The sequence below is a fragment of the Alkalibacterium putridalgicola genome, from assembly GCF_900109825.1.
Classification (GTDB): Bacteria; Bacillota; Bacilli; order Lactobacillales; family Carnobacteriaceae_A; genus Alkalibacterium; species Alkalibacterium putridalgicola.
Genome location: NZ_FOBL01000004.1, coordinates 1 through 94,199, shown reverse-complemented (window position 1 = coordinate 94,199; position 94,199 = coordinate 1). Strand labels below are relative to the sequence as shown.

General features: G+C 44.7%; 74 protein-coding genes and 1 riboswitch. Of the genes, 7 read left to right on the top strand and 67 right to left on the bottom strand.

Annotation, left to right across the window (positions count from 1 at the left end):
* Nucleotides 1-227: transposase (locus tag BMX84_RS02465; protein WP_143058656.1), on the top strand; the 227-nt coding region annotated here is incomplete at its 5' end.
* Nucleotides 228-332: 105 nt separating this feature from the next.
* On the opposite strand, the gene fliF is transcribed toward BMX84_RS02465, so the two are convergent.
* The 32 genes from fliF to BMX84_RS02300 form a co-directional block, all read right to left on the bottom strand.
* The gene (fliF, locus tag BMX84_RS02460) at nt 333-1,934 is read right to left on the bottom strand and encodes a flagellar basal-body MS-ring/collar protein FliF (RefSeq protein WP_091486913.1); all 1,602 of its coding nucleotides are present in this window, start codon (nt 1,932-1,934) and stop codon (nt 333-335) included.
* A gap of 32 nt (nt 1,935-1,966) precedes the next feature.
* The gene (fliE, locus tag BMX84_RS02455) at nt 1,967-2,278 is read right to left on the bottom strand and encodes a flagellar hook-basal body complex protein FliE (protein ID WP_091486911.1); all 312 of its coding nucleotides are present in this window, start codon (nt 2,276-2,278) and stop codon (nt 1,967-1,969) included.
* A gap of 29 nt (nt 2,279-2,307) precedes the next feature.
* Nucleotides 2,308-2,745 (bottom strand): flagellar basal body rod protein FlgC, encoded by a 438-nt coding sequence (flgC, locus tag BMX84_RS02450; RefSeq protein WP_091486910.1) that lies wholly within the window; start codon nt 2,743-2,745, stop codon nt 2,308-2,310.
* Between the two features lie 24 nt (nt 2,746-2,769).
* Nucleotides 2,770-3,150, bottom strand: a complete 381-nt coding sequence (gene flgB, locus BMX84_RS02445; RefSeq protein WP_091486908.1) for a flagellar basal body rod protein FlgB — start codon at nt 3,148-3,150, stop codon at nt 2,770-2,772.
* A gap of 535 nt (nt 3,151-3,685) precedes the next feature.
* The gene (gene fliS, locus BMX84_RS02440; protein WP_091486906.1) at nt 3,686-4,051 is read right to left on the bottom strand and encodes a flagellar export chaperone FliS; all 366 of its coding nucleotides are present in this window, start codon (nt 4,049-4,051) and stop codon (nt 3,686-3,688) included.
* A 15-nt stretch (nt 4,052-4,066) separates the two neighbouring features.
* On the bottom strand, nt 4,067-4,438 hold the full coding sequence (locus BMX84_RS02435; protein ID WP_091486905.1) for a hypothetical protein: 372 nt from the start codon (nt 4,436-4,438) through the stop codon (nt 4,067-4,069).
* Nucleotides 4,439-4,463: 25 nt separating this feature from the next.
* A complete protein-coding gene (gene fliD, locus BMX84_RS02430; RefSeq protein WP_091486903.1) occupies nt 4,464-5,855 on the bottom strand; it encodes a flagellar filament capping protein FliD in 1,392 nt (463 codons plus the stop codon).
* Nucleotides 5,856-5,859: 4 nt separating this feature from the next.
* Nucleotides 5,860-6,243: a flagellar protein FlaG gene (locus tag BMX84_RS02425; protein ID WP_091486902.1), complete on the bottom strand. Its 384-nt coding sequence runs from the start codon at nt 6,241-6,243 to the stop codon at nt 5,860-5,862.
* 127 nt (nt 6,244-6,370) lie between these two features.
* Nucleotides 6,371-7,234, bottom strand: coding sequence for a flagellin N-terminal helical domain-containing protein (locus BMX84_RS02420; protein ID WP_091486900.1), 864 nt, complete (start codon nt 7,232-7,234; stop codon nt 6,371-6,373).
* Nucleotides 7,235-7,372: 138 nt separating this feature from the next.
* Nucleotides 7,373-8,185, bottom strand: coding sequence for a flagellin N-terminal helical domain-containing protein (locus BMX84_RS02415; RefSeq protein ID WP_091486899.1), 813 nt, complete (start codon nt 8,183-8,185; stop codon nt 7,373-7,375).
* A gap of 145 nt (nt 8,186-8,330) precedes the next feature.
* Complete coding sequence (gene flgL / locus BMX84_RS02410; RefSeq protein WP_091486897.1) at nt 8,331-9,233, bottom strand: flagellar hook-associated protein FlgL; 903 nt, start codon at nt 9,231-9,233, stop codon at nt 8,331-8,333.
* Nucleotides 9,234-9,236: 3 nt separating this feature from the next.
* Entirely contained in the window at nt 9,237-10,712 is a 1,476-nt protein-coding gene (flgK, locus tag BMX84_RS02405) for a flagellar hook-associated protein FlgK (RefSeq protein WP_091486895.1), read from the bottom strand.
* Nucleotides 10,713-10,724: 12 nt separating this feature from the next.
* On the bottom strand, nt 10,725-11,090 hold the full coding sequence (gene flgN, locus BMX84_RS02400) for a flagellar export chaperone FlgN (protein WP_091486893.1): 366 nt from the start codon (nt 11,088-11,090) through the stop codon (nt 10,725-10,727).
* 6 nt (nt 11,091-11,096) lie between these two features.
* A complete protein-coding gene (flgM, locus tag BMX84_RS02395; RefSeq protein WP_091486892.1) occupies nt 11,097-11,378 on the bottom strand; it encodes a flagellar biosynthesis anti-sigma factor FlgM in 282 nt (93 codons plus the stop codon).
* Nucleotides 11,379-11,911: 533 nt separating this feature from the next.
* A complete protein-coding gene (locus BMX84_RS02385; protein WP_177165434.1) occupies nt 11,912-13,666 on the bottom strand; it encodes a methyl-accepting chemotaxis protein in 1,755 nt (584 codons plus the stop codon).
* Between the two features lie 303 nt (nt 13,667-13,969).
* Nucleotides 13,970-15,070 (bottom strand): flagellar motor switch phosphatase FliY, encoded by a 1,101-nt coding sequence (gene fliY, locus BMX84_RS02380; RefSeq protein ID WP_091486885.1) that lies wholly within the window; start codon nt 15,068-15,070, stop codon nt 13,970-13,972.
* Nucleotides 15,063-16,067: a flagellar motor switch protein FliM gene (fliM, locus tag BMX84_RS02375; protein WP_281282299.1), complete on the bottom strand. Its 1,005-nt coding sequence runs from the start codon at nt 16,065-16,067 to the stop codon at nt 15,063-15,065. The genes fliY and fliM overlap by 8 nt, the downstream gene beginning before the upstream one ends.
* Nucleotides 16,064-16,483, bottom strand: coding sequence for a chemotaxis protein CheW (locus BMX84_RS02370; RefSeq protein WP_091486883.1), 420 nt, complete (start codon nt 16,481-16,483; stop codon nt 16,064-16,066). The genes fliM and BMX84_RS02370 overlap by 4 nt, the downstream gene beginning before the upstream one ends.
* A gap of 83 nt (nt 16,484-16,566) precedes the next feature.
* Nucleotides 16,567-16,929 (bottom strand): response regulator, encoded by a 363-nt coding sequence (locus tag BMX84_RS02365; protein WP_091486878.1) that lies wholly within the window; start codon nt 16,927-16,929, stop codon nt 16,567-16,569.
* Between the two features lie 18 nt (nt 16,930-16,947).
* A complete protein-coding gene (locus BMX84_RS02360; RefSeq protein ID WP_091486877.1) occupies nt 16,948-17,544 on the bottom strand; it encodes a chemotaxis protein CheC in 597 nt (198 codons plus the stop codon).
* On the bottom strand, nt 17,537-19,561 hold the full coding sequence (locus BMX84_RS02355) for a chemotaxis protein CheA (RefSeq protein ID WP_091486874.1): 2,025 nt from the start codon (nt 19,559-19,561) through the stop codon (nt 17,537-17,539). The genes BMX84_RS02360 and BMX84_RS02355 overlap by 8 nt, the downstream gene beginning before the upstream one ends.
* Nucleotides 19,562-19,578: 17 nt before the next feature.
* Nucleotides 19,579-20,358, bottom strand: a complete 780-nt coding sequence (locus BMX84_RS02350) for a CheR family methyltransferase (protein ID WP_091486872.1) — start codon at nt 20,356-20,358, stop codon at nt 19,579-19,581.
* Between the two features lie 4 nt (nt 20,359-20,362).
* Nucleotides 20,363-21,376: a protein-glutamate methylesterase/protein-glutamine glutaminase gene (locus BMX84_RS02345; RefSeq protein ID WP_177165433.1), complete on the bottom strand. Its 1,014-nt coding sequence runs from the start codon at nt 21,374-21,376 to the stop codon at nt 20,363-20,365.
* A 24-nt stretch (nt 21,377-21,400) separates the two neighbouring features.
* The gene (locus BMX84_RS02340) at nt 21,401-21,883 is read right to left on the bottom strand and encodes a chemotaxis protein CheD (RefSeq protein WP_091486869.1); all 483 of its coding nucleotides are present in this window, start codon (nt 21,881-21,883) and stop codon (nt 21,401-21,403) included.
* Between the two features lie 33 nt (nt 21,884-21,916).
* Nucleotides 21,917-22,387 (bottom strand): chemotaxis protein CheW, encoded by a 471-nt coding sequence (locus BMX84_RS02335; protein WP_091486867.1) that lies wholly within the window; start codon nt 22,385-22,387, stop codon nt 21,917-21,919.
* 18 nt (nt 22,388-22,405) lie between these two features.
* On the bottom strand, nt 22,406-24,718 hold the full coding sequence (locus BMX84_RS02330) for a methyl-accepting chemotaxis protein (RefSeq protein ID WP_091486864.1): 2,313 nt from the start codon (nt 24,716-24,718) through the stop codon (nt 22,406-22,408).
* A 144-nt stretch (nt 24,719-24,862) separates the two neighbouring features.
* Nucleotides 24,863-26,926: a methyl-accepting chemotaxis protein gene (locus BMX84_RS02325; RefSeq protein ID WP_091486861.1), complete on the bottom strand. Its 2,064-nt coding sequence runs from the start codon at nt 26,924-26,926 to the stop codon at nt 24,863-24,865.
* Between the two features lie 241 nt (nt 26,927-27,167).
* Nucleotides 27,168-28,331: a DUF5667 domain-containing protein gene (locus BMX84_RS02320; protein WP_091486859.1), complete on the bottom strand. Its 1,164-nt coding sequence runs from the start codon at nt 28,329-28,331 to the stop codon at nt 27,168-27,170.
* 18 nt (nt 28,332-28,349) lie between these two features.
* The gene (locus BMX84_RS02315; protein WP_091486856.1) at nt 28,350-28,871 is read right to left on the bottom strand and encodes a hypothetical protein; all 522 of its coding nucleotides are present in this window, start codon (nt 28,869-28,871) and stop codon (nt 28,350-28,352) included.
* Nucleotides 28,872-28,938: 67 nt separating this feature from the next.
* Nucleotides 28,939-29,023: riboswitch (cyclic di-GMP riboswitch) on the bottom strand.
* 341 nt (nt 29,024-29,364) lie between these two features.
* Nucleotides 29,365-30,600, bottom strand: a complete 1,236-nt coding sequence (hflX, locus tag BMX84_RS02310; RefSeq protein WP_091486853.1) for a GTPase HflX — start codon at nt 30,598-30,600, stop codon at nt 29,365-29,367.
* Nucleotides 30,601-31,536, bottom strand: coding sequence for a tRNA (adenosine(37)-N6)-dimethylallyltransferase MiaA (gene miaA, locus BMX84_RS02305; protein WP_307723339.1), 936 nt, complete (start codon nt 31,534-31,536; stop codon nt 30,601-30,603). It abuts the gene before it with no gap.
* A 491-nt stretch (nt 31,537-32,027) separates the two neighbouring features.
* Nucleotides 32,028-35,306: a DEAD/DEAH box helicase gene (locus BMX84_RS02300; RefSeq protein WP_091486847.1), complete on the bottom strand. Its 3,279-nt coding sequence runs from the start codon at nt 35,304-35,306 to the stop codon at nt 32,028-32,030.
* A gap of 194 nt (nt 35,307-35,500) precedes the next feature.
* Between BMX84_RS02300 and BMX84_RS02295 the strand changes: the two genes are divergently transcribed.
* Nucleotides 35,501-36,142 carry a pentapeptide repeat-containing protein gene (locus tag BMX84_RS02295; RefSeq protein ID WP_091486845.1) on the top strand — a complete coding sequence of 214 codons (642 nt, stop codon included), beginning with the start codon at nt 35,501-35,503 and terminating at the stop codon, nt 36,140-36,142.
* Nucleotides 36,143-36,690: 548 nt separating this feature from the next.
* Here the strand turns inward: BMX84_RS02295 and BMX84_RS02290 are convergent.
* The 12 genes from BMX84_RS02290 to arfA all read right to left on the bottom strand — a co-directional run bounded on the left by BMX84_RS02290 (nt 36,691) and on the right by arfA (nt 53,555).
* The gene (locus tag BMX84_RS02290) at nt 36,691-38,229 is read right to left on the bottom strand and encodes a glycoside hydrolase family 43 protein (RefSeq protein ID WP_091486843.1); all 1,539 of its coding nucleotides are present in this window, start codon (nt 38,227-38,229) and stop codon (nt 36,691-36,693) included.
* Nucleotides 38,230-38,251: 22 nt separating this feature from the next.
* A complete protein-coding gene (locus BMX84_RS02285; RefSeq protein WP_091486839.1) occupies nt 38,252-39,523 on the bottom strand; it encodes a glycoside hydrolase family 27 protein in 1,272 nt (423 codons plus the stop codon).
* On the bottom strand, nt 39,516-41,477 hold the full coding sequence (locus BMX84_RS02280; protein WP_091486837.1) for a glycoside hydrolase family 127 protein: 1,962 nt from the start codon (nt 41,475-41,477) through the stop codon (nt 39,516-39,518). Before BMX84_RS02280 ends, BMX84_RS02285 begins: the two co-directional genes overlap by 8 nt.
* 79 nt (nt 41,478-41,556) lie before the next feature.
* Nucleotides 41,557-41,769 carry a hypothetical protein gene (locus tag BMX84_RS02275; protein ID WP_091486834.1) on the bottom strand — a complete coding sequence of 71 codons (213 nt, stop codon included), beginning with the start codon at nt 41,767-41,769 and terminating at the stop codon, nt 41,557-41,559.
* Nucleotides 41,770-41,782: 13 nt separating this feature from the next.
* Complete coding sequence (locus BMX84_RS02270) at nt 41,783-43,372, bottom strand: xylulokinase (protein ID WP_091486917.1); 1,590 nt, start codon at nt 43,370-43,372, stop codon at nt 41,783-41,785.
* 83 nt (nt 43,373-43,455) lie between these two features.
* A complete protein-coding gene (gene araA / locus BMX84_RS02265; protein ID WP_091486831.1) occupies nt 43,456-44,880 on the bottom strand; it encodes an L-arabinose isomerase in 1,425 nt (474 codons plus the stop codon).
* 27 nt (nt 44,881-44,907) lie between these two features.
* On the bottom strand, nt 44,908-45,600 hold the full coding sequence (locus BMX84_RS02260; protein ID WP_091486828.1) for an L-ribulose-5-phosphate 4-epimerase: 693 nt from the start codon (nt 45,598-45,600) through the stop codon (nt 44,908-44,910).
* A 132-nt stretch (nt 45,601-45,732) separates the two neighbouring features.
* Nucleotides 45,733-46,815, bottom strand: coding sequence for a GntR family transcriptional regulator (locus tag BMX84_RS02255; protein ID WP_091486825.1), 1,083 nt, complete (start codon nt 46,813-46,815; stop codon nt 45,733-45,735).
* 183 nt (nt 46,816-46,998) lie between these two features.
* Nucleotides 46,999-48,660: an extracellular solute-binding protein gene (locus BMX84_RS02250; RefSeq protein ID WP_091486823.1), complete on the bottom strand. Its 1,662-nt coding sequence runs from the start codon at nt 48,658-48,660 to the stop codon at nt 46,999-47,001.
* 258 nt (nt 48,661-48,918) lie between these two features.
* Nucleotides 48,919-50,433, bottom strand: coding sequence for a glycoside hydrolase family 43 protein (locus tag BMX84_RS02245; protein ID WP_091486820.1), 1,515 nt, complete (start codon nt 50,431-50,433; stop codon nt 48,919-48,921).
* Between the two features lie 39 nt (nt 50,434-50,472).
* Nucleotides 50,473-51,882, bottom strand: a complete 1,410-nt coding sequence (locus tag BMX84_RS02240; RefSeq protein WP_091486818.1) for a family 43 glycosylhydrolase — start codon at nt 51,880-51,882, stop codon at nt 50,473-50,475.
* 173 nt (nt 51,883-52,055) lie between these two features.
* Nucleotides 52,056-53,555 carry an arabinosylfuranosidase ArfA gene (gene arfA, locus BMX84_RS02235; protein ID WP_091486815.1) on the bottom strand — a complete coding sequence of 500 codons (1,500 nt, stop codon included), beginning with the start codon at nt 53,553-53,555 and terminating at the stop codon, nt 52,056-52,058.
* Between the two features lie 221 nt (nt 53,556-53,776).
* Between arfA and BMX84_RS02230 the strand changes: the two genes are divergently transcribed.
* Entirely contained in the window at nt 53,777-55,153 is a 1,377-nt protein-coding gene (locus BMX84_RS02230) for an MATE family efflux transporter (protein ID WP_091486813.1), read from the top strand.
* Between the two features lie 505 nt (nt 55,154-55,658).
* Here the strand turns inward: BMX84_RS02230 and BMX84_RS02225 are convergent.
* The gene (locus BMX84_RS02225) at nt 55,659-57,338 is read right to left on the bottom strand and encodes an extracellular solute-binding protein (protein ID WP_177165432.1); all 1,680 of its coding nucleotides are present in this window, start codon (nt 57,336-57,338) and stop codon (nt 55,659-55,661) included.
* Nucleotides 57,339-57,683: 345 nt separating this feature from the next.
* On the bottom strand, nt 57,684-59,012 hold the full coding sequence (gene xylA, locus BMX84_RS02220; protein WP_091486806.1) for a xylose isomerase: 1,329 nt from the start codon (nt 59,010-59,012) through the stop codon (nt 57,684-57,686).
* A 211-nt stretch (nt 59,013-59,223) separates the two neighbouring features.
* Between xylA and BMX84_RS02215 the strand changes: the two genes are divergently transcribed.
* Nucleotides 59,224-59,430, top strand: coding sequence for a hypothetical protein (locus BMX84_RS02215; RefSeq protein ID WP_091486803.1), 207 nt, complete (start codon nt 59,224-59,226; stop codon nt 59,428-59,430).
* A gap of 719 nt (nt 59,431-60,149) precedes the next feature.
* On the opposite strand, the gene BMX84_RS02210 is transcribed toward BMX84_RS02215, so the two are convergent.
* The 18 genes from BMX84_RS02210 to BMX84_RS02120 form a co-directional block, all read right to left on the bottom strand.
* A complete protein-coding gene (locus BMX84_RS02210; RefSeq protein ID WP_091486800.1) occupies nt 60,150-62,039 on the bottom strand; it encodes a sialate O-acetylesterase in 1,890 nt (629 codons plus the stop codon).
* A 23-nt stretch (nt 62,040-62,062) separates the two neighbouring features.
* Nucleotides 62,063-62,953, bottom strand: coding sequence for a DUF975 family protein (locus BMX84_RS02205; RefSeq protein WP_091486798.1), 891 nt, complete (start codon nt 62,951-62,953; stop codon nt 62,063-62,065).
* A gap of 25 nt (nt 62,954-62,978) precedes the next feature.
* Entirely contained in the window at nt 62,979-63,971 is a 993-nt protein-coding gene (locus BMX84_RS02200; protein ID WP_177165431.1) for an endo-1,4-beta-xylanase, read from the bottom strand.
* Nucleotides 63,972-63,998: 27 nt separating this feature from the next.
* Nucleotides 63,999-65,123 (bottom strand): family 8 glycosyl hydrolase, encoded by a 1,125-nt coding sequence (locus BMX84_RS02195; RefSeq protein WP_091486792.1) that lies wholly within the window; start codon nt 65,121-65,123, stop codon nt 63,999-64,001.
* Between the two features lie 11 nt (nt 65,124-65,134).
* Complete coding sequence (locus BMX84_RS02190; RefSeq protein ID WP_091486789.1) at nt 65,135-68,449, bottom strand: glycosyl hydrolase 115 family protein; 3,315 nt, start codon at nt 68,447-68,449, stop codon at nt 65,135-65,137.
* A gap of 21 nt (nt 68,450-68,470) precedes the next feature.
* Nucleotides 68,471-68,827, bottom strand: a complete 357-nt coding sequence (locus BMX84_RS02185; protein ID WP_091486787.1) for a hypothetical protein — start codon at nt 68,825-68,827, stop codon at nt 68,471-68,473.
* Nucleotides 68,824-69,855, bottom strand: coding sequence for a family 43 glycosylhydrolase (locus BMX84_RS02180; RefSeq protein ID WP_177165430.1), 1,032 nt, complete (start codon nt 69,853-69,855; stop codon nt 68,824-68,826). Before BMX84_RS02180 ends, BMX84_RS02185 begins: the two co-directional genes overlap by 4 nt.
* A 24-nt stretch (nt 69,856-69,879) precedes the next feature.
* On the bottom strand, nt 69,880-70,962 hold the full coding sequence (locus BMX84_RS02175; protein WP_091486781.1) for a Gfo/Idh/MocA family protein: 1,083 nt from the start codon (nt 70,960-70,962) through the stop codon (nt 69,880-69,882).
* Between the two features lie 5 nt (nt 70,963-70,967).
* Nucleotides 70,968-72,017 carry a Gfo/Idh/MocA family protein gene (locus tag BMX84_RS02170; protein ID WP_091486779.1) on the bottom strand — a complete coding sequence of 350 codons (1,050 nt, stop codon included), beginning with the start codon at nt 72,015-72,017 and terminating at the stop codon, nt 70,968-70,970.
* 19 nt (nt 72,018-72,036) lie between these two features.
* Nucleotides 72,037-73,176, bottom strand: a complete 1,140-nt coding sequence (locus BMX84_RS02165; RefSeq protein ID WP_091486776.1) for a Gfo/Idh/MocA family protein — start codon at nt 73,174-73,176, stop codon at nt 72,037-72,039.
* A gap of 603 nt (nt 73,177-73,779) precedes the next feature.
* Nucleotides 73,780-75,276: a xylulokinase gene (gene xylB, locus BMX84_RS02155; RefSeq protein WP_091486771.1), complete on the bottom strand. Its 1,497-nt coding sequence runs from the start codon at nt 75,274-75,276 to the stop codon at nt 73,780-73,782.
* A gap of 120 nt (nt 75,277-75,396) precedes the next feature.
* Nucleotides 75,397-77,094 carry a glycoside hydrolase family 43 protein gene (locus BMX84_RS02150; protein WP_218142323.1) on the bottom strand — a complete coding sequence of 566 codons (1,698 nt, stop codon included), beginning with the start codon at nt 77,092-77,094 and terminating at the stop codon, nt 75,397-75,399.
* Between the two features lie 51 nt (nt 77,095-77,145).
* Nucleotides 77,146-77,841: a DUF624 domain-containing protein gene (locus BMX84_RS02145; protein WP_091486766.1), complete on the bottom strand. Its 696-nt coding sequence runs from the start codon at nt 77,839-77,841 to the stop codon at nt 77,146-77,148.
* Nucleotides 77,842-78,177: 336 nt separating this feature from the next.
* The gene (locus BMX84_RS02140; protein ID WP_091486763.1) at nt 78,178-79,839 is read right to left on the bottom strand and encodes an ABC transporter substrate-binding protein; all 1,662 of its coding nucleotides are present in this window, start codon (nt 79,837-79,839) and stop codon (nt 78,178-78,180) included.
* A 300-nt stretch (nt 79,840-80,139) separates the two neighbouring features.
* The gene (locus tag BMX84_RS02135; protein ID WP_091486761.1) at nt 80,140-81,024 is read right to left on the bottom strand and encodes a carbohydrate ABC transporter permease; all 885 of its coding nucleotides are present in this window, start codon (nt 81,022-81,024) and stop codon (nt 80,140-80,142) included.
* Nucleotides 81,025-81,039: 15 nt separating this feature from the next.
* The gene (locus BMX84_RS02130) at nt 81,040-82,080 is read right to left on the bottom strand and encodes an ABC transporter permease (RefSeq protein WP_246119098.1); all 1,041 of its coding nucleotides are present in this window, start codon (nt 82,078-82,080) and stop codon (nt 81,040-81,042) included.
* Between the two features lie 42 nt (nt 82,081-82,122).
* Entirely contained in the window at nt 82,123-83,205 is a 1,083-nt protein-coding gene (gene uxuA, locus BMX84_RS02125; protein ID WP_091486914.1) for a mannonate dehydratase, read from the bottom strand.
* A gap of 64 nt (nt 83,206-83,269) precedes the next feature.
* Complete coding sequence (locus tag BMX84_RS02120; protein ID WP_218142322.1) at nt 83,270-85,231, bottom strand: alpha-glucuronidase; 1,962 nt, start codon at nt 85,229-85,231, stop codon at nt 83,270-83,272.
* 378 nt (nt 85,232-85,609) lie between these two features.
* Here BMX84_RS02120 and BMX84_RS02115 point away from each other — a divergent pair, with 378 nt between their 5' ends.
* Entirely contained in the window at nt 85,610-86,788 is a 1,179-nt protein-coding gene (locus tag BMX84_RS02115; RefSeq protein WP_091486755.1) for an ROK family transcriptional regulator, read from the top strand.
* Between the two features lie 530 nt (nt 86,789-87,318).
* On the opposite strand, the gene BMX84_RS02110 is transcribed toward BMX84_RS02115, so the two are convergent.
* Together BMX84_RS02110 and BMX84_RS02105 are read right to left on the bottom strand one after the other, a co-directional pair.
* On the bottom strand, nt 87,319-88,938 hold the full coding sequence (locus tag BMX84_RS02110) for a mannitol dehydrogenase family protein (protein WP_091486753.1): 1,620 nt from the start codon (nt 88,936-88,938) through the stop codon (nt 87,319-87,321).
* Nucleotides 88,939-88,964: 26 nt separating this feature from the next.
* Nucleotides 88,965-92,372, bottom strand: coding sequence for a glycoside hydrolase family 2 TIM barrel-domain containing protein (locus BMX84_RS02105; RefSeq protein ID WP_091486750.1), 3,408 nt, complete (start codon nt 92,370-92,372; stop codon nt 88,965-88,967).
* 211 nt (nt 92,373-92,583) lie between these two features.
* On the opposite strand from BMX84_RS02105, the gene BMX84_RS02100 reads away from it, so the two are divergent.
* Nucleotides 92,584-93,063 carry a YaiI/YqxD family protein gene (locus tag BMX84_RS02100; RefSeq protein ID WP_091486748.1) on the top strand — a complete coding sequence of 160 codons (480 nt, stop codon included), beginning with the start codon at nt 92,584-92,586 and terminating at the stop codon, nt 93,061-93,063.
* Between the two features lie 6 nt (nt 93,064-93,069).
* Nucleotides 93,070-93,906 carry a DUF72 domain-containing protein gene (locus tag BMX84_RS02095; protein ID WP_091486745.1) on the top strand — a complete coding sequence of 279 codons (837 nt, stop codon included), beginning with the start codon at nt 93,070-93,072 and terminating at the stop codon, nt 93,904-93,906.
* Between the two features lie 89 nt (nt 93,907-93,995).
* On the opposite strand, the gene BMX84_RS12590 is transcribed toward BMX84_RS02095, so the two are convergent.
* The coding region (locus BMX84_RS12590) for a hypothetical protein (RefSeq protein WP_218142321.1) at nt 93,996-94,199 on the bottom strand (204 nt) is incomplete at its 5' end.

Sequence of the window (94,199 nt, the reverse complement as noted above, 5' to 3'; positions counted from 1 at the left end):
CACACAACGTCATGAGTAAACGGGGCTCTCCATATTTAAGAAAAGCCTTATTCTCCGCTGCACTAGTAGCCTCAAGACACGATCCTGTATTAAAAGCATTTTACGAAAAGAAAATATCCGAAGGTAAACACCACCTTACAGCTCTGGGCGCTGTGTCACGCAAACTCTGTTACATTATTTACGCTATTTTAAAAAAGAATGAACCATACGAAGTGCGTTTGAAATAATTTCAAAAATGACGCTTGCTTAAGTTTATTTGATGCGCCCTTAAATTCCAAAATAGACTGTAGAAATATTAGGTTTTATTGCTTGACTTTATATAGTTAGTCTTTCTAGTCTTTCAACCAGACTTTCATCAGATCGGCCACTAATTCAGGATTCTCTTTGGCTTCTTTTCTGACACGATCTTCTTTTTCACTCATGACTTTATTCTTCTGTTTGTTGACTTCATTTTCTTTTTCCATGATTTCAGACAGATCAGGTTCCGGTTTCACTTTGACCGGCGCTGCCTGAACAGGTTCTTCTTCAAAGAACTCTTCTTCCTGTTTCCCGCGTTTGACCAGGGAAAGAACAAAAATAGAGACCACTAATAGAAGAAGGCCTAAAGACATATAGATCCAGTTCGCTTTCAGGAAATCAGTAATACCCACAAGAATATCTGTCGGATCTCTATCAATGACTAACTCTTCACCGTCAGCAAAAGGTAATATCCCCACAGTTACATCCCCGCGTAAAGGCATGTCAGCCGCATTATCTAACCCTAAGGCGCGTGATACGATACGGTCGATCTCCGGCTCAGCTGGTGCGACACCTGAGTTTGCATTCACAACGATCGAGGCATTAACGCCTTCAACTACTCCTGGGGCCTGTACATAGCGCTGTGTTTCCTGATTCAGTTCATAATTTATCGTACGGTCAAGAGAGGCGTTGTTATCCGGATCGTCATCATCAGCTAATGGAGTCTCTTGTCCTTCGATCAGACTGGCAACCATATCTCGGGCACCGTCAAAACTCTCCGTCTGACTTCTGATCAGCCCTTCACGGTTCTCATCGCCTTCTTCAGTCATCGGTGCCGTGTACTCGATGGTCTCGCCTTCAACGACATCAAAGTTCATGTCTGCGTTCACGACGACACGCAGGTTGTTATAACCATATACTGGAGCCAGCAGTGACAAAATACGCTGTTCCAGATCTTTCTCGTATGACTGCTTCATGGACTGGTGATTCGTGGTCATTTCAGCAGCTGATATATTATTACCGCCTGATTGTAAAAAGCCGCTCAATAGATTGCCGCTGGTATCGACGATCTGTACATTCTCGACAGGTAAACGCTCGACAGCCCCTGTCACTAAAGAGGCGATGCCCTGAATATTCTGCTGAGACAGTGCGCCCCTTGATTCAATAACGATCGATGCAGAAGCTTCGGTACGGTACTCAGGGTTCTGAAAAATACTGTCATCAGGTAAGGACAGCATCACTTTAGCCGCTTCGACCTGATGGATCGATGAAATCGACCGTTCCAGTTCGCCTGTAAGCGCCCGCTGATACATGATCTGTCTGTCTTCATCGGTGGTCATCATGCTGGTTTCATCGAAGATCTCAAAGCCCGTCGATTTTTCCGGCATCAGCCCATTCACAGCCAAGTCGATACGGTAATTGTCGATTTCCTCTTCGTCCATCAGGATGGTTGTGCCGTTATCCTCTAAACGGTACTCCAGACCTTGTGACTCCAGGTCCTCAACGATCGCCCCGGCATCGGCTTCATCTAAATTTGAAAATAATACGGTATATGTACTGCGCTGCATGAAATAGCCGATCAAAAGTGTGGCAATAAGTGCTATGGATACAAAGGCTATGAGCCGCTTTCGTTTAGTTTTATCCAGCTGGAGCCAGCCGTTTTGGATCGACAGCCCCACTTGTTTGACTTTGTTCATCTGAAATCTCCCTTACTCTGTTCTCTTACTCGTTAAAATTGCATGTTTTTCATTTCGTTAAAAGCTTCTAACGATCTGTTGCGTAATTGAACAGCTACTTCTAAAGAGAGTTGTGCTTCCGTCGTTTTGATCATCACTGTATGTAAATCATCCGCCGTGCCGTCAACCAGTGACTGGATGGCTTGAGTCGATTCTGCTTGTTTGGAATCCAGGTTGTTTATCGACTGATTAAGTAGATCGGTGAAAGAGTCCGATTGTTTATCTGTCACCTTAGCGGTCGTCTGTGCGACCTGATCGATTTGCTGCAGTGCATTGGGGTAGAGCTGATTTAATGGGTTAATCATTTTTTTCATTCCTATTCAGTTGAATTTAATTACTTGCTTCCGATTTCCATGGCTCGCTTCAGCATATCTTTACTGCTGTTGATGGCCGTGACATTCGCATCATAGGTACGAATGGCTGTCATCATGTCGACCATCTCGTCCGCCATGTCCACATTCGGATACGCGACATACCCTTCTTCGTTGGCATCTGGATGACCCGGTTCAAAGACCAGTCGGATGTTATCTTCGTCTGCTTCAACACCAGAAATCCTTACACCCTGGCTTTTGGTTGAAATATCCCCTGTGAAACCTGATTTCATTTGTCGCAGATTCTCTTCAAAAAGGACTTGCTGTTTTATGTAAGGACCATCGCCGTTTTCTTTACGCGTCGTATTGACGTTGGCTATGTTAGTAGAAATCGTATCCAGTTTGAACCGTTCAAGATTCAATCCGCTGGCATTGATCTGCATGCTGTTAAAAATAGACATCGTTTAAGCCTCCTTTTTATGTGTTTATCTTAATACGGATCGAATCATGCCGTACTGATTCGTCAGTTGAGTAGATACTGCCTGAAAATAAAGGGCATTGGCAGAGAGTTCAGCCATCTCAGTATCGATCGCAACATTGTTTCCATTCTCAGTTACCCGGTTCCCTGTCTGTTCGATCGTCTGTGGTTTAACGTCGCCGAACCCGGAAACACCAAAATGTTTCGCATGACTTGCCTTTAAGCCGGTCCCATCCATGGCACTCTTCAGCGCGTTTTCAAAATCGACGCGTTTAGCTTTGTATCCGGCAGTGTTTACATTTGAAATATTTGAAGATATCGTCTCTTGTCTCATCGATGAAGCATCTAGAGCATTTTTTAATAAGTGTATATTCTGACCTGTCAACATAGTATGTATCCTTCCTCATTGATCTCATGTTTGTATATTTATTCTTGCTTTTTCACGACAAGATTCATTTTATAGGAGTAAAAGCAAAGGTGCAATACACGTTTTTCAGCAAATTTACTAAAAATAAGCCGTTTTTTCGTTTCTTTATCATTAAAATTATTACAAGTTGTAAAAAAAGATAGTTGATTTTTACTTTGACAGTCAATGTAAATCCCATTAGACCGGGTTTATCATTTGATAGAACGTGCACTGGTTACGGTTTCATCTAGTTAATTACGTACAAAAACAGAATTCACATATTTGTAATAATTTAGCAATATTAAATGTGACGTTTCTGTGAACGAGTAAACATATAATTAAATTTAAACATGAATATTTAGATAACGATTGTTTTATAATTATTCAGACACTTATGAATAGTAACTGATTAAAATACATCAATAATCTATATATATAATGTCCAAAATCCCTCCACATATAATATTACCCAACTATAAATAAACTGACGAATTTTCTCCATAAAAAAAGACCAGCATTAAATGCTGGTCCACGCTTCCAGAAGTTCCGACATCAATCGTCTCGACTGTACCATCTTCTCCTGGTCTTTTTGCAGGTTGGCTTGCAAAAGCTGATTTAAAATAAATGAATACATGGCTTCCAGATCGCTTGCAATAGCGTTCTGACCATCCTGATGGTTGAGAGATACCATCAGTTCCGTTACGATGTCCTGTGCCTTCTGCAAGTTTTTGTTCACTTTACTATAATCATTTTGCTCTAAAGCAAGTTCTCCCAGGCGAATGTACTTGATCGCTCCCTCATATAGTAAAATCACGAGTTGTTTCGGTGAAGCTGTTTCGATCTGATTCTTTTTGTATTGTTTTGCTGCGGATGCATATCCCATTTTTTTGTTCCTTTCTTACATGTCCCGGTCAATAAAGAGTGATTTATCGTTGTTCTTATACAATTTGACTGCTTTTGACTTATGGTTCATCTGTGACAGCTGTGTTGAAAGCTTACTTGACTCTCTTTTAATAAACTGTATGAGTTCCTTTTGCTTAACGATCATCGCTTCAAAAATATTTTTATTCTTTTCACCAAAAGACCTGAGTTCTTCAAAAGATAACTGAGCATCCCATTCACTGAGTGCCGCGAGTGACTCCTGGTTCATTTCAAGGACCGCATAAGCCGTGTCGATCGCCCCATCCGAATCCGACTGCCAGTCGTTTAACCGTTTTAACATAGTTAATAATTCATTTTCTTTAGATCTAAACGCTGTTGAATGTGTCATGCTGATTAGAATCCCCTCAACTGTGTTATTCCTGTCCCATACCCAACTGGCTGTACATCTGTTCAAGCTGTGATTCCGCCTGCATCATTGCCGTATCTAAAGCTGTAAACTCTCTGATATAGCGTGCTTTTTTTGCCTCCAGACGGTCTTCAAACTGAGATATACGATCATCAACATCTCGAATCATACGATCATACGTATCATTCCTTGTTTTGATGATACCTAACGAACTTGAGATGTATTCGTCGACGAATGAACGCATATCTTCTGAAAAGCCAACTTTTTTGGTAGTAGCCGGAACGATATCGCCATTGGCGTCGGCTGTCTCTGGAACCGTCTCAGTTCTAGAAAAGAAATCAGAGACCGCGTTTGGATCTGAATTGATCTGTTCTTCAAGTTTTTCCCGATCGAAACTCGCTGTCCCATCTCGACTGATTTCCACTCCTAGGTCTGCTAAACTAGAAACTGAGCTAGCGCTAGTCGACTGCTTGGTCATCATTTTACGTAAGTTGGACTGAAGACGCATAAGCGTGCCATCTCCAGAAAGTTTCCCTGTCTTGTTGTTTTCTGCAGAAGGATCGCCGACATCCAGTTGTGTCTTTATGTAGCCTTGTGTTGAATTGTATTGTTCAACGAATTTTTCCAGCGTTTCTGCAGCCTTATCCATATCCTCTGTTACAGAGATTTTTGTCTCTTCACTACCCTCGTGAATATTCGTCAGTTCAAAGCTCAATCCTTCGATAACATCATCGATTGTATTAGTTGTGCGCTCAATAGCCAATCCATCAACAGTAAACAGCGCGCTTTTCCCCTGGACAGCTGTTGCAGCATCGAGACCCAAATCAGAGGTCAACGTGCCGGTTCCTGAAACACTTAAGTCTTGTGGACCATATTCATTGTGTGAAAGGACCAGCCGGTTATCGACGATCGAAGCCTTGACACCCGTCTCTTCAGTCTGACCATTAATTTTATCACTGATCGATTTTAAACTATCTGCTGCTTCAACAGTCACATTAAAACTCCCTGCTCCTGTTGTAAGTGTCAAATCCCCTGAAAAAGATAATTCGCTATGTATCGAATCGGTTGGCACCCGGTCACCCGTCAAACGTGTCTGAGTGGCAAGTTGCTGTATTTGAACACGGTATTCACCTGTAGCAGCGCCTTCATCAGCGGTTACAGTCAGATTCTCTTCGCCGGTCAGTTCAACCGTTTTTGAGTTGAACGACTCTGTCTTTCTAACGTCATCCAGGCGTTTGTAAAGAGAATCCAGACGCGTATTTAAATCTTTCCAAGCGTTTTGGGACTGTGTGTACTGCTCTTTCTTTTGCGTGAATTTTACTTTTCGTGAAGATTCGGCTTGAATCAGCTGCTCAACCATACTCATATCCATACCCGAATACATACCCATTATATTCATGCTCTCACTCCATTCTATCTAAAGTAATACCTGACCACTTCCAGATGCCGGCAATCACATCCAGCATTTTCTCAGGTGGTATCTCACGGATCACTTCATTCGTTTCTTTTTCGATCAGCTGAACCAGCGTGCGTCCTGTACCTTCGTGTACTTTAAACGTTAGCTGAGCATTAACACGCTGCATCGCTGCCGTCGCTTCGACAGCACGTTTTTCTAGTTGTTCTTTACTCGTGTTATGCTCTAAACGATCCGATAGTGTTTCAATAGGTTCGATTACTTTGACCGGTTCTACTTCACCATCCTCTGAAAAGAATACCGCATTTTTATTTGAAAGTAAAACCCGGTCGATCGTGCGTAATGCATCAACAGAAGTCACACGCTGGTTCATAATTTTAACTCCTCTACTAATGAATTGTTATATTAAGTATGTAAAGCAGTAAATCATATGTAAGACAAAACCGAAGCAGCAAGGATACTGCTTCGATTTAAATATATTAAAAATTATGTTCAGATGATTATCCCAGTAACTGTAAAACACCTTGAGGCATTTGGTTAGCCTGCGCCAGCATAGCTGTCGAAGCTTGAGAAAGAATATTTGACTTAGTAAAGTCCATCATTTCTTCAGCCATATCAACGTCACGGATACGTGAGTTGGCTTCTGTTAGGTTTTCTTTCGTTGTGGTCAAGTTATTAATTGTATGGTCTAGACGATTCTGGTTAGCACCTAATGAAGAGCGCTGTGTAGATACAGATTGAATTGCGGTATCTATAGCTTCAATTGCCTGATGAGCACCAGTTATAGATTGATCGCCAACAGGATCAAGATTGGATACGTCTAATGCACTAATACCTAAAGCCGTCGATCCCATAGCACCAATCGTTACTGTAAGAGAATCCTCAGCTGCAGTATTGGCACCGATTTGGAGTACGAAATCAGCACTTGTTCCAACTGCACCTGTGCCATCTCCATTTAATAGTTCTTTTTCATTGAATTTTGTAGTCGTTGCTATTCTATCAATTTCTGTAGATAACTCATCCATCTCTGCTTTTATAGCAGTTAAGTCATCTCCGCTATTCGTTCCATTTGATGCTTGTACAGATAGATCACGCATACGATTTAAAATGCTATGTGTTTCGTTTAATGCCCCTTCAGCTGTTTGAATAAGAGAAATACCATCCTGAGCATTACGAGTTGCTTGATTCAAACCAGAGATCTGATTTTTCATCTTTTCAGAAATAGATAGCCCCGCTGCATCATCTCCGGCTTTATTAATTCTTAAACCAGATGATAACTTTGCTAAAGAGTTACTTTTTGATTTGTTTGCTTGCCCTAAACGAGAATATGTATTCATCGCTGCTGTGTTTGTGTTTATACGCATGTTGTTTTCCTCCAAATTAAGTTTTAAGAGTTATTTTTCTCTTATGATTATATTATCGTCAGAAAGACTCAAAAATTAAGGTTTTTTTACGATTTCAAAAAAAAGAGCCAGCTCGTGCTGACTCTTTTCAATTTTTTATTATCCCAATAATTGTAAAACGCCTTGAGGCATTTGATTAGCTTGAGCAAGCATAGCAGTTGATGCTTGAGATAAAATATTAGATTTAGTAAAGTCCATCATTTCTTCAGCCATATCAACGTCGCGGATACGTGAGTTAGCTTCTGTTAAGTTTTCTTTTGTTGTTGTTAAGTTATTAATTGTGTGTTCAAGACGGTTTTGATTAGCTCCCAAAGAAGAACGTTGAGTAGATACTTCAGTGATTGCTAAATCAAGTTTATCGATTGAGTCAGCAGGATCTACTGTGACATCAATAGCATCTATTCCTAAACCAGCTGAGTCCATAGCGTTAGTAGTAACAGTTAATGTATCTGCTGCATTCGTGTTAGCTCCAATCTGCAAATCAATAGTCGTCGCATCTGTTGCCAGAAGAGCCTGCCCATTAAATTCAGTGGTAGTTGCAATTCTATCGATTTCTGTTGAAAGTTCAGTCATTTCAGCTTTAATAGCTGCTGTATCATCGGTACTATTAGTACCATTTGCTGCTTGGACAGATAAGTCACGCATTCGATTAAGAATACTGTGAGTTTCATTCAAAGCGCCTTCTGCTGTTTGGATCAAAGAAATACCATCTTGTGCATTACGAGTAGCTTGATTTAACCCGGAAATTTGGTTTTTCATTTTTTCAGAAATGGATAACCCTGCAGCATCGTCCCCCGCCTTATTGATTCTTAAACCAGAAGATAATTTGGCTAAAGAATTACTTTTAGATTTGTTCGCTTGACCTAAACGAGAATATGTATTCATCGCTGCTGTGTTTGTATTTATACGCATGTTTTTTTTCCTCCAATAAGTTAGTTGTTAAAGACTGTATCGCCTTCTACTTATAATATCGGCAAGTGATAGATAAAGTTAAGGATTAATATTTAATTTTATAAAAAAACGATCAAAGATTTAAGTCTTTGATCGTTTTATCGTATTACCTTACATAGTCCATAATATTCGTCTGTAGTATTTTTGTTCCCATATTCATCGAGGCTTGGTACGCATTCATTTCCATCGTGTAATTCATATATGTCTCAGCTAAATCAATATCCTGATTCTTAGATAAGGAGGTTTCCAAATTTAAATATTCTGAATCATTTCGATCAAGTGCAGCTGACAAACGGTTCTGTATCGCACCGATCTCGGTTCTCGTATTCACAGTGGTGTCTATATGTGATTCGATACGTCCAAGTAAATTTCCTAATTCATCTGTATCATCGTTGTCTAACGCCATAAATACATCATCAAACAATTCACCGATATTGCCGCTGCCATCTTTCAACTCAAACAATTCTGAACCATCTGTTTTCAATTCCACGTTTACTCCTCGAGCGATTTCTTTGGATAGATTGTTGTTCGCTATACTCGACCCCTTGTATTCGATACCACTACCGTTATTCTCGAATGGCTTGGTCGTGCTGTTCTGACCAGCAAAAACATAGCGTCCACCAAAGTTAGTATTGAGTGAATCCATCATCGTCTCCACTTCATTCTGTATTTCCGTTTTGATTGCCTGTCTGTCCTGGGTATTGTACGTGCCATTAGCAGCCTGTTGAGTCAACGTATGGATACGCTGCAGGGAATTCGTCGCATTTGCTAAGGCGGAATCCTGAACATTCGTAAAATCGATAGCATCGTTGATGGTGGTTTTGTACTGTGCATTCTGTTTGATTTCATTTTTCAGATCAATGATTTTAGATACTTTTAATGGATCATCACTGGGACGACTCACTTGTTCGAGTGACGACAGTTGTTCCTGATATTTAAAGACCTTACTCGAATTCTTGTTCAGGTTAGCTAAAAAGCTTTGAGACATTAAGGAATTCGTTATTCTCATTTGTTACACCCCGGTTCTGTTGATTAGTGTGTCGAGCATTTCTGAAATTGTCTGCAAGACACGCGAGTTAGCCTGGAAAGCACTTTGATACTTGATCATATCAACGACTTCTTCATTGATATCGACGCCGGAAATGGACTCTCTACGTTGAGTCAGGAGTGCCATCAGTCCGTTCTGCGTTTCCAGCATGTTATCTTCTTGCTGTTTGACGATACCCATGTCTGTCACCATGCTATTATAACGACCGAATAATGTATCGCCTGTTGAACTATCTTCAAAACTCATTGTGTTTTCATTATAACTCCAAGTAGCTGAGTCAGTCGCCAGAGATTTATGTTGAAGGGAGGCAATCGCCTGTGCACGACTGCCATCTCCAGAAATTTCATTATTCAGGTCTTTTCCTGATACGACAAGATTCGGGTCGGTCCTGATTGCTTCAGTAACCCTTAAAGACGAAGCGGGATTTTCACCATCAACATTGTCGAAGAAATTACTGCCTGCTCCATCTGGGCCGCCTTTATGAATCGTATTAACAGCTTTACCGAAAGCACTGGCAAAATCATCCAGATCTTGCTGACTGCCTGCAATGACTTCTAGAGCATCTTGTGTGCCTTTCATTCTACCAGTTTTAGGAGTAATGAGCTCGTCACCGATAACCAACGAGCCGACTTCTGCAGTGACATCAGTTGTTTCGCCATTTGAAAATACGCCTTGTCCATTCTCTGCGCCTACGACAACGGCTAGTTCTTTCCTGGAATTGCTGTCTAAAACGGTTTGATTACCGATTTCAACGGATACACGGTTAAATTTATCACGTTCGACTGAGATATCGACTTTGCCAGCCAGATTTGTCAGTAACTGATCCTGCTTATCAAGTAGGTCATTCGGTGTGAAGCCTCGGACTGACGCTTGCCAGATCTGTTGGTTTAAATTTTCCAGTTGTTTTAAATCTGAATTGGCATCTAAAGCAGTTTTATCTAATTCGTTCAAAGTGTTTTTATGTAAATTCTCCATGGAATTTGCCATGTGATGGATCGTATCCGTAAATGTCTCCGTTGTCTGCACCAGCATCGTACGTGCCGATGCCTGTTCCGGGTTTGATGCTAGATACGTCCAGGCATTGAACACTTCTGAAATCTGATTCGATAAGCCAGTGTCTGACGGTTCATTAAACACTGCTTCAAGCTCACCGATGATATCCGATAACGCCTGATGACTATTTGTTGTGGAAGTCGCGTCTCGCAGTTGGGTGGTGATATATGTATCGTGCACACGATTGATTCCGTCTACTCTTACGCCGGTGCCGATCTGTCCGACACCTGCAATAGTCGTCGAAAGGTCTGCCTGCATGGTGACGCGCTGACGAGTATAGCCTAGCGTATTCGCATTGGCCACATTGTGCCCGATCGTCTGCAGAGCTGTCTGCTGGGCGTTCAAGCCTTTAGTTGCTGTATTTAGTGTTCCAAATAATCCAGTCATGTGTTTTCTCCCTTAAAGTGATTGATCCAATAACGCGCTCTTTTTGGAACGGTCGTATGTTCCTTTTTTAGAATACGTTTTGTTAGTGTTTGCCGCTTTTTTAATGTAATTTAGCATTGTTTCTGTAAACTGCATCGATTGTTCAGTCAATGTCAGGTTCGTCTCCTGCAGCTGTTTGATTTCACGAGAAAGAACGTCGAGCTTATTCATCTCAACGTTCTTCTGATCAAACGCAGCCAATTTTAACATGACATCTTCTTTCTGCTGAATCAGTTCGATTAACCGGGTCCCATCATTACTGATAAGCACCTGTTTCTCTTTTTCCAGCAAAGCTTTCAATTTTTCCATTTCTGCCAGCACTTGATCTGTTTTAGTCATTACTTTTTATAGCCCCTTTTGATCCTGTAAAATCTTCACTAATCCTTCAGAAATCTTATCCGGATCCACTTGGTATTCACCATTTTGGATCGCCTGTTTGATCGCATCGACGCGTTCTGAGAAAGCCGCTTTGTCTGCATCCAGTAAAGCCTGAGCTTCTTTTGAAATATTTACCTGGACAGCTTCTTTTGAACCAGATTTACTCACTTCTTGTTCCACGTCTTTTTTAGAATGTTTTGTATTATTGATCGATGATACGACATTAGTATATTTATTGATTTTCATCATTCGCACGCTCCTTAACGGATTTTCACTGTTTAGTTTAATAGATTGATTTTATCGTTTCACTGTTCCTTACCCTTACTATCGGAAGTCCCATTGAATTATTAAGTCTCATTTCTGCAAATGTCAAACTAGGAATAGTATAAACAAAAAGTCCTGACAAATAAACCCTTCAGAAATTAAAAGTGAACGCTTATCACTATGTCCACGCTGAATGAGCTGAAATTCAACTATATAATATGGATTAAACGATCGTTTAATAAGAAATGAACACGCTGAGAGCAACTTAACTTGCGACTTTGTCATATCAGTGACCATTTACACCTCTTAATGACAAGGTCATGATCTGAACTTTATTGAGTCGGTTATTTTAGATATAAAATGACAGACCCAAGAATATATTTCTATGGAGTTTGTCATTTCCATTCAAAAATGACAATCTTAATAAGAATTAGCTTGTGAGTCTGTCACTAGACGATCCAGAAACAGATAAAACCAGCCGACACACCTAGTATTCAGGCATGTCGGCTGGTTCTCTCTTAATAATTAAATTTAGCTATCGCGTCTTTCATTTCTCCGGCTAGTTTGGCCAGCATTTCACTCGCGTTGGCGATCTCGAGCATGGTAGATGTTTGTTCTTCCACCGAAGCGGATGCCTCTTCTGTACCTGCCGCGTTTTCTTCAGAAATCGCTGACAGATTTTCGATAACTTCAATGATCTTCTCTTTTTTCTCTGTCATTTTTTCTCCAGAGTCATTGAGCGAGGCGATGACAGTATTCATCTCTGTGATCGCTTCAGAGATCCCATTAAATTTAGTGTTCGTCTGTTCGACTTTATTGCTCTGATGTTCTGAGATAGCTGTCAGTTCTTTCATCGTTTCGACGGCTTGTGAGGTGTTGGTATTTAAATCGGTCACTATTTCACTGATCTCTTCAGTGAATCCGTTTGACTGATCGGCCAGTTTTCTGATTTCTTCAGCAACAACGGCGAAGCCTTTGCCTGCGTCTCCGGCTCGGGCGGCTTCAATGGCGGCATTCAGAGCCAGCAAGTTTGTCTGCTCTGCTATATTTTTAATCATGTTGCTGGCATTACCGATTTTTTGGGCACTTTCGTTCGTGCTCACAATGATACCTTGAATATCGGCAGTTGAACGACTGCTGGTTTCTGTCGCTTCCAGCAATTCTTTCAGACTTGTTGAGCCTTCATTTTTCAATGCATCGACTTTATGTGTCGATGTATTCAGATTTTTCAGATGATAGTCGTTGCTTTCTACTAATTCACCGAGCTCTTCTATTCGCTTGGAGCCATTTTCAGTATCCATCGCTTGCTCAGCGGCCCCTTTAGCAATTTCTTCGATCGCTCCGGCTACTTCGTTCGCTGCGAGGGACGACTGTTCGCTGGAAATATTCAATTCCTTGGATGATGATGCCAGTTGCGTAGAGGTGTCTGATATTTTTTCAACGAAATCTTTGAGGTTATCATTGATCTGCTGAAAAGAGAGTGCCAGTAAGCCGATTTCATCTTTTCGCTTCGTTAATTTCATCGGAATGTCTTCTGTGACATCAAGTTTGGATAGTCTGTCAGCTGACATGGTGACATTACCCAAAGCCTTGCCTAAGTTGTTCGAGAAGGTATACATGATGGCGATCGCTATAACTAAGAACAACAGGATACTGATGCTGGTATACTGAAGCACAGTGAAGGCCCCTTGGTTATAATCGCTCTCATAACTTCCGGCAGTCACTACCCAGCCCCAGTTCGGATCGAGCTCGTTGTAGACGATCTTCGTTCCAATAGTCTCACTGTTCGGTAAAAACCAGTCGTAATAAGTAAATCCGCCGCCGATGTTAGCTGTGGCAATACTGTCTTGAACGAGCAGGTTTCCATTCCCGGCTTTGTCCTCGACGTCCCAGACATTTTCGCCCTCGAGCGAGGGATGAGCGATTTCTTCTCCGTCCTGGCCATAGACAACGATATACCCATTTTCTCCCAGATCAAAAGGGGCACTGATGGGACGTGTACCATCTGCTTGTTTTTCTCCTAGCAAGTACTCTTTGACCATTTCCTGGGCTTCATCCAGCTCCATCGTTCCGTTTTCAACTTCCTGATTTGCCAGATCGATCATCTGAAGAGACATTTCGACGGCATTTTGAAGGATCGTTTCTCCCTTTTCATTCAGTTGGTCTTTGGCGATGGTGTATCCCATAAACCCAATAGCTACGTTAGATAAGACGAGCAAGAGTATAGTAATAAATAAAGTTTTCCCTTTTATCGACTGCGTGATTTTTGACATTGCTTTCCTCCAAATTGATCCTTTTATTTTGATAATGCGTAGATACATATTCAGTAGATCCTATGTATGATGGTTCTCCTCACCTGTTCTCCTCTCTTCTCCGACATGACGTTAATTCATTGTGCTTTGGTCACTCAACTTGTGTATTTACTTGACCACTCTATTACTATCGGAAGTGAAAGCCTCGATTTAATAGTAAAAGCCTTATATAGATGTTTTTTTATTTTTTCACGCTAAAAAGCACTCTCGATCCTCCGAACATTTCTGTCCTTAAGGTTTGAGAGTGCTTTATCATTTATATTTTTATTGATTCAAATGTCTGACGCGCTGTTCTTTGCTTAAAATATTCGTGATACGGATACCGAAGCTTTCATTGATGACAACGACTTCGCCTTCCGCGATCAGCTTGCCATTCACATAGATCTCCAGCGGTTCATCGGTCATTTTGTCCAGTTCCACAACAGAGCCGGTGCTCAGTGACAAGATATCTTTGATCGTCTTGCGGCTCTTGCCTAAAACGACGCTGAAATCAAGCGGGACATCCATAATCAGATCCAGATTGCGTGGGGACCCTTTTGTATCGTTTCTTGGAAGATCCTGGAATTTAGGTTTTTGAATGGAGACAGATTCTGTTTCTTTCGGCGCAGCTTTTTCAGGCTGCACGTCTTGTTTGGGTTCTTCGACTTTCTGAACCGAAACACTGTCACGGCCATTCAAGACTTCTGCTTCATCCCCGACCATGATCTCAGAGATCTCGATCACCGTATCGATAGGCAGGATCTGCATGATCTCACTTTCAAGCAGGCCTTCCACACTTAATTTGAAAGAAGTGGTACACACCACTTCGGACTGATCCGGCATGGCCAGGATAGCGTCGTCTGCGGATTCCCACATATTGACATCCGGTGGTGAAATATCCACACGACGGTCAAACATCGTGGCCATTGCTGTCGAAGCTGAACCGATCATCTGATTCATGGCTTCGGATACCGCACTGAGTTCCAGTTCAGTGAATTCTTTGTCTTCTAAATCTTTTCCGTCATTCCCCATCATTAAATCTGCAATGATGATCGCATCATTCACATCAATCATCAATACATTTTTGCCAACCAGACCTTCTTTGAATGCAATCGACGTGACTACTTTAGGGGTCTCGCTTCCATCAATAATATCTTTAATTGTCACACCTTTAACGACCGGTGTGGTGATACTCACTTTTCGATTCAATAATGTGGAAAGAGTCGTCGCCGCCTGCGACATGGAGATATTACCCACTTCGCCGATAATATCCTTAACGTCCTGACTCAACGGATCTTCGATCGGTTCTGGTTCAGGTTCTGCTTCCATTGTTGCGGTGCCGTTAAGCAACGCATCAATTTCTGCCTGGGTCATTTGATCACTCATCGTCACTCTCTCCTCCCGTAAATTTTAATATTTCTACTGCCAGTTTGTTCTCGAGCTGCCCCGGTTTCACTTTGAAATAAGGTTTGTTTTCAACATACATCGTCAATGGCCGAGATGTTTTATAATCCAGCTGAATGATGTCGCCCTCTTCCATACCTAGGAAATCAGAGACACTCATCTGTGATTCGCCTAAAAGGACTTCGATATCGACAGGTACCTTATCCAGTCCCGCAGCCAATTGTCCCCGTTCAGAGGCATCAAATTCTTTGCCGGAGTGGAACCAGTTTTTGAAACTCAACTTGTCTAATATATCTTCAAAGAATATGTAAGGAATACACAAGTTTATGTAGGTTCGCTGGTCTTCCATCGTGACAGAAAAAGTGACCAGGATAACTGGTTCATTCGGTGACATCGTCTGCAGAAGCTGCGGTTTGGTCTCTGTATCCTGCAGCGTGACTTCGATCTCTTTGATTTCCTTCCACGCCGTCTCAAAGGTGCGCAGGAGAGATTTCATTACGTCTTCTAAAATAGCCATTTCAATATCGGTAAAGTTGGCTTTTTCTGCTAAAAGTTCTTCTGTTGATACATCTGTATACCCGCAGAGCAGTTCGATCATCTGCAGACTGAACTGGGGATTGATTTCCAGTATCTGCAGGCCATTCAAAGGCTTGCTTTGAAACACACCCATCAAGGTGAAACTAGGCACCGAGTGAACAAATTCGTCAAAAGACACTTGTTCGATCGCAGCGATTTTCGTTTCGACAGGCCGTCTTAATTGGGTCGATAATAAGTTGGATACCAGTTTTGAGAAATCTTCAAACACCATCGTAATGGTGGAAAGATACTCTTTTGATAACCGGACAGGTCGTCTGAAATCATACGGTTTGACTTTAGGAGAATTGATCTCCTCTTTTTCTTCTTCCGCATCGATTTCCCCACTGTCCATGGCAACCAACAGGGCATCAATTTCTTGTTGTGATAAAACTTGTTGGCTCAAGACACTTCCTCTTTCTCTATTAGGATCGTTTCTAAATCTATGATACTTACCATCTCATTGTAGGCAAAGACATATCCGGAAACAAGGGTATCCGTGTCCTCGTTCATCATTTGGATCTGGTCAGTTTGGATATCAGTCACCCCGACAACCTTTCCGACCATAAATGCCACAGGATTATCTTGTGTGTTTACAATGATTGTATTATTGTACCATAATTCTTGAGAAGTGGTAGAGCCGTTAAGTAATCTTTCCAGGTCGACCAGGGTCATGATCTGACCACGAAGGTTGATTAATCCCTTCGTCCAAGCAGGGCCTTGGGGGATGGACGTTTCGTGTAAAGTGGTGGTGATTTCTTCGATATTCTCTGTTGTGAAGCCATAAAAGTGCTCTTTTAATTTAAATACGATCAGTTGCATAGTTGAATCCCCCTTGGTTTATCCTGGTGCGTTTTAGTATTGTGACGATTTTTCGAAACTTACTTTTTTCGATATAAACTGACTTAGCTGATAGCTTTGTCGAGTGCTTTGATGACACGTTCTGTATCGAACGGTTTAACGATAAAATCGATGGCGCCGGCACGGATCGCATCCATGACCATCGTCTGCTGACCCATGGCAGAACACATCAAAACGACTGCGCTGCTGTCCATCGCTTTAATTTCTTTCAGTGCTTCCACGCCGTCTTTTTCAGGCATCGTGATATCCATTGTGACGATGTCTGGTTCGACTTCTTTATATTTCTCGACAGCTTCGTTACCGTTCTGTGCTTCTCCGGCTACTTCATAACCGTTCTTTTCTAAAATATCTTTCAATTTGATACGCATAAATGCGGCGTCATCCACTATCAATACTCGTTTACTCATTTTTAATTTCCTCCTATGTTATATACCTAATTCTTTTAAAAGCTGTTCCAGTACTTTCGGCTTCGGTACAAAATACAAACTTCCTTCGATAATCCGTCCTGAACTGTAGAAGTTGTTTTTAATGATAAAGACTTCTTCGCTGAACTGACTCTGTGCCATATAGACACTAGACAGGATCGAGCCGAACATATCCATCGTCATCACTGGAACTGAAGCAAACAAAGGCTTGTCGATCAGCTGCATCACTGCCTGTAGAAATGACTGGACCAGGATATTACTCAATTCAGTCAAAGCAGAATCGATCAGTCCCTCACTCAGTTCATCATTATCCGGCAAAACGATATGCGCCAAAGCTTCAGCGTCTTCCGGGTCGATCACGAATAAAAATACACCATATTCTCGGCCGATAAGTTTGGAAAGCACAGCCTTCACTATTGTATCATCTGACTGTATCGTTTCATACACCTTTTCGTAAGGAAGCAGCTCAACGAACGTGACATCCATTTCGACTTTATTGCCGATCATTTTTGATAAGGCCGTTGCGGCATGCCCACCGCCGATATTAACGACTTCCTGCAAGGCATCGAAGCGAAGCAGCGACGGCTTATCAGACATGACTGAGGACCCGCTTCGCTGTACAAATCGACGTCACATCCAGGATCAGACTGATGCCGCCATCGCCCAGGATCGTTGCTCCGAGATAGAGAGACAGATCATTTAATTCTCTACCCAGTTTTTTAATGACGATCTCTTTCTGGTGAATGAGTTCATCAACGATCAGTCCATACTGCTTGTCGCCGATCAGCACGATGATGATATGCTGGCTGGTCGATTCCTTTTGTGGAAGCCCCAGGACTTCGTTGACACGGACAAGTGGGATCGTCTTTCCTTCATACTGGTAGACTTCGTTCTGGTGTACCCCGATAGCTTCCTTTTCTTCAAAGACGTTCACTTTATCGATCACCGCTTGTGGTATCGCAAAGGTCTCGTCTCCCACTTTAACAAGCAGGGATTGAATGATGGACAGTGTCAGCGGTAGTGTGATCCTGAAGGTCGTTCCTTTATCCACTTCGCTGATCGTTTCGATCTTGCCGTTCAAGCTGGCGATTTTTTCTCTGACCGCATCCATGCCCACACCACGGCCTGAAATGCCTGTGACCGTCTGTGCGGTAGAAAAGCCAGGATGGAAAATAAGATTCTGAAGCTGTTCGTCTGTCATGCCTTCCGTATCAATGCCTTTTTTCCGGGCACTGGCTTCCAAAGCTCTTGGGTCCAGTCCTTTCCCATCATCAGTCAGGGAAATGATGACACGGTTTCCTTCCGGATAGGCAGACAATTTGATCGTACCCATTCTCGGTTTGCCTTTTGCTTCCCGTTCATCCGGCATTTCGACCCCATGATCGGCTGCATTACGCAGTAAGTGGATCAGCGGTTCACCGATTTCTGAAATAACGGTACGGTCGAGTTCGGTGTCTTCGCCTTCAGTCACAAACTGTATTTCCTTGCCCAGCTCATTCGTCAAGTCACGCATCATCCGCGGGAATCGCTGGACGACGACATTAAATGGCTGCATACGGAGCTGCAAGACTAGTTCTTGAAGCTCCGTCGTGATACGACCGACTTGTGTCAAGGGTTCTGTCAACTCGGCCAGCTGATTCTTTTCAGAAACATCTTCCAGTCGTGTTCTGTGAATGACAAGCTCTGATACGAGGTTCATGAACTGATCCAAACGGGTCAGATCGACTCTGATGGTCTGTTTCGCAGCGACCGGTTTCTTTTTAGCTGTTTCTTTAGGAGTAGAGACAGCTGTTTTTTCATCTGCCATTTTATCGGTATTTTCTGTCATATCCACTTCTTCTTTGTCAGAAGTGACGGCTTCATAGGTTGTTTCTTCGATACTGACTTCTTCGATCTCACTGCAGTCTTCGACGTGTTTAAGTAACGTTTCTTTATCCTCTTTACTCAAGTAGTAGACCGCAAAGGAATCGTCCAGTTCACCTTGTTCCAGCGCTTCGGCGGTCGGCTTCATCTGAACGAAGTCGCCCAGCTGTTCCAGTTTACTGATCAACAGGAAGGCCCGGGCCGCTTTCATCATGCTGGTTTCTTCCACTCTCACACCGATGGCATAAAGAGTATAACCGGAGCTCTCAGCTGAGCGAATCGCTACACCGTCTGATTCCTCCAGGACTGGAAAATCATAATCTGTATTCTCATTTTTTTCTAGCTCTTCTGCTTGTTCCGAAGATTCTTTTCCTTCAGCTACCAGCTCTAATCGATGGACCAGCGACGAGATATCGACATCTTCTCTGTCTTCTAGTCTCAAATTTTCTACGATTTCAGCTAAAGTATCCAGACTTTCAAAAATCAGACTGATAAGGTCTGAAGACACGGTCAGTTCATCACTTTTGACCAGTTCAAACAGATTTTCCACTGTGTGAGTCAGTTTGGCCATGGTTTCATAACCCATCGTCGCCGCCATGCCTTTTAATGTATGCGCCGCACGAAAAATGACATCGATGATTTGCTTGTCTTCAGGGTCTTCTTCTAAATGTAATACTTCCTGGTTCAATATCGCTAAGTTGTCATCTGTCTCTTCAAAGAACAGATCACGATACGCACTATTATCTTCCATATTCTTCCACCTTTCACTTAGTCGATTTTTTCATAAATAAACGACGCAACTTTTCTCAAGCCGTATTTATCCGGCTGATAGATCGTCTCCGTTGCGCCTGTAAACAGCAAGCCACCTTTGACCAGCGACTCACTCATGCGTCTGTAAATGTCTTCTTTGATCTCATTCTTGAAATAGATCGTGACGTTGCGGCAGACGATGACATGAAAGTCTTTCCGGTACGTATCAACGATCAGATCATGTTTTTTAAAATCGACTTTAGATTTGATCCCCTCATCCAGGACGAATGTCTTGTCCTTCTCTTTAAAATATTTGGACTTATCAAGCAACGGCACATTCTTCAACTCATTATCTTTAAAGACACCCGTTTTCGCCTTAGCTAAAATCGTGTCATCGATATCTGTGGCTAAAATATTCTGTTTCAAAGGCAAGTCATGTCTGTCCACGATCATGGCCAGTGAATAAGGTTCTGCCCCTATCGAACACGCGGCACTCCAGATCGAAATGGAATCGAATTTCTTGGACAAGTCTGTGACCAGCAAATGCTCGAAATTATCGAACAAATCTTTATTTCTAAAGAACTCCGTCACATTGATGGTTATGTAATCCAGGAACTGCTTTTTTATCCCTGCATTGGAGTGGATCAAAGTCGAATACTCTTCCAACGTCTTTGCACCGGCCTGATTCATGATCGTCTGAATGCGTCGGCGCAGCTGTTTTTCTTTATAAGCATCGAGCTGAATGTTCAGATTTGCTTCGACCCATGTATAGAAGTACTCGAAATTTAATGTTGTCATATACTCACCTAGTCATTTCTTTTATGATATCAGCAATGTCATTTAAACTGCCGACTTGATCTGAAAGTCCTCTTTCAAAGACGACACGTGGCATCCCATAAACGATGGATGTCTGTTTATCCTGAGAGACGATATACCCGCCGGCCTGCTTTATTTTTTCACAGCCGTCTGCTCCGTCATTACCCATTCCTGTAAGAATAAGGCCTAAGATATCTTTCCCATAGGTTTCTGCAGCACTCTCAAATAAATAATCCACCGCCGGTCTGACGCCGTGAATCTTTGCTTCTTCGTTCAGTCTGATTTTATTTTTTCTGATCACCATGTGTTTGCCACCAGGCGCCAGATACACAGTTCCGGCTTTTATCCGCATATTATCCTGGGCTTCCAGCACCTCAACTGAGGATAATGAATCCAGTCTCTGGGCGAATGAAGCTGTGAACCCTTCCGGCATATGCTGCACGATAAATACGGGAACAGAAAGCTGTTCACTGATCGATTGGATCACCTGCACCAATGCTTTCGGCCCGCCCGTTGAAGCGCCTATGGTGATGGCTTTCAAGGCATCTTTTTTATCGATCAGAAGATTTGGTAATAAGGACTTCTCCTTGTTCACTTTGACCGTCCGTTTATCTTCTGGAAAGTGACTGTGAATGCGTATTTCCAGATCTTCCTGGAAAGCTGTCCCGTTATCTTTTATCGAAAGAGGCTTTTCGATAAAGTCTTCCGCACCGAGTTCCAGCGCTTCGATCGTCGTTCTCTCATTTTTTTTTGAACTCAGCATGATGACCGGCATGGTGTACCGTTCTTTCAACACTTTCAACGTTTCGATACCGTTCATTTCCGGCATCTCAACATCCAGTGTAACAAGATCCGGCTGGCTCCGCTCAATGATTCTAAGAGCTTCCTTGCCGTTTCGCGCGACATCCACGACCTCCATATCTCTACATGCATTGATCATGTTACTTAACACTTTGCGCATCAAGGCTGAATCATCGACCACAACTACTTTTATTTTCATACTAAAATCCTCTTCAACCTTCTTTTATAATATAAATTCTTCTCTGTTGACCATTCGCACTTTTACATTAAAATCATTTAGATCCACATACATCGACCGTCCCATCTTGCCCCCCACATGTTCAGACACAATCGGGATCTCTAACTCCGTGAGTGTCGCTTTGACCGCTTCGATATTCCGCAGACCGATCTGGAGCGTCTGAGATTCATTCGTAAAGGTGAACATACTGGCTCCACCTGCGATTTTTGCCAGGATCTTTGTTTCTTTGGTCTGTTCCCTCAGTTCATTCACGATATTCGGCAAAGCGAGATTCGCGAACTTCGCCCACTTGGACGTATCAGAGAATGATGAGCTGTCCGGCAGCATGATATGGCTCAATGCCCCTATTTTCGATTCAGGTGCGTAGAGAGCGATCCCTACGCAGGAACCTAAACCGATCGTAACGAGCTGATTGGGTGCAGTCGCTAATTTATAATCTGAAATACCTACTTTGATTTGTTCCGACATGATTCTCTCCGTTGTGCTGCTGTAGTTTGCTGCTTATGCTTTAACTGTATGAATGGAAACAAGTCCACGCATCTCATCTGCCTTTTCTTCCGAGAACAGACTATGCGGGTCTAAAATCGGTATGATCTCATCCTCTGCTTGAATAAAGGCTGTAATGTAAGAGGTTGATAGCCCAGCGATTTTTCCAGCATCCTTAGCGATCAAGTCTGATGTATCATACGCATGCACAGTCGTCACTTCATCGACCAGCAAGCCGACTTTCGTATCTTTCCAGAAGGCCAGGATGATCTCAGCATCTTCCGGCTGTTCATTTGGCATCTGGTAGAAACGGTCCGCCAAATCAACGACGACGATGACTTCTCCTTCAATGTCCTGCACCCCAATAATGTAGGACGAGACATCAGGAAGACGCGTTTCATTTTCCAGAGCAATGATGCGATCTGTTTGAGTGATCGGCAGGGCAAACGTCTGCTTGCCTGCCTTGAATAAAATATGCTGTTCCATTATTTTTAACTCCTTTGATTACGCAAATTCTGGTTCCATTCCCCCTGAAGGTGTGCTTTCAGTATCCGCTTCTTCCTGACTGATCATAAACTGTTCAGCTGAGGCTTTCAGCGTTTGAGCGACATTCTCCAGACGATTGATGTGTGTGGTAAAGTCTTCCATCGTTGCCAGGATCTCTTCCGCATTCGCAGAGACCTGCTCTGTCCCGGCAGAATTTTCCTGGGCACCAGCAGCGATGCTTTCCAGCTGAGCCACCACTTCTTCTTTCTTCTCGTTGATGACAGCTGATGATCTTTGAACGACCAGCATGCTGGATACCAGCTGTTCAAGTGACAGCGCCACATTTTCAGATGCTTTGATCGCTTCCTGAATTTTTTCTGTCTGCACTTTACTATCGTCATTTGTTTCATCTAAGTGTTCGACCATGTCAGAGGACTTCACTTGAATGTCTCCGATAATGGATTGAATATCTTTTGAAGACGTCGCACTTTGCTCAGCCAGCTTTCTGATTTCATCGGCTACGACAGCAAAACCGCGTCCTGCATCTCCCGCACGCGCTGCTTCAATGGAAGCATTTAATGCCAGCAGGTTTGTCTTTGAAGCAATAGTTGTGATGGCTTTGACGATACCTTCGATATTTTGGATATCGGTATCTACATCTTCGATCTTCACTTTTAGTTCATTCAATGTGTCCAGTGTCTCATTCCACTTCTGGTTGACTTCTTGTGTGGCGTAAGAATTCGTGCCATTGACGATCATCGTGTTGTCTGCATGCTGTCCCATTTGTCCGACAGCTTCGTTTATGTCACTCAGGGCTTTAGACAGCTCGTTCATCTGAGCAGCAGTGGCTTCGGTATCCTGCGTCTGCATCGAAGTCGATTCTGCCACACCATTGATCGTGTGAGACACTTCAGCAGTAGAACGGCTGGTCTGGTCGGCTATCTCAGTCAGGGTCGTCGCCATGCTTGACACGTTATGGCTGTTACCTTGAATCACTTTAACTGTATTCTCAAATGTTTCCATTGTTCGGTTGAAGGCCAAGCCGATCTGGTGGATCTCATTCCCTTTGGGGTTAAGAGCTTTGCCAGTATCCACTTTTTTACCGCGTTTTTTATTCCATTTATTAATCCCTTTGATCAAACTATTTGCCGGGTTCAATAATTCATTTTTATTCAAACGGGCGGTCAAATCACCTTTCTCCACTCGTTTGAACCCATTCATAAGGGCATCGGAAATCGATGACACCAGCCCGGACGCCAGTAAAGCAATAACTGAAGCAACAATGACAGTTAATATCGTTACAAATAAGAGGATCCCCTGAAGCGTTGACGTTTCAGCAGCCATTTCATCTCCGCTGACCATGCCATAAACATTCAGGCCAAGGTTCGGTATGCGATCATAATAGATGCCAAACTGTCTGTTGTTGATTTCTTTATCAAAGACCATCTTGGAAGAATCGATCTGCCCGATAGAATCGATGTCTACAATGCCGTTTGTCTGTACCTCTTCTTCCTCCATAGACTCTTTGAAGAAGTCATAAGAGGACATGTTTTCGCCAACGATTTCCGGTTTGGAAGAAGCGATCACGTCTCCGTTATCTTTCAGGATACTGATGTAGCCAGTCTTGGCGATCTGAGTTTCGTTGATCTCCAAACGGATGGCATCCAGATCCAAGTCAATGGCCAGGACGCCTGCTGATTCACCAAAGTTAGCAATAGAACGAGTGACTGTGAGGCGCTGTTTGTTGTTGAACGTATGCGGATCCGTCCAGTTAAGCCCACTTGATGCCGCGTAGTTTTCCAGCCAGGGGAAAATCTCGACCGGATCTATGCTCCCGCTGACCACAGCCAGTGTCGATACAAAGTCTCTTTCCGGATTTGAAGGGATGAAGTGGACATCTGAGATATAAGGATTACCGGTGACGATGATCTGGAAACGTGTATTTAATTCCTTAGCAGAAGCTTCATCACCATCCACGACACGACCAAGGACACCATCCAGTGCCAGTCGCTTGATGATATCTTCTGCAGTCACACTCGCTTCAGAAACGTTTTTTACCAGGTTTGCCGTGATCTGCTGTTCCTGTGCTTCTACGCGTTCTGTTATGATTGCTGTGGTTCTTGTATATGTATAAAGCATCGCGCCTAGAACAGGTATGAGCATCAAGACGATCAGACTGACCGCAATGGGACCTCTAACGCTCTTATGTTCTTTCTTGACCCCTATTTTCTTTTTGACCGGCCATTTTTTTCCACTTAACTCGAGTTTGGGCCACTTAACAGAACTAAGCTGTTCTTTGACACGCGTAAAGTGTTCTTTAGTTTTTTGCATCGCTCTTCTCCTTTAATAAAAGTTTTCTACTAATTTCACTATCGGCTGTAAAGTATAAATGTTTATGCTTTCAGTGCATAAAAGTGATTGTTCGTATTTCTGTCACAAAATAAAAAGCCCCCAAATGAATGGGGACTTTCTTGATTATGAAAAATGGTTCGTTGCATCTCTCAAGTTGCCGGCGAGCATTTTAAGCTGTTCGATCGAGGCTGAAAACTCCTCCATGGACGCCAATATTTCCTCTGAGTTCGCAGATACTTCTTCAGTCGATGCAGCATTTGATTCAGCCGCAGTCTCTATCTTATCTAACGACTGAACGACTTGGCTTTTCTTATCTTCGACAGAGCGCGCCAGTTCCAGCGATTTGCTGATATGAACAGCCAGCTCCTGGATCTTAAGTGAAATATCATCATTCGTTTTAGTCACTTTTGTCAATGAACTCGTCTGTTTACTGCTGTCTGCCAGTACTCTATCTAGTGTATTCACCATGACAGAAGATTCACTCTGGATCTCACTGATCAGTCCGGCGATCATGTCAGAAGACTGATGACTTTTATCAGCCAGCTTCCGGATCTCTTCTGCCACAACAGAAAATCCCTTCCCTGCTTCTCCAGCCCGCGCCGCTTCAATAGAGGCATTCAAGGCGAGCAGATTGGTTTGTTCCGATATGTTTTGAATGGCTCTTAATATACTCTCGACATCTTGAACTTTTTCATCTACTGAACCAATATCTCTTTTTAAATCATTTACTGAATGGACCGTCTGATCCCATGTATGATTGACTTGATTCATGTTCTGATCGTTCTCACCCAAAGAAATCACTGTCTGATCCGCATGTTTGCCGACTTCCTGCATATTTTCTGATATGGCTGTAACATATTCCGCCAGTTCATCCATCTGAGAAACGGTCTCTCTTGTGTCTTTCGTTTGAAGACTGGAAGAATGGGCGATCGTTTGGATCGCTTCTGACACTTCTTCTGTCGCCCGCTTGGTCTGTTCAGTAATTTCTGATAGATCTGAAGCCATATCATCAACTGATTTTGACCGTCTTTTGATATCGGTGACGGCACCGTCGATGGTCGTCAGGGACTGATTAAAACTCAACCCGATTTGATGGAGTTCATCTCCATTCTCTTTAAAAGAATTCAATTTCTTCTTATTGATTTTTTTAGGATTTTTCTTTTTGTTCTTATAAGAAGTCAGGCGTGTCTTCAGTTTCCCCTGCTGCAGATCTCCTAAGGCATACTGAATGGTCCGCGTTACTTGAACCAGATAGTTGGAGAAGAAGAGGGCAATAATTATCGCTCCTATGATACTAAGTACGATGACCCGTGATGCACTCTCCATGAAGACCGCTCTTTCTGTGGCAATTTCATCAGCTGTTACATGTCCATAAACTATAAGGTTCATGTCCGGGACCCGTTCATAATAGATAGGGTACGATTGTCCATTCAGATCATTGAACAGTTCCCCGGTCTCCTCTGTTGCATCTAAAAAGAGAGGATCCTGAGTGAGATCCAGGCCTGCCCGGGACGCATCTTGAGTGAACTGCCAGTATCCTCTATCTGTAATGACAAAAGGATGACCTGTTTCACCAATACGTTTATTATCTACTACCTGGGCAATACTTCCCATATCTAACTGAACACCTAAGATACTTGTTTCACCGTTGGATTGTTCGATTTCCATCGTCGCAGCCATCGTCGTCGCACTCGTCACGACATCAGAATAGGGTTGGGAATAAACGATCTCCCCATCCGCTGACAGAGTTTCCTCCAGCCACTCATCCGTTGATTCTAAAACGGCCTCTGTTTCTCTTGTAGACAGTGTTTGAGATTCCGGCAAGTAGATGAACACGTCGCTTATGTATTCGGAGGCTGCCTGAATCGTTGATATGAGCTGTTGAAGGTCATCTCTATCTTCTCCACCAGCCGCATTCTTCACATCAGGCACTTCTGAAAGAGCAGCAAGTGAGTTGTTCGCCTCACTTTTAATACTTTCAAAAATCTCCACGACCCCGCTTGTCGCATCTCGCTGTTCAGTCATGACCCTCTGAGTCACAGCCTTCTCCATTCGAAGAAAGAGGGCAACAGAAACGATCACGATCGGAATAAATACGATGCTTGTGAACAACAATATAAATCGTGTTCGTATCGTTTTATTTCTTTTTTTTGCTTTTTTTCTTTTAAATCGGTTTGATACTTTCATACTTTTCCTTCTTTCGATTTTATCTATACCTATACTATTATCGGCATTCAACTATAGGGATTAAGGTAAAAAAGCATATTTAGTGAAAAAAGTTCAAAGATTGTTCATGTTTAGATAATCCATGCTCGAAACGGTTCAACACCTGATATAAATATGGAAAATAAATATATAAAAAGGCAGCGGAAGGATATTATCCTCTGCCGCTACCTTTAAACAGTTAGTGTACCATCATACTTAATGCTTAGTCTTCGTCTTCCTCATCTTCTTGTTCATCTTCGACGTCTTCAGAATCTGCTTCGTCTTCTAGATCATCGACATCTTCTTCATCGTCATCTTCTCGTTTTTCTTCTGCTCTTTTACGTGCTTTTTCGTTACGTTTCTCAGCCTTTTCTCGAGCTTTTTCCTCGCGTTCAGCCGCTTTTTCCAGTTCTTTCTCTCTCATTTCCTCGGCTTTTTCTAATTCTTGCTGTCTTTTCTCTTCAGCTTTTTCTTCTCGTTCTTTTGCTTTCTCACGTTCTTTTTCAGCTTTCTCGTTTGCTTTTTCTTCTCGTTCTAAAGCTTTTTCTCTTGCTTTTTCAGCACGTTTTTCAGCACGTTCTTCAGCTTCTTCCTTTTCCTCTTCTTCTCGTTCTAGAACTTCTTCACTCTCCTCTTCAGCGCGTTCTTCAGCTTCTTCAGCTAATTCTATAGATTCTTCTTCAGTTTCGTCTGCAAGCTCTTCGCTTTCCTCTAACTCTACAGCTTTCACACTGGCTTTACGCTTGTTTTTAATTTCTTTTCTCAACGCTTTTGCCTCTGCTTTATTTTTCTTGGCTTCAGCTTTAAACGTCTCATTGATCCCTTTCATTTCACTTTCAAACTCTTCCTCTGTCAATTCACCTGAGGCAAGTTTCGTTTCAAGGACAAGACGTTCTTCAGCACGTTTGACTATACTTTCAACGTGTTTCAATGCGTTGGAAATACCGATTTTGGCTGTTTCAGGAAGGTCTTCACGTTCCAGTAACGTACGCATTTTAGTTGTGCGTTCTTCAAGACTTTCAGATAGTGTCTTTTCAACTTCTTCCGCTGATTCATCCTCAGACTCTAGCGCTTCTTCCAGGTAACTTTCAGCCTGATCGCTGCTTTCATTCGCTTCTTCCAGAAGTTCTTCCGCTTTTTCAACATCGCCATCTTCCAGAGCCAGTTCAGACTCAATTAGTCGTTCATTTGCAAACTGGTCCTGAAGCAACGCTTTATCTGCAGTGCCTTCTGTGAGTTCATACTCGACTTCTTCCATGACACGCGTAGTCTCATATAGTTCTGAATCCGGGCTGACAACTTCTTCCGATTCAGCTGCCAGGACTTGGCCTCCACCAACGATCAGCGTTGTACCTAAAACGAGGCTTGCAATTCTTTTTTTCATCATTCCACGTCTCCTATTTAATTAATTTAATTCAGTGTGACTCACTAAACTTTCTATCTTCTCCTGATTTTCCTGATAGTTCTCTGATGATGACATAAAAATCATAATGACATTCTGCTCGTCATTATGTTCTCTGAAATAGACATCTGTTCTGACAGCCTTTTTCAATTTGGACTGGTATGATAAGTAATCAGCTTCATCAGAAAGCACAGCTACATCTCCAGATCCCTTCATCAATTCTTTTTTTATATCTTCAAAGGATCGAGTCGGGGAAACAGATGAGACGATAGCTTTTAGTTTGTTATGCTTTAAAACAATATTCAGATTATCTGATTTACTTTCAGACTCAAACTGCCATTCCATGTTAGGCGAAATACTTATCCCTCGTTCATCATTAGTGTAAAGGCTGTCACTTTCCTCTACTACATCATTCTGGACAGTATTCTCTGCTTTCGTATCAGCCGGAATGTCATCACCGCAGCCGACTAACGTCAAAGCAAATACTAAAAAAACAAGTGGAATGATTTTCTTCTTTAAAGACACGTTTTATGTAAACCTCCCTTCTAAATAAAAACAGCACACTCCCGTTTACAAGAGTGTGCACTTGTATAACGGCAACTGGCAGACATAGACTTTCATCCTTAGCCCCTGTAGCTTTGCGTCCCGACTTTTCAGACGGTTTGCCTTTTTCGATTAATGTTGTGTACCGATCCTATGTAATGGTGTTTCCCATCGACTTTACTGTGCATAAAAATAAGTAAATGAGAAAACGCGAATACTCTTCATAGAATATTCATAAATTCAGTTTAACAGAGCTCAATGTGTATAGAAACTGTTTTTTCTACATCTTGAATACTTTTCCCATAAAAACAGTCTAAAAAGACAAACTTTTGATTAATTTAAACTGAATGATTATAAATAAATCACAGTAATATTCATATCTTAAATATAAATAGCCATCGGAGTATTTCCCAAAAAATAAAACGATCCAGAAGACAAGCTCTTGCTGTCTTCTGGATCGTTTAGGTACGCTCTCTTACTGATCGACCCATTTGGATTCCGGCTTGGCGTAGCCTTCCACGAAATAGACCTGCTTCTCTTCATCGAACAGCTGACGTTCCAGCAAGGTCTGCTGCCGCAGTTCGATGAGCTGGTCCCCACGGTGGCTTTCGATCTCCAGCTGATAGTGCCGCATGTTCTTCTTCATTTCAGCTTCCAGTTTGTCGCGCAAAGCATCGACATCCTCTTCGTCCTGGGCCGAGATGACAATATTCGGATAAAGCGTGGACGGCACGGGGCCTTCCACAAGATCCCGCTTGTTGTAGACATGCAGGGTCGGGATGTCGGCCATGTCGAGTTCCTTCAGCAGAGACAGCACCGTCTGCTCGTGCGCTTTCAGATTGTCTGCCGAAGCATCGATCACATGAAGCAGCAAGTCCACATCTTTAGATTCTTCCAGTGTCGACTTGAACGCTTCGATCAATTGGGTCGGCAGGTCCTGGATAAAGCCAACGGTATCTGTGATCGTCACCTGCATCCCAGACGGCAGTTCGAACTTGCGCGTCAAAGGATCCAGGGTCGCAAACAGCTGGTTTTTCTCATAGGTATCGGCTTCTGTCAGCTGGTTCAAGACGGTCGACTTGCCGGCATTGGTGTAGCCGATCAGGCCGATCTGAAACACATTGCTGTTCTTGCGCTGCTCACGGCTACGTTCCCGGTGGGCGGCGAATTTCTTCAATTCGCGTTTGATGTCGGTCATCTGGCGCTGGATATGACGGCGGTCCGTCTCCAGTTTCGTTTCACCGGGTCCACGCGTCCCGATCCCGGCACCGAGCCTGGACATATTGACACCCTGCCCGGCCAGGCGCGGCAGGATATAAGAAAGCTGAGCCAGTTCCACCTGCAGCCGGCCTTCTTTGCTTCTGGCTCGCAGGGCAAAGATATCCAAGATGACCTGGATGCGGTCGATGACTTTTGTTTCAATGACTTCCTGGATGTTCCTGACATGACTCGGCGACAGCTCCTGGTTGAAGACGACGGTCTGAACGTCCAGTTCTTCGACCAGGTTCTTGAGTTCGTTGACTTTCCCTTTACCGATCACGGTCTTGTGATCCGGCCGCTCGCGTTTTTGAGACAGTCGGGCCACAACTTTCCCACCGGCATTTTCAACAAGCTGTTCCAGTTCGTCAAAGGAATACTGGAAAGCCTCTTCTTCATGCTGCTTTTCGATCCCAACGATAATGACTTTTTCATATACTTTTTCTTCGTCCACTTAATCACCCTCTGTAAATTTTTGGATGTTCGCTTTTACTTCTTGTAAACTTTCCGGCTCTTTGACCAGGTCCGCCCACTGGTTCACTTCAAAGCGGTTCCTGAACCAGGTCAGCTGGCGCTTGGCATAATTCCTTGAATGCTGCTTGACCTGTTCCACCGCTTCCACCAGTGGCTGACGGCCTTCCAGAAACGGTCTGAACTCTTTATAGCCGATCCCTTTCTTGCTCTGGATATTACCAGGATAATTCTTATACAGCCACGTCACTTCCTGAAGCAGACCGTTCTCCAGCATCAGATCGACTCGCATATTGATGCGGTCATACAGGACGTCGCGATCAGTGTTAAGGCCGATGACATAGGCATCATACACCGGTTCTTTTTTCTTTTCATCCTGATAGTCGGAAAATTTCTTCCCTGTTTCATGAATCACTTCAAGGGCACGGATCACTCGCCTCACATTGTTCTGGTGAATGGCTTCTGCTGCTTTGAGGTCTTTATCTTGAAGTTTCTGATGCAAAGCTTCCCGTCCGTTTTCACGGACAAAGCGGTCCATCTCTTCCCTGAAGTCGGGATTCGGTTCAGCTTTTCCCCCGTGACTGACGTTATAAAGCAGCGACTCGATATATAAGCCGGTCCCGCCGACCACGATAGGGAGCTTCCCTCTTTTAGTTATCTCATGGATTTTTTCTCCGGCATCCAGTTTGAAATCCGACACGGCATACGAATCTTCTGGTGACTTGATATCGATCAGATGATGCGGGATACCGTCCTTCTCTTCTTCTGTCACTTTGGCGGTCCCAATATCCAGTCCTTTGTAGACCTGCATCGAATCACCATTGATGACTTCACCGTCAAAGGCCTTTGCCAGGTCGATGCCTAACTGCGTTTTTCCTACCGCTGTAGGGCCTACAATTACGATTATCTTATCTTTCACATAAATCCTCCACTCATTCGCTCTCCTATCCAGTATAGCATAGAGCAGCCGGGATGATAAAAGACATCCACTGACAGATTTGATCTTTTTTATACTGATTTGTTTAGATGTATTGCCCGCTCACTTAAGTTTTAAAAATCGGTCGGCATTAGAAGTGGCTTCTGGTTCAAACTGAGAATTTCTTAGGCTCTGAGCGGGCACTACAAGGGGGATTTCATGATTGCCATAACGTATTTAACAGCGAACGGGCAGAACACCCTCTCTTTATTAGCCGCTCACGTCTTGTCTCACACTCAGATGGACGAATCCTTTTTTCTTCTACCCGCTCATTTCCTCTCTAGTTTAAGTAGCCAGTAAAAAAGCTCTTGATAAAGGTGATGTCGGCCGGAATGCCGACATCTGCCTTATAATCCTATAAAAAAACTGCCTGACGCGTTTAGTCTAAACGCGTCAGGCAGTCTTGTCGTAATTGATTATTTTTTTAAATACGTTTAGTCTTCGTAAAGCAGTTCCAGAATCTCTTCTGTCGACAGACTGGTGACGGACTCTTTGTTGCCTTTGGTGATCACCGAGTCGATCAGCTCGCGCTTCTTCGCCTGCAGGTCATTGATACGTTCTTCAATGGTCCCTGTGGTGATGAAGCGGATGATCTGGACCGATTTCTTCTGTCCGAAACGGTGGACACGGTCAGCTGCCTGGTCTTCGATCGCCGGGTTCCACCAGGAGTCAAAGAGGATAACAGTATCGCCACCCGTCAGGTTCAGCCCTGTACCGCCGGCTTTCAGCGAGATCAGGAACAAGTCTTTCTCGCCTGTATTGAAGCGGGTCGTCAGTTCCAGACGCTGTTCGTTTTTAGTCTGGCCGTCCAGATAGTGGTAATCCACATCGATCTTGTCCAGACGTTCGCGGATGATCTTAAGCATCGACGTGAACTGGGAGAACAGGACGACGCGCTTGCCGTTTTCTCTGGCTTCTTCCAGGTATTCCATCAGACGTTCCAGTTTGGAGGATTCGCCTTCATAATCCGGCATGATCAGTCTCGGATCACAGCAGATTTGACGGAGGCGCGTCATGCCCGCCAGCACTTTGATGCGGTTGGAACGCAGCGTATCAGCATCGACAAGCTCTTTCAGTTCCTGCTTGATGGCCGCACGCTGAGTCTGATACAGACGTTTCTGCCCTTCGGAGAGTTCGATATATTCCGTCGTCTCTGTTTTTTCAGGCAAGTCGTCCAGTACATCACGCTTGAGTCGTCGGAGGATAAACGGCTTGATCTTCGCCGCGATCCGCTCGTGTTCCATCGACTGGAAGGCCTTTTTGTTTCTGAAAAGACCCGGCTGAATGATCGTAAAGAGTGACCACAGTTCACCGAGATGGTTTTCGATCGGTGTCCCCGAAAGCGCCACTTTCGTTTCCGAGTTCAGTCGTTTCACTGCTTTGGTCGTCTTGGCGGCACTGTTTTTCACATTCTGTGATTCGTCCAGGATAATGGTTTTAAAGACGTCTTCTTCATACAGATCGGAATCCCGCTGGATAAGCGGATAACTGGTGATCCAAACAGAAATGTTCTTGTCGATCGCTTCCTGACGCTTGGCTTCACGCTCTTCCTTGCTGCCTGAAATAATGATCGTATCTGTGTCGGGAACGAATTTGTCCCATTCGTGCTGCCAGTTGAACAGCACACTTGACGGACAGATGATCAGATATTTGCCATCTTCCTGTTCGATTTTTGACTGGATAAATGCAATGGTCTGGATCGTTTTACCCAGTCCCATATCATCGGCCAGGACCCCGCCGAAGCCGTAATGATCCAGGCTCTTCAGCCATTTGAATCCGGTCACCTGATACGGACGCATATGCGCGTTCAGTTTCTTCGGCAGTTCAAATGCCAGATCTTCAGGAGTAAACAGCTGCTTGACGAGTTCCTTGAATCGTTTCCCAGTCTGGATCGTGTCTTCTTCCAGCGCTGACAGTCCCTGGAACACCGAAACCGTCATGTCTTTTTCGATCTCGTCATCTTCCAGATCCAGTGAGTTCGTGGCACGTCGCATCGCCTGAAATGCCGGGTCTTTCAGGTTGACGATCTGACCGCTGGAAAGTCTATAATACGACTGATTCTTCTCAAGTTCTTTGAGCAGGTCTTTCAGTTCGTCTGTGGAAATGTCTTCCGTATCAAAGGAGATATCCAGGAGATTAGACGACTCGCGCATCTCCATCGTGATCTTCGGCTGACGAGACGGACTGTAAAGCAACCCGCGCGCCGACTGGGACAGGAAAATCTCCATATAGTCCGCTAAAGCCGGCAAGGCATCATACAGAAAGTTACTGATCGTGTCTGTCTGCGTCAGCTCCCACATGTCCCCTTTACGAGCCGGCAGCGGGATCTCTTCGAATAAAAGCCCGAGGACTTTTGATTCTTCTGCCCACTGTCGGACAACGATAGAATCATCACTGTCAGACACGGCTTCTTCAAGCGGGTAAATCGTGACGTTCCCGTACGTAAAGACCGGTCGGATCAAGAGATTATCATTCTGTGTATCCATATACAGCTGCGCTTCAAACGGCGCCTGATACAGCAGTGACTGGATCTCTTCATCCATCGTGACATCGACGATCTGTTTAAGCTGACTCAAGGTCACTGAAAGGAAGGTCTCCAGTTCTTTTCGGCGCATGACCAAAGTATCCGAACCCGATTCCTTGAGCCCTTCAATGATCTGTTTGATCAGTTCGTAATGCGGTGATTCAAAAAAGTAGAAGGCATGCTTATATTCGACCATTTTAGCCTGATCATGAAACGACATGCCCTGGATATTGGTCGTTGCCTCTGTGAGTTTAAAGTGGAACAGATTGTCGATCTTATCGATGCTGAAGGACAGATTAAGCTGAGACAGATCATCTTCGATCATCAGCGCTTCGCCTCTATCAGCCTGAGACAGCTGTCTTGGCGGACGGCCGAAACGCACAAAGGCACCCATCGTTTTATCCAGGAGAGACAGGATCTCTTTGATATAAGATGGCGGCAGAGTGAAACTGTCCTTGTTGAGAAACTGGTTCTCGTACCCCATCGGAAGCACTGATTTGATGACCGTCTGGATCTCGCTCAAGCGGTCAAAAACCTTCTTGTCTTCCGGCATCAGAGCATAGTCTTCGGTATTAAAGGTGAAGTTCTTCCCAAACACGATATCCTCTTCGTTCACGATATCGTCGATGAGCTGTGAGCTGTTCTTGATGACATACAGATAATCCTTGCCCATTTTAAAGTACAGTTCGTACACAGGATTGGCTTTCGTCCCGCTGACATTCAGCATATACTCCACATAAACCGGCTGCTTGTAAAGGATATCCGTCTGACGGGAGATCTCTTTTTTCGAAAAATGGATCAGCGCATTGATCGCTTTTTCACTCTTTTTATACGAGAACATCGATCCCTGAGACGCATTTTTGGCGGCCGTCGACTCCGCTGTCAAGTCATCGGCATCCAGGTCATTCAGGTGCATCATCGAAGCCACGACATGTCGGCAGGCCCCCGTATTTTTTTCAAAGGCCTTACATGTACAGTGATACTTGCGCGCCACGCCGTTCGGGTAAAAGCGCAGATGGACAGTCTGGAGCTGTTTATCTTCCACAGACGTCTGAATGGTATTGTTCTTCTCATCGGCTTTCAGATTCGTTACTTTTCCTTTTTTATAAAGTTCTTTACCCTGCAGAAAAGTCGGATAATTACTTGCCAGACTCGTCAGTGTCATTTCCGGAAAGGTTTGTTTTTTCATAAGGTTTTGTCAGTCCTTTAACCTATAATTTGTTGAAAAATGCTGCTATATAAATAAAAACGTTTCTGTCGTTAGACGTCAAAAGTTCATCTATCTATTATAACAAAGATTTGCCGGAAATAGAAAAATCTTTCTATATTCTTATAATTAAACCATTCGGCATGCTATAATTCTTATTAAAGGAGCGGTTACATATGAAAAAACGCGTCGATCCTCAAGTACCTAAACACCTGGACCAGCAGACCTTTGATGACAGTTTTGACCTGGAAGATCCCTACATCGAATATGTGGAGATCAGGGATTGTGTCGTCCCGATGCATGACATTCGCCGTCTGGAGTTCAAAACGGTCCGCTTCATCAATGTTCAATTTGAAGCAGTCGATCTGGAAGAAGGCTATTTCAGAGATGTCATCTTTGAAAAGTGCCAGTTCATCAATGCGGTGTTTTCTCATGCGATATTTAAACAAGTCACTTTTAAAGAGTGTCGACTGAACGGAACACTGTTCAACGATTCCAAACTGGAACACGTGCTTTTTGACGACTGTGTCATGGATCTCTGCAGTTTCGGCTTCAGCTCACTGAAGGTGTGCGAATTCAGCAAGTCACGGTTGAACGAAGCTGATTTTTTAGAGCTTAAGTGGACGGACATTCTCTTTAGAGAATGTCTTCTGAACGAGTCCCGGTTCACCCGTACGTCACTTAAAGGCGTCGACATCAGCACGTCGACCTTCGATTCTCTTTCCATCGAGCTGGACGCATTGAAAGGTGCCGTCGTCAGCCAGTCACAGGCTTTGGCATTTATGGAGCTGATGGGTATGGAGATCAGAGATGAGTGATGTCCTGACGCTGCCCTAAGTTTTACAGCGGAATGTCCCGCTCACTGTCTTATCTGGGGTCAGTGAACACTTTCCGTGACAATACTGTTCACTCATCTTCTTCTCAGCTTGCGAGTGCGACATTCGGGGGACAAAAATGCTCACTGAGCGTCTCATCTACTCGTCAGTGAACACTTTCCGTGACAATACTGTTCACTCATCTTCTTTTCTGCTTGCGAGTGCGACATATGGGTGATAAAAATGCTCACTGAACGTCTTATCAACTCGTGAGTGAACATTTCCTAGACAGTATTGTAGCAATCGGACCTATAACGCTGTATGAGTGGTCGTTTTTCGACTGAATATGTCTTACTGATGGTGTGATTGGACTCTAAGTAAATATTTCTCATCTAAAAATGTTGTACTGAAGGTACGATCATACTCTGAGTGAGCGTTTGCTTTTCAAAGTGGGTCATACTCGCCCCGACTGGCGAGTATGGTCATCTCAAACCTTATTAATGAAAAACCAGGAGACAACGATTAAATCAATCGATGTCTCCTGGTTTTACTTATTTAGTTATTTTCTGTTCAAGCCAGTTGAAGTCAGCGTAATCGCCCTTATTATCAGAAGTGACATACAGTCCCATCGTACAGCCGACAAAACCGCCGGCGACTTCTGTACTCAAGTAATGCGTGTCGATATTTTCCGCAACGGTGTCTTCTCTGCCGCTTTCAATATCTTTAACCAGCGCTTTGACCTGCTGCCCTTCGCCGATGAAAGATAACTCCAGAAGCGCACCCATACCGGTCACTTCTCCAACCACTTCATCCACTCCGTCGATGGTGGTGATCATCCGAACAGTAAAGCCTTCTTCAAAGGGAGAAGCGACCAGACGGATCGCATACCGGTCATTCTGAACTACTGCCAGTCCGACTTCCGCTTTATCATTGGCCAAGGAACTCGCATCAAGCTGAGTCGTCAGCGTGTAGTTCATGGCCTGCTGACGAAGACCCAGATAAGTCGGTGATGAAAGATCCTTAAGCGTCTCAGACGTGGCGTGCAGTCTCAGCCAGCCGGCTCTGCTTTTTCGGTCATAGTTTTCCATTTGAGGATGTCTCAGATACATAAAGGCCGGACTGTCTTCTGACAAGTCATACTGCTCCTGCTGTTCGACTGGAACCATCGGCAAAGAATGTTCCTGCTCTGCCAGGAGTCGGCCGATACCTGGATTGACGACCGGCCAGCCGTCTTCCCATTCGACTTTTGCCAGGAAGGTTTCCCGCCCCAGATTACTGTACCCATCAAAGATACGGCTCGCCAGACATGTGAGAAACCACTGGCCATCTGGCGTCTCGACCAAATCGCCATGCCCCACATTATGCACGGGAAATGCCTTCCCTAAGTGGCGGTGAGTCAATATCGGATTGTTTTTATAGCCTTCATAATGACCATCGATTCTTTCACTGCGCGCAATGGTGATGGAATGGTTATAACCGGTGCCGCCTTCAGCGATCATCACGTAATAGTAGCCGTCTTTCTTGTAAAGATGCGGACCTTCCGGCCAGATAGCATTCTTCATCGCTCCGGCCCATATTTTCGTGCTGACACCTGTCAGCTGCATGGTCTCCAGATCAAGTTCCTGCAGCCAGACTTCCCAGTCCCCATTGTATTTAGGTCCTTCAGGATTCGGACGTGTACCGGTATAGTAGCATTTCCCGTCATCATCAAAGAACAGACTCGGATCGATACCGGGCGCATCCTTTAGCCAGTAGGGATCAGACCATGGTCCTTCAGGCTTTTCAGCTGTCACGATAAAGTTCCCGCCGTGATCCACGTTCGTTGTGATCATGTAAAACATACCATTGTGATAACGTAGTGTCGGCGCAAAGATCCCCCTGGAATGGCCGGCCCCTTCCAAAGGCAGCTGCTCTTTCCGGTCCAGGATATTGCCGATCTGTTTCCAGTTGACCAGATCTTTACTATGGTAGATCGGCACTCCCGGGAAATAACTGAAGGTGGAAGTGACAAGATAATAATCCTCGCCTACTGCACAGACAGACGGATCGGGTGAAAAACCTTTTAAAATCGGATTGGTAAATGTAGACATTTAAGTGAACTCCTTTATGAGATTAATAATTGAACAAGACGACACCATGTGCCGGTATTGTATTGCTTCCATCTTTGGCAGGCGTATCTTTACTTACAGTAATATCGTGCTTACTTATTGAAACGATGTTGGCCAGCTTCTCACTGATCCTCTCAGATTCTGCTTTTTCATCAGAAACATTGAACACAGCCAGCCATCGGTTTGAGTCGGTTTCAGTCTTCCATACAATGAATTCACTATCCCGATAAACCTCTTCCGGATTTCGCCCGTTTGAATGAATTTCGATAAGCCTTTCATTCTGCAGAAGATGCAGTGTCCATTCATCAAGGTCCGTCAGCTCGCCGCCGAAAAAGAGGGGCGATCGGAAAAGCGACCACAGTGTCATCATGGTTTCCTGTTCATCTTTGGTAAATCGGGTAAGCCGGTCGCTTCCTCCTCCATCCACTGAACGAATGCCCAGGTGGCCCATCGGCAGCATGTCGCAGTCCGGCCAAGTCCCTTCCCCAACGAAAGATGCCCACTTCTGACAGCGGTCGAACATGTCACGAAGCTGCGCCCAGTTATCCCAGTAGTCATCTGTCAGACGCCACATATTCGCATGTTTTTCAAGGTAAGCACCATGTTCCAATGATGCCGGTCCGGGTGACAGACTCAAAACGATTTCACGACCTGATTCGTCGATAACTTCTCTAAGTAAGGCGATCTCAGCTAAATGAGCCCCATAGAGTTTCGAGTCGGCGATGTCATCCACCTTGATGAAGTCCACGCCCCACTCGGTATAGAGTTCGATCAGCGACTGATAGTACTCTTTCGCGCCCGGTTTTGTCGTGTCCACACCATACATATCGGTATTCCATGGACAAATCGAATTTGGCTGAACGATATCCCTTGCCCTTAAATCTGTTCCTTTTATAGCAGTATTTTTATGAACGGCCTGCCTTGGAATGCCTCTCATGATATGGATCCCGAATTTCAAGCCTAATGAATGGATGTAATCTCCTAAGGGTTTAAAGCACCTATCCTCTTCTGACGAGGGAAAGCGATTCGCTGCCGGGCGCAGACGCGAAAACTCATCCATTTCCAGATCGGCATAGGCATGGTAGATGCTGGAATCGGCGGTCGGTTCATACCATTGGATATCGACCACCACAAATTCCCAGCCATAATCTTTCAAGTATTTTTCCATATATTCCGCATGTTGTCTGACTTCTTTTTCCGTGACTGAAGCTCCGTAACTATCCCAGCTGTTCCAGCCTTTGGGAGGGGTCTTAGCCCAAGTTCTAAACTTATACATCTTTTCCCTGCTTTCTGTCTACCCAGACACGCATTTCTCCTGTAGAACGATTGGCCCACAAATGGTAAGGAATGAACGTCAGTTTTTTCATTTCTGTCCTCTGCTTCTTGATGCCTGCTTTATAAAGAACACCTGACCAGGAATCATCAATAAGGATTTTCTCTGCTGTTCCTTCCAGAGCCACGAAGTCTCCGAGCCTCTCATATTCACTAAATTTAGGTTCAGGCTTATCTGCCAGCGTGTAAAGATGCAGAAGCGCTTCATTGTCTTCTTCCTCGATACAGTAGACGAAAGGACCTCTCTGAACGGCCACTTTACCTTTATCTTCTTTGACTAGCGGATGTGACTGCCATTCCAGCACGGGCATGGCAAAAGTAAGGGACAGTGTTGCATCAGAAGTTATTTCAATCATCGCATACCCGTCTGAACGTTCTATTTCGATTGGTATATCGTTCACCTTGAGCTTAAAATCTTCTGCCCAGGAAGGTATGCGTAACCTTAGAGTGAATGGATGCACAACTTCTTTTATCTCCAGCGTCACTTCTCCTTCGTAAGGCATTTGAGTCGTCTGTTTCAGTTTGATCATCTGATCTTCCAGCTCATACGTGCCTTCCATCCCCATGTATAAGTGGACGGATAAGGAATCCGTCGTTGTTGAAGCAATATAGCGGTCGAGTGATGTAAGCGTGCGAGCCAGATTCGGCGGGCAGCAGGCACACCCGAACCATGATGGACGTGTCGGTTTCACATGACTCTTGCCCGGATCCCTTTTACTTGACTTGGGATCCACTTCCAAAGGATTCACATAGAAAAAGTGCTTCCCATCAAGTGCCATTCCACTGATGACCGTGTTATACAAAGCGCGCTCCATAATGTCCGCATATTCTGCATCCACTTCGTTTTTCATCATGGCACGGGCAAAAAACATCAGACCGATCGAGGCACAGGTTTCACAGTACATCGTGTCATTAGGCAAGTCATAGTCGAACGTAAAGGCTTCGCCATGTACAGTTGAGCCGATGCCTCCCGTTATATACAGTCGTTTTGTCACGATACTTTTCCAAAGGCTTTTGGCTGCCTTCAGTAATTTTTGGTTTTTATTGTGATAAGCGACTTCCGCCATCGCTGTGGCCATATAAACAAGTCTGACAGCATGGCCCACTGCCTCTTCCTGTTCGGGAACAGGTTTATGGGCCTGCAGGTAAACAGGATCGATGCCCCAGGTCTTTTCATGTCTGATGCCCATCTTTTTATTCTCATCCAGCTGCTTCTGGTAAAAGTCAGGATCCTGTCCGCGAATCTCCAGAAACCACTCACTTAAATCCAGATAAGACTGATCGCCCGTCACTTCATACAAACGGACCAAGGCTAACTCGATCTCCTGATGGCCATCTGCACCGTGGATCTTGCCTTCTTCAGGTCCAAAAGCATTTTGTATACACACGACAAGTTTTTTTGATACGCTGATCAGCCGGTCCTCACCAGTTGCCTTGTAGTATGCGACAGATGCTTCGATTAAATGTCCGGCACTGTAAAGTTCATGGCTCTCAAATAAGCGTCTGAATTTCTGTTCCGGTGCGTCGATCTGATAATATGTACTGATATATCCATCATCTTCCTGAGCTTCTTCTATAAGCACAGCCACATCATCCATCATACTCTTCAGTTTTTCATCAGGTTTTATTGCATAAGTATTCGCAGCCGACTCCAGCCACTTATAGACATCCGTGTCCTGAAACAGGTAACCATAATGATGACCTTCTTTCTGTCCGGCAGCGATCTTTAAGTTCTCTATCGCATTGCTTTTATCAGAAGGAATGTTGTCGTCGTCCCGTTCTTTATCTATGGCTATCCCTGCTTCATCATTCAGGACACGCCACTGATAAGGGATCATCTCTGTTCGGATCAATTGAATATATCTCTGCCAGAATGAATCGTTTATATGTGTTTTCATATTCCTCTCCTTAAAAAAAGAGGTGCAGAAATAAAATGAGTTGTCAACTTGACCTCATGAGCCACACCTCTTACTTTAATCACTTTTTGGATTTATCTTCCTTTTTAGACTTTTCGAGTTCATCAACTTTATCTATATCGAATTTTTCATAGTCTTCCGGTCTGCTTTCATCTTGTGCAAAATCTTCATCATCTTTTTTGGGTAAGCCTGAATCTTTTTTCGTATCCTCATCTTTTGGATCAGGCTTGCTTGTTATAGGGTGTGTAGTGCTTTGCATTGGATCATTCTGCATAATTTTTCCTCCTTTACTTCATTTTTTTAACGGCTGTTTCTTCCACTTCAAGCATCTTTTCATAACGTTTCATGAAGGCTGAAAAATTTCCCTTGCCCTTTTCTGTCGGATCCAGACTGGAAGCTTCCTGACTGCTGAATACTTTCTCTGTGAGATACGTTTCCAGTGACTCATCTGCCCCTTTGTTGACCATGTAGGAAGCCAATAGCGCCATGCCCCATGGTCCGCCTTCGCCAGCACTTTCCATAACTGATACAGAAACGTCCAGAGCATCTGCCATCAATTGCTGACCTACCTCTTTCGTCTTGAAGAAGCCGCCATGACCAAGAAGCTGGTCCACAGACACATCTTCTTTTTTCGTCAGGATATCCATGCCGATTTTCAAAGTCGCTAGTGCAGAGTAGATATGCGTACGCATGAAATTAGCTAGGTTCAGGTTACTGTCCGGCATCTGCAGGAACAGCGGGCGCCCTTCTTCAAAACCGGTGATCGGTTCGCCGGAATAGTAGTTGATGCTCATCAACTGACCGTTGTCATCATCTGCTTCCATCGCTTTATTGAATAACGTGGTAAAGAGTTTTTCAGATGTTACGTCAAGACTTAACGAATCAACGAGTTCTTTAAACAAACGGGCCCAGGTATTGATATCAGTCGTAAAGTTATTGCAGTGCACCATCGCAGTCGGTTTACCTGCAGGAGTCGTCACCATATCGATTTCAGTGTAATAGTCGTTCAAAGCTTCTTCCAGCACGATCATGGAGAAGACTGATGTCCCAGCAGATACGTTACCTGTTCTTTCTGCGACACTATTCGTCGCTGCCATCCCTGTTCCGGCATCACCTTCAGGTGGGCATAACAGACTAGCAGGGTTCAGATCACCAGAAGGATCCAGTAACTTAGCGCCTTCTGCAGTCAGCTGACCGGCTGATTCGCCAGCCGTCAGGACTTTAGGAAATACATCTAAAAGTTTCCAGTCTTTGTCATAACTTGCGGTTTTTTCTTCGAACTGCTGAACGCGTTTTTCGTCAAACTGACCGGTCTCGCTGTCTATAGGAAACATGCCTGAGGCTTCGCCTACACCAAGGACTTTTTCACCTGTCAGTTTCCAGTGCACATAGCCAGCTAAAGTCGTGACGAAATCGATGTCTTTGACGTGGTCTTCATTATTCAGCATCGCCTGGTAAAGGTGGGAAATGCTCCAGCGCTGCGGGATATTGAATGCAAACAGTTCAGTCAGCTGGCTCGCAGCTTCTTCTGTCGTAGTATTTCTCCAGGTTCTAAACGGAACTAAAAGGCTTTCATTTTTATCAAAAGCCAAATAACCATGCATCATGCCCGAAAATCCGATCGCATCGATCTCGCTCAGCGGTTCCCCATATGACTCTTTATAAGCCTCTGCCAGTTCTTTATAAGCAGCCTGCAGGCCGGACCATACCTCATCGATACCGTATGTCCAGAAGCCGTCGATCAGGTGGTTTTCCCATTCATGGGCACCACTGACCAAGGGCTCATAACGATCATCGATCAATACTGCTTTGATCCGGGTCGAGCCGAATTCGATACCTAGTACTTTTTTTCCTTGGATATTCTTTTCTGTTGCCATACTCTCATCCTTTGCTTCAACATAGTAGATACTAGAAATGGGAGATGCTCTCATGAACATCTCCTATTTCTGATAGATTTCTATTAATCGATAACGACTGTTTCCAAATCGACCATTTGAGCCCAGTCCAGAATAACTTCAGGATCCAGTGCCAAAGTCGCAACTGTATGATGCCCGCCGCCTGCTTCGATCCATTTCTTGATGCTGGTCTTGAAGTCAGGATTTGGTTTCCAGATCACACGTGCCACAGGAAGGTTTGGTGCTTCTTCTTCCGGCGTCACAGCTTCAAATGTATTCACCATGAGTCTGTAGTGAGTGCCTAGGTCTAGCATGGAGATTGTGAAGCCTTCGCCTGCTTTGCCGTCAAAGACGAGACGAGCGGGATCTTCTTTGTCACCGATACCTAGTGGATTCACAACAACACGCGGCTTGGTTTCTGCAAAGGTCGGGTCCACTTCAAGCATATGTGACTGAACGATATACTCGTTGCCTTTAGCCATATTGTATGTGTAGTCTTCCATAAAGCCTGTTGATTCGTTGTTTGCCATAACTTTAACTAAGCGGTCCAAAGCAGCTGTTTTCCAGTCACCTTCGCCGGCAAAGCCGTAGCCCTCAGCATTCAGACGCTGAACTGCCATACCAGGGAGCTGTTTCATGCCATGCAGGTCTTCGAAGTTCGTCGTAAAGGCTGTATAGCCGCCCTCTTCAAGGAAGCGACGCAGACCGATCTCGATCTTGATTTGTTCTTTCACGTGCGCTTCATAAAAGTCAGCTTCGTTGTCGCCAGGTGTCATGTCGTAAAGATCCTGACACTCATCATAAGTAGACTGGATGTCTTCATCAGACACTTTGTCCATTTCAGCAACGAGATCTCCGATACCAAAGTAATCAACAGTCCAGCCGAACTGAATCGCAGCTTCCACTTTGTCGCCTTCTGTAACAGCAACGTTACGCATGTTGTCACCGAAACGGGCGACCTTGATGTTTTGCGATTCAGCATAGCCAACAGCTGAAAGCATCCAGTTGTTCATTTCTTTATGAACCTCTTCGTCCTGATAATGTCCTACGACAACTTTATTTTTGATATTCAAACGTGCGTTGATGAAGCCATATTCTCTATCCCCGTGTGCACTCTGGTTCAGGTTCATGAAGTCCATATCGATCGTTTCCCAAGGGATCTCTTTATTGAACTGAGTGGATAGGTGCAGAAGCGGCTTTTGTAGAAGCTTCGTTCCAGGGATCCACATTTTAGCTGGTGAGAAGGTATGCATCCATGTGATCACACCGGCCACTTCATCCTGATAGTTGACATCTTTCATGACATTTTTGATTTCATCAGCGGTCGTTACAAGCGCTTTAAATTTGATCGGGAATGAGAAGTTCCCTTCGTCATTCAACGCATCAACGATCTCCTTAGCATGACTTTCGACTTCATTCAGTGCTTCCGGTCCGTATAAATGCTGACTTCCAACGACAAACCAGAATTCTCTTTTTTGACTCGTTAACATATAAGCACATCCTAATCTTCTAAATTTTTATTGTCCGTAATAAGCGTTTTCACCATGTTTTCTTAAGTAATGCTTGTCTAAAAGCGTCTGATCCATGCGAACCGACTCACCTTTCAGCTGCATCCCGTGGTACGTCATCTGAGCGACCTGCTCCAGGACAACTGAATTATAGACGGCATTCGCCGGATCCGTTCCCCACGTGAAAGGTCCATGGTCGTTTACTAAAACACCTGGGATCTGGTTCGGCTCGATGTTGCGTTCTTTGAAGGTCTCAACGATGACTGAGCCTGTTTCTTTTTCGTATTCTGTCTCGATCTCAGCCTGTTTCATAGCTCGAGTGACCGGGATATCTCCATAAAAGTAATCGGCATGGGTCGTCCCAGCTGCAGGTAGATCAACACCCGCTTGAGCAAAACTGACTGCCCATGGTGAGTGAGTATGGACAACTCCTCCGATATCTTTAAAGTTTTTATAAAGTTCAATGTGTGTAGCCGTATCGCTCGATGGTTTGAGATCTCCTTCAACCAAATTGCCGTCGAAATCGACCACCACCATATTTTCTGGTGACAGCTCATCGTAATCCACACCGCTTGGTTTGATCACGACAAGTTCTTTTTCACGGTCTACACCACTCACGTTGCCCCAGGTAAAGACGACCAGTCCATGTTTAGGTAAAGCCATATTAGCTTCGTAAACGTCTTGCTTTAATTTTTCAAGCACTGAACATTCTCCTCTTGATAGATTACATATCCTCTTTATGTAACTGTTTTCATTCCAATTTAAGTTTACCTTAAAGGTACGTACATGTCAATCGGTAACTTGCATATTTCAATACAAAAAAAGCACTTAAAATTATAAGTGCTTGGTGGAATTCCGGACAACCAGTTCCGGTTCGAATATGATCGATTTATTGCTTTTTTTACCTTCGACAGCATCAACGATCCATTTTGCTGCAGCCCGCCCGAGTTCTTCTTTTGGATGATTGACAGATGTCAGCTTGACCGTTGGTAATAATGTACTATAGAAACTGTTGTCATGACTCACAATAGAAAAATCATCTGGACAGCTTTTCCCTGCTGCATGAATATCATGTATCAATGTCACAGCTATTTCGTCGTTATAAGCTACAAATGCAGTCGGGATATCATCAGAATTTAAAAGAGGACGAATTTTATCAGATATAAAAGGTTTGCTCTCAGTATCATATCTCAAAATATGTTCACTGTTAAAAGACAAGCCTGCCTGCTGCAAAGCTTTTATATACCCCTTCAGACGGTTTTTCCCCTGCAGGTCATCCGCTTTTATGATCATACCGATTTTTGTGTGTCCCAATTCTATCAGGTGATTTGTTGCCAGCATCCCCGCTTTTATATCATCAAGTGCGATCACAGGCAAATCCAATTCATCATAACCGGCATTCAGCATCACCAGTGGTGTATGTTTTTCAGCTAGACTTAAATAGTAATTCAAGTTCGGGTTCATCAGATTACTTTTTGTAGGCTCGACGATCAGTCCATCAACATTTTGGGCGATCATATTTTCCAGGTTTGACCGTTCATTATTCACATTGTTGCGTGTACTCGAGAGCATCAGAGAATAATCATGTTTGGACAGTTCCTCTTCGATCCCTCTTATTATTGAAGGAAAGATATAATCCGAAAGATAAGTGGTAATGACGCCTATCTTCTTTTTACCGTTCGGCTTTATCTGCGTTTTGTATTGATCACTCACAAATGTCCCTGATCCCTGCTGCTTAAGAAGATATCCATCATTGACCAGTTCTGCAATAGCCTGACGGATCGTATGTCGGCTGACTTGATACTTGGCTCTTAGTTCAGCTTCCGAAGGTATCTTGGTTCCTAAAACGTAATCTTCCTTTTCTATTGCCTTTTTTATATCATTTTTTATGACGATGTACTTAGCCGGCTTATTCATATCTACAAATTCCTCACAATTAAAATTCATTTCCTATTTTTGATAAGGGTTACATACAGTTTACCTAATTATCTGTATAAAGACAATTTGAAATAAAAAAACCGAAATCAATTATCGATAAAGAGGGAATGATAATGATTTCGGTTTTAAAATGGGATCACCTGTTGATACTAACTCTTATCTTTATTCTACTTCTTCCAGTGTTTCCTGGAATTCCTGATATGCTTCATTCACTAGTTCGAGATAGCCTTCAACATTCTGATTTTCCAAATCAGCAATGAATTCGTCCCATCTGTCCAGTGAATATTGTCCAGTAATAAATCTCAGTGTATACTGATCAACAGTGTCTTTTAAAGGTGTTGACAGGAGTGCCGCTTGTTCTTGATCTGCTTGTGACATTGGGTAAGGCGGATCCTCAGCAATAAATTCTCTTTCAGCGTTCATTGTCTGCTGATATTCGAGTTCTTGTTCATCCATGATGGACTGGCGAATTTCTGCGTTTCCTGCAAAAGCAAAGGCTACGTTACCAAATCCATAATCTTCCTGAAGATCTTCATCAGCCCCGCTGTTCATCGTTTCGAAGCTAATATTATCTAGCGGTCTGAATCCTCCAGCAACTTCATCTGTTTTTTCGTAAGTTTCTCCTTCAATACCCCACTGAGCAAATTCATTTCCTTCATCACTGTAGTATAACCAGTCAATGTACTGCAAGACTGCCAGGAAATCGTCTCTCTCAGCAACAGCGGAGTTAAGCATAATACCGCTCACCAATCGAGCCCCACTCACTTTAGGTCCAGCTGGGCCTTCTAGCATCGGCATTCTGACGAATTCGTACTCACCTTCGCCATGAAGATCTCTTAAACCTTCATTTACTGAAGCCATTGTTCCTGCTTGTCCTGAACTTACAAATGATTCGAGATTAACCAGTTGCTTCTCAGTCGTTTCTCCATCTTGAGTAAAGGCTTCTGGATTTAATAGACCATCTTCAACTAATCCCGCATAGTACTCGACCATGTCTCTGTACCCTTGCTGCATTGGTCCGTATATAAATTCATCATTTTCTTCGTCATACATTGTTCCATCGCCGAATCCCCAGCCTCCTACTGTATCAAAGGATGGACCTGCAAAACTAAACATCGAATCGCCTTGCCACCACAGCGTCATAGGTGTTTCTCCAGTTTCGTCTCTTAGTACTTCAAGTGCCGATCTCAATTCTTCCCAAGACTGTGGTTCTTCTATACCGTATTCATCAAAAACGGTCTTATTATATTTCATACTAAAGTCAAAGTGGACATCTTCATTCAGACCGGGCAGAACATAATATTTGCCATCTAAATAACGCAGATTGTCAACTTGACCATGCAAATCCCATTCATCAAGACGTTTCTGGTAGTGCGGCATCAGATGCACATAGTCAGATATGGGAAGAATAGCTCCTGAAGCAACGAACGGATCTTCAACTCCTGGCCAAGAATCCGTAATGATATCTGGCATATCTCCAGCAGCAATTGTTACTGAACGTCTTTCTTCAAAATCAGACAGCGGCACGCTGGTTACATCAAACGTCACATTGTGCTCTTCTTCCAGTACATTGAAGAATTCCCAATCCGGATCATAGGGATAAGCTGTAAGATCTCGGTAGAACAACCCTATTTCTAAAGGTTCAGTAGCAACGAAAGTATCTCCGACTTTGAAGTCTTCCATGGCACCTTTATTTCCGATGTCTTCTGTAGTAATTTCTTCTTCGCTGTCAGTACTTTCAGTTTCAGTACTGCATGCTGCTAAAAGTAACCCGCTGCATAGAGTCGCCATTAAAACAAACTTATTTTTGTTAAATAATTTCAATGTGTCTCCTCCTAAGTTCTGTAATTAAGCAAATCAACTTTAATCAGTAACTTCCTGCTCCTTTCCATTAATTGTTATCGCTTACAAAAATTTTTAAAAAATAACCCGGACAACTTGTCCGTACCTTTCGCTTGAAATAATACTACCATGTATCTTAGGTACGTTCAAGTAGTTTTATAAAAAAAGTTAAGTTCTTTTTTTATCGTTTGAAGTTCTTAGGTTCACTCTTTAATTACTTGGGTTTATCGACAGCATCAATCATTGTAGATAAGTAAATTCACTGAATTTAACAGTTCCGCCCTTCCTCTGAGTCGCGTAATTGAACAGACCATATCGACAGCCGGTGAAAAAGTCGAGTGTGAACGTCAAATGATGTTCGATACCTAGTTTTGTATAGCTTTGATCAGTCTTATAATAAAACTCACACCTGTCTCTGCCCTCTCTAAAATCAGCCGTTAGTTTAAGTTTTACAACTGGTCCAGCGACTTCCACTCGTCCATGTTCGATATCGCCAACATTGTTCTCCGTTTTCCTTGAACGCATAACAACATAATACTTATCTCTTTCCTTTGTGAGAGCAATAACCCCATATGCACTCTGAAAGGCACATAGTCCAGCCACATCCCCCTCTTCAAGTAAACGACCATCCACTCTAACTTCAGCACTGCTGTATGGGTACAACATGCGCTGCGTCAGTGTGTTATGAGCTTGAATCAAACTACATTCTATCGAGGTGTTTCTAAGCTCGAATAAACCTTCTTCAGTGTTGATAGTGTAGCCATTCTCTTGCGGTTCATGATTGAACTGCCAGCAGGGTTTAAGCCCGTATGGTGTGTCATATAATGTCTTGAAGTCATCACCGTCCACAAGCGGTCGGTACGGATGCTTGTCGTTTACACGATCCACATACACTTCTTTCGGAATCTTTTTATTCTTTCCTATCACCGGAAAGTCATTTTCAAAGGACATGGACGTGAGAACAGGTAGACGGCCCACGGCCCCAGTATCCTGAAACATAATTGAATACCAGTCCCCATCCGGCGTATCGACGATACCTCCCTGCGCGACGCCTTGACCCTTTAAACCACGGTCATCGATCAGGATATCTTCGCCTTTAAATTCACCTTCCAGAGAGTTGGACATGAAGCAGGCTTGGACCCGCATCCACTTGTCCGGCTTGGAATGGATCAGAAAAACATAGTAATAGCCATTCAGCTTATAGACATGCGCCCCTTCGTAACCTAGATTCGGGTTGTCTTTTTCGGAAATGATGCAGCGGTCGATGCCATCAGGTTTTGGACCCGAGAGATCGCTGGTCAATTCAGTCAGGTAAATATCCGTATTGCCGTAAACAATATATACCCGATCATCCTCATCAAACAGCAGAGAGGCATCATGATAGAAGCCCCTCACCGTCTGTTTCTTCCATGGACCTTCGATAATGTCAGAAGTATATAGATACGTCTTGTGGGTATCATTGGCTGCGAACAGAATGTAGAAAGTCCCCTTGTGATAGCGGAAGGTTGCCGCCCACATCCCCTGACCGTAGATATTTTTACCGTTTTCCAGTTTCTGACTTTCTGTTCCATCCAGTGAATCAAATACGAATGAGGCGTGTTCCCAGTTGATCAGATCAATGGATCTCAGAATTTCGCATCCCGGGAAGAAATACATGGTCGTAGACACCATGTAGTAGACTTCCCCGACACGAATGACATCGGGATCGGGATAGTCTAAGGGAATGACTGGATTAGTTACTTTGGCTTTTTTCATATCAACACTCCTTTTTTCACAGTAAATATGTGCTTACAATTAGTCTAGAGTGAACGACAACAGACTTGCTCTTCCCCCACCAGCGTATGAAATATATAAAGGATGTACCCCATCAGGAAGTTCTATATCCGTTGTGTAGTCTGTCCAGACGTTGGTAAAGTTAACGGGGATTTTGGCTATAGCTTCGCCGTCCCAGGCTGTTTTGATCTCGAAAGCCCCATTACAGTAGCCGCGGACTTTCAGTGTGATTTTCTTCGTGTCTTTGAAGTCAAAATACTTGAAGCCGGCCGTTGCCGAGTCGGTCATGTTCTGGATATACCCAGGTTCCTTGTCACCGTCCTTACCTTCCTGGGTGATTTTAGGAAACTGGCTGTCCATCCATAAGTCACCGGTATACATTGCTTCATCCTTATGGAAAAGGTTGCAGGCGATATGCGCCGGGTATTCACCTTTGCCACGTAAAGGTCCGCCATTAGGCCCGCACGATGTCATTTCCACTTGAGCGATCTTGCCGTTACTGTCGATGTCGATTTTTTCCAGACACCCCTGTCTGCTGAAGTTGGACCCGTTGGTGTGTCTGTGGTAGAAAATGTACCAGTCATTCTGGATCTGAACGATGCTCCCGTGGTTGTTCCCGCCGTAATACATCGGTTTGTCTGCCGGTTTATAGGTATCGATATGCAGATCGTTGTTACTGATGATCACACCCTGATACACAAACCCTTTAGTCGGATCAGAGCTCGTTGCGTAACATAATTCATGAAAAACGACGGATGAATAAATCAGATAATAGATGTCTCCGACTTTTCTGATCGAAGGGGCTTCAAAGAATTCGTGACCCTCGAACCCGCTTCCCTCGCTGTAATGTTCACTTGGAAGAACGAATGCCGTCTCTTCAACTATAGTAAACATATCCGCATCAAGAACGGTTACCATTGCACCGCTTCTCGATTTATCTTCTTTGGGGCAAAATCCGGTATACAAATATGTTTTATCTCCTTCTGTCATAACACCAGGATCGAATTGCGGTTCGTCTCCTTCTCTTTCCCCCAGACGATTGCCTTCTGCATCTTTGACGTAGCCGTAGAATTTAAACGGTCCAGCAGGTGTATCTGAAACAGCAACAGAAACGATCGGCACTTTATCCAGGACATAATACAGATAATATCTGCCGTCCGGGCCGACCGTGATATCCGGTGCATAGAGACACATGGCTCTGTCCGGATTCAAAGGATCTTCATCTTTAGGGTAGATGACTCCTTCATAACGCCAGTCAGTCAGATCGTCAACGGGGGCCGACCAGCAGACGTAGTCATTCAGACAATAGACATGCCCATTGAAGCGGTCGTGCGAGCCGTATACATACACTCGCTCATCAAACACATAAGGTTCGCCGTCCGGGATATATTCCCATGAAGGCAGATAAGGATTAAAGCCTTGTTTTTTCATTCATATCATCTCCAGCTTTTGTATTTTATTAGAAAAAACTGAAACCTGTTATCATCTTAACTGTGAATGATAAAGATCTCAGTTTTTATACATGCACTCCAGTTTGAACGAACAGCAGGAGTACTTCAAGGACTCCCTTTCGCCGTTCAATTCACTGCACTACAGTTAGAATGTTATTTATAAGAAAGACGAACCATGTTCCAGGACAGCGGCTTGATTTCTCCAGAAACAGCTGCCTCTTCTACCTTGAAGGAGTCGTTGTTTTTGATAGCCATTGCGTCATGATTCTCTTCGGTCGTCAGTTTCGGATCATAGTCTGCCAGTTCCGTGGCTTCGATAAGTGACAATCCTTCAAAATCATCCAGCTTGATGTCAAGCGGCATAGCGTCTTTTTCGGATCGGTTTACTGCAAAAATAACGATTTCCTGTTCGTCTTCATTCCAGATGACTGTTGATTCAACAAAAGGAACATCCTTGAATTCTTTCGAGTCATACGTTGGGCTTTCTGACTGAACGGTCAGAACTTTTCCTCGTCCAAAGTTTGATGCCTGCATGAACGGATAGAACGTCGGCTGCTTCCAGACTTCGCCGTCTTTCACTGTCATGATTGGTGCGATGACATTGACCAATTGAGCCAGGCAGGCGATCTTCACACGGTCGGCATTATTAAGCAGTGTGATGATTCCAAGACCAACAAGCAATGCATCTTCAAAGTTGTAAATGTCTTCTAAAAGCGGCGGTGCAATATCCCAAGGTTCACGCTTAGCATCGGCATCTTTTGAGTGATACCAGACGTTCCATTCATCAAAGGACAGGTTGATTTTCTTGCCAGATCCTTTTTTAGCTTTCACCGCATCACAGATCGAGACGACGTCTTTAATAAAGTGGTCCATTTCTCTAGACTTAGCCAGATAATTAGACAGATCGTTTTCAAAATTTTCCCAATATAGATGAAGAGACAGGAAATCAACGTAGTCGTAGGCATGTTCAAGGACAGTGAATTCCCACTCACCGAATGTCGGCATCTTGCTGCCGGAGCTTCCGCAAAGGACCAGTTCAATAGAGTCATCCACCCACTTCATGGCTTTGGCCGTTTCTGTAGCTAAGCGACCATATTCGTCAGCCGTTTTTGCTCCGATCTGCCAGGGACCGTCCATTTCGTTGCCCAGACACCATGTCTTGATACTGTATGGTTCGTCTCGGCCATTCTCTTTTCTTAAATCACTCCAATATGTACCGCCAGGGTGATTGCAGTATTCCACGATATTCTTTGCCGCATCGACGCCTCTGGTTCCAAGGTTGACAGCCATATTCACTTCCGTTTTGGCCAGTTCGGTCCAGTCCATGAATTCGTGCAGGCCGACTTCATTGGTTTCGACCGATTTCCATGCCAAGTCGAGTCGTTTCGGACGATCTTCTTTCGGTCCGATCCCGTCTTCCCAGTTATAACCGGACACAAAGTTTCCGCCAGGGTATCTGACCAGCGGTACATTCAGTTCATTGATGGCCTCGATGACGTCCTGTCTAAAGCCCTCTTCGTTGGCTGTCGGATGTCCCGGTTCATATATGCCTTCGTAAACAGCTCTACCTAAATGTTCAATAAAGGATCCATAAATTCGTTTGTCGATTGCATCCAATACATTATGTTTACTTGCCTTAACTGAAGCTCTCATTATTTTCCTCCTAAAATTGGTACGTACCTTTGAATTAAGATTAGCACTGTTTAAAAAATAGTGCAACCGTTTTCTGTACTTAACAAGATTTTTTTGTCTGTGAATCGCTTACATAGTACTCTTGTAGACGATATTAGTGATTAGAGTACGTATTCATTGTTACTTAACGCGGATGAGATTAAAATAATAGACATGTTTAGTACTGATAAAGGATGATAAAAATGGATATTCAAATGGTAGACAATAAAGCGAGTGCTAAAAAATATTTGTTCCTCATCACCTGGCCGATTTTCATTGAAGTGTTCCTGCAGATGCTGATGAAGCTTACTGATGTCTTTATGCTGAGTTTTGTTTCAGATGCGGCGGTGGCTGCCGTCGGTGTCGTCAATCAGCTGATGACATTCATGTTCGTGCTCTTTAATTTCACAGCTATGGGTGCAGGTGTGGTGGTGTCCCAGTATGTTGGTGCCAAGCAGCCGGAGTCAGTCAAGAAAACGATCAGTACTGCCCTGGCGATCAATCTGCTTTTCGGTTTGAGCATCAGTCTGTTCGTCGGGTTTAACCGAGCCTTCCTGCTCAACTTATTTTCACTGGAAAAGAATCTCTTTGTCCATGCAAACAACTATACGTCGATCGTCGGTTTCGCTCTCTTCGCGCAGGCCATGATCCTGACTATCTCTTCTATCCTCCAGGCTATGGGCTATACAAAAGATGTCATGAAATCCGTTCTGATCATGAACATCTTGAATGTCTTCGGGAACTATGTGTTCATCTTCGGCGCCCTGGGTTTTCCGCAGCTCGGCGTGACCGGCGTTGCGATATCAACAGCCTCGGTCAGGATCGTCGTTATGCTGGGGATGCTGATTTTGCTGTTCAAAAGGTCGCCGATCAAGATCCCCTTCAAGTCTTTTTTCAAACTGGAAAAGGAATTTATTGAAAAGATCCTGGCTATCGGCGTGCCTTCTGCAGGTGAACACTTATCCTATAATCTCAGTCAAATCGTACTGACCATCATGATCACGACCCTTGGTGCCACGGCGCTAGCTACTCGGGTCTATATCTACAATTTCATGTCTGTTTTAACTGTGTTTTCCATGGCGATCACTAAAGGCACGCAGATCTTCATCGGTCAGCTGGTTGGCGCAAGGAAGCAGGGAGAAGCCTATCACTATATGTTTACGGGTCTGAAAATCGCTCTCTTAATCACTGTGGTCATCGGCAGTTTGTTTGCCGGCTTCGGCAGACAAATCTTCGGTATCTTCAGTTCCAACCCGAGCGTCATTGCCTTAGGTTCTTTGATCCTGGTCCTGGAACTGATTATTCAGCCCGCCCGTACAGGGAACTTAATCATCATCAGTGCCTTAAGAGCAGCCGGAGATGCCAAGTTTCCGGTCCTGATCGGTATAACGGTCATGTGGGGCGTCCTGGTCCCTCTCGGTTATCTCTTCAGTATCCAGTTAGGCTGGGGCCTTCCCGGCATCTGGCTGGCCATGATCATCGATGAATGGATCCGCTCGAGCCTGATGCTGCGCCGGTGGAAAAACAAGCGCTGGCTCGATAAATCCATCGCTCAGGCGAAACTTGAAGCATGCAAATAATTAACGTATATGATTGGATGAACGGACTAAAAGATAGACAATGCTAAATCATAAGTCGAATAACCTGAACTCAAAAGTCTTCACTATTTGAGTTCAGGTTATTTTCTTATATAAAGGCATCTCAGATTTTAAACCTTATCCGAGTCCCTAATATTCACCCTTATAATAGGAACTGAGTAACTACAAAGCATGCGAGTTACTGATATAAGCCCATATAACAGGTACTCGGCAGCCTTGCCATACTGGAGTTCCTTATATCATCAGAGATAACACTAACTCACCAGAAAATTTTAAACTGACTACCTGTTATTCTCCGTGGTAAGCAAAACTCAATCACCCGTAAGCTATTGAGTTGCTATTGTCGGCACTCTCTCTCATTACTGGATTAGATATTAGTCAAACAGACACACAGAACGTTCTTGAATACAAAACAGCATGGAGCCGGAGTCGGTCCCATGCTGTTCCTTTTCAGTTATTTATTCAAGGGAGAATAATTAAACCGTGTTTATTCTGCTGCGTTCTGCAGGATTTCCTGATTCTCTCTGTATGCATTGTTTACGATGTCCATGAACTGATCCACGTTCTGCTGTTCAAGTTCAGCCATGAATTCATCCCAGCGTTCGATGTCGTACTGGCCAGAGATGAATCGGAAGGTGTACTGATCCACTGTATCTTTAAGCGGAGTCGACAGCAATGTAGCCTGTTCCTGGTCGACCGGGCTAAGCGGACGAGCTGGATCTGGAAGGATCACTTCGACTTCTTCGTTCATGCGTGCCTGATATTCGAATTCAGCTTCTTCCATAACGGATTGACGGATGTGTGCCGGACCTGCGTAGGCAAAGGCAGCGTTACCGAATCCGTAGTCTTCCTGCATGTTCTCTTCGCCGTCAACATTGAAGCGTTCGTACTGAATGTTCTCTGTTGGCAGATATCCAGTAACGATCTCATCTGTTTTCTCGAAGGTCACGCCTTCAACACCCCAGTGAGCAAATTCTGTTCCTTCGTCACTGTAATACAGCCAGTCGATGAACTGCAGGATTGCCTGGAAATCGTCGCGTTCTGCCAAGTCTGCATTCAGCATCATACCGCTGTTCGTGTTCCCGCCGCGGAATTTACGGCCGTTCGGTCCTTCAAGAATAGGCATACGGACATATTCATACTCGCCTGCACCGTGTGCTTCAGCTAAGGATTCGTTCACGTCAGTCATCGTTCCGACGTTTCCGGAAGTGACAAATGTTTCAAGGTTGACGATCTTGTTTCTAGCCATTTCGTCGTCCTGCGTCATCGCTTCGATGTCTAATAGTCCCTCTTTAGTCAATTCTGAGAAGTACGTGATCATATCTTTGTAGCCCTGCTGCATTGGTGCATAGACAAACTCATCTTTTTCTTCATCATACATGGCGCCGTCCATGAAGCCCCAGCCGCCGACCGTATCAAATGAACCTGCTGAGAAGTTCAGCGTGGCATTCCCTTGCCACCATAATGTCATCGGTGCTTTGCCCGTTTCGTCTCGCAGGACAGTCAAAGCTTCTTTCAGCTCATCCCACGTTTGAGGCTCTTCTACACCGTATTCATCGAAGACCTGTTTGTTGTACTGCAGGCCGAATTCATACAGGATGTTCTCGTTGATCCCTGGAAGAACATAGTACTTACCGTCCTGGTGTCTCAGGTTTTCGATCTGCTCGTTGACACCGTCCCAGTTTTCAAGGCGAGACTGGTAGTGAGGCATGTATTCGACATAGTCAGAAATCGGCAGCAGGCTTCTCGAAGCAACATAAGGTGTTTCGTGGCCAGCCCAGATATCCGTTGAATAGTCAGGCAAGTCGCCGGCACCCATCGTTACAGACAGACGCTGTTCCCAGTCAGATAAAGGAACACTGACTGTTTCGAAAGTGACATTGTTTTTCTCTTCAAGTTCCTGGAAGAAGAGCCACTCTTTGTCTAAAGGATAAGCTGGCAGATCGCGGTATAGGATCTCAAGTTCCAGCGGTTCTGTCGCTACGAACGTGTCACCGACTTTAAAATCTTCCATGGCGCCTTTTGAACCGATGGCCACTTCTTCAGTTGCTTCGCCAGTTCCTTCTTCAGTTTCCGTGCTTTCAGCATCTTCGCCGCACGCTGCCATGAGTAAAACACCGCTCAAAGTTACACTTGTTAATAAAAATCTTCTTAGGTTATTTTTCACTGTAGATCCTCCATTATATATTGAGTAGTTATTCTGACCCTTGTCAGCATTTCTGTTTGACTTCATTATTATGTAATGAGTGTACCTTGACAAACCGGATACTTAGCTTACTTAACCAAAGACGCGTAAGACGCACGTTCGGAAAACATAGTGATTAAGCGGTTACATTATAATGAATGAGTAAATCCAGCAGGTAGAACTTTAAGTGTTTTTCAATTAGTTGATATCTGTAGAAATTCGGTCTATTGTTCACGTTTCGTTCATATATACTTAATCAAATTATATGGCATAAAACCGCATGAAGCCATAGTCTCACTGACTTCATGCTATTTTACTATTATTTAATTATCCTTGAGTAAGTGTTGTAACAAGATACTGGTTAAGGATAGATTTGATCACTTCAACGTTTCCGGATTCGTGTTCGATCTTATCGATACCCAGTGCATAGTCCTGAAGCTTCTTGAAGTCAGTGTTTCCGCTGACGATTTCTTTACCGACGCCGTCATTGTAAGAGCTGTAACGGTTGTCGATGATGTTTTCAAGTGCTTTGTCGTCTAGCAGACGCTGAGCGACTTTCGCACCGATAGCGAAGCTGTCCATACCAACGATGTGTGCTTTGAACAGGTCTTCTGGTTTGAATGATGTACGACGTACTTTCGCATCAAAGTTCAAGCCGCCTTTTTCAAGACCACCGTTTTTAAGGATCTCATACATAGCCAGAGTTGTAGAGTATAGATCTGATGGAAATTCATCTGTGTCCCATCCCAAGTGTGGATGACCTTGGTTAGCGTCGACAGATCCTAGCATGCCATTGATGCGTGCATAGTGCAGTTCATGTTCGAAGCTGTGTCCGGCAAGTGTTGCGTGGTTGGCTTCAATGTTGAACTTGAATACGTCTTGCAGGCCGTATTTCTGCAGGAAGGCAAAGCCATGCGCTACGTCAAAGTCATATTGATGTGATGTCGGCTCTTTTGGCTTAGGTTCGATCAGGAACTGTGCATCAAAGCCGATTTCTTTCGCATAGTCATTAGCCATGTGGAAGAAGCGTGCCAGGTTGTCCAGTTCTAGTCCCATGTTCGTGTTCAGAAGACTTTCGTAACCTTCACGTCCGCCCCAAAATACGTAACTTTCTGCTCCTAAACGTTTACCGACTTCCAGACCTTTTTTAACTTTGGCTGCTGAGTAAGCAAACACGTCTGCATTGTTTGAAGTTGATGCACCGTGAACGAACATTGGGTTAGTAAAGTTGTTGACTGTGTTCCAAAGCAGTTTCACTTTGCTGTCTTTCATGTGGTCTTCGATCATGTCTACGATGATATCCTGGTTTTCTAATGTTTCTTTTAAGTTCTTGCCTTCTGGAGCAATATCATAGTCGTGGAAACAGAAGTAAGGAACCCCTAGTTTTTCAAAGAATTCAAAGGCTGCTTCAACACGTGCTTTAGCTTTTTCCATTGGGTCAGAGTATTTGTCCCAAGGACGCTGAGCTGTTCCGACACCGAATGGATCGCTTAGATCTTCAGTGAATGTGTGCCAGTAGGCTACGCCGAAACGCATCAATTCCTCCATTGATTTACCGTTGATCTGTTCTTCAGGGTTGTAAAATTTAAATGCTAAAGGATCTTTTGATTGAGCGCCTTCATATTTAATTTTACTTATGTTGTAAAAATATGCCATGTATACATGTTCTCCTTTCGTTAAGTAAAAATTGTTAGTTGGTTTAACTTACTAACTAACTATAACCCATTATGGAAACGGTGTCAATACTTTTTGAAAAAATAATCTCTTTTTATATTTCTTTATCCTGTCACTGGTGTAATCGTATTGGAAGCGTTTATAAAAATCTTGTGTTATACTTTTAATAATAACAATGAAAGGAATTTTAACTATGAGAAATCAACCCCATTCAGCGAACAATCCTAACCTACCTGCTGATGCTGCAGCAGCTAAAAATACGAGAGACGGTTTACCGAAAGCAGAAGGTGAATTAGATAAAACTGAAGCTGAAAAAGAACAGGAAACTTCAGCTGAGGATAAAAAACCGTTTGATGTCGAAAAAGCGGACGAAGTAAAAGCCGATAACGAAGATAAATAATCCAATAATGTAGTTAAAACTGCCGGATGAGTCTCAAGACTCATCCGGCAGTTTTTTTAATTTTAGCATTAAATGAAATGAATGACCGGCTCCTTTTATAGCAGAGAGAGAAATACCAAGTGTTCTCTGCCACTATAAAGGGAGTTTTATTATGAAAGAGATCGAAGATTTTCGATCTCTCTCCTTTAAAGCGTTGGATAAGGAAAAAACGAGGCCTAAGCCTCGTTTCACCCCTTTTATATAGAATCGGGGTCGTCTATTCCTTCGGTTTGTGTTACTGGTAAATGGTGTATAGGTGACGAGATGTCGGCTCAGGAATGTGGTTAGGCGTAAGTGAACAGTTTTTGGGCGTGAATGTCGCACTCACCTATCAGGAGATGGATGAGTGAACAGTTACCTCTCGAAAAACGTTCACTCATGAAAGACAGAGATGATGAGCGAGCACTTTTGCTGGAAAAATGTATCAGTCACGCTGGAAACAGAGCACGAGCTGACACTTTCAGTCCCGGAATGTATCACTCGTAGCATTGCGACTCATGACTGAACATTTTTCTTCCTGAATTGTCGTACTCATCGAAGTCCTGATCCACGAGTCGACACTTTCAAGCTTAGAATGTCGCTCTCGAGCCAGTGACCGTTTACGACTGAACATTTTCTACGAAATAGTTACAGCCGTACATCCAGTTATTATACCCACCTGCTGGTTTATATAGTTACTATTATAGTGGATAAGTGAACGGCAGCAGCGGCAGATTCGTTTCTGAATCAAAGACGAACCCTTGTGGATCGTTCCTCCAGGCATATCTGATTTCCGTCACTTCATCCACTTCAGTCGTGTCAGTCATACTGATTTGAACCTCATTTCCCTTTATCTCACTAATATGAACCTCCACCCAGTCGCCATTCACACTGACTTCAATTTCAGGTAAGGTTTCTGTTAGTTTAAGATCACCTTTAAGACCTTTTACCTGCAGGAGTATAGAATCCGCTGATTTACCGGCACCCTCGATTTCCAAGTTTTCGTACATCTCTTCGACACCGTAGTCTCGGCTCAAAGCGATATGTGCCAGTCTGTGCGCCAGTGTTTTTTTGTCATGCGGATGCAGTTCATAAGAGATCCCGCAGTCATAGGCCGGGATCATTTCAGATTTTTCGATAAGGAAACGGGCGCGGTCCTGCTCATAACGCAGCTCGGCCCAATTCTCATCATCGATACCGACTGCAGGATCCACATAATTTGCCAGCTGCACATAATAGAAAGGGAAATCTCTGTCAAAGAGCTCTCTCCAGTCACGAACCATGCGTTTCATCAGTTCCTTGTAGCCGGCTGGCTGGCCAGTATTGGATTCTCCCTGGTAAAAGAGCGCGCCTTTAAAAGCCACATCTTTCAGCGGGGAAAGCATGCCTTTGTATTCGGAAGCGGGTTTATAATGCAGGAACAGCATCGGTGCGATCGCCTCTTTTTCATAGCCCACCTTATAGAGCCACTCCCCTTCCAGATCGATCGCGTCGTCGTTCAGTTCAAGCTGATAAGGGAACGTCGGGATGAAACCGCCGTTTGCCGCATCGATCATCAGACGGACGACCAGCGTATTCTTCCCTTCCTTTAAGACATCTTTATCTACTGTATATTTACGGGGCGGATAACGGTACTCGGTTCCGCCGACTTTTTCGCCGTTCAGATAAGTCTCGTCTCCGTTGATCAACGAACCTAGGCGCAAGCGGAAGGAAGTCGATGCTAGCTGATCAGCCGTCATCTCGAACGTTTTTCTGAACCAGACAGCGCCTGAAAAGCCATCGAGCTCGGTATCCTTGAACATGACAGGCAAGTCCATGGTCAACCAGTCCGACGTATCGATGTTCTCCTCCATCCACTTAGGCGAGTCATTCAGACCTCTGTCCTTCTGGTCAAGATCCGTATACCAGACCTCGGTGTTCTTCAGATCTTTTTCGATCTCTTTTCCTACATTCTCCGGTTTTTTCCAGTAGGCGATCTCTTCATCATAGTCACCGAGCTCATGCAGTGTTTCTTCGCTCATCCAGGCTTCGATCGGCGTCCCGCCAACCGCTGTATGATAGATCCCTACAGACACACCCAGTTGTTCATGAAGTTTTTTTGCATAGAAAAAACCAAGAGATGAAAAATCCTGGATGTTTTCCTGAGTAGCCGTCTTCCACTCTCCCTGCGTCAGCCATTCTTTCGGCTGATCAAACTCAGGGTCCGCCTCAAGATGAAACTGACGGATTAGCGGATGATCGGCTGCATCGATCTCTTCTTTGAATTCATCATAGGTACGGTTGACAGGGAGCTCCATGTTGGACTGTCCGCCGATCAGCCAGACTTCACCAACGTAGATATCCTTAATTTCTAAGTACTCTGAGCCCTTGATCTCTAGGGTATAGGGACCTCCTGCTTCTCTTTCTGATAAAGTCACCGACCATAAACCGGAATCGTCCGCTGTCACCTGAGCGGTTTCTCCGTCAAAAGTCACACTGACTTCGGTCCCCTGAGCGTCTTTCCCTTTTAAAAGGATCGGCTCGTGGCGCTGAACGATCATCCCGTCACTGATATAGCTGGGTAAAGCCATCGTTTTTTCACTTGTCATCATTATTCTCTCTTTCCTGTATATGATTAGCGTTTTGTTCGCTTCTGGTTACGTTTAGTGTTTTTACTGGAATCCAGTCCCTGCCTCTTCAGAAGGACTTCTTCATAGTCATCATACGTCTCTTCTCTGGTGTGATTAACCAATTCAGTATAAAATACCTGTTTTGACATCATTTTAAAAGGCTCGACATAGATCGAGAAGAGGAAGACGATCAAGAGCGTCATGAAAAAGACGGCAACGAGCAAGCCATAAATAAGCTCAGCGCTCTCTGCCCCTGTTTCAAAACCTGTCTCGATCTCAAAGAGGTTGCTGCCTATAAAATAAGCGAAGAGCCCTGCCGGGATAAGATACCATGGTGCAAAAGTCAGCTGAAGTGCTGCATATTTCCACTCGTTCCCTTCCATCACCTCTTCAGACTGTTTCAAAGCTTCCATAGCTGTAACCTTTCCATCCGTTTTCATGATGTTGGCAGCCTGGCTATATAAGTAAGCTTTCCAAATGCCGGGCAGAATCAAGAGCAGACTCCAGCCCGCAACGATCACAAAACGCAGCAGAACGAGAGACATCAGTCGCTTGATCTTATCTCTATGAAAGCCTTGAAAGACCATTTTTGGTTCTTCAGTCTTTTCATCCATGACATCCAGCCCAAACCAGCGGTAGCTGACATGAAGCATATCTGCCAGTATAAAAAGAAGAATAAGCAGAACAGGAAACAGCAGGGTGGTCATGTTCAGTCCAAGCCTTCCCTCTAATGCTGCTTCAGTGAAATCAAAAAGCGAAGGCAGCCGGAACAGGCCTGTCAGGATCTGGGCAGCTATCGCCCAGGCAGTCAGCGCCAGGATATACCCGACTGTCAAGAGCAGTCGTTTCCCCTTCATCATTTGTTTCGCCATTCCTTTGATCATTGCAATCGACATCTTATTCTTCCTTCCTTAATTCTAATTAATTGAAAGAAGTGACCCGGAGGAAACTTTCTTTCGGTTGATTCTCTGTATCAAAAAGCATCGGCCAATTTTTGCGTCCTCTGACCGGGAAGTCATTCAGCCAGTTGTAGCGGTCACTGGCTGCCCACAATGTCACGGACTCGATATGCTCACTGTATTCTCTGAAAAGCTTGAAGAAAGCATCATAGCGCTCGGCCTGCTTCTTCATCATTTCTTCTGTCGGTTTACTTAAGTCTGTACGCCTGTCCTCGAAGTTGAAGACGGATACATCCATTTCTGTGATATGGAGCTTCAGACCGAGGGATGCATACTTCTCGATCGCTTCTCGGATATTATCCAGACTCGGGTCTTCCAGTCCCCAATGCGCCTGCAGGCCAACGCCGTGTATCGGGATCCCTTTGTCTTTCAATCCTTTGACCAGCTTATAAATTTTTTCGCGTTTTTCTGGATGCGATTCATTGTAATCGTTATAGTAAAGCGGCATGTTCGGATCAGCTGCGTGGGCAAATTCAAATGCTTTTTCAACATAGTCATCTCCAATTATAGAACGCCATGGGGATTCACGCAACAGCTCGTCACCTTCGTCCGCTATGACTTCATTGATCACATCCCAGGCATAGAATGGTTCCTTGCTGTAGTGCTCAAGTACGGCTTCGATGTGCTCTTTCATATGCTTCAATGCTACTTCACGGCTGGCTTCTTTGTCACCGTCTTTGAACATCCATTCTGGTGTCTGGTTGTGCCAGACCAGCGTATGTCCACGCAGTTCCATATCGTTTTCTTTGGCAAAGGCAACGATCTTATCTGCTTTTTCAAAGGTAAACTCGCCTTCTTTTGGCTGAAGTTCTTCCGGTTTCATATGATTCTCCGGTGTTAGGCTGTTGAAGTGTTTTTTGATTAAGTCGCCATCTTTTTCTAGTGTGTTAGGGTTAACTGCCACACCAATTTTAAAATAGTTTTTGTACGCTTCTTTTAAAGTGATTTCTGACATGTCTATCTCTCCTCAGTTTTTAGTTTTTTACCAGTTCATTCGGTAGTTACCGCTCAAAGCCAGTACACTGAACATGTACAGGAAGTTATCATAGTAGCGGCGGTTGCCTAAACGTGGTGGTGTTTCAAAGAACTGTTTCACTGTTTTTTCAGTGAGTTTCTGGTCATCGATGGCTAAAATCGCCATAGCATTCGTCGCCAGCAGGCCGATCGGATGCAGGGACGGTTCGCCTGTATCGGTCCCGTCGATTTCATATTTCTGGTACTCTTCAGGATCTTTGTCTTCAAAAAACTCCAGTAAATTCGTCACACACGTTTTGTAAGCCTCGCGTTTGCCGAACCATTCAGAATCCAGGCCCATATTGGCTGCCGTACGATAAGCATCACTGTAGAAATCACCATGGTCATTCACTGGATTAGGTGTCCCGTCATAATGGGCATATTCAGGATTCATTCCAGTTTCAGGATGGCAGGATTGTGGTATATAGTCTCGACTGGCTTCAACCGCTTTTTTCCAGAATTCTCGGTCCTCTTCGGCAGCTTCTTCTGCAAACACTTCATAGAAATGCGGCAGATGATAGGATGGATCGGTGAAGTCACAGTCCGGTACAAACTTGATCAGATAGTTCTCAGGGTCCCACATCGGATCCCCGGCTTCTCCATCCTCTCCTTTGTGCACACAGATTTTCAGCAGGTCTCTAGCCTGTTCACTGTAGTTGAAGGGTTTTTCTTCCTTATCGCCCCAGCGTTTGGAAGCCAGGAACAAGGCCATGGCGAAGAATTCTTCGCCATCCGGTGCCGGTCCCTCACTCATTTTCTCGCCATCAAGTGATGCGTGCCAGCCGAAATAACCTTTGAAAGGACCTTCATGATTGCGCATGAAAGTATCGGTCCATTTCCAGATGCGGTCAAAGATATCCTGACGGTCCATCTGCACAGCCATCATCATCCCGTAGGACTGGCCTTCGGTACGGACATCTGTATTTCCGGTATCGACCATATAGCCCATGTCGTCACCGTTCCTGAAATAAAACTTGGTCTCCGGCTTCTCAAAAATGGCTTTCCAAGTCGATCCCAGTTTATCCTGGATCGCTTCATCCGAGTAACCGACTTCTTTGAATACATTACGGTATGTCTGTGTTTCTTTTGTCATTTCATTCGCTCCTATTCATATAGAGGTATAGAAAGTGTGTAGGTATGCCCCTCCACTGTAATGTCGATCTTGACGGATAAGGCATCCGACTTTGGAATGTCGAAAATAAAGTCTTTAAGCTGCTGTTCATCTGTTTTCAGCCATTTTTTTGCCGCGGCTTTATTGATGTCCGGCAGTTTCGCTTTCACGCTGACTTCTGTTTTGACGAGCAGGGAAGCATCCCCCATATAATGGAGAAGCATCTGTACATCTAGTTCGTTTTTAATGTGAGTGACGACCGGCTTGACAGTTAAAGGCAGCGGTTTGACCAAGTCGATCAGGACATCATTTTCCACTCTCAAAGTGTGCCAGCCCTTTTCGATAAAGACTGTCTTGTCCTCGTTCAGCAGTTTCTTGCTTTCATCGAGATAAAGGGCATCGAGCGACTCCGAGTCGACAGAGTAAATCCCGCTCTCTTCTGCATAAACTTTAGCGTCATTTGGTGTCACGAGCCCCGGAAGAGAGGCAAAGTCGATTTTCTTTATTGGGATATACGGTTCAAACTGGTTTAGTCTATCCGCATGCGGTGTCGGCATTGGACCTAAATAAGTCGGTTTCACTCCACCCAAGTTTACGACCAGTTTTTGAATCACGACTTGAGGATCGATAAGTGTCAGATGGACTGTGTGCTTGCCTTCAGCTAGTTCAATGCCTTCGAGCTTATACTCATGACAGTTATAAATCACACTGCGTTCCCAATCCTTGGAGTCATGTTCACCGTTTTGAGACAAGTCGCCAGGGCTGACGACGGTGATATCTTTTTCATCGACGGAAATCCCCAGGCGCACGCCTTTGTCAGGATCGAATGGCAGTGACGGGGCTGTGATGACTTTGATATCTGCCTTCCCTTTCTCTGGAAGGACGATATCATAAGACAGTCTCGGTGCCTCATCACTCAAGAGATTCTGTTCACGTTCTACAGGAGAGATAGCGAGAGATGACTTGGTGCGTCCATAGTCCGGGATGACTTCCCAATGATGACCAGTGGTTTCTCTTTTTTCAGAAAAGTCTTCTGCTTCGATGGCTATTTTTCCATCGACGGGTACAAAACCGCCCGACAATTTTTCTTTCGGATTATCCACAAATACATCTATCACTCTTTCATTGGAAGCAGCATCCTTCAGTTTAACAGAGCCTTGGATATTTTCGCCGTGTCCGATTTTAGTCCAGTCGATATCGATCACCAGCCGCTCCTGCATACTGATATCAAGCTGTTCCTGTTCTATCACCAGCCAGTCGTTATCCGATGCAACTTCCAGCGAAATCAATTCATTTCCTTTGTTGTACACGTCAATCGTTATCGGTTTCCTGCTGTAACTGTCCGTTTTGTTTGAGTCTACGAGCTCGATGTCCCAGTCACCGTCCGTCCGTTCAGCATCATTAAGTGTTGCAGTTCCCGGCATGATCAGTTCGTCCGGCTGCTGCCAGTAAGTGTATCCGATATGCAGCTGGTCCATCATATGATCCCATTTACCGTGAGCAACACGTTTATTGTATTCATAAGTTAGTTGCTTGTCTGCTTCGAATAATCTCTCAGCTTCCTGAGCTATGACATTCGTTGCCCGGCGTCCCTGCTTTTTATACTTTTTGCTCAAGTTGGCCAGCAGCTGAAGTTTAAGGACCGTGTAGGACGCTTTGGCCGGATAATAGGCCACTTGGTAAAACGCATCTTTATACTCGGCCGGTATCGTATTGAATACTGTTTCTGCCAGCTCAACTGTTTCTTCAAACTCTTTCAGTATACGCTCAGCTTCATACTCATTGTCCCAGCTGTACTGATCAACAAGATTGATTACTTCCGGTTTCATTCGTCCGTTGAACTTCACGTAATCTCGGATGATTTTTGCCACAGATTCACCGTGTTCTTTACCGAATGTGTAGTCTGCCCATTCCTGTGCATAGACCTCAAGATTTCCCGGATTGAACGCTTCTTCCTGCCATGCCAGCTTCATGAAGAATTCTGTCTGATATTCCATCGGTTTCAAATCCCCGACGTTGACGATCCAGAGTTTTTTCGCTTCATATTCATAAGCCTTGTGCATCTGTTCGTATGTTTTCTGGATAGGGACGGTATTGACCCACTTATAAGAGCGCGGCCCACCGACATAATCAAAGTGATAATAGATACCTGCTCCGCCTTTGCGCTGGCGTTCTGCTTTAGTCGGCAGACGTCTGATATTTCCGAAGTTGTCATCACCCCAGAGCAGCGTAATGTCTTCCGGCACGTCCATTCCTGAGTCATAATACTCTTTCACTTCTTTATAAAGGGCCCACATCTGCGGCACCTCTTCAATGGACACATCCATTGTATCTTGCATGATCTCGCGCTGATCTTTGATGATTTTTTCCATCAGCTTGATTTTTTCCTTGAAAGTCAGGTCTCCACCCATCGGTTCGTCTCCATCACCGCGCATACCTAGGTTAATGATCGTTTCGTAAGGTTTGGAGCGTTCGATGCCATCAGTCCAGAACTTTTTAAGATACATTTCATTTTCAGCATAGTCCCAGGGACCTTTTTTATGTGTTTTCCAGTCCCCATGCGGCCGGTTCATCGGTTCGTGATGACTGGTTCCGATGATGACACCATATAGATCAGCCGTGACGATATTCAGTTCATCGTCCTCATAAAATGTACTGTCCCACATGGCCGGCCAGTGATAATTGCCTTTAAGTCTTAGTGTCAGTTCAAATATCTTTTCGTAAAATTCATAAGTAAAGTCGGGGAAATGCGTTCTCACCCAGGTCATCAGGGATGGGCCTTCGTCGTTCAGGAAAAAGCCACGATACTGGACACTTGGGTCGCCCTGCGAAACTTTGCCTTTTTTCACGTAGATGGCATCATGCTGTTTGACGGGGACATCCATCCACCAGTACCAGGGAGACACGCCCATCTTTTCTGTAAAGTCATAAACACCGAATATCGCCCCGCGTTTATCGCTGCCTAGAATGACGATACTTTCACTGACATGACCAGGAAGTAAGACTGTTTGTATAGCGAAACTTTCCCACTTGCCCTGTAAGTCAGCAGTGTCTATCCCAAGGCGTTCTATGAGTGAAGCGTTTGAAACCGTCCCGACGATCACGGCTGGCTCTTCAGGTAGTTCTGTTAATATATCGGGTGATTTCCCAGTTACTTTCTCCAGGTCCGACTGCAGATCGCCTGCCACACGCTTCACACTTTTGTGTTCGTTGTCTAAGACAACGATCGGCAGCAGTGTTTCTTCATCAACTACCGCAACATGATTCTCATTATTTTTAAATGCTATATAATCCGATTCGAAAAACATAAACTTTACCAGCGTCCTTTTCTAATTAAATTTAAGTTCTTTTATATCAAGTGTTCCTTCCCCTTCATATCGAAGGGTCAAATCAAATGTCTTCTGATAAGGTGAAAAACTGATCTCGCGTTCCTCCCAGTCGTAAGTCGGCAAGTCGATTTTCAACTGTTCATACTTCTCACTGTCGCTTCTAAAAATAAGGGTGATCACGCCTCTTGCCTGACCTCTGACAGCGACTGTTATAGTCGTTGCATCCGGCAAATAAAAGGAACGATAGATCAGCTCAGCCCCATCTGACAGGTTCCTGACTAAACTCTGCGGCTGACTGCCACCTACCTTTTCTTCCTGCGTGATATAAGGACGGTCTGCTAAATCTTTCGCATTCACCAGACTGCAGTCATGGCTGCCGGATAGTGTGTCAACTCGTTAAACGGCTCCCCCCGCACTCCCACACTTGTGTATGCGGCCTGGTGGAATGTGCCGTCTTCTGACATTTCCAGCTTGTCTCCAACGACTTGTCTGGAAAAATGTGACTGATTCGTGTGACGATGATTGAAGATATAATACTTTCCATTTATTTTTTCTAAACTTCCGTGGTTATTCTCGACGATATATCTTTCGTACATTGAACGTTCGTCAACGAGCTGACTTGAACTGGTCGTATGCAGTAATCCTTTGTGTTCGAAGTCTCTGTCCGGATACCGGCTCATCATATAATGCAGACCACTCAAATCTGTTGCCATATACAAGAGGTAATACCAGTCATCGAATTTACGTATCGAAGCCCCTTCAAAGAAGTTCGGCTGACTGCGGTCATCATCCGCCGGCATCAAGATTTCTGGCTCTGTTTTCGCTGTCAGCATATCGGACCCCAGTTCTCTTACAAACAGACCGACGACCGGATGTCCATTTTTCTCGTTCGCTTTCTGACCAGAACCTAAGTAAAGATACACCCGATCCCCATCTACCAGTACCGCTGGATCGAATTCAAAGTAATCCTCCTTGCTCTCACCATAAATATGACCAGAATGAGACTGCACGTCACCATAATACGAAAAGGGTCCAGCCGGCGAGTCACTTTTAGCTACGGATATCACACTTGAGTCTGCGATCGAGTAATAAAGATAGTAGTTACCGTCCGGTCCTTTTGCCACATCAGGGGCATACATGTTGTTTTTTTCCATCTTTACTGGGGACTGGTGGTCGGATTTTTTATAAATGACGCCTTCGTAACGCCAGTTGGATAGATCGGTGACTGGTGCTGACCAGGTGACATAGTCATTTTCGCAGTACATCCTACCGTTGAATTCATCATGACTTCCATATATATAGACCCGATCACCAAAAACATGCACTTCCGGATCGGGAATATATTCGTCAAAAGGCAGGATCGGATTGCAGATAAACTTTTTCATCAACATCCTCCTCGTATTATAGGTTTATAGTTTAGGCTGTAATTGTATGGCGTCTCTTTCTGCCAGCAGAGCCAGTTCCTGAGCTTTGAAGATATGATCCTGGGTCATAGCTTTTTCTGTTCCATTCAGGCAGTCGAGGATCATCTCACCGAAGAATGGATAGCCCACTTTTCCATTAAGGTCGTAGTGCTCTTCTCCTTCTTCCGTTACTAAATAGAGATGGTTGCCGGATTCTTCTTTGGCTACATCGACATATTTACGGAGCTCGATCGTTCCTTTGGTCCCTGTAATAAAGGTCCGGCCATCGCCCCAGGTCGACAAACCATCTGGAGTGAACCAGTCTACTTTAAAGTAGAAGGTTGCACCATTCCCGCCTACAAGTGTCGCATCCCCGTAATCTTCCAGCCCGGGTTTGTCCGGGTTGCTGTAGTTGGCCACTTTACTGTGAACGACTTCTGCTTCAGTGTTGCTTGTATAATGCAGGAACTGCTCGATCTGATGACTGCCGATGTCACATAGGATACCACCGTACTTGTCTTTTTCAAAGAACCAGTCAGGTCGGTTCTCTTTATTGAGTCGGTGTGGACCAAAGCCTGTGACTTGAATGACATCCCCAATGACTCCTTCTTCAATCAGCTGGCCGGCATACACAGCACTTTCAACATGCAAGCGTTCTCCAAAGTATACAAAAAAGCGTTTGCCTGTTTCTTTTACAACACGTTTGCTTTCGTCAAGCTGTTCTATTGTAGTGAACGCCGTTTTGTCAGCAAAGTAATGCTTCCCGGCACGCATGGATTCGTTCCCGATCGTGCTTCGCTCACTGGCTACTGCGGCTGATAGAACCATATCGACATCTTCATCGTCATAAATGGCTTGTTTTGATTCAGCGATCTGAGCTTCAGGGTGCTTCTCTTTAAAGGCAGCCATTTTCTCCGGATCCTTATCGAAGACCCACTTTATAACTGCCCCTGCTTCAACACAACCGTTGGCCATGCCATAAATATGTCCATGGTCAAGGCCGATAGCCGCGACTGTGAACTCACCTTTCCCTACGACAGAATCGGGCTTTCCTTTTGGTGCGTGATTCATTCCGCTCACTTTACTCATCTAACTCATCCTTTCATATCAGTTAAGAATTCGTCTGCTGTGATCATATCCGGTTCTACCACTGTTCTTGAGGAAGCGGCCATCATTTCGATCAACTGAATGGAAGGCAACGCTTCTTTGACCGTCACGTATTCATCCGTATCGTCCAATATGGCTGTGTAGAAAACGTCGATCAGGCGTTTGTGGCTGGCTCCGAAATATGATTTGGCTCCGTCTACTCGGTCATCTTCAGCTAAAATATGTGTATCGCCTGCCTGGTCTGTACGGTATAACGTTCCGTCTTTGATCCAGAACCTCTCATGTTCAGTTTGTACTTCGAGTTCTACACTGGAATTTGAAATATTTGCGTTTGTTGCGTGCAGATACCCTTTAGCTCCAGAGGAAAAATTGAAGACGGCACTCGCTGTATCTTCCACTTCACTTTCATAATCAAGCAATTTTGAAAGTGTTGCTTTGACAGAATCGACTTCTCCTCCAAGTACGGCAATAAGATCCAGCGCGTGGATCGACTGACTCATGATATTGCCATATCCAACTTCTGCTTTGGTTTTGCGCCAGGGTCTTAATGTATAATACTCTTCTTTTCTAAACCAGGTCACCAGACCTTTGATTCCCGTTACCGGACTCGTTTCCTTTTTACTCAGCCAGTTTACTAGTTCAGTAAACGTCGGGTTGTAGCGGTTCTGAAAACATACACAAATCTTGCTGTCTGTCGTGTCTTCCAAGTCTTTCTGCTTTAATGCTTCCTCGTAAGATATTGACAAAGGTTTTTCCAGGAACACATGAATACCCGCTTCAGCACAGTGTTTCGTTACAGGATAGTGAAGATGATGCGGCAGACAGATATGGACGACATCCAGCCGGCACTCGTTGATCATCTGTTTATAGTCTGTATAAAACGCCGTTTCCCTGCCAGCCGGCTTCAAACTGTCGTCCCTGTCACACACCGCTACGAGGTCGGCATGGTCATTATCTTCTATGGCCTGCAGATGGACTGGAGACACTTCTCCAAGCCCGACTACACCCACACGTAAACTTTTTTCAGCATTAGTCATAGTTTGAACTCCTTATTTATCAGGTTGTGATGTCTGTCTGACTAAAGTTCTCAATAGATGTCGATTTTTCGTGGAATCTCGTGGCCTGTTTCAATATACCTTCTTTTGTATAGTAAGGATGAGAAGGCTCAAGCGGCAAGGTCACTGTTTCTCCTGATTCTGCTGCTGAATAAATCGCCATGATCAGTTCCAGCGTTTCCTTCCCTTGATCCCCATCAACAACAAGGTCTTCGTTTCCAAGTAAATGCTGGATCACGTTGTTCAATTGTCCGGTATGTCCTTCATGTGCCAAGTCATCGAGTGCCTGCCATTTATTATCTATATCTTTCATCAGTTCATTATTTTCTTCCGGGAAACCGTTCTCAGTTGTTTTTGAAGCATAGACTTTAAACGGCGCTGACAGTCTTCCGGTCTCCCCCTGAAAAATCATCTGCTGTTCCTGACCGTGATGAATGACCGAACTTGTCAATGTGGCTAATGAGCCATCTTCATACTTTCCTAAAGCAATGGAAATGTCTTCCACTTCGGCATTGTCATGCGCAACATTACTCATCACAGAACGAATTTCTTTCGGCTGACCATTCAGCCATTTAAATATGTCCAGATGATGGACAGCATGATTCAATGTACAGCCGCCGCCTTCTTTTTCCCAAGTTCCGCGCCACCATAAATCATAGTAGTTATTGCCTCTCCACCAGAAGGAATCCACTTGAGTATGAAGGATTTTACCGATCACTTTTTCATCCAGAAGGGCTTTCAGTTTCATGTAATCATTGGTAAATCGGTTTTGAGAAATAACCGAAAGCGTCTGTCCCGTTTCTTCGGACGTTTCAATCATATCATCACACTCTTTAAGGGACGCAGCCATTGGTTTCTCAACAACTGTATTCGATCCTGCTTTCATACTGTTAATGGCTATTTCAGCATGAACATATGGAGGGGTACAGACGGAAACCAGATCGATCTCTTCATTTTTCAGCATGTCCTGATGATCGTCATAGATAGCAGAATCCAAGTTATATTTAGCCGCCATCTTTTCTGCTTTTTCCGGGTAGATATCGCATAAGGCAACGATCTTGACCTCTTCTGAGAATTCAAGATAAGCCTCCACATGCATCGGGGCGATCGCTCCCGTTCCTACTATTGCCACACGTAACATTTGATCCATCCTTTCGGTTCAGTTGTTTTCAGCCGTAGCGTCTCTTTGTCAATAAGAAAGCAATCGCTTGACGATTGCTTTCATTATAGAAGTTCTTAGTTCCTGTTTTTCTAATGAACCTTTTTGTGCCCTCAGAACTCGACAATTCAAGCTAAGGGTAAATTTCCGTTACTTATCTGCCTTTCGTGCATCCTCTGATTTCCTGAAGGGCACATATCCATCACTTTTGTGACCTTCATGCTTCGATATTTACTGTGAGAGTCACATAAATGCGGTTTTTGTGACCTTTGTACGCTCCTTGATCTGCTGGAGGGCACATATCCGCCTCTTTTGTGACCTTCGTGCATCCTCTGATTTCCTGAAGGGCACATATACGCCACTTTTGTGACCTTCGTGCATCCTCCAATTGCCTGAAGGGCATATATCAGTCACTTTTTCGCCCTTCACGTCTTACCTGATCGCCTGAAGGGCACATATCCGCTACTTATCTGCCTTTCGTTCACTCAGGAAGTTTATGAAAGGCACAAATAACAGTGATCCACTCACTTCCCTTACGATAAAGAAAAGCTATGATAACCATCATAGCTTTTCGGTATCTTTCTATTAGTCGTTATCTGTCACTAATTTATGAGAAAGGTCTTTGATAGTCGGATACACTTCTTTGTAGTTGGCGTATACTTTGTTGTATTTAGATACAGCTTCCGGATTCGGCTTGACTTCTGACTTATAGTTAACGAAGACTTCGGAACATGCTTCAAAAGAGTCGAACCAGCCGGCACCTACAGCAGCGATCATAGCTGACCCCATTGCCGGACCCTGTTCCGTTTCCAGTGTAACGACCGGTGTATTAAATATATCAGCCTGCATCTGCAGCCAGTCCGGATTCTTCGCTCCGCCACCGACAGAAACGATCTGCTTGAATTCTTTATTTGAATGTTTTTTCATCAGTTCAAATGAATCTCTCAGTGAGAAAGTGATTCCTTCCAGAACAGCACGGGCAAAATGATCGCGTGTGTGTGCGATATCCATGCCCAAGAATGTTCCACGGATATTCCCATCTGTATACGGTGTACGTTCACCTGATATATATGGTGCAAACAATAGTCCATCCGCTCCCGGCTTGATGTCTTTTACGCCTTTTAATAGTTCTACAAAGCTTTCATTCGGTGCAAAAGTTTTCTTGAACCAGTTCAGACTGCTTCCTGCCGCAAGCGTCACGCCCATCGTATAGAAGGCATTCGGTACGACATGGTTGAAGTAATGCAGGTGTCCATTGTAGTTTTTGTCTCCTGTTTCTTCATAGGACAGGAACACACCTGATGTCCCGATACTTGCCATTCCCTGGTCAGGACGGACGATACCGGCTCCGACTGCGGCACATGGGTTGTCAGCTCCACCTGAAAAGACAGGCACTGTATTTTTCAGGCCTAGTTCTTCAACTAATGCAGGATCCAGATCACCGATCTTAGCCTGTGACTGAACGAGTTCAGGGAAGATGGCTGTCGGTACATCAACAGCTTTCGCCACTTCTTCACTCCAGTCACGTGATTCAACATCTAAAAGTAATGTTCCTGCAGCGTCAGAATATTCCATCTGCTTGCTTCCAGTCAAACGGAAGCCGAGATAATCTTTCGGCAATAAGAAGGTGCTGACTTTTTCAAAGATTTCCGGTTCATTGTCTTTTACCCATAAGATTTTTGGTAGAGTAAAACCTTCAAGTGCTTTATTTTTAGTGATCGAGATCAGATTGTCTACTTTATCTGTGATAAAGTCACACTGTTTCGTCGTACGCACATCGTTCCACAAAATGGCATTGCGCAGTACGTCATCTTTTTCGTCTAGTAAGACCAGTGAATGCATCTGACCGGAAAAACTGATACCTTCCAGTTTCTCTTTCGCGTCTGAAGTCGATTTAAAGATCTCCTTCATTACTTCTTTTGCCGCTCTATACCACTCAAGTGGGTCCTGTTCACTGAACCCGCGCTTTGGTGTCAGCAGCGAATATTCTGATGACGCCTCATCGACGATCTTACCTTCTTTATTGACTAAGATTCCTTTCAAACCGCTTGTTCCCAAGTCTAAACCTAATACATAACTCATAATGCCACATCCATTCTCTCGATTTTTTAAATTAAAAGACCGGCAAAGCGTAAAGCACCCATCTGCGTTATCGATTTTGGCTTTACCTGCTTGACCGGTCTCCTCTTTTTTTTTAGATTATTATTTTGATGTACCTGTCTTACCTAAGGCTGTTTTACTTCTGCCAGTACTTTTTTCTTCATTATAATGTCTAGTCTGTGTCCAGTGGTTACGTGTGTCTTCCACTTCTTCATAGCGGAAGTATTCAAAGTCCGCAGCCATCTGCATGCCGCTTGTATCGATACAGCTCATGCCGACAAAGGCACCCGTAAAGAAGCCGGATTCCTGTATGTATTCATCCGACAGTTTCCATGAGTCAAAGACGACCGGGATCTCGTTCCAGCTCTCTCCGTCGAAGGAATAGCTGTACTGATAGGTATACTGATCGACCTTCACTTTGAACCAGATAGCTTCCGCTTCATCAGGCACTTTGATGGTATCGGCACCTAATGGGTTCGATACGCTGTTGCGTTCTGATGCATACAGATCGATGATCTTGCCTTTATCTTCATCCCATGTGAGGTGTACACTTGTCCAGTTCTTCGTGTTGTAGTAGTTCACTAAGCCGGCCTGCTGCTGGAACGTTACAGGATCAGCGCTCACTTTTGTTTCTGCTTCAAATTCAAAGGCCTGCCAGCGACGGGCAACCAATGCTTGTTTGTGCAAGTTAGAAAATCCGCCTGCACCGTACAGACGCAGGTTGCCTGGGTTGTCAGTCAATGATGCAAACTGAGTATATGGAATACGCAGGGTCTGCCACTGTCCACCAAGCTCTTCTGAATCAAACTGATCGACTACTGGGAAGTCATCATTCCATTTCTGTTCAGGCAAGTCAGGCGCTTCGACCTGTACTTTTGGATAATTGCCGTCAACAACATAAGGCCAGCCGTCTTTCCATTCCAGTTTCTGGATCGCAGTTTCGCGTCCCAGCTGGCAGTAGCCGCGGTCCATCAACAGGACATCGCCAGGCGCTTTTGTCGGACGACCGGTCAAGTGAGCCAGGTACCATTCGCCGTTTTGCGTTTCGACAAGAGAGGCATGTCCGGCTTTCTGTAAAGCCAGTCTTGGATGTCCCCATGATGAAATCAGTGGATTATCCGGATGTGTTTCATAAGGACCATCGATATTTTTGGAACGGGCTAAGGTTGCATGATGTTCATACATCGTACCGCCTTCAGCTGTAAGTAAGTAATAATATTCACCGATATGGTAGAGATGCGGGGCTTCAGTCAGACCGACATCTGTTCCTTTGTATATGATTTTGCGGTCGCCGATCAGTTTCTTCTCATCGTGACTGTATTCCTGCAGGACGATCCCGCCAAAGTCATGATTGCCGACACGGTGATCCCAGACCATATTCACGAACCATTTACGGCCGTCTTTGTCATGGAACAGGGATGGGTCAAAACCGGATTGGTTCATATAGACCGGTTCGCTCCACTCGCCATCGATCGTTTCACAGGTCGTCAGATAGTTGGTCACGTCTTTGTAGATCCCGCCGGTAACTTTTACATCTGAATAAATCAGATGGAACTGGCCGTCTGCGTAGCTCAGCTGAGGCGCCCAGACACCACCGGAATCTGGGTTGCCTTTCATATCCAATAGTTCGACGCGGTTCAAAGGACGTGCGACCTGATGCCAGTTTACCATGTCTTTTGAGTGGTAGATCACGACGCCGGGGAACCATTCAAACGTTGAGACGGCGATGTAGTAGTCATCACCGACGCGCAGCATGCTTGGATCAGGGTTGAAACCTTTCAGTACAGGGTTTTGAATCATTGACATAATTGAATCCTCCTAATAAGTTGATAGTGATTTTTATTTGAAGCGTTACTCTTCCTGCTTAACAAAATGAGCTTTGACATCTTTGATGATACTGTAGTTATAGAGCACCCAGATATACGAAAGCAATGCCGGCAGTGCCAGCAATAGCCATTCCGAAATGACTAAAACGAAGAAAGCAATAATGAACAGGAACAGGAAGTTACCAAAAGTCAGCTTCATTTTCATAAAGAAATAATACCAGCCTAGTTTCAGTAAATCTTTATACCTGAATTCAAACTTCGTCTGGATCAAGAAAAGCGGAATAAGATATAGCGTCAAAATCAGGGAAAGGACGACGAACAGATAACCTAGCAAGGCAAGCGTCCCTCCGGTCAGAGCGATATAGTAGTTGATATTGACCGAAAACAGATACAGCAGAAAAAGATACGGCAGCCAGATCTTCATCGTATCGATAAAGTTCTGCTTATAATACCGTCTGAAATCTCTGCCCGGTTCTGAAAAATCGTCTTCTTCTATAACGCGGATCGTGGCGCCTAAAAGTGCCCCGATCGCCGGTCCTAAAGGGATCAGTCCGATAAGGTACCAGACGATATTTAAAAGCGTGGGTTCCACGAACAGGAACAAGAAGAACAGAGGAACAAAGCTTAGATTGAACCATAACGTAATAAAAAGGAACCATGAAATATTCTGCGCTATTTTATATAAGCGACGTTCGCCGATGTCGATGTTATTGTCTGTCATACAAACTCCCTCTCACTTTCATGCCTTATCACTTTAGATTTCTCAATTGTTGCCGGCATGATCAATACTCTTACCTTCTATGTTCATGCTGAGTATTATAAATCGAATCTCAGCGCATTTTATGTGCTCAAAGTTCACCTCATCTATCTTGACAGGTAGAAACAACTGAGCCGAGTCTATCACTATGTAAACAGACAGAGGTCATCCTCTAAAAGAGATGAAGAGCGGTAAGTTACTCTTCTTCATCTCTTTCTTTATCAGAGGACAACCCTTGTCCTGAATGCGGCCTAAAGCATCTGGGTCGCACCCGTTTTTATCTTTCCATCAGAACGTTGATTATTCCATGCTTGCCTGTGCTTCCTGGTAAGCTTCGTTGATCATATCGAGATATTGATCGACATTCTGGTTTTCAAGGTCTGACATGAATTCATCCCAGCGGTCCATCTCGTATTGACCGGTGATGAAGCGCAGGGTATAAGTTTCAGTTGTGTCTTGAAGTGGCGTACCGATCAGAGACAGCTGTTCCTGGTCCATAGCTTCCATTGGGTAAGCAGGGTTCGGTGTGACAACTTCACGCGCTTCATTTGTAGCATTCTGGAAGGCGATCTCTTCTTCATCCATTACAGATTGCAATAGTTCAGTCGTTCCGCCTGAAGCAATGATCCCGTTACGGAAACCATGGTCTTCCTGCAAGTGTTCCGTTCCGTCAGGGTTCATGCCCAAGTAAGTGATTGGGTCAAGTGGCATATAGCCGCCAGGCGCTTCATCTGTTTTCTCGAATGTTTCGCCTTCTTCACCCCACCATGCTAATTCATTACCTTCTTCACTGTAGTACAGCCAGTCAACAAATTGCAATAGTGACAAGAAGTCGTCGCGGTCTTTCACGTCATTACGGAGCATAAAGCCAGCTACGAAGCGGCTTCCACCGACGTAAGGACCTGCTGGACCTTCTGGTGAAACGATCTTACCGATTTCATAAGCGCCTTCACCGTGCAATTCATCCATTGATTCACGTTGAGAAATAACAGTCTGTGAGTTTGCAGAAATAACGAATGATTCTAAGTTATTAAATGAGTTCTGAGCTGTTTCATCTTCCTGTGTGAATGATTCAGGGTCCATCAAGTCTTGATCAACTAGGCCTGCAAAGTATTCAACCATATCTTTGTAGCCTTGTTCCATCGGTGCATATTTGAATTCGTCTGCTTCTTCATCAAAAATAACACCGCCGCCGAATCCCCATCCAGCTACTGTGCCGAATGAATGAGACGCGAAGTTCAAGAGTGCTTGCCCCGTCCACTGATCGTTGAACGGTACCGTTCCTGTTTCATCACGCAGAACGATCAATGCTTCTTCAAGCTCTTCCCAAGTGTTAGGCTCTTCCAGCCCATGTTCTTCGAAAACTGTTTTGTTGATCATTAATGTGTAGTCGTGACGAACATTTTCTTCGATACCCGGCAGAATGTAGTAGTTGCCGTCAGCTTGGATGTTCTGGTTAAGTTCGTCTTCCAGATCCCACTCTTCGATCCGTTGTGACAAGTGAGGCATCAAGTGAACATATTCAGAGATAGGCAGTAAAGCACCTGAACCGACAAATTGTGTTTCCTCACCTGGATAAGCGTTTGCCAGGATATCCGGTGCATCCCCGGCAGCGATCAGTACAGAGCGACGCTCAGCAAAGTCTGACAGTGGCACAACTGTATTTTCTAGAGTCACGTTCGTTTTCTCTTCTAACATGTTGAAGAATGTCCAGTCTGGATCGATCGGATAGTTTGGATGATCACGGTAAAGGAATGAGAAGGATGTTGGCTCCTCAGCCTTGAACGTATCGCCGACTTGGAAGTCCTCCATCGCATTAGTTGAACCGATTTCTTCTTCTGAAACCTCTTCTCCGCCATTATCTGAACTCGTGTCTTCAGTGTCGCCGCCGCAAGCCATAAGTAATGTTGCTGTTGTCAGCGTTAAGCCTGTCAATAATTTTTTCTTTAATGATGATCCCATTTTCTTCCTCCTAATAATCTTTTTTATAATTTATACCCTTAACTCTTTAACCCTTATCTAATCGCATCGCCCCTTCTGTTTCTTACAGAATAGTTGTGCGGCAATAAGTCTCATCAGCTGAAGAAAGTTCCCTTTTCTTTCCATGCAGCTGTTAAATCCCACCAGAATGATTAGGGTGTCCTCTTCTCATTTTTACTTATTGCACTATAACCAAGGACTTTTCTGTCAAGCGTTTACACTTTCTTTTAAAATCTTGCTTGGGAAGGTTGAACTTCCCAAGCGAGGTAGTTTACTGCCTGATTATTCTTTAACGGATCCGAGCATAACACCGCTGACGAAGTACTTCTGAACGAATGGATAAACCAAGATGATCGGAAGAACGGTCAGGAACATGGATACGGATCTCACGTTGGACGCGATCTGCGTGCTGCCAGCTTCAGCTGCGGCAGCTTCGCCTGTCGCTGTAGCTCCTGAAATCAAGTTTCTCAAGAATAAGGTCACGGGGAACAGTGTCCAGTCATTCAGGAACATGAAGGCCTGGAACCATGAATTCCAGTAGGCAACCGCATAGAACAGGGTCATCGTTGCCAGGATAGGTTTGGATAAAGGCAGAACGATTTTCATGAAGATACCGTAGCTCGACATGCCATCGATCGCAGCAGCTTCTTCAAGTGCTGTCGGCAGGTTCTCAAAGAACGCCTTCATGATCAGCATGTTGTAGATACTTAATGCGAGTGGAAAAACAACGGACCACATTGTATTCGTGATATTCAACGTGTTGTTGTAGACGATATAAGTCGGGATGATCCCGCCGGCAAAGAACATCGTGAAGACAGCATAGCCGACAAAGAATCCTTTACCCTTGATGCGTGTTTTAGGTTTTGATAGAACATAAGCCAGCATCGTCGTTAAAAACATCGAAATAGCGACGCCGACTGCCGTATAGATGATCGTGTTTCTGTAGTGGATCCAGAAGCGGTCGTTGGATAATACTGCTTTATATGTCTCCACGTTGAACCCTTTAGGGATCAGGAAGACCTCTCCTGCAGTAATGAAGCGTTCACTACTGAATGACTGGGCAATGATGTTGATGAATGGAACGAACGTGATGACCACGATCATGATCATGACGAAAATATTGAAATAGCGGAATAGTTTATATCCCTTCGTATCATTTAAATGCATATGCTTCTCCCTCCCTTACCAGAGACTTCTATTTGTGACTTTTCTAGACAACAGATTCGCACCCATGACAAGGATGAAACCAATAACAGCTTGCGTCAGACCGATGGCTGTCGCATATGAGAAGTTCGCACTACCTAAACCGATTCGGTACAGGTAAGTCGAGATAACGTCTCCTGTTTCATATGTCAGTGGGTTGTACAGCAAGAATACTTTCTCAAAACCGACATTCATGAAGCTACCGATATTCAAGATCAGCAGTGTGATGATCGTCGGCATGATGCCCGGGATCGTCACGTGCCAGGTTTGTTTCAATCGCCCGGCTCCGTCTATCGCTGCGGCTTCATATAGGTTCGGGTCGATATTTGTTAAAGCTGCAAGGTATAATATCGCTCCCCAGCCTGTCTTCTGCCAGATTTCAGAACCGACATAGATCGTTCGGAACCATTCTGCACGCTGCAGGAAGATCGTTGGATCCCCGCCGAACCACGTGATCATCTGGTTGACGATACCATTTGCCGACAGCATTTCCATGATCATACCTGCAATGATAACCATTGAGATAAAGTAAGGCAGGTAAGACGCTGTTTGAACAAAGCGTTTGAATTTGACATTCTTGACTTCGTTCAGCAGCAAAGCGAAAATGATCGGGATCGGGAAGTTGAACAGCAGTGTCAGTCCCCCAATGGCTAAGGTATTCGTAAATACGCGCCAGAATGTTCTGTCGTTCATATACATTTCAAAGTAGCGCAGTCCGACAAACTCTTCACCCAGCATCGAACCGCCGGGAACGAAACGTCTAAATGCGATCGCGTTACCGATCATAGGTAAATACTGAAACACGAAAAGATAAATGATCGGCAGAATCAGGAACGTATAAAGCTGCCAGTCCTTCTTAAGCGACTTGCGCACGGATTCCCATTTTGAGACGCGCGTCTGTCTTAATTTTTCCTCATATTCTGATGTGGTCATCGCCCCTTGCTTAGAAACGATTCCCGTTTCGGGATTGTTAGCAATACGGCCTGTTTCACCGCCTGGTACTTGGCTATCTATATCCAAAGGTTTTCCTCCTTTAATCCTCAAAAAATTTGTTTGCTTGTGTTATTGACTCGATTCTTTTTCCAGCTTTTCAAGCATGTCCCAGGCACCCATCATATACATGATTCCAAGCGCACGGTCATAGAGGCCATAGCCGGGTCGACTTTCTTCGCCCCATAAGTGTCTGCCATGGTCTGGTCTCATATAGCCTTCGAAACCGATTTCATGATACGCTTTCATTATTTCAAGTATCGGGACTGAACCGTCCTGCTCTCGGTGAGACGTCTCGATGAAGTCACCGTTCTCATAAACCTTGACGTTTCTGATATGAGCGAACGGGATACGGTCTTTGAATGTTCGGATCATGTCCGGTATATCGTTGCCTTTGATGGAGCCTAAAGCGCCGCTGCATAAGGTCAGGCCGTTTGACGGGCTGTCCACAGCGTCTACGATGCGCTGCAGGTTTTCTTTACTGTGAACGATCCTTGGCAGGTTGAACACGGGGAACGGCGGATCATCTGGGTGGATGGCCATTTTTATCCCGTTTTCTTCTGCTACAGGAACGATTTCTTTCAGGAAGTAAGCCAGATTTTCGAAAAGATCATCTTCTGAAACACCATTGTAGGCATTCAGTAGTTCTTCTATTTTTTCGAGTCGCTCGGGCTCCCAGCCTGGCAAAGTCATTCCTCTAGAAGAACGCTTGACTTGCTCGAACAGCTCATGCGGGTCGACGCCTTCTATTTTAGCGTTTTCATAAAAGAGTGCGGTCGAACCATCTTCATGTTCTTTAGCCATATCAGTGCGTACCCAGTCGAATACCGGCATGAAGTTGTAGCAGATGACCTTGACGCCGCCGACTTCACCCAAGTTGCGTATCGTCTGCTTGTAATTCTCGATGTATTCGTCACGGTCAGCCGTGCCAAGTTTGATGGCCTCGTGTACATTGACCGATTCGACGACATCGATACCTAAATCATACTCAGCTGCCTGGTCTTTCACTTCCTGGATGCGTTCGACCGGCCAGACTTCGCCCGGTCCCAGATCATGAAGGGCCCAGACCACGCTATGCATGGAAGGAATCTGTCTGATATCTGACAGTGAAACGGTATCGTTGCCTTTACCGTACCACCTAAATGTTGTTTTCATTCGATCTTCCCCTTTTGCAGTAAACCGGGGAAGCGGGACGGACCCGCTTCTGTCCTGTTTATGTTTATTTATAGATTTTTCTGCCTTTAGCATCGTCGACACCTGACTTGCGGTAATAGTAGGTATTGACTTGATCACGCCATTCTCTCGCACAGCGGTGCTGCTCTTCCAGACGTTCTTTCACGTTCTGGTAGGAAGCGTCGTCCACTTCTTTTTCAAGTGACTCCCACTGTTTTTGATACTCAAGAACCTTGTCGAACCCTTCGAAGTGCGTATCATAAATATGCTGAATGATCGTCTTCCCTGTTTTCAGCTCGTGGCTGTATGGCATATGATGGAAGAATAAAAGCAGTTCTTCAGGTGTTGATTCCACATTTTCATACATTTCATAATTTTCACCATGATACTGTCGTGTATATCCTGTCCCTGTCGCGACCGTTCTGTCCACGCCTAGTCCATCTCGGTCTGAGTAGTGGTAAGTCCCCCACATGTCGTATTCGTACCCATCGATGTTCGGTCCGTAATGGTGGTTGGGCTGGACCATCCATCCGATTCCTAAAGGCGACGTGTATTTCTCGTAAGTATCCCAGCTCGTCATCAGCATGTCCAGCAGTGTTTCTCTGCCTTTGTCTGAAAGTGAGTAGGTCGCTTGTATCCATTCTTTGGCGATCTCTTCTGCTGAAAGGCTTGGATCCCAGATCAGTCGGCCATAACCGTAAAGATTGGCCTGTGCCAGCTTGTGTCCGGTCCAGTTTTCGTCCATCCCTGTATTGACTACAGCTGTTATGCCGTTGCGTTCCGGATTTTCCGGATACTTGACGAGCATATCCTGGACTGTTGTATCGGGTCCGTCGGCGTAAGTGTCAAAATCAAGAACTTCTTTCCACATCGGGATCAGGTAGCAGATATGTTTTTGCTGTCCGGTGTATTCCTGTGCGATCTGGAATTCAAGGACCTGATTGGTTTTTCTTAAACTTCCAAAGAGCGGTGAGACTGCTTCTCTAACCTGGAAGTCCATCGGTCCGTTTTTGATCTGAAGCACGACGTTGTCAGCGAAGTCGCCGTCCATTGGTGCATAGTGATCATAAGCTGCCCGCGCACGGTCAGTCTTCTTGTCGCGCCAGTCCTGATGGTTGTCATATACGAAAGCTCTCCAGAACACAGTCCCGCCGAATGGCTTCAAGGCTTCTCCCAGCATGTTGGCTCCGTCAGCATGTGTGCGTCCGTAAGTGAACGGACCTGGACGGTTTTCCGAGTCGGCTTTAACGACAAAGCCGCCGAAATAAGGAATATGTTCGTAAATCAGTTCTGCTGTGTTTTTCCAGAACTCTCTGACTTTGTCATCTAAAGGATCAGCACTGTCGACCCAGTCCACTTCGATCGGCGCCGCGTAGTTCACGCTGAGGAAAAGCGTCAGCCCGTAGCTTCTGAAAATCTCAGCCAGATGCTTCACTTCACGGATGTAGCTGTCTGTAATGAAGTAGCTTTCTTTCTGATGAACGTTGACGTTATTGATCGTCAAGGCATTGATCCCAACAGATGAAAGCATCTTGGCATACTGGTTGAACCGTTCATCCTGCAGACGAAATTCGTTGTTGACGAAGAACAGTGACTTGCCTGCATAGCCTCTTTCGACTGATCCGTCAAAGTTGTCCCAGTGATTGATCATTCGGATCTTGTTTTTCGGATTAGAAAGCGTTGACAATTCTGGCTGTTCGCTTTGCTGATAACTTCTTACGATATGGAAGAAACCGTAGATCAGTCCTTCCGGTTGATTCGCCGTGACTTTAACGGTATCCTTATCTTCTAATACTTTATAACCGTCTAGTGTCACTTCCGGCGTATCTTCTACTATTAAACGAAGTGCTTTATCACCTTCTGGAAAAGGTTCGCTGTAATAGTCGAATTCCTTCACTAGTGTCTCTTTCAGATGAGCCGCATTTTCGGTCTTGAGTTCTCCGAAAGGCCAGGCCTTAAGTGTCTCCGGCGCCAGCCAGCTTAAATCAAAATCAAGTTTGGTCGTCATGCTGAGTCCCCTTTTATTTTTGATTATCGCTGATTTGCAGTCCATTACCTCGTTTTTTGCAAAAAAATGAGGTCGTTGCCGACTTTCCAAATTCAGCGATATAGTGTAACATGAAACTATAAGAAAACCTTTACATTTCTTGTTTTTTTCTATAAGCAAATGTGCTACACTGTTTGTATCGGTAGTTTGTTAGTTGGATTAACTAACTTATGATATAACTATAGCGAATTTGATTTTTAATGTCAAGCGCTTCCAGATACTTTTTTCATCGTTTCGGTATTTTATTAACATCTTCTTCCTTACTTATATTTTGTAAGTTTATTAACGTATTTATTTTATTTTATAGCAATTATATACCATTAGAATCGAGGGATCCACATGTTTAGAATGAAGAATAACATCAGAGAGAACAACAGTCTTCTTGTCTTGTCGGAGATCATGAACCGGCCGGAAATCTCCCGGGCGATGATTTCTGAAGTAACGGGTTTGAACAAGGCGACCGTATCGGAAATCGTCAGAAAGCTGATCCAGGATGACTATGTGATCGAAATCGGTCCTGGTAAAAGCACGTCTTCCGGTGGACGGCGCCCTATCCTGCTGACAGTGAACAAGAAAGCAGGCATCTCCATCAGCTTTGACGTACGATATGACCGTATCAGTTACCTGATCACTTATCTGGACGGCGAAAAGATCGATTATACTATAGAAGAAACGGAAATCACCAAACACAATATCGTGGACTATATAACTACAGTGGTCAATGATTTCCGCTCCAATATGAAAGAGACCCCTTTCGGCATCATCGGTGTAACGATATCGATCCATGGTATCGTCGATAATAATCAGATCGAATTCACCCCTTACTTCGATCTGGATCATCTGGACCTTGTTCATTTACTGGAAGAAGAGCTGGACCTGCCTGTGCATATCGAAAACGAAGCGAATTTATCGGCCCTGGCTGAATCGGCCTTTGATACCGAACATAAAAAACTAATCTCATTCAGTGCCCATACCGGTATCGGCGCCGGGATCATCTTGGACGGCCAGCTTTACCGCGGCTATAAGGGTCGAAGCGGCGAGATTGGACACACCGTCCTTTATCCGAACGGTATCAGTTGTCCCTGTGGGAATCAGGGCTGTCTGGAACAGTACTGCTCGACCAAATCTATTCTGCGTAAATTTCAGCAGCTGAAAGGTGATCCGTCATTAACGTTTGATGATCTGGTCGATGCTTATCATCAGAAAGATTCTGCGACACTGAATATGATCCTGCAGTTTGCCAAAGATTTCGGTATCGGTCTGATGAATGTCATCGGGAACTACGATCCGGAAATCGTCTACATCAATTCAGAGATTCTAGAAGAGATCCCCGAACTTATCAGCCTGTTGAACCATTATCTGAATATGACGATCTACAAGAATGTTCCGATCAAACAGTCGGCCCTCGGACGCAAAGCCAGTCTTTACGGTGCCACTGTCATGAACTTGAAAGAGTTTCTGCATGTCGATAATGTCGGCTTTAATCTGGACATGGAAAAAGTACTGGAAGTCGAATAACCGATATATATATGAAAGAGTCACGAGCCTGGCGTAGGCTCGTGACTCTTTTTTTGTTTATGAGAACATGAGCCGCGACCTTTATTGAGCGTTCGACACTTACAGAAGGCAGCTACTCGTGAAAGAGCCGAAGTTAGCTGAATTCGGCTCTTTCACCGTCGACTTCTATTCCTACTTACCGAACAGGGCCCTTGTTCGTCATGTTCCAGTCTCATCATCGTCCCTACTTACCGAATAACGTCTTATTCGGTAAGTAGGATACTCGTTTAAATCTCTAACTGCCGAACAGGTCCAAACTTCGGTCGATACATAACTCTTCTCTCATGCTAATGAACGAACGTTTTGTCTTTCGGTCATTAGGATGCATTTTTATATACCAAAGTGCCGAACGTCCTTTTCCCGATGACAGTCAAGACCTTTTTCAATAAGGTCTGCTTGCGGCCTGCCGCAAGCTTCATCCTGATCAAAGAAAAACTTTCTCCCATTTCCGGAATCATACCAGAGAAGAAGAAGGTTCGTTTATTTTAGGCTTAAACGTTGGCCAGTGTCTGTTTCAGTGTTTCTCGAATCGCGCCCGGACCTTCATTCAACTGCTTGAAGTAGCCCGTCACTTTATCCGCAAGGCCGACTCTGTAAAGGTCGACACCGAAGATATCTTTACGGCTCAAGATGGGTTTCAGCTTGTCTTCGACGGCTTCATTATCCCCTAACTCGATTTTGTCCATCAGCGGTGTCAGTTCATCCAGCAGCGGGTCAGGACTGAGTTCAAACGTAGTCCCTTTGTCGTCCACCTGCATCAGGTAGCGCAGCCATCCGGCCAGCACAAGCGGGATAAACGTCAGGTCACGCACATCTTTGTCCCGTGCTTCGATATAAGCCTGCATGGTCTTACCATAACGGATCGACAGCTTCTGAGACGTGTCTGTCGCGATACGCTGCGGTGTATCCGGCATAAAAGGATTCGGGAAACGGACATTTATGACTTCATCGATAAAGGACTTAGGATCCAGGATCTCCGGATCGACAACGACCGGCAGTCCTTCCTCATAACCGATTTTTTCGATCAGTGCTTTGAGTTCCGTATCGTTCATTTCTTCATGGATCGATGTGTGTCTCAGCAGACAGCCGTATATTGCCAGAGCGGTGTGCAGCGGGTTCAGACAGGTCGTCACTTTCATTGTTTCCGCTTTATCTACAGTCTCACGGTCAGTAAAGATGACGCCGGCTTCTTCCAGCGGCGGACGGCCGTTAGGGAAAGTATCTTCAATGACAAGATATTCTGCTTCTTCTGCATTAACGAAAGGTGCCGTATAGGTGTTTTTGTCCGTAATGATCGTATCGGCATCTTCAAAACCGTCTTCTTTCAGGATCGACTGGACATCGGCATCGGGGCGCGGCGTGATTTTATCGATCATGCTCCACGGGAAGGTCACTTTTGAAGTGTCGTTGACATAATCTTTGAATCCCTTGTCCATGACTCCGGCGTTCACCCACTGGTCGACAAATTCCGTAACTGTTTTCTGAAGCAGGGCCCCGTTATGCGACGCATTGTCCATGGAGACTAAAGCGATCGGCTTGGCGCCGTTTTTATAGCGCTCGTAAAGCAGCGCGGTGAGTTTCCCCATGTAGCTGACAGGTTTGTCCGGACCTTTTTCAAAATCTTCTTTCACGGATCCCATGACTTCGCCGCGGGCATTGACCAGGCTGTAGCCTTTTTCAGTGATGGTAAAGCTGACCATCTGAAGGGAGTCCGCGGTGAATATTTCTTTCAGACGGCTGAATTCTTCTTCATTGGCGCTGTCCATACGCAGAGATTCCACGACGGAACCGACAACTGTTTTGTCGACCGAGCCGTCAGCTTTCAGAGTCACTAAAAGGCTCAGTTCATCATACGGGCGGTAAGCTTTTTCGATGATCTCATAGTCGAACCCCTCACCCACGATGATGCCTTTATTCATTTTCCCTTCATTCAATAACCGGTGATTCAGCATAGCCGGAAAGGCACGGAAAATGTTTCCTGCGCCAAGATGCAGCCAAGTCGGTTCGGCTTTGGTTGCCTCAGTCACCTCGCTGCGGTCGTATTCGGGTAAGGCATACCCTTTGTCTTTCCACTGTTCAACTGACTGAATTGCTTCATTCTTCAACTTCATTTACTTTCTCTCCTTTTTATTCATTATTATTTAATTAATTGAAAAGCCTTAAAATCAAACTGGCTGCCGGGCAGGAAGACAAATGTCAGTGTCCCCTTGCCGGTCAGTGGTTCCAGTTCAAATTCTTTTTCTTTTATAGAAGATGTCTGTGTAAATTCGACGACCTGGTTGAATGTTTCGCCTTCATCCGTTTCAAAGCGGACATGGATCGTATTTTTCTCTATCGGTGAATGGCCTTGGATTTTGATCAGCTTGGCTTCAACATCCCCAAAGTCAACGTCAGTGTAGACCAGTGAGACATTATTTCCGATGTTTTTAACGACCTTTTCTGACTTTTCAAACTGGTCACCGTAGATCGCATCCGCATCCACGGCTCTGTTATAATCAAAGGCCGGATTCATCGCTTCAAAGTAGAAGCCTTTCAGATGGACTTTGGCACGCATCACAAAATACAGCGAAGTAATGCCTGTCAATCGTTTGGATAAAGTGTATGTTTCTTCCTGATAGACGTTCCAGATCGATTTTTTCTGATAATCCGCTTCTTTAAGCAGCGTCCCGCCGGCTTTCGGAGAGCCTTCCCAGATTTCAATAATATAGTGGTCGTCACTCAAGGCAAAAATCGGAAGGGTGATTTGATCTGACCCGTGCTTGCCAAAATCGATATCATGGAAGCCGATGATCGTTTCACCGTCCCGGCTGGTAGCCACACCGCGTTCATTCCCGTTTGAGACATCGCCGATCGACTCATCATATAAGGATCCGGACACAAGGGCATACGGATGTTTATACGCTGTCCCCACCCCTTCGATCACCATATCCAGTTCAGAGATCAGCTTGATTTTATCTGTGCCGTTTTTAGACGTGCACCGTACTCTGAAGGGTCCGTCACCTTTAGCTGTGATCTTGACTTGACGGCCGTCTGCTCCTTGCACTTCGATCCTGGCATTCGTGGCTTCAACACCTGCATCATTCACCACGCTCCACTCGACCTCTGTGTAAGACGTGTTTATAGGATATAGCGCTGCAGTGACGGTCGTTTCGGTGATTTCAGGTGACAAGTAACGGCCCTGACTGCTTATAAGTTCGATCTTTCTGACTGGCACCTCGTCCCGCTGACCGGTTTCGATCCTGCGTTCGGTGTTTCCTGCATTCACTTCATACTGTATCGGCTGATCAGTTGGGACGGCTCTCAGTTCACATTCCGCTGGATCAAGGTCTTTTGAGGTGGCTTTGATGTTTACCGGTCCACTTTCGTCTGTCGCCTGGATCACAGCCATGGCTTTCCCGCTGAACAAACGTCTGGACAGTCCTTTATACTGGTCGAAGTCCGTGCTGTCACCGTTGTCGAAACCGACCAGGCGGCCAGCCCCCCAAACTTTTAAATCAACACGGTTCGTGGCATTTTCCACTGGATAGCTATTCGCATCTTCAGTCCCGACCTCCACAAAGATCAGATCGCGACCATCTGCCTGAAGGACTTCTTTGTCCGGTTTCAAGGTAACGCGTCTGGCATCGCCAAAGGAATGCCGGATACTTTCACCGATCATTTCGTTGTGTTCATTGTAGGCGACAGCTTTCAGCTCCCCTTCTTCATAAGGGATCTGCCAGGTCGGAATGATTTCAGTATCCTTTTGGTGATCGATAGTCGTCTCTGCCACTTCTTTGCCATTTAAAAAGAGTTTCACTTCCGGCGCATTGGTCGCGACCCGGACGTCCACTGTCTGTCCCGGATTAAAGTCCCAGTAAGGAAAAAGATGGATCACCGGCTGGTCTTTCACATCTGTCCAGGCCGACTGATAGATATAATAACTGTCTTTTTTGAACGTTGCCGTATCGATCTGGCCAAAGTAGGCATTTTTCGTATGGTAAGGGGTCGGTTCCCCGATGTAGTCAAAACCGGTCCAGATGAACTGCCCCATGGAATACGGCGTATCCCGCTCACCGGTAATGATGGCTTCAGCTGACTTGGCGCCCCAGCTCGTCGAACTGTTCCCGAGAGCCGAGCACTGCTCATCGTCATCCGCCAGCACAGACTGACTGTACGGAAAATGATAGATGCCCCGGCTCTGGACGACGGAGGCTGTTTCACTGCCGTAAATGACCCAGTCCGGGTGGTCTTTGTGGTGCTCCTGGTAATACTTTTCGCCATAGTTATAGCCGGCGATCTTTACCTCGTCAGCGACCTTCTGCGCATTCTCCCAAGGCATGTAATTGGAGCCGATCGTCAGCTCCGCATTCCTGTCAGGATCAAATTCGCGGACATAAGCCATCAGTTTTTTCGCCGTTTCCAGTCCCCGTTCATCGGCATGGGTGTCATAGATCTCGTTCCCGATCGTCCACATCAAAAGACTGACATGATTTCGGTCACGCTTCACCCAGCTTTTGACATCTCTATAAGCCCAGTCATTGAAGAAACGGGCATAGTCATGTTCGGTTTTCGGGCGTTCCCACATATCGAAAGATTCGGAAACGATCAGGAATCCCATCTCGTCTGCCAGGTCCATCAAATCCTTGGCCGGCATATTATGAGAAGTCCTGACCGCATTCACGCCCATGTCTTTCAGGATCTCGAATCGGCGTCTCAGCGCATGCGGGTTGAAAGCAGAACCCAGTGTACCTAAGTCGTGGTGTTCACAGACCCCTTTCAGTTTTAAAGGTTCCCCATTCACATACAAGCCTTTATTCGGATCCATATCTATGTCCTTGAAACCGACCTTTGTACGGATCTGTTCACTCATGTCCTTTGATCCTTCCTCGAAAAGAGTTGTTTCGAGTGTATACAGATAAGGATTTTCCGGATGCCATTCCTTCGGCTCAAGATCACTGAAAGTAACCGTGAGTGTCTTGTCTGATTTTCCAACAATGGTTTTTTCTCCAATGACGTGGCCTTTGTCATCGACCAGACGATGTTTGAGCTTGACTGAACCTGTTGAAACGACGTCTGTATTTACCGTCAGCGACCAATTGTTTTTTTTAATGGTGCTTATGTATAAGCCCTCGCTTTCGATATAGGTCTTCCCGCGCATGACGAGCCATACATCCCGGTAAATGCCTGCACCGGTATACCAGCGGCTGTTCGGTGCCTGATGCACCACTTTCAAAAGGATCTCATTCTCACCTTTAGTCAGTGCATCGGTGATGTCGCATTCAAAACGCGAATAGCCGTACTTCCACTCCCCTGTTTCCTGACCATTCACGAATAAGGTCACATCCATATACACCCCGTCAAAACGGAGGATTACCTGCTCTGCTCTTCCGTCAAAGTCGAACCGTTTGCGATACCAGCCCACACTGTCTTCATACAGATTTTTTGTGTCATAAATGAGCCAGTCATGCGGCACGTCGACCGGTCTGAAGTCAGCCGGTATGTCTTCCATGATTCCTGAAACTTTACTGAATTCCCAGTTTTTATTGAAAAGTAATGTCTGATTCACTCAAATGCCTCTCTTCGGTTTCGATTTTGGGTTTGTTCAATTATTAAACAAACCCCTCATGAATAAGAGTAAGCTTTTTTGTAAACGATGTCAACGCATAACCACAGGTCGATGCTGTAAATTCGAGAAAATTTTTTACGTCACTGAAACCGCCTTATCCATGTCTCAAATGTTTGGACTGTGTTAAACTGGTAGGAAAGAGAACGAAAGGATGATGACAGTGAAAATAATCATCGACGCCGATGCCTGCCCCACGAAAGAAGAGACCATTGCCCTGGCAAAGCAGTACGGTCTGGAAGTGGTACTGGTCGCCAGTATCGCCCACTTTTCAACAAAAGAAGTCCCCGATCATGTGAGACAGTTATGGGTCGAACGCGGCAGTGATCAGGCGGATTTCAAGATCGTGGCCATTGCCAAACCCAACGACGTCGTCATTACGCAGGATTACGGCCTGGCCTCCATGCTGCTGCCAAAAGGGTGCCGGGTCCTGCATCATGACGGATACGAATATACTGACAGTGTCATCCAGCAGCTTATCGACGGTCGGCATCTTTCAGCCAAAGAAAGACGGACCTCAAAACGCAGTCGCCGGGTCAAGTCCCTCCACCCCTTTGCCGATCAGACCCAGATGGATTACGTGGACTTGCTGGAAACTGTTATTGAAGAAATTAAAAATCAGCGAAAGGATTAGAATGGAATGATCACAATAGGATTGACCGGCTGGAGCGACCATCCTCTCATCCAGCGCAGTGCGAATAAAAAACTGATCGAATACGCCGGCCATTTCCCGGTCGTGGAACTCGATACCAGTTTTTATGCCATCCCTAAAAACGAGACGATCATGAGCTGGATAGAAAAAATGCCCGATATCTTCCAGTTTTTTCCAAAAGCTTATGGTGTCATGACTCTACATAAGCCGTATCAAGAGGAGTTCACGACTATGGATGAAGCCTTTGAAGCCTACCTGGATGCCTTTCAGCCGATGCTTGAACAGAAAAAGATCAAAGCGTTCCTCTTTCAGTTCCCTCCTTATTTTGACTGTGTAAAAAAACACGTCAATTATCTCCGTTACGTTAAGAAGCAAATGACGGAGCTGCCTGTCGCTGTAGAATTCCGGCATCCCAGCTGGTTCAGTAAAACCAACAAAGAGCGGACGCTTGCTTTTTTGAAAGATCAGGGCTGGACGAATGTGGTGGTCGACCAGCCGCAGACTCCGAATAACAGTGTGCCCCAGGTCCCTGAAGTCACCGCTCCCACTTTAAGTGTTCTGCGTCTCCACGGACGGAATTATGAAGGCTGGCTCGGCGAAAACGTGACCGACTGGCGTGCTGAACGGACGCTTTATCATTATTCAGAGGATGAACTAAGGGACTTTGCGGATTTAGTGAAACAGCTCGAGTCAGATGCTGACGAAGTCTGTGTGATTTTCAATAACAATTCCGGCGGGCATGCGCCCCAGAACGCCAAAGAACTGCAGGACTTGCTGGGACTTGATTTTTCTGGTCTTGCCCCAAAACAGCTCGACTTGTTTTAACTGTGTTTCTAGAGTGGGGCATACTCGCTGTTCAGCGAGTATGGTCCTTTTTGCATTAATAATGATGAATGATCAGGCCTTACGCCTGATCAGGACCTTATTGAAAAGATCTTTAGCGTGTTTTCTGTCGGAACACACTCAATGAGAGCGGCATTGGCAGTACTCAATGGGAATTCTGCCTCAGTACGCTCAATGAGTGCAACATTGGCAGTACTCACATGGATTTTTCTCTCAGTACGCTCAATGAGAGCAACATTGGCAATACTCGCTAGAGTTTCTACTTGAGCACGCTC

What these genes read in the sequence shown, in the direction of transcription:
- fliF (WP_091486913.1), bottom strand. Translation starts at nt 1,934, where the DNA reads ATGAACAAAGTCAAACAAGTGGGGCTGTCGATCCAAAACGGCTGGCTC.
- fliE (WP_091486911.1), bottom strand. Translation starts at nt 2,278, where the DNA reads ATGATTAACCCATTAAATCAGCTCTACCCCAATGCACTGCAGCAAATC.
- flgC (WP_091486910.1), bottom strand. Translation starts at nt 2,745, where the DNA reads ATGTCTATTTTTAACAGCATGCAGATCAATGCCAGCGGATTGAATCTT.
- flgB (WP_091486908.1), bottom strand. Translation starts at nt 3,150, where the DNA reads ATGTTGACAGGTCAGAATATACACTTATTAAAAAATGCTCTAGATGCT.
- fliS (WP_091486906.1), bottom strand. Translation starts at nt 4,051, where the DNA reads ATGGGATATGCATCCGCAGCAAAACAATACAAAAAGAATCAGATCGAA.
- BMX84_RS02435 (WP_091486905.1), bottom strand. Translation starts at nt 4,438, where the DNA reads ATGACACATTCAACAGCGTTTAGATCTAAAGAAAATGAATTATTAACT.
- fliD (WP_091486903.1), bottom strand. Translation starts at nt 5,855, where the DNA reads ATGAATATAATGGGTATGTATTCGGGTATGGATATGAGTATGGTTGAG.
- BMX84_RS02425 (WP_091486902.1), bottom strand. Translation starts at nt 6,243, where the DNA reads ATGAACCAGCGTGTGACTTCTGTTGATGCATTACGCACGATCGACCGG.
- BMX84_RS02420 (WP_091486900.1), bottom strand. Translation starts at nt 7,234, where the DNA reads ATGCGTATAAACACAAACACAGCAGCGATGAATACATATTCTCGTTTA.
- BMX84_RS02415 (WP_091486899.1), bottom strand. Translation starts at nt 8,185, where the DNA reads ATGCGTATAAATACAAACACAGCAGCGATGAATACATATTCTCGTTTA.
- flgL (WP_091486897.1), bottom strand. Translation starts at nt 9,233, where the DNA reads ATGAGAATAACGAATTCCTTAATGTCTCAAAGCTTTTTAGCTAACCTG.
- flgK (WP_091486895.1), bottom strand. Translation starts at nt 10,712, where the DNA reads ATGACTGGATTATTTGGAACACTAAATACAGCAACTAAAGGCTTGAAC.
- flgN (WP_091486893.1), bottom strand. Translation starts at nt 11,090, where the DNA reads ATGACTAAAACAGATCAAGTGCTGGCAGAAATGGAAAAATTGAAAGCT.
- flgM (WP_091486892.1), bottom strand. Translation starts at nt 11,378, where the DNA reads ATGATGAAAATCAATAAATATACTAATGTCGTATCATCGATCAATAAT.
- BMX84_RS02385 (WP_177165434.1), bottom strand. Translation starts at nt 13,666, where the DNA reads ATGTCAAAAATCACGCAGTCGATAAAAGGGAAAACTTTATTTATTACT.
- fliY (WP_091486885.1), bottom strand. Translation starts at nt 15,070, where the DNA reads ATGAGTGATCAAATGACCCAGGCAGAAATTGATGCGTTGCTTAACGGC.
- BMX84_RS02370 (WP_091486883.1), bottom strand. Translation starts at nt 16,483, where the DNA reads ATGCAACTGATCGTATTTAAATTAAAAGAGCACTTTTATGGCTTCACA.
- BMX84_RS02365 (WP_091486878.1), bottom strand. Translation starts at nt 16,929, where the DNA reads ATGAGTAAACGAGTATTGATAGTGGATGACGCCGCATTTATGCGTATC.
- BMX84_RS02360 (WP_091486877.1), bottom strand. Translation starts at nt 17,544, where the DNA reads ATGTCTGATAAGCCGTCGCTGCTTCGCTTCGATGCCTTGCAGGAAGTC.
- BMX84_RS02355 (WP_091486874.1), bottom strand. Translation starts at nt 19,561, where the DNA reads ATGGAAGATAATAGTGCGTATCGTGATCTGTTCTTTGAAGAGACAGAT.
- BMX84_RS02350 (WP_091486872.1), bottom strand. Translation starts at nt 20,358, where the DNA reads ATGACAACATTAAATTTCGAGTACTTCTATACATGGGTCGAAGCAAAT.
- BMX84_RS02345 (WP_177165433.1), bottom strand. Translation starts at nt 21,376, where the DNA reads ATGAAAATAAAAGTAGTTGTGGTCGATGATTCAGCCTTGATGCGCAAA.
- BMX84_RS02340 (WP_091486869.1), bottom strand. Translation starts at nt 21,883, where the DNA reads ATGTCGGAACAAATCAAAGTAGGTATTTCAGATTATAAATTAGCGACT.
- BMX84_RS02335 (WP_091486867.1), bottom strand. Translation starts at nt 22,387, where the DNA reads ATGGAACAGCATATTTTATTCAAGGCAGGCAAGCAGACGTTTGCCCTG.
- BMX84_RS02330 (WP_091486864.1), bottom strand. Translation starts at nt 24,718, where the DNA reads ATGCAAAAAACTAAAGAACACTTTACGCGTGTCAAAGAACAGCTTAGT.
- BMX84_RS02325 (WP_091486861.1), bottom strand. Translation starts at nt 26,926, where the DNA reads ATGAAAGTATCAAACCGATTTAAAAGAAAAAAAGCAAAAAAAAGAAAT.
- BMX84_RS02320 (WP_091486859.1), bottom strand. Translation starts at nt 28,331, where the DNA reads ATGATGAAAAAAAGAATTGCAAGCCTCGTTTTAGGTACAACGCTGATC.
- BMX84_RS02300 (WP_091486847.1), bottom strand. Translation starts at nt 35,306, where the DNA reads ATGAAAAAACAAACCTTTCCGGAAATGACACTGACGAGTCTGGCAAGT.
- BMX84_RS02295 (WP_091486845.1), top strand. Translation starts at nt 35,501, where the DNA reads ATGAAAAAACGCGTCGATCCTCAAGTACCTAAACACCTGGACCAGCAG.
- BMX84_RS02290 (WP_091486843.1), bottom strand. Translation starts at nt 38,229, where the DNA reads ATGTCTACATTTACCAATCCGATTTTAAAAGGTTTTTCACCCGATCCG.
- BMX84_RS02285 (WP_091486839.1), bottom strand. Translation starts at nt 39,523, where the DNA reads ATGTATAAGTTTAGAACTTGGGCTAAGACCCCTCCCAAAGGCTGGAAC.
- BMX84_RS02280 (WP_091486837.1), bottom strand. Translation starts at nt 41,477, where the DNA reads ATGAAAACACATATAAACGATTCATTCTGGCAGAGATATATTCAATTG.
- BMX84_RS02275 (WP_091486834.1), bottom strand. Translation starts at nt 41,769, where the DNA reads ATGCAGAATGATCCAATGCAAAGCACTACACACCCTATAACAAGCAAG.
- BMX84_RS02270 (WP_091486917.1), bottom strand. Translation starts at nt 43,372, where the DNA reads ATGGCAACAGAAAAGAATATCCAAGGAAAAAAAGTACTAGGTATCGAA.
- araA (WP_091486831.1), bottom strand. Translation starts at nt 44,880, where the DNA reads ATGTTAACGAGTCAAAAAAGAGAATTCTGGTTTGTCGTTGGAAGTCAG.
- BMX84_RS02255 (WP_091486825.1), bottom strand. Translation starts at nt 46,815, where the DNA reads ATGAATAAGCCGGCTAAGTACATCGTCATAAAAAATGATATAAAAAAG.
- BMX84_RS02245 (WP_091486820.1), bottom strand. Translation starts at nt 50,433, where the DNA reads ATGAAAAAAGCCAAAGTAACTAATCCAGTCATTCCCTTAGACTATCCC.
- BMX84_RS02240 (WP_091486818.1), bottom strand. Translation starts at nt 51,882, where the DNA reads ATGAAAAAACAAGGCTTTAATCCTTATCTGCCTTCATGGGAATATATC.
- arfA (WP_091486815.1), bottom strand. Translation starts at nt 53,555, where the DNA reads ATGAGAGCTTCAGTTAAGGCAAGTAAACATAATGTATTGGATGCAATC.
- BMX84_RS02230 (WP_091486813.1), top strand. Translation starts at nt 53,777, where the DNA reads ATGGATATTCAAATGGTAGACAATAAAGCGAGTGCTAAAAAATATTTG.
- xylA (WP_091486806.1), bottom strand. Translation starts at nt 59,012, where the DNA reads ATGGCATATTTTTACAACATAAGTAAAATTAAATATGAAGGCGCTCAA.
- BMX84_RS02215 (WP_091486803.1), top strand. Translation starts at nt 59,224, where the DNA reads ATGAGAAATCAACCCCATTCAGCGAACAATCCTAACCTACCTGCTGAT.
- BMX84_RS02210 (WP_091486800.1), bottom strand. Translation starts at nt 62,039, where the DNA reads ATGATGACAAGTGAAAAAACGATGGCTTTACCCAGCTATATCAGTGAC.
- BMX84_RS02205 (WP_091486798.1), bottom strand. Translation starts at nt 62,953, where the DNA reads ATGTCGATTGCAATGATCAAAGGAATGGCGAAACAAATGATGAAGGGG.
- BMX84_RS02200 (WP_177165431.1), bottom strand. Translation starts at nt 63,971, where the DNA reads ATGTCAGAAATCACTTTAAAAGAAGCGTACAAAAACTATTTTAAAATT.
- BMX84_RS02195 (WP_091486792.1), bottom strand. Translation starts at nt 65,123, where the DNA reads ATGACAAAAGAAACACAGACATACCGTAATGTATTCAAAGAAGTCGGT.
- BMX84_RS02190 (WP_091486789.1), bottom strand. Translation starts at nt 68,449, where the DNA reads ATGTTTTTCGAATCGGATTATATAGCATTTAAAAATAATGAGAATCAT.
- BMX84_RS02180 (WP_177165430.1), bottom strand. Translation starts at nt 69,855, where the DNA reads ATGAAAAAGTTTATCTGCAATCCGATCCTGCCTTTTGACGAATATATT.
- BMX84_RS02175 (WP_091486781.1), bottom strand. Translation starts at nt 70,962, where the DNA reads ATGAGTAAAGTGAGCGGAATGAATCACGCACCAAAAGGAAAGCCCGAT.
- BMX84_RS02170 (WP_091486779.1), bottom strand. Translation starts at nt 72,017, where the DNA reads ATGACTAATGCTGAAAAAAGTTTACGTGTGGGTGTAGTCGGGCTTGGA.
- BMX84_RS02165 (WP_091486776.1), bottom strand. Translation starts at nt 73,176, where the DNA reads ATGTTACGTGTGGCAATAGTAGGAACGGGAGCGATCGCCCCGATGCAT.
- xylB (WP_091486771.1), bottom strand. Translation starts at nt 75,276, where the DNA reads ATGAGTTATGTATTAGGTTTAGACTTGGGAACAAGCGGTTTGAAAGGA.
- BMX84_RS02150 (WP_218142323.1), bottom strand. Translation starts at nt 77,094, where the DNA reads ATGATTCAAAACCCTGTACTGAAAGGTTTCAACCCTGATCCAAGCATG.
- BMX84_RS02145 (WP_091486766.1), bottom strand. Translation starts at nt 77,841, where the DNA reads ATGACAGACAATAACATCGACATCGGCGAACGTCGCTTATATAAAATA.
- BMX84_RS02140 (WP_091486763.1), bottom strand. Translation starts at nt 79,839, where the DNA reads ATGGGATCATCATTAAAGAAAAAATTATTGACAGGCTTAACGCTGACA.
- BMX84_RS02135 (WP_091486761.1), bottom strand. Translation starts at nt 81,024, where the DNA reads ATGCATTTAAATGATACGAAGGGATATAAACTATTCCGCTATTTCAAT.
- uxuA (WP_091486914.1), bottom strand. Translation starts at nt 83,205, where the DNA reads ATGAAAACAACATTTAGGTGGTACGGTAAAGGCAACGATACCGTTTCA.
- BMX84_RS02120 (WP_218142322.1), bottom strand. Translation starts at nt 85,231, where the DNA reads ATGACGACCAAACTTGATTTTGATTTAAGCTGGCTGGCGCCGGAGACA.
- BMX84_RS02115 (WP_091486755.1), top strand. Translation starts at nt 85,610, where the DNA reads ATGTTTAGAATGAAGAATAACATCAGAGAGAACAACAGTCTTCTTGTC.
- BMX84_RS02110 (WP_091486753.1), bottom strand. Translation starts at nt 88,938, where the DNA reads ATGAAGTTGAAGAATGAAGCAATTCAGTCAGTTGAACAGTGGAAAGAC.
- BMX84_RS02100 (WP_091486748.1), top strand. Translation starts at nt 92,584, where the DNA reads ATGATGACAGTGAAAATAATCATCGACGCCGATGCCTGCCCCACGAAA.
- BMX84_RS02095 (WP_091486745.1), top strand. Translation starts at nt 93,070, where the DNA reads ATGATCACAATAGGATTGACCGGCTGGAGCGACCATCCTCTCATCCAG.